The organism is Streptomyces sp. BK208, from assembly GCF_004364245.1.
Classification (GTDB): domain Bacteria; phylum Actinomycetota; class Actinomycetes; order Streptomycetales; family Streptomycetaceae; genus Streptomyces.
In genome coordinates this window covers 57,672-141,810 of sequence record NZ_SOAV01000018.1, presented here as the reverse complement: position 1 = coordinate 141,810, position 84,139 = coordinate 57,672, and the positions used below count along the sequence as shown (strand labels likewise).

At 72.2% G+C, this 84,139-nt stretch carries 76 protein-coding genes, 2 tRNA genes and 1 riboswitch (1 of these 79 running past the window's edge); of the genes, 48 read left to right on the top strand and 30 right to left on the bottom strand.

Features of this window, described 5'->3' with window-relative positions; genetic code table 11:
- Positions 1-459 precede the first annotated feature (459 nt).
- Both EV562_RS33465 and EV562_RS33460 read right to left on the bottom strand, forming a co-directional pair.
- The gene (locus EV562_RS33465; RefSeq protein ID WP_133890626.1) at positions 460-768 is read right to left on the bottom strand and encodes a hypothetical protein; all 309 of its coding nucleotides are present in this window, start codon (positions 766-768) and stop codon (positions 460-462) included.
- A 21-nt stretch (positions 769-789) separates the two neighbouring features.
- Entirely contained in the window at positions 790-2,478 is a 1,689-nt protein-coding gene (locus EV562_RS33460) for a sodium:solute symporter family protein (protein ID WP_133890625.1), read from the bottom strand.
- Positions 2,479-2,683: 205 nt separating this feature from the next.
- Here EV562_RS33460 and galT point away from each other — a divergent pair, with 205 nt between their 5' ends.
- The 3 genes from galT to galK are packed head-to-tail and all read left to right on the top strand — an operon-like array spanning position 2,684 to position 5,914.
- Positions 2,684-3,745: a galactose-1-phosphate uridylyltransferase gene (galT, locus tag EV562_RS33455; RefSeq protein ID WP_133890624.1), complete on the top strand. Its 1,062-nt coding sequence runs from the start codon at positions 2,684-2,686 to the stop codon at positions 3,743-3,745.
- On the top strand, positions 3,742-4,704 hold the full coding sequence (gene galE / locus EV562_RS33450; protein ID WP_133890623.1) for a UDP-glucose 4-epimerase GalE: 963 nt from the start codon (positions 3,742-3,744) through the stop codon (positions 4,702-4,704). Before galT ends, galE begins: the two co-directional genes overlap by 4 nt.
- A 46-nt stretch (positions 4,705-4,750) precedes the next feature.
- Positions 4,751-5,914 carry a galactokinase gene (gene galK / locus EV562_RS33445; protein ID WP_133890622.1) on the top strand — a complete coding sequence of 388 codons (1,164 nt, stop codon included), beginning with the start codon at positions 4,751-4,753 and terminating at the stop codon, positions 5,912-5,914.
- 137 nt (positions 5,915-6,051) lie between these two features.
- On the opposite strand, the gene EV562_RS33440 is transcribed toward galK, so the two are convergent.
- On the bottom strand, positions 6,052-6,507 hold the full coding sequence (locus EV562_RS33440; protein ID WP_133890621.1) for a GNAT family N-acetyltransferase: 456 nt from the start codon (positions 6,505-6,507) through the stop codon (positions 6,052-6,054).
- Between the two features lie 315 nt (positions 6,508-6,822).
- Between EV562_RS33440 and EV562_RS33435 the strand changes: the two genes are divergently transcribed.
- On the top strand, positions 6,823-7,602 hold the full coding sequence (locus EV562_RS33435) for a response regulator transcription factor (RefSeq protein WP_133890620.1): 780 nt from the start codon (positions 6,823-6,825) through the stop codon (positions 7,600-7,602).
- Here the strand turns inward: EV562_RS33435 and tamR are convergent.
- Positions 7,561-8,058, bottom strand: a complete 498-nt coding sequence (gene tamR / locus EV562_RS33430) for a MarR family transcriptional regulator TamR (protein WP_007450665.1) — start codon at positions 8,056-8,058, stop codon at positions 7,561-7,563. The genes EV562_RS33435 and tamR overlap by 42 nt on opposite strands.
- Before the next feature lie 133 nt (positions 8,059-8,191).
- Between tamR and EV562_RS33425 the strand changes: the two genes are divergently transcribed.
- Both EV562_RS33425 and EV562_RS33420 read left to right on the top strand, forming a co-directional pair.
- Positions 8,192-9,049, top strand: coding sequence for a trans-aconitate 2-methyltransferase (locus EV562_RS33425; RefSeq protein ID WP_133890619.1), 858 nt, complete (start codon positions 8,192-8,194; stop codon positions 9,047-9,049).
- Positions 9,046-9,423: a VOC family protein gene (locus EV562_RS33420; protein WP_133890618.1), complete on the top strand. Its 378-nt coding sequence runs from the start codon at positions 9,046-9,048 to the stop codon at positions 9,421-9,423. Before EV562_RS33425 ends, EV562_RS33420 begins: the two co-directional genes overlap by 4 nt.
- Before the next feature lie 37 nt (positions 9,424-9,460).
- Here the strand turns inward: EV562_RS33420 and EV562_RS33415 are convergent, their stop codons facing one another.
- Genes EV562_RS33415 through EV562_RS33405 form a run of 3 tightly spaced genes read right to left on the bottom strand, consistent with a single transcriptional unit; the run spans position 9,461 to position 12,331 of the window.
- Positions 9,461-10,636 (bottom strand): CaiB/BaiF CoA-transferase family protein, encoded by a 1,176-nt coding sequence (locus EV562_RS33415; protein ID WP_133890617.1) that lies wholly within the window; start codon positions 10,634-10,636, stop codon positions 9,461-9,463.
- A 10-nt stretch (positions 10,637-10,646) separates the two neighbouring features.
- Complete coding sequence (locus tag EV562_RS33410) at positions 10,647-11,324, bottom strand: TetR/AcrR family transcriptional regulator (protein ID WP_061444296.1); 678 nt, start codon at positions 11,322-11,324, stop codon at positions 10,647-10,649.
- A complete protein-coding gene (locus tag EV562_RS33405) occupies positions 11,321-12,331 on the bottom strand; it encodes an acyl-CoA desaturase (RefSeq protein WP_133890616.1) in 1,011 nt (336 codons plus the stop codon). Before EV562_RS33405 ends, EV562_RS33410 begins: the two co-directional genes overlap by 4 nt.
- Before the next feature lie 303 nt (positions 12,332-12,634).
- Between EV562_RS33405 and ppc the strand changes: the two genes are divergently transcribed.
- Positions 12,635-15,370, top strand: a complete 2,736-nt coding sequence (gene ppc / locus EV562_RS33400) for a phosphoenolpyruvate carboxylase (protein WP_133890615.1) — start codon at positions 12,635-12,637, stop codon at positions 15,368-15,370.
- A gap of 84 nt (positions 15,371-15,454) precedes the next feature.
- Here the strand turns inward: ppc and EV562_RS33395 are convergent, their stop codons facing one another.
- The 7 genes from EV562_RS33395 to EV562_RS33365 form a co-directional block, all read right to left on the bottom strand.
- Positions 15,455-15,991: a hypothetical protein gene (locus EV562_RS33395; RefSeq protein ID WP_133890637.1), complete on the bottom strand. Its 537-nt coding sequence runs from the start codon at positions 15,989-15,991 to the stop codon at positions 15,455-15,457.
- 52 nt (positions 15,992-16,043) lie between these two features.
- The gene (pth, locus tag EV562_RS33390) at positions 16,044-16,646 is read right to left on the bottom strand and encodes an aminoacyl-tRNA hydrolase (protein WP_133890614.1); all 603 of its coding nucleotides are present in this window, start codon (positions 16,644-16,646) and stop codon (positions 16,044-16,046) included.
- A 105-nt stretch (positions 16,647-16,751) separates the two neighbouring features.
- Entirely contained in the window at positions 16,752-17,348 is a 597-nt protein-coding gene (locus EV562_RS33385) for a 50S ribosomal protein L25/general stress protein Ctc (RefSeq protein ID WP_133890613.1), read from the bottom strand.
- Between the two features lie 212 nt (positions 17,349-17,560).
- The gene (locus EV562_RS33380; protein WP_133890612.1) at positions 17,561-18,535 is read right to left on the bottom strand and encodes a ribose-phosphate diphosphokinase; all 975 of its coding nucleotides are present in this window, start codon (positions 18,533-18,535) and stop codon (positions 17,561-17,563) included.
- A 131-nt stretch (positions 18,536-18,666) separates the two neighbouring features.
- Positions 18,667-20,115, bottom strand: a complete 1,449-nt coding sequence (gene glmU, locus EV562_RS33375; RefSeq protein ID WP_133890611.1) for a bifunctional UDP-N-acetylglucosamine diphosphorylase/glucosamine-1-phosphate N-acetyltransferase GlmU — start codon at positions 20,113-20,115, stop codon at positions 18,667-18,669.
- Positions 20,116-20,252: 137 nt separating this feature from the next.
- Positions 20,253-20,325, bottom strand: a tRNA-Gln gene (locus EV562_RS33370).
- 14 nt (positions 20,326-20,339) lie between these two features.
- Entirely contained in the window at positions 20,340-21,200 is an 861-nt protein-coding gene (locus EV562_RS33365; RefSeq protein ID WP_133890610.1) for a hypothetical protein, read from the bottom strand.
- A 134-nt stretch (positions 21,201-21,334) separates the two neighbouring features.
- Here EV562_RS33365 and EV562_RS33360 point away from each other — a divergent pair, with 134 nt between their 5' ends.
- A complete protein-coding gene (locus EV562_RS33360) occupies positions 21,335-22,654 on the top strand; it encodes a histidine kinase (RefSeq protein WP_133890609.1) in 1,320 nt (439 codons plus the stop codon).
- A 39-nt stretch (positions 22,655-22,693) separates the two neighbouring features.
- On the opposite strand, the gene EV562_RS33355 is transcribed toward EV562_RS33360, so the two are convergent.
- Both EV562_RS33355 and EV562_RS33350 read right to left on the bottom strand, forming a co-directional pair.
- Positions 22,694-23,188: an SUKH-3 domain-containing protein gene (locus EV562_RS33355; RefSeq protein WP_133890608.1), complete on the bottom strand. Its 495-nt coding sequence runs from the start codon at positions 23,186-23,188 to the stop codon at positions 22,694-22,696.
- A gap of 88 nt (positions 23,189-23,276) precedes the next feature.
- Positions 23,277-23,807, bottom strand: coding sequence for a YwqJ-related putative deaminase (locus tag EV562_RS33350; RefSeq protein WP_133890607.1), 531 nt, complete (start codon positions 23,805-23,807; stop codon positions 23,277-23,279).
- Between the two features lie 290 nt (positions 23,808-24,097).
- Here EV562_RS33350 and EV562_RS33345 point away from each other — a divergent pair, with 290 nt between their 5' ends.
- From EV562_RS33345 to mfd, 6 genes are all read left to right on the top strand, one after another.
- Positions 24,098-25,090, top strand: coding sequence for an SMI1/KNR4 family protein (locus tag EV562_RS33345; RefSeq protein ID WP_133890606.1), 993 nt, complete (start codon positions 24,098-24,100; stop codon positions 25,088-25,090).
- 7 nt (positions 25,091-25,097) lie between these two features.
- On the top strand, positions 25,098-27,932 hold the full coding sequence (locus tag EV562_RS33340) for an SUKH-4 family immunity protein (protein WP_133890605.1): 2,835 nt from the start codon (positions 25,098-25,100) through the stop codon (positions 27,930-27,932).
- Between the two features lie 185 nt (positions 27,933-28,117).
- A complete protein-coding gene (locus EV562_RS33335) occupies positions 28,118-29,008 on the top strand; it encodes a cellulose-binding protein (RefSeq protein WP_133890604.1) in 891 nt (296 codons plus the stop codon).
- A 681-nt stretch (positions 29,009-29,689) separates the two neighbouring features.
- Entirely contained in the window at positions 29,690-30,478 is a 789-nt protein-coding gene (locus tag EV562_RS33330; RefSeq protein ID WP_133890603.1) for an ABC transporter ATP-binding protein, read from the top strand.
- On the top strand, positions 30,475-33,039 hold the full coding sequence (locus EV562_RS33325) for an FtsX-like permease family protein (protein ID WP_133890602.1): 2,565 nt from the start codon (positions 30,475-30,477) through the stop codon (positions 33,037-33,039). Before EV562_RS33330 ends, EV562_RS33325 begins: the two co-directional genes overlap by 4 nt.
- Positions 33,040-33,389: 350 nt before the next feature.
- Positions 33,390-36,944: a transcription-repair coupling factor gene (gene mfd / locus EV562_RS33320; RefSeq protein ID WP_133890601.1), complete on the top strand. Its 3,555-nt coding sequence runs from the start codon at positions 33,390-33,392 to the stop codon at positions 36,942-36,944.
- Positions 36,945-37,053: 109 nt separating this feature from the next.
- Here the strand turns inward: mfd and EV562_RS33315 are convergent, their stop codons facing one another.
- Positions 37,054-37,248, bottom strand: a complete 195-nt coding sequence (locus EV562_RS33315) for an antitoxin (protein WP_133890600.1) — start codon at positions 37,246-37,248, stop codon at positions 37,054-37,056.
- A 146-nt stretch (positions 37,249-37,394) separates the two neighbouring features.
- On the opposite strand from EV562_RS33315, the gene EV562_RS33310 reads away from it, so the two are divergent.
- A complete protein-coding gene (locus tag EV562_RS33310; protein WP_133890599.1) occupies positions 37,395-38,171 on the top strand; it encodes an HNH endonuclease family protein in 777 nt (258 codons plus the stop codon).
- Positions 38,172-38,204: 33 nt separating this feature from the next.
- On the opposite strand, the gene EV562_RS33305 is transcribed toward EV562_RS33310, so the two are convergent.
- Positions 38,205-38,705 (bottom strand): hypothetical protein, encoded by a 501-nt coding sequence (locus EV562_RS33305; RefSeq protein WP_133890598.1) that lies wholly within the window; start codon positions 38,703-38,705, stop codon positions 38,205-38,207.
- Between the two features lie 203 nt (positions 38,706-38,908).
- Between EV562_RS33305 and EV562_RS33300 the strand changes: the two genes are divergently transcribed.
- From EV562_RS33300 to EV562_RS33245, 12 genes are all read left to right on the top strand, one after another.
- The gene (locus EV562_RS33300) at positions 38,909-40,948 is read left to right on the top strand and encodes an N-6 DNA methylase (protein ID WP_133890597.1); all 2,040 of its coding nucleotides are present in this window, start codon (positions 38,909-38,911) and stop codon (positions 40,946-40,948) included.
- Between the two features lie 193 nt (positions 40,949-41,141).
- Entirely contained in the window at positions 41,142-41,774 is a 633-nt protein-coding gene (locus EV562_RS33295; RefSeq protein WP_133890596.1) for a hypothetical protein, read from the top strand.
- A gap of 38 nt (positions 41,775-41,812) precedes the next feature.
- Positions 41,813-43,303 (top strand): serine/threonine protein kinase PkaE, encoded by a 1,491-nt coding sequence (pkaE, locus tag EV562_RS33290; protein WP_279588523.1) that lies wholly within the window; start codon positions 41,813-41,815, stop codon positions 43,301-43,303.
- 182 nt (positions 43,304-43,485) lie between these two features.
- The gene (locus EV562_RS33285) at positions 43,486-44,139 is read left to right on the top strand and encodes a SurA N-terminal domain-containing protein (RefSeq protein WP_133890594.1); all 654 of its coding nucleotides are present in this window, start codon (positions 43,486-43,488) and stop codon (positions 44,137-44,139) included.
- Positions 44,140-44,214: 75 nt separating this feature from the next.
- Entirely contained in the window at positions 44,215-45,192 is a 978-nt protein-coding gene (locus tag EV562_RS33280; RefSeq protein ID WP_133890593.1) for a nucleoside triphosphate pyrophosphohydrolase, read from the top strand.
- Positions 45,189-46,508 carry a cytochrome P450 gene (locus EV562_RS33275; RefSeq protein WP_133890592.1) on the top strand — a complete coding sequence of 440 codons (1,320 nt, stop codon included), beginning with the start codon at positions 45,189-45,191 and terminating at the stop codon, positions 46,506-46,508. Before EV562_RS33280 ends, EV562_RS33275 begins: the two co-directional genes overlap by 4 nt.
- Positions 46,509-46,652: 144 nt before the next feature.
- Positions 46,653-47,714 carry a transglycosylase family protein gene (locus EV562_RS33270; RefSeq protein ID WP_133890591.1) on the top strand — a complete coding sequence of 354 codons (1,062 nt, stop codon included), beginning with the start codon at positions 46,653-46,655 and terminating at the stop codon, positions 47,712-47,714.
- Between the two features lie 183 nt (positions 47,715-47,897).
- Positions 47,898-48,065: riboswitch (cyclic di-AMP (ydaO/yuaA leader) on the top strand.
- A 3-nt stretch (positions 48,066-48,068) separates the two neighbouring features.
- Entirely contained in the window at positions 48,069-48,797 is a 729-nt protein-coding gene (rpfA, locus tag EV562_RS33265; RefSeq protein WP_133890590.1) for a resuscitation-promoting factor protein RpfA, read from the top strand.
- Between the two features lie 344 nt (positions 48,798-49,141).
- Positions 49,142-50,422, top strand: a complete 1,281-nt coding sequence (gene eno / locus EV562_RS33260) for a phosphopyruvate hydratase (RefSeq protein WP_133890589.1) — start codon at positions 49,142-49,144, stop codon at positions 50,420-50,422.
- A gap of 121 nt (positions 50,423-50,543) precedes the next feature.
- Positions 50,544-51,026, top strand: a complete 483-nt coding sequence (gene divIC / locus EV562_RS33255; protein ID WP_133890636.1) for a cell division protein DivIC — start codon at positions 50,544-50,546, stop codon at positions 51,024-51,026.
- 49 nt (positions 51,027-51,075) lie between these two features.
- Positions 51,076-51,618, top strand: a complete 543-nt coding sequence (locus tag EV562_RS33250) for a DUF501 domain-containing protein (RefSeq protein WP_133890635.1) — start codon at positions 51,076-51,078, stop codon at positions 51,616-51,618.
- Positions 51,615-52,568 (top strand): Ppx/GppA phosphatase family protein, encoded by a 954-nt coding sequence (locus EV562_RS33245; protein ID WP_133890588.1) that lies wholly within the window; start codon positions 51,615-51,617, stop codon positions 52,566-52,568. Before EV562_RS33250 ends, EV562_RS33245 begins: the two co-directional genes overlap by 4 nt.
- Before the next feature lie 25 nt (positions 52,569-52,593).
- Here the strand turns inward: EV562_RS33245 and EV562_RS33240 are convergent, their stop codons facing one another.
- Entirely contained in the window at positions 52,594-52,863 is a 270-nt protein-coding gene (locus EV562_RS33240) for a type II toxin-antitoxin system RelE/ParE family toxin (protein ID WP_133890587.1), read from the bottom strand.
- On the bottom strand, positions 52,860-53,132 hold the full coding sequence (locus EV562_RS33235; RefSeq protein WP_133890586.1) for a type II toxin-antitoxin system Phd/YefM family antitoxin: 273 nt from the start codon (positions 53,130-53,132) through the stop codon (positions 52,860-52,862). The genes EV562_RS33240 and EV562_RS33235 overlap by 4 nt, the downstream gene beginning before the upstream one ends.
- Before the next feature lie 620 nt (positions 53,133-53,752).
- Here EV562_RS33235 and EV562_RS33230 point away from each other — a divergent pair.
- Together EV562_RS33230 and EV562_RS33225 are read left to right on the top strand one after the other, a co-directional pair.
- A complete protein-coding gene (locus EV562_RS33230; protein WP_133890585.1) occupies positions 53,753-55,177 on the top strand; it encodes an NAD(P)/FAD-dependent oxidoreductase in 1,425 nt (474 codons plus the stop codon).
- A 319-nt stretch (positions 55,178-55,496) separates the two neighbouring features.
- Complete coding sequence (locus EV562_RS33225; RefSeq protein WP_133890584.1) at positions 55,497-56,813, top strand: cyclopropane-fatty-acyl-phospholipid synthase family protein; 1,317 nt, start codon at positions 55,497-55,499, stop codon at positions 56,811-56,813.
- 75 nt (positions 56,814-56,888) lie between these two features.
- On the opposite strand, the gene EV562_RS33220 is transcribed toward EV562_RS33225, so the two are convergent.
- Positions 56,889-59,420 carry an ABC transporter permease gene (locus EV562_RS33220; protein WP_133890583.1) on the bottom strand — a complete coding sequence of 844 codons (2,532 nt, stop codon included), beginning with the start codon at positions 59,418-59,420 and terminating at the stop codon, positions 56,889-56,891.
- Positions 59,421-59,465: 45 nt separating this feature from the next.
- Positions 59,466-60,200 (bottom strand): ABC transporter ATP-binding protein, encoded by a 735-nt coding sequence (locus EV562_RS33215; protein WP_243860307.1) that lies wholly within the window; start codon positions 60,198-60,200, stop codon positions 59,466-59,468.
- A 469-nt stretch (positions 60,201-60,669) separates the two neighbouring features.
- Here EV562_RS33215 and EV562_RS33205 point away from each other — a divergent pair.
- The 4 genes from EV562_RS33205 (at position 60,670) to EV562_RS33190 (ending at position 64,363) form a co-directional block, all read left to right on the top strand.
- A tRNA-Leu gene (locus tag EV562_RS33205) sits at positions 60,670-60,756 on the top strand.
- Positions 60,757-60,878: 122 nt separating this feature from the next.
- Positions 60,879-61,943, top strand: a complete 1,065-nt coding sequence (locus tag EV562_RS33200) for a PP2C family protein-serine/threonine phosphatase (RefSeq protein ID WP_133890581.1) — start codon at positions 60,879-60,881, stop codon at positions 61,941-61,943.
- A gap of 162 nt (positions 61,944-62,105) precedes the next feature.
- Positions 62,106-63,302, top strand: coding sequence for a 4-hydroxybenzoate 3-monooxygenase (locus EV562_RS33195; RefSeq protein WP_133890580.1), 1,197 nt, complete (start codon positions 62,106-62,108; stop codon positions 63,300-63,302).
- A 167-nt stretch (positions 63,303-63,469) separates the two neighbouring features.
- Complete coding sequence (locus EV562_RS33190) at positions 63,470-64,363, top strand: Bax inhibitor-1/YccA family protein (RefSeq protein WP_133890579.1); 894 nt, start codon at positions 63,470-63,472, stop codon at positions 64,361-64,363.
- 82 nt (positions 64,364-64,445) lie between these two features.
- On the opposite strand, the gene EV562_RS33185 is transcribed toward EV562_RS33190, so the two are convergent.
- Positions 64,446-64,676: a DUF4287 domain-containing protein gene (locus EV562_RS33185; RefSeq protein ID WP_133890578.1), complete on the bottom strand. Its 231-nt coding sequence runs from the start codon at positions 64,674-64,676 to the stop codon at positions 64,446-64,448.
- Positions 64,677-64,809: 133 nt separating this feature from the next.
- Between EV562_RS33185 and EV562_RS33180 the strand changes: the two genes are divergently transcribed.
- A complete protein-coding gene (locus EV562_RS33180; RefSeq protein WP_166662124.1) occupies positions 64,810-65,091 on the top strand; it encodes a hypothetical protein in 282 nt (93 codons plus the stop codon).
- 13 nt (positions 65,092-65,104) lie between these two features.
- Here the strand turns inward: EV562_RS33180 and EV562_RS33175 are convergent, their stop codons facing one another.
- The 3 genes from EV562_RS33175 to EV562_RS33165 all read right to left on the bottom strand — a co-directional run bounded on the left by EV562_RS33175 (position 65,105) and on the right by EV562_RS33165 (position 68,769).
- Positions 65,105-65,905, bottom strand: coding sequence for a hypothetical protein (locus EV562_RS33175; protein ID WP_133890577.1), 801 nt, complete (start codon positions 65,903-65,905; stop codon positions 65,105-65,107).
- Positions 65,906-66,200: 295 nt separating this feature from the next.
- Positions 66,201-67,421 (bottom strand): acetyl-CoA C-acetyltransferase, encoded by a 1,221-nt coding sequence (locus EV562_RS33170; RefSeq protein WP_133890576.1) that lies wholly within the window; start codon positions 67,419-67,421, stop codon positions 66,201-66,203.
- 325 nt (positions 67,422-67,746) lie between these two features.
- Positions 67,747-68,769: an SGNH/GDSL hydrolase family protein gene (locus EV562_RS33165; protein ID WP_133890575.1), complete on the bottom strand. Its 1,023-nt coding sequence runs from the start codon at positions 68,767-68,769 to the stop codon at positions 67,747-67,749.
- 167 nt (positions 68,770-68,936) lie between these two features.
- On the opposite strand from EV562_RS33165, the gene EV562_RS33160 reads away from it, so the two are divergent.
- Positions 68,937-70,322, top strand: coding sequence for a cystathionine beta-synthase (locus tag EV562_RS33160; RefSeq protein ID WP_133890574.1), 1,386 nt, complete (start codon positions 68,937-68,939; stop codon positions 70,320-70,322).
- Between the two features lie 394 nt (positions 70,323-70,716).
- Here the strand turns inward: EV562_RS33160 and EV562_RS33155 are convergent, their stop codons facing one another.
- Both EV562_RS33155 and EV562_RS35370 read right to left on the bottom strand, forming a co-directional pair.
- Positions 70,717-71,139 carry a hypothetical protein gene (locus tag EV562_RS33155; protein ID WP_166662123.1) on the bottom strand — a complete coding sequence of 141 codons (423 nt, stop codon included), beginning with the start codon at positions 71,137-71,139 and terminating at the stop codon, positions 70,717-70,719.
- Between the two features lie 100 nt (positions 71,140-71,239).
- Positions 71,240-71,410 carry a hypothetical protein gene (locus tag EV562_RS35370; protein WP_208298478.1) on the bottom strand — a complete coding sequence of 57 codons (171 nt, stop codon included), beginning with the start codon at positions 71,408-71,410 and terminating at the stop codon, positions 71,240-71,242.
- On the opposite strand from EV562_RS35370, the gene EV562_RS35935 reads away from it, so the two are divergent.
- From EV562_RS35935 to EV562_RS33135, 6 genes are all read left to right on the top strand, one after another.
- A complete protein-coding gene (locus EV562_RS35935) occupies positions 71,357-71,584 on the top strand; it encodes a sigma factor-like helix-turn-helix DNA-binding protein (RefSeq protein ID WP_208298477.1) in 228 nt (75 codons plus the stop codon). The two genes, EV562_RS35370 and EV562_RS35935, sit on opposite strands and share 54 nt — an antisense overlap.
- 126 nt (positions 71,585-71,710) lie before the next feature.
- Positions 71,711-72,112 (top strand): alpha/beta fold hydrolase, encoded by a 402-nt coding sequence (locus tag EV562_RS33145; RefSeq protein WP_166662118.1) that lies wholly within the window; start codon positions 71,711-71,713, stop codon positions 72,110-72,112.
- Positions 72,113-72,114: 2 nt separating this feature from the next.
- Positions 72,115-72,246 carry a hypothetical protein gene (locus tag EV562_RS35930; protein ID WP_279588522.1) on the top strand — a complete coding sequence of 44 codons (132 nt, stop codon included), beginning with the start codon at positions 72,115-72,117 and terminating at the stop codon, positions 72,244-72,246.
- A gap of 4 nt (positions 72,247-72,250) precedes the next feature.
- On the top strand, positions 72,251-72,400 hold the full coding sequence (locus EV562_RS35240) for a hypothetical protein (RefSeq protein WP_166662117.1): 150 nt from the start codon (positions 72,251-72,253) through the stop codon (positions 72,398-72,400).
- Positions 72,401-72,484: 84 nt separating this feature from the next.
- A complete protein-coding gene (locus tag EV562_RS33140; protein WP_133890570.1) occupies positions 72,485-73,372 on the top strand; it encodes a MurR/RpiR family transcriptional regulator in 888 nt (295 codons plus the stop codon).
- Between the two features lie 151 nt (positions 73,373-73,523).
- Positions 73,524-74,111: a hypothetical protein gene (locus tag EV562_RS33135; protein ID WP_133890569.1), complete on the top strand. Its 588-nt coding sequence runs from the start codon at positions 73,524-73,526 to the stop codon at positions 74,109-74,111.
- Between the two features lie 230 nt (positions 74,112-74,341).
- On the opposite strand, the gene EV562_RS33130 is transcribed toward EV562_RS33135, so the two are convergent.
- Positions 74,342-75,718, bottom strand: a complete 1,377-nt coding sequence (locus EV562_RS33130; RefSeq protein WP_133890632.1) for a diaminopimelate decarboxylase — start codon at positions 75,716-75,718, stop codon at positions 74,342-74,344.
- A 178-nt stretch (positions 75,719-75,896) separates the two neighbouring features.
- Between EV562_RS33130 and hutU the strand changes: the two genes are divergently transcribed.
- The 5 genes from hutU to EV562_RS33105 all read left to right on the top strand — a co-directional run bounded on the left by hutU (position 75,897) and on the right by EV562_RS33105 (position 81,800).
- Positions 75,897-77,624 carry a urocanate hydratase gene (gene hutU, locus EV562_RS33125; RefSeq protein ID WP_133890568.1) on the top strand — a complete coding sequence of 576 codons (1,728 nt, stop codon included), beginning with the start codon at positions 75,897-75,899 and terminating at the stop codon, positions 77,622-77,624.
- Complete coding sequence (locus EV562_RS33120) at positions 77,621-78,838, top strand: allantoate amidohydrolase (RefSeq protein WP_133890567.1); 1,218 nt, start codon at positions 77,621-77,623, stop codon at positions 78,836-78,838. Before hutU ends, EV562_RS33120 begins: the two co-directional genes overlap by 4 nt.
- A complete protein-coding gene (locus EV562_RS33115) occupies positions 78,835-80,208 on the top strand; it encodes a formimidoylglutamate deiminase (protein WP_133890566.1) in 1,374 nt (457 codons plus the stop codon). Before EV562_RS33120 ends, EV562_RS33115 begins: the two co-directional genes overlap by 4 nt.
- Positions 80,209-80,270: 62 nt before the next feature.
- Positions 80,271-81,446 carry an imidazolonepropionase gene (gene hutI / locus EV562_RS33110; RefSeq protein WP_133890565.1) on the top strand — a complete coding sequence of 392 codons (1,176 nt, stop codon included), beginning with the start codon at positions 80,271-80,273 and terminating at the stop codon, positions 81,444-81,446.
- A gap of 30 nt (positions 81,447-81,476) precedes the next feature.
- Complete coding sequence (locus tag EV562_RS33105; RefSeq protein WP_133890564.1) at positions 81,477-81,800, top strand: hypothetical protein; 324 nt, start codon at positions 81,477-81,479, stop codon at positions 81,798-81,800.
- 83 nt (positions 81,801-81,883) lie between these two features.
- On the opposite strand, the gene EV562_RS33100 is transcribed toward EV562_RS33105, so the two are convergent.
- Positions 81,884-82,810: an RNA polymerase sigma factor SigF gene (locus EV562_RS33100; protein WP_166662116.1), complete on the bottom strand. Its 927-nt coding sequence runs from the start codon at positions 82,808-82,810 to the stop codon at positions 81,884-81,886.
- 238 nt (positions 82,811-83,048) lie between these two features.
- Here EV562_RS33100 and EV562_RS33095 point away from each other — a divergent pair, with 238 nt between their 5' ends.
- Positions 83,049-83,426, top strand: a complete 378-nt coding sequence (locus EV562_RS33095; protein WP_133890562.1) for an STAS domain-containing protein — start codon at positions 83,049-83,051, stop codon at positions 83,424-83,426.
- 197 nt (positions 83,427-83,623) lie between these two features.
- A protein-coding gene (locus EV562_RS33090; RefSeq protein WP_133890561.1) for an ATP-binding protein crosses the window boundary here: on the top strand, positions 83,624-84,139 show its 5' portion. 42 nt of this gene lie beyond the right edge of the window; the window shows 516 of its 558 coding nt (coding positions 1-516); it begins with the start codon at positions 83,624-83,626; its stop codon lies beyond the right edge, outside the window.

The window sequence follows — 84,139 nt, the reverse complement described above, 5'->3', positions numbered from 1 at the left end:
GTGTAGCGCCTTGGGTTCGGTGGGTGGTGCGGGGCCGGGGCGGGGGGTGTCCGTCCTCGGAACGGCGCGGAATCGGTTACTTGAAGAGGGCTCGGGGCGTTGACGCGCCAACCGCTGCGGGCAGACACCCCCCGCCCCGTCCCCTCCCCGCCGTACGCGGGTGCGGGCCGCCGTCCCCCGGCGGCCTTGTCCCGCCGTACGCGGCTCCCCGCCCCCGCTGCGGGCAGTCGTGCCGCTGGGGCGGCACGGGTGGGCGCAGCGGCACCCGGCAGCGCCGGGCCACGCGTCTCCTCGCCCCGCTCCCACCCCGGCCACGGGTCGACACCGGACGCGTCGCCCGGCGGCCCCGCATCCACCCCGGCCCACCGGTCGACACCGGACCCGTCGCCCGGCGGCCCCGCACCCACCCCGGCCCACCGGTCGACGCCGGACGCGGCGCCCCGCGTCAGTACCGCGGCGTCACTTCTCGTCGGCCCCCTCCAGCGGCGGCGTCGGCGGCGCCACCGGCCGCAGTTTCAGCCAGGCCAGGAAGAACACCCCGAGGACCAGCATCCCCACCCCGGTCCACAGATTGATGTTCACCCCCTGCGCCTTGTCGATGTCGTCGTCGGACGCCACGATGCCCGCGATCGTCACGATGACGCCGTAGACCACGAACAGCCCGCCGATGATCCGCCGGATGTCGAACAGCCGCGCGGCGGTAGCGGACTTGGTCTCCAGCTCGGAGACCTCGTCCTGGACGTTCTTGTCGGAGTAGGAATCGGACATGCTCTCTCAATCCTCCCGCGATCAGAACGAGAACGGGATGTAGCAGGCGGCGGCCAGGACGACCGCGCCCCAGCCCAGCAGCGCCGGCCGGCGGTACCACGCGTCGTCGCCCTTGGCGGGCGGCTCGGACATGCCGGGCGAGGTGGTGCCGTAGACCAGGCCCTGCAGCTCGGTGACCGGCTTCGGCTTGGTGAACAGGGACACGGCGACCATGACCACCGCACCGGCGACGAAGCCCGCGATCGCGGAGACGAAGTTGGCGCCCTGGTCGGAGGGGATGTCGATGATGCCCTGCTTGTAGATGACGAAGTAGTTCACCATCGCGGCCGTGGTGCCCGCGATCAGGCCCCAGAAGCCGGACTTCATCGACGCGCGCTTCCAGAACATGCCGATGATGAAGACCACGAACATCGGCACGTTGAAGAAGGAGAAGAGCGTCTGGAGGTAGCTCATGATGTTCGAGAAGGACGAGGCCAGGAACGCCGTGCCGATGGAGGCCAGGACGCCGATCACCGTGATCAGGCGGCCGAAGCGGACGTAGTAGCCGTCCTCGCGGTCCTTCACCACGTACTTCTGCCAGATGTCGGTGGTGAAGACGGTGTTGAAGGAGGAGATGTTGGCCGCCATGCCGGCCATGAAGGCGGCCAGCAGACCGGTCACCGCGATGCCGAGGACACCGTTGGGCAGCAGCTGCTGCATCAGGTACGGGATCGCGTCGTTGTACTGGAGGTCCGAGCCGGGGGTGCCGATCTTGGGGACCAGGACCGCGGCGACCAGGCCCGGGATCATCACGACGAAGACGATGAAGATCTTCGGGAAGGCGGCGATCAGCGGGGTGCGCTGGGCCGCGGAGAGGTTCTTCGCCGACAGGGCGCGCTGCACCTCGGCGAAGTTCGTCGTCCAGTAGCCGAAGGAGAGGACGAAGCCGAGGCCGAGGACGATGGTCAGCCAGTTGGCGCCCAGCGGGTTCTCGCTGCCGATGCCCGTGCCGCCCCACGCCGTCATGAAGTCGGAGCCGTGGGACTTGGAGAGGGAGTCGGACAGGCCGTCCCAGCCGCCGACCTTCTTCAGGCCCAGGATGGTGATCGGGATGAGGCCGGCCAGGATCACGAAGAACTGGAGCACCTCGTTGTAGATGGCCGAGGAGAGGCCGCCCAGGGTGATGTACGCCAGGACGAAGAAGCCCGCCACCACGATGGCCACCCACTCCGGCCAGCCCAGCAGCGCCTCGACGACGATCGCGAGGGCGTACAGGTTCACGCCGGCGATCAGGATGGCGGCGATGGCGAAAAGGGCCGAACTGAGGAGGTGGGCGGCCTTGTCGAAGCGGAGCAGGAGGAACTCCGGGACCGAGCGGACCTTCGAGCCGTAGTAGAACGGCATCATCACCAGGCCGAGGAAGACCATCGCCGGGATGGCGCCGATCCAGTACCAGTGGGTCGTGTAGACCCCGTACTGGGCGCTGTTGGCGGCCATGCCGAGGATCTCGGTGGCGCCCAGGTTGGCGGCGACGAAGGCGAGGCCGGTGACCCAGGCGGGCAGCGAGCGGCCGGACAGGAAGAAGTCCAGGCTGGTCTTGACGGAACGGCGGGCGGCGAAGCCGATGCCCAGGACGACCAGGAAGTAGATCCCGAGGATCGTGTAGTCGAGCCAGTTGGTGGGGAGTCGAAGCTCCGCGGCTAGGTAAGTGGAGCTTGTGGGGGTTTGCATTAAGCACTCGCTTCGTTCGCGAACTGATCCGCAGCGGAACCTACGCCTCCGCGTTCAGTAAATGAACACTTCGGGTGATGAACTTTGTTTGATTGTGATGAAGGGGGGCCGCCACGACATCGGTGGTGAGTTGTGGCGTGTTATGTTTGATTGTGTTCGGTGATTGGTTTCCTTGGTGACCGTTGGGGTGCAGAGGAGTGCGGCAGTGAAGAAGACCTCGACCCGGCTGGCCGACGGTCGCGAGCTGGTCTACTACGACCTGCGCGACGACACCGTGCGGGACGCCGTGGACCGCCGTCCGCTGGAGCGGACCGTCACCACCTCCGAGGTCCGCCGCGACCCGCTGCTCGGCGACTCGGTCGCCGTCGCCTCGCACCGCCAGGGCCGCACCTACCACCCGCCGGCCGACCAGTGCCCGCTGTGCCCCTCGGACGGGGAGCGGCTGAGCGAGATCCCGGACTCGTCGTACGACGTGGTGGTCTTCGAGAACCGCTTCCCCTCGCTGGCCGGCGACTCCGGGCGCTGCGAGGTCGTCTGCTTCACCTCCGACCACGACGCCTCCTTCGCCGACCTGAGCGAGGAGCAGGCCCGGCTCGTGCTCGACGCCTGGACGGACCGCACCTCGGAGCTGTCCCATCTGCCCTCCGTCGACCAGGTGTTCTGCTTCGAGAACCGGGGCGCCGAGATCGGTGTGACGCTGGGTCACCCGCACGGGCAGATCTACGCCTACCCGTTCACCACCCCCCGCACCGCCCTGATGCTCCGATCGCTCGCCGCCCACAAGGACGCGACGGGCGGGGAGAACCTGTTCGACTCCGTCGTGGCCGAGGAGCTGGCCGGCGACCGGGTCGTCCTGGAGGGCGAACACTGGGTCGCCTTCGTGCCCTACGCCGCGCACTGGCCGTACGAGGTGCACCTCTACCCGAAGCGGCGGGTGCCCGACCTGCTCGGCCTCGACGAGGCCGCCCGCACAGAATTCCCCAAGGTCTATCTGGAACTGTTGAGGCGCTTCGACCGGATCTTCGGTGCGGGGGAGCCCCCGACGCCCTACATCGCCGCCTGGCACCAGGCGCCGTTCGGGCAGTTGGAGGAGTTCGACGGTGTGACGCGGGACGACTTCGCGCTGCACCTGGAGCTTTTCACCATCCGCCGTACATCGGGCAAGCTGAAGTTCCTCGCGGGCTCCGAGTCCGGCATGAACGTGTTCATCAACGACGTGCCCCCGGAGCGCGCGGCCGAGCGACTGCGAGAGGTAGCGAGTTCATGAGCGGGAAGTACCTGGTGACAGGTGGCGCGGGATACGTCGGCAGCGTCGTCGCCCAGCACCTGGTGGAAGCCGGGCACGAGGTCGTCGTGCTCGACAATCTGTCGACCGGCTTCCGTGAGGGTGTCCCGGCGGGCGCCTCGTTCGTCGAGGGCGACATCCGCGACGCCGCCAAGTGGCTGGACGCCTCCTTCGACGGCGTCCTGCACTTCGCCGCCTTCTCCCAGGTGGGCGAGTCCGTCGTCAAGCCCGAGAAGTACTGGGACAACAACGTCGGCGGCACCATGGCCCTGCTGGAGGCCATGCGGGGCGCGGGCGTGCGGCGGCTCGTCTTCTCCTCCACGGCCGCCACCTACGGCGAGCCGGACCAGGTCCCGATCGTCGAGTCCGCGCCGACGAGGCCCACGAACCCCTACGGCGCCTCGAAGCTCGCCGTCGACCACATGATCACCGGTGAGGCGGCGGCCCACGGGCTGGGCGCGGTCTCGCTGCGCTACTTCAACGTCGCGGGCGCGTACGGGGAGTACGGCGAGCGGCACGACCCCGAGTCGCACCTCATCCCGCTGGTCCTCCAGGTCGCGCAGGGCCGCCGCGACGCGATCTCCGTCTTCGGCGACGACTACCCGACGCCGGACGGCACCTGCGTCCGCGACTACATCCACGTCGCCGACCTGGCCGAGGCCCACCTGCTGGCCGTCACGGCCGCCACCCCCGGCGAACACCTCATCTGCAACCTGGGCAACGGGAACGGGTTCTCCGTCCGCGAGGTCGTCGAGACCGTGCGACGGGTCACCGGCCACCCGATCCCGGAGGTCGTGGCGCCCCGCCGGGGCGGCGACCCGGCGGTCCTGGTGGCGTCGGCCGACACGGCCCGGGAGAAACTGGGCTGGAGGCCGTCCCGCGCGGACCTCGCGGGCATCGTGTCGGACGCGTGGGAGTTCGCGCAGCGACGCGCGGGCTAGGACGCACGGAATCCACGGACTTTCCGGAAGGGCGAGGGGACAGGGCATGGGCGAGGCTGTCGCGGTAACCGTCGGCGAGCGGTTCCGGGAGCTGTACGGGGCGGATCCGGAGGGCGTGTGGGCGGCGCCGGGCCGGGTGAACCTCATCGGTGAGCACACCGACTACAACGACGGCTTCGTCATGCCCTTCGCCCTGCCCCACCAGGCCGTCGCGGCCGTCTCCCGGCGCGACGACGGCGTCCTGCGCCTGCACTCCGCCGACATCGCGGCCGGCCCCGTCGAGCTGCGCGTCGCCGACCTGGCCCCCGGCTCGGACAAGACCTGGACCGCGTACCCCTCGGGCGTCGTCTGGGCGCTGCGCGAGGCCGGCCACGAGCTGACCGGTGCCGACATCCACCTGGCCTCGACCGTCCCGTCGGGCGCGGGGCTCTCCTCCTCCGCGGCCCTGGAGGTCGTGGTGGCACTGGCGTTGAACGACCTCTACGCCTTCGGCCTGCGCGGCTGGCAGCTGGCCCGCCTGTGCCAGCGCGCGGAGAACGTCTACGTCGGCGCCCCCGTCGGCATCATGGACCAGACGGCCGCCGCCTGCTGCGAGGCCGGCCACGCCCTCTTCCTCGACACCCGCGACCTCTCCCAGCGCCAGATCCCCTTCGACCTCGCGTCCGAGGGCATGCGCCTGCTGGTCGTCGACACCCGCGTCAAGCACTCCCACAGCGAGGGCGAGTACGGCAAGCGCCGCGCCGGCTGCGAGAAGGGCGCCGCGCTGCTGGGCGTCGACGCGCTGCGCGACGTGCCGTACGCCGAACTCGACGCGGCACTGGAACGGCTGGCCGACGACGAGGAGGTCAGCCGCCTGGTCCGGCACATCGTCACGGAGAACGAGCGCGTCGAGCGGGTGGTGTCGCTCCTGGAGTCCGGCGAGACCCGGGCCATCGGCCCCGTCCTCGTCGAGGGCCACGCCTCGCTGCGGGACGACTTCCGCATCTCCTGTCCCGAGCTGGACCTGGTCGTCGACACGGCCCTCGCCGCCGGCGCGCTCGGCGCCCGCATGACCGGCGGCGGCTTCGGCGGCTCGGCGATCGTCCTGGTGGAGGCCGCCGACGTGGACGCCGTCACCGGGGCGGTCGAGGACGCCTTCGCGGCGGCCGGCTTCACGGCCCCGCGGGTGTTCGAAGCGGTGCCCTCGGAGGGGGCCCGGCGTCTGGGCTGACGGACCTGCGGCCCGCGCGGAGCCCCGGGCCTGTTCCGCACACCGCGCGGGGCCGGGGCCACCGCGTCACCGACCGCCCGGTCTCGCCCACCGCCGCACGCGCCCACCGACGTCCCGGCGTCCCCGGACCGGTCCCCTCAGCCCCACCGCTTCACCAGCGTGTACTCCGTCACCCCCGGCGGATAGCCGGGGATCACGCACGCCACCTCGTAGCCGTGCCGGGTGTAGAAGCCCGGAGCCTGGAAGTCCCAGGTCTCCACGCGGGCGGCGGCGCACCCGCGTTCGGTGCGGGCGGTGCGCTCGGCCTCGCCGAGGAGGGCGGAGCCGAGCCCCGAGCCGCGGTGGCCGCCGTCCACCCACAGGTACGTCACGTGGAGCCAGGTCGCCCAGGTGTGGCCGACCAGGCCGCCCGCCAGAGCGCCCGCCTCGTCCAGCATCCAGACGTGCAGCGGGAATTCGCGTTCGTGAGGGGTCCCGCGCAGGGAACGCAGGACGGAGGAGGCCGCTGTGTTCGTCTCCCGCAGGCGGATGCGCAGCAGATCGCGCCGCTCCCTGTCGACTTCTGTCACAAGACGAAACATGCGGCTCACCATAAACGTGCCGCCGAGTCAGTTCTGCGAATAGCCTTCCGCTCCCGGCGCCCGCCCGTACTCTGATGAGCAACACCGGTGGGGGCCGGTGTCGTTCAGGGGGCGAGACGGCCGGGTACGGCGCCCGGGGCGGGCGGTCACCGCTCGGCGGCGCCGGGCGGCAGCGCCGGCCGTCCCGGAGCGGCGAGCACACAGCACAGCCGGATACGGGGTCCGGGTACGGGCCTCGGGCGTCGTACCCGTGCCGGTGACGCCGTCCGAGGACGGACAGACGATGGGTATCCCCTGCTCCGCGCGGAGCTCGGGGGAGGGGGTTTCGTGGGTCGGATCCGAGTCCTGGTCGTCGACGACCACCGCATCTTCGCCGAGTCGCTCGCCGCCGCCCTGGCCGCCGAGCCCGACGTCGACGTCTCCGCGGCCGGCAGCGGTCCCGCCGCGCTGCGCTGCCTGGAGCGGGCCGCGTCCGAGGGGCGGCGCTTCGACGTGCTCCTCGTCGACGCCGACCTGGGCGGCCACGTGCCCGGCGCCCGGCCCGCCGTGCCCGTGCGGGAGGGCGACGAGGACGGCCTGGTGGACGGCATCTCGCTGGTCGCCGGCGTGCGGTCGGGCCAGCCCGGCGTGCGGATCGTCGTCCTCGCCGAGAAGGACGACCCTCGGCGTGCGGCCCTGGCCCTGGGGACCGGAGCCTCGGGCTGGGTGGCCAAGGACTGCTCCCTGTCCCGGCTGCTCAACGTCATCCGGGGCGTCCTGCGCGACGAGACGCACCTGCCGCCCGCGCTGCTCACCGGCGTGCTGCGCGAGCTGACCGCCGCCCGCAAGCACCGCACCGAGAGCGAGGTGCTGGTGGAGTCGCTGACCCCGCGCGAGCGCGAGGTGCTGCGCTGCATGGTCGCCGGCCTGGGCCGCAAGGCGGTCGCGGAGCGGCTGTACCTGTCCCCGCACACGGTCCGCACCCACATGCAGAACGTGCTGGGCAAGCTGGGCGTCCACTCCACCCTGGCCGCCGTGGCGCTGGCCCGCAGGGCCGGGGTCGGGCCCGCCGACCTGGCCGGGCCCTCAGCCGGGGATGTTGTCGAACGGGGCGGTCAGCTGGCGTAGCAGGGCCGCCAGTTCACTGCGCTGGGCGCGGGAGAGCTCGCCCAGGATCGCCCGCTCCTGGGCCAGCAGGCCCGCCAGGGACTGGTCGGCGCGGTCCCGGCCCTCGTCGGTGAGCCGGACCAGGACGCCGCGCCGGTCACTGGGATCGGGCAGGCGCTCCACCAGGCCCTTCTTCGCCAGCCGGTCGATGCGGTTGGTCATCGTGCCCGACGTGACCAGGGTCTGGGTGAGCAACTGCCCCGGCGAGAGCTGGTACGGGGTGCCCGCGCGGCGCAGCGCCGTCAGCACGTCGAACTCCCACGGCTCCAGCTGGTGCTCGGAGAAGGCCAGCCGACGGGCGCGGTCCAGGTGCCGGGCGAGCCTGCTGACGCGGCTGAGCACCTCGAGCGGTTCCACGTCGAGGTCCGGGCGCTCTCGGCGCCACGCTGCGACCAGCCGATCGACCTCGTCCTCCATGACGATCAGTGTAGTGGTTGTGTCGATGTGAAGTCTCTTGATGTCGATTGTCTCGACAACAACAATCTTGACATCGAGACAGATCGGGGGCGACGCTGGGTATCCGTCCCGCACGGACACCCCTGGAGGCTCCATGTCCGCCACCGCCCCCACCTGGGACCCCGCCCAGTACCTGCGCCACGCCGGCCCCCGCGCCCGCCCCTTCACCGACCTCCTCGCCCGCGTCGGGGACCTCCCCGCCGACCGGCCCCGCATCGCCGACCTCGGCTGCGGCCCCGGCAACGTCACCGTCCTGCTCGCCGACCGCTGGCCCACCGCCCGCATCACCGGCTACGACAACTCGGCCCCGATGCTCGACCGGGCCCGCCGGTACGCCGGGCCCACCCCCGGCGGCGGCCACCTCGACTTCGCCCCCGCCGACGCCCGCACCTGGACACCCGACGAGCCGTACGACCTCGTCGTCAGCAACGCCACCCTCCAGTGGGTCCCCGGCCACGCCGACCGCTTCCCCGACTGGATCGACCGCCTCGCCCCCGGCGGCACCCTCGCCCTCCAGGTGCCCGGCAACTTCGACGCCCCCAGCCACCGCCTGATGCGGGAACTCGCCCGCTCCCCGCGCTGGCGGGACCGGCTCGACGGCGTCCTGCGCCACGAGGACGCCGTCCACACCCCCGAGGACTACCTCGCCCGGCTCACCGCCACCGGCTGCACAGCCGACGTGTGGGAGACCACGTACGTCCACCTGCTGCCCGGCGAGGACGCCGTCCTCGACTGGGTGAAGGGGACGGGACTGCGGCCCGTACTGGACGCCCTCGACGACGACCCGGCCGCCCGCGACGCCTTCGTCGAGGAGTACCGGGCCGCGCTGCGCGCCGCCTACCCCGCCGGGGCACACGGCACCCCGTTCCCCTTCCGCCGCGTCTTCGCCGTCGCACGCAAGGGACGCGACGCACCGGAAGGGCCGCAGGGCAGGGAAGGGGAGAGCCGGTGATCCTCGGCCTCGACCACGTCCAGCTCGCCGCGCCGCCCGGCTCCGAGGCCACCCTGCGGGCCTTCTACGGCGGCGTCCTCGGCATGACCGAGATGCCCGAACCGCCCGCGCTCGCCACCCGCGGCGGCTGCTGGTTCCGGGCCGGCACCGCCCAGCTCCACCTGGGCGTCGAGACCACCGGGTTCCGGCCCGCCCGCAAGGCCCACCCCGCCCTGCGGGTCACCGCGATCGACGCCTGGGCCGCCCGCCTGCACGCCCACGGCACGCCCGTCACCTGGGACCACGGCCTGCCCGGCCACCGGCGCTTCCACTGCGCCGACCCGGTCGGCAACCGCCTGGAGTTCCTGCAGCCGGACGCACCCGAGCCGCCCTGACGCCCGGCCGCCCGCAGCCGCCCCGGGGTCCGCGCCCTCACACCACGCCCTCGGCGGCGAGCGCGTCGACGGCCTCCTCCGACAGACCGAGACCGCCGAGCACGGCGCGGGTGTGCTCGCCCAGCGCCGGGACCGCCTCCATGCGGGGCGCCTCACCGGTCGGACCGGGCGGCACCAGCGCCGGGACCGGGCCGGCCGGTGTGTCCACCTCGCGCAGGCGGCCCCGCGCGGCCAGCTGAGGGTGGTCCCACACCTCGGCCAGCGTGTTCACCCGGGCATTGGCCACCGGCACCGCGTCGAGCAGCTCGACCGCCTCGGCGCCGGTCAGCTCCGCGAACCGGGCCGCGATCAGCTCGCCCAGCTCCTCCCGGTGCGCGTCCCGGTCCGCGTTGGTGGCGTAGTGCGGGTGCTCCGCCAGCTCCGGGCGGCCCAGGAAGCCCGCGCAGAAGCCACGCCACTCCCGCTCGTTCTGCACCGCCGTCATCACGACCTTCCCGTCCCGGGCCGTGAACGGACCGTAGGGAAAGATCGTCGCGTGCGCCGCACCCGCCCGCGGCGGCGGCTGGGCACCGTCGAGGGAGTAGTACAGCGGGAAGCCCAGCCACTCCACGGTGGCCTCCAGCATCGACACGTCCAGATGCGTGCCCCGCCCCGTGCGCCCGCGCTCCAGCAGCGCACCGAGGATCGAGCTGTACGCGTACATCCCGGCGGCGATGTCCGACACCGGGATGCCCGCCTTCGCCATCTCCCGCGGCGTCCCCGTGACCGACAGCAGCCCCGCCTCCGACTGCACCAGCAGGTCGTACGCCTTGCGGTCCGCGTAGGGACCCGACGCGCCGTAGCCGGAGACGTCGCACACGATCAGCCCCGGATGCGCGGCCAGCAGCTCCTCGGCGCCCAGACCGGCCCGGGCCGCGGCGCCCGGCGCCAGGTTCTGCAGGAAGACGTCGGCGTCCGCGATCAGCCGGCGCAGCAGCCGAAGACCCCGCGGGTCCTTGAAGTCCAGGGTGACGGACTCCTTGTTGCGGTTGACCCACACGAAGTGCGAACTCAGACCCCGCACCCGCGTGTCGTACGCCCGCGCGAAATCCCCCGTCCCCGGACGCTCCACCTTGATCACGCGTGCGCCGAGGTCGGCGAGCTGACGGCTCGCGTAGGGAGCGGCGATCGCCTGCTCCAGCGAGACGACGGTGATTCCGCGCAGCGGTTGCATGCCCCGGCCCTCAGCTCTTGCGGTGCCCTATCAGGCGCGGCTTCGGCTCCAGACCGTCCAGACCGTGCCACGCCAGGTTCACCAGATGTGCCGCCACCTCGGCCTTCTTCGGGCGGCGCACGTCCAGCCACCACTGCCCGGTCAGCGCCACCATCCCGACCAGCGCCTGCGCGTACAGCGGGGCCAGCTTCGCGTCGAAACCGCGGCTCTTGAACTCGCGGCCCAGGATGTCCTCCACCTGGGTGGCGATGTCCGAGATGAGGGAGGCGAAGGTACCCGTCGACTGCGGGATGGGGGAGTCGCGGACCAGGATGCGGAAACCGTCCGTGTACTCCTCGATGTAGTCCAGGAGCGCGAAGGCCGCCTGCTCGCACAGCTCACGCGGGTGCCCCGCGGTCAGGGAGCCGGTCACCATGTCCAGCAGCCGCCGCATCTCCCGGTCCACGACCACCGCGTACAGGCCCTCCTTGCCGCCGAAGTGCTCGTACACCACCGGCTTGGAGACCCCGGCCTTCGCCGCGATCTCCTCCACCGACGTGCCCTCGAACCCCTTCGCCGCGAACAGCGTGCGGCCGATCTCCAGCAGCTGCTGGCGCCGCTCGGCACCCGTCATCCGGGTGCGGCGTGCCCGCCGCGGCTTCTCGTTGCTCGGGGTGCTGCTGGAGTCGGTCGCCACGGCGTCAATCATGCCGCCTTCGCCGTCTCCTTCCGGCGGCGGGCACCGTCCTGATCCGTGTTACGGCGCGAATCGATACGCGAGCGTGACGGCCACCGCACGTCGTACGCCCACCCCAGCTGCTCGAACCAGCGGATCAGGCGGGCCGACGAGTCCAGCTGCCCGCGCATCACCCCGTGCCGCGCCGACGTCGGGTCCGCGTGGTGCAGGTTGTGCCAGGACTCACCGCAGGACAGGATCGCCAGCCACCACACGTTGCCCGAGCGGTCCCGGGACTTGAACGGGCGCTTGCCCACCGCGTGGCAGATCGAGTTGATCGACCACGTCACGTGGTGCAGCAGGGCCACCCGCACGAGTGAACCCCAGAAGAAGCCGGTGAACGCACCCCACCAGGACATCGTGACCAGCCCGCCGATCAGCGCGGGCAGCGCCAGGGACACCACCGTCCACAGGACGAACTGGCGGGAGACCGCCCGCAGCGCCGGGTCCTTGATCAGATCCGGGGCGTACTTGTCCTGCGGCGTCTGCTCCTCGTCGAACATCCAGGCGATGTGCGCCCACCACAGGCCCTTCATCAGAGCCGGCACCGTCTCGCCGTACCGCCACGGCGAATGCGGGTCGCCCTCGTCGTCGGAGAACTTGTGGTGCCTGCGGTGGTCGGCCACCCAGCGCACCAGCGGCCCCTCGACCGCCATGGAGCCCGCGATCGCCAACGCGATCTTCAACGGCCGCTTCGCCTTGAACGAACCGTGGGTGAAGTGCCGGTGGAAGCCGATCGTGATGCCGTGGCAGCCCAGGAAGTAGAAGAAGACCAGCAGCCCCAGGTCCAGCCAGCTCACCCCCCACCCCCACGCCAGCGGCACCGCCGCCGCCAGCGCGAGGAACGGAACGGTGATGAAGAGCAGCAGCGTGATCTGCTCCAGCGAACGCTTCTGCTCACCGCCCAGCGTGGCGGAGGGCGCCGCTTCGGCATCGGCCGGCTGCGGAGCGTCTGGGATCACATCGGAACTCGTGGTCATGCGCGTCCCCTGTGGGGTCGAGGGTGGGGGTCGGGGGTGTCGCCGGTGCAGACTGCGGGACCGCGCGTGAACTTCCTACGGTCCCGTAACCTACGGCGACGTAAGTATGGCAGTGCGTGGCCACGCGGCAAGAGCCCCAGAGCCTGCGCGTCCCGGCCGACACCTATCCTGGGAGTCGGTCGGACAGCGCGGTCCGCTCTGATTACTTTCCGGACGTCCGGCCCGGTAAGCGGCGCCCGCCGCGCGAGACGGCCGTCCGGGTTCCCTCCCAGACGAGCTTCAACACTGCAAGGAGCCGCACCTGTGAGCAGTGCCGACGACCAGACCACCACGACGACCGGCAGCGAACTGCGGGCCGACATCCGCCGACTGGGCGACCTCCTCGGAGAGACGCTCGTCCGGCAGGAGGGCCCCGAGCTGCTGGAACTCGTCGAGAAGGTACGCCGACTCACCCGCGAGGACGGCGAGGCCGCCGCCGAACTGCTGCGCGGAACCGAACTGGAGACCGCCGCCAAGCTCGTCCGCGCCTTCTCCACCTACTTCCACCTCGCCAACGTCACCGAACAGGTCCACCGCGGCCGCGAACTGGGCGCCAAGCGCGCCGCCGAGGGCGGACTGCTCGCCCGCACCGCGGATCGGCTCAAGGACGCGGACCCCGAGCACCTGCGCGAGACGGTCCGCAACCTCAACGTGCGCCCCGTCTTCACCGCGCACCCCACCGAGGCCGCCCGCCGCTCCGTCCTCAACAAGCTGCGCCGCATCGCCGCGCTCCTGGACACCCCGGTCAACGAGTCCGACCGCCGCCGCCTGGACACCCGCCTCGCCGAGAACATCGACCTCGTCTGGCAGACCGACGAGCTGCGCGTCGTCCGCCCCGAGCCCGCCGACGAGGCCCGCAACGCCATCTACTACCTCGACGAGCTGCACCTGGGCGCCGTCGGCGACGTCCTCGAGGACCTCACCGCCGAACTGGAACGGGCCGGCGTCAAGCTCCCCGACGACACCCGCCCCCTCACCTTCGGCACCTGGATCGGCGGCGACCGCGACGGCAACCCCAACGTCACCCCCCAGGTGACCTGGGACATCCTCATCCTCCAGCACGAACACGGCATCAACGACGCCCTGGAGATGATCGACGAACTGCGCGGCTTCCTCTCCAACTCCATCCGCTACGCCGGAGCCACCGAGGAACTGCTCACCTCCCTCCAGGCCGACCTGGAACGGCTCCCCGAGATCAGCCCCCGCTACAAGCGGCTCAACGCCGAGGAGCCCTACCGGCTCAAGGCCACCTGCATTCGGCAGAAGCTGGAGAACACCAAGCAGCGCCTCGCCAAGGGCACCGCCCACGACGCCGGCCGCGACTACCTCGGCACCGCCGAACTCATCGACGACCTGCGCATCGTCCAGACCTCGCTGCGCGAACACCGCGGCGGCCTCTTCGCCGACGGCCGCCTCGCCCGCACCATCCGCACCCTGGCCGCCTTCGGCCTCCAGCTCGCCACCATGGACGTCCGCGAACACGCCGACGCCCACCACCACGCCCTCGGCCAGCTCTTCGACCGGCTCGGCGAGGAGTCCTGGCGCTACGCCGACATGCCCCGCGAGTACCGCACCAAGCTCCTCGCCAAGGAACTGCGCTCCCGCAGGCCGCTCGCCCCCACCCCGGCCCCCGTGGACGCCCCCGGCGAGAAGACCCTCGGCGTCTTCCAGACCGTCCGCCGCGCCCTGGAGGTCTTCGGCCCCGAGGTCATCGAGTCCTACATCATCTCCATGTGCCAGGGCGCCGACGACGTCTTCGCCGCGGCGGTGCTGGCACGCGAGGCCGGACTCATCGACCTGCACGCCGGCTGGGCCAAGATCGGCATCGTGCCGCTCCTGGAGACCACCGACGAGCTCAAGGCCGCCGACACCATCCTGGAAGACCTCCTCGCCGACCCCTCCTACCGGCGCCTGGTCGCCCTGCGCGGCGACGTCCAGGAAGTCATGCTCGGCTACTCCGACTCCTCCAAGTTCGGCGGCATCACCACCAGCCAGTGGGAGATCCACCGCGCCCAGCGCCGGCTGCGCGACGTCGCCCACCGCTACGGCGTACGCCTGCGCCTCTTCCACGGCCGCGGCGGCACCGTCGGCCGCGGCGGCGGCCCCACCCACGACGCCATCCTCGCCCAGCCCTGGGGCACCCTGGAAGGCGAGATCAAGGTCACCGAGCAGGGCGAGGTCATCTCCGACAAGTACCTCATCCCCGCCCTCGCCCGGGAGAACCTGGAGCTGACCGTCGCGGCCACCCTCCAGGCATCCGCCCTGCACACCGCACCCCGCCAGTCCGACGAGGCCCTGGCCCGCTGGGACGCCGCCATGGACGTCGTCTCCGACGCCGCCCACACCGCCTACCGCAAGCTCGTCGAAGACCCCGACCTGCCCACCTACTTCCTGGCCTCCACACCCGTCGACCAGCTCGCCGACCTGCACCTGGGCTCACGGCCCTCCCGCCGGCCCGGCTCCGGCGTCTCCCTCGACGGACTGCGCGCCATCCCCTGGGTCTTCGGCTGGACCCAGTCCCGGCAGATCGTCCCCGGCTGGTACGGCGTCGGCTCCGGCCTCAAGGCGCTGCGCGAGGCCGGCCTGGACACCGTCCTCGACGAGATGCACCAGCAGTGGCACTTCTTCCGCAACTTCATCTCCAACGTCGAGATGACCCTCGCCAAGACCGACCTGCGCATCGCCCAGCACTACGTCGACACCCTCGTCCCCGACGAACTCAAGCACGTCTTCGACGCCATCAAGGCCGAACACGAGCTGACCGTCGCCGAGGTCCTGCGCGTCACCGGCGAGACCGAACTGCTGGACGCCGACCCGGTCCTCAAGCAGACCTTCGCCATCCGCGACGCCTACCTCGACCCGATCTCCTACCTCCAGGTCGCCCTCCTCGGCCGCCAGCGCGAGGCCGCCGCCGCGAACGAGGACCCGGACCCGCTCCTCGCCCGGGCCCTCCTCCTCACCGTCAACGGCGTCGCCGCGGGCCTGCGCAACACCGGCTGACGCGAACCCCGCCACACAACGGTGCCCCGGACTCACCCAGAGCCCGGGGCACCGCCCGTTCCCGCACGCGCCGGTGCGGGAACCTCACACCGCGAAGAACGCCGCCGTCAGCAACGCCACCCCCGCCCCCGCCATCACCCACGCCGCCCGGACCCGCCGCAGACCACCCGCCACCACCACCGACGCCAGCAGCAGCGCACCACCCAGCGGCACCCACGCGAACAGGACCCCCGCCGCACCCGCACGCACCGCACCGTCACCGCCGGGCTTCAGCACCACGCCGTACGACCGCCCCTCCGCCACCGCGACCGAATCCTCCAGCACCACCCGGCCACGGGCCTGCGACCCCGCCGACACCGGCGCGTACGGACCACTGCACCAACCGTCGGCACAGCGCGTCACCTCCACCGTGCCCCGCTCCCGCCCCTTCGTCAGCAGCACATGCTGCGCCGAACCCCAGGACGCCCACACCCCCGCGATCAGGATCAACGCCGTCACCGTCCCCATCGCCGCCACCCGCCCGAACCGCAGCACGGCGGACGACACGGACGACAGGGACGACACGGACGAGGCCTGACGGGAACGAGCGGCGGAGGCAGAGGCAGGCATGGCCGGGATCATTGGCCATGCCCGCACGCCCGGTCAACTCACCCGCGGACCATCACCGGACAAGTCACGAGTTGTACGCGCTCTGCGCCCGCTCCAGACCCTCGATCACCAGAGCCTCCACCGCGTCCGCCGCCCGGTCCACGAAGTAGTCCAGCTCCTTGCGCTCCGCCGACGAGAAATCCCGCAGCACGAAATCCGCCACCGGCATCCGCCCCGGCGGCCGCCCGATCCCGAACCGCACCCGGTGATACTCCGCACCCAGCGACTTCGTGATCGACTTCAGCCCGTTGTGCCCGTTGTCCCCGCCACCCAGCTTCAACCGCAGCACGCCGTAGTCGATGTCCAACTCGTCGTGCACCGCCACGACATTGCCCACCGGCACTTTGTAGAAGTCCCGCAACGCCGTCACCGGCCCCCCCGACACGTTCATGAACGACATCGGCTTCGCAAGAATCACCCGCCGGCTCGCCGGCCCCGGCGGACCGATCCGCCCCTCGACCACCTGCGCCTGCGCCTTGCCGTGCCGCTTGAACCGCCCCCCGATCCGCTCCGCCAGCAGATCCGCCACCATGAAACCGACGTTGTGCCGGTTCGAGGCGTACTCGGCGCCCGGATTGCCGAGACCGGCCACCAGCCACGGAGCACCCGCGTCCGTCGTCACGTCCATCTCTCCCTCACGTCCCTCGCACCCGTCCGTACCCGTCCCCACATACGCGTCGGCCGCCGCCCCGCACGGGAGCAGCGGCCGACCACATGATGACCCAGGACGGGATCAGGCCTCCGCGGCCTCGTCGCCCTCGCCCTCACCCTCGGCCGGGGCCTCCTCGGCCTGCGCGGCCAGGACCTGAAGGACGACCGTGTCCTCCTCGACGGCCAGCTTGGTGCCGGCCGGGAGCGGGATGTCCTTGGCCAGGATGGAGGCGCCGGCCTCCAGACCCTCGACGGAGACGGTGACCGACTCCGGGATGTGCGTCGCCTCGGCCTCGACCGGCAGCGCGTTCAGCACGTGCTCGAGCAGGTTGCCGCCCGGGGCCAGTTCACCCTCGGTCTGCACGTAGATCTCGACGCTGACCGTCTCGCCGCGCTGCACCAACTGCAGGTCGACGTGCTCCAGGAAACCCTTGATCGGGTCACGCTGGACCGACTTCGGGATCGCCAGCTCGTTCGTCTTGCCGTCGACGTCCAGCGCGATCAGCACGTTCGGCGTACGCAGCGCCAGCAGCAGCTCGTGACCCGGCAGGGTCAGGTGCAGCGGGTCCGAACCGTGGCCGTACAGGACACCGGGAACCTTGTTGTCACGGCGGATACGACGCGCGGCACCCTTGCCGAACTCGGTGCGCGTCTCGGCGGTGAGCTTCACCTCGGACATGATCACTCCTCGTGGAAAACAGAAACGGACGTGGTCACCCGGCCACGAACGGCCTGCTACGAAGAGCGCGTCGATAACGGAGCGCCACACCCGAAAACACGGGTACGGCCTCCCTCGCCGAGCAACCTGAGCAGTCTACGCGGAGAGGAAGGCCGTACCCAAAACGATCAACAAGCGGCACCGGCGCCTGCAGAACGGTTACTGCACGACGCTCACTGCTCGTCGAACAGGCTCGTCACCGAACCGTCCTCGAACACCTCACGCACCGCACGCGCGATCGTCGGCGCGATCGACAACACCGTGATCTTGTCCAGCTCCAGCTCACTCGCCGACGGCAGCGTGTTCGTGAACACGAACTCACTCACCTTCGAGTTCTTCAACCGGTCCGCCGCCGGACCCGACAGCACACCGTGCGTCGCCGTCACGATCACATCCTCCGCACCGTGCGCGAACAACGCGTCCGCAGCCGCGCAGATCGTGCCACCCGTGTCGATCATGTCGTCGACCAGGACGCAGATACGCCCCTCCACATCACCCACGACCTCGTGCACCGTGACCTGGTTCGCCACGTCCTTGTCACGCCGCTTGTGCACGATCGCCAGCGGAGCGCCCAGACGGTCGCACCAACGGTCCGCCACCCGCACCCGGCCCGCGTCCGGAGACACCACCGTCAGCTTCGAACGGTCCACCTTCGCACCCACGTAGTCCGCCAGCAGCGGCAACGCGAACAGATGATCCACCGGACCGTCGAAGAAGCCCTGGATCTGATCCGTGTGCAGATCCACCGCCAGAATCCGGTCCGCACCCGCGGTCTTCATCAGATCCGCGACCAGACGCGCCGAAATCGGTTCACGCCCACGGTGCTTCTTGTCCTGCCGCGCGTAACCGTAGAACGGCACGATGACGGTGATGGAGCGAGCCGACGCACGCTTCAACGCGTCGATCATGATCAACTGCTCCATGACCCACTTGTTGATCGGAGCCGTGTGGCTCTGGATCAGGAAACAGTCCGCACCACGCGCCGACTCCTGATACCGCACATAGATCTCACCATTGGCGAAGTCGAAGGCCTTCGTCGGGACGACCCCGACCCCCAGCTGCTGGGCGACCTCCTCGGCAAGCTCGGGGTGTGCGCGGCCGGAGAAGAACATCATCTTCTTCTCGCCGGTCGTCTTGATCCCGGTCACAGCACTTTCTCCTCAGAGGTTCGCAGCTGAGCTCATGGGCGCTCTCCCGACTGGCCGCGGGGGCGTCTCAGCTGGTGGGGTGCGGATGTGCACTTATCACGGTACGCCGTGTTCGACGCGCCGGTTTCCGGTCAGTCCTCGCCGCCCGCCTCACGGGACACCGCCTCGGCAGCCTTCGCCGCCGCGCTCCCCGGACGCTTCCGAGCCACCCAACCCTCGATATTCCGCTGCTGGCCACGGGCCACGGCCAGCGAACCGGGCGGCACATCCTTCGTGATCACCGAGCCGGCGGCGGTGTAGGCACCGTCCCCGACCGTGACAGGAGCCACAAACATGTTGTCCGAACCCGTACGGCAGTGCGAACCGATCGTCGTGTGGTGCTTGTCCTGACCGTCGTAGTTCACGAACACGCTCGCCGCACCGATGTTCGTGAAATCACCGATCGTCGCATCACCCATGTAGGACAGGTGCGGAACCTTCGTCCCCTCGCCGATCGACGCGTTCTTCGCCTCGACGAACGTACCGATCTTCGACTTCAGCCCGAGACGCGTACCCGGCCGCAGATACGCGTACGGACCCACCGAAGCCTGCGGACCCACATGAGCGCTCACCGCGACCGTGTTGTCCACCCGCGCCCCCGCGTCCACCCGGGTGTCCGTCAGGCGCGTGTTCGGACCGACCTCACAGCCCTCCGCGAGATGCGTGGCACCGTGCAGCTGCGTGCCCGGATGCAGGACCACGTCCTGTTCGAACGTCACCGTCACGTCGACCCACGTCGTCGCCGGATCCACCACCGTCACGCCGGCCAGCATCGCCCCGGTCAGCAACCGGTCGTTCAGGATCCGCCGGGCCTCCGCCAGCTGCACACGGTTGTTGATCCCCGCGATCTCCCGGTGGTCACCCGCCACCGACGCACCCACCCGGTGCCCCGCCTCGCGCAGGATCCCCAGGACATCCGTCAGGTACTCCTCACCCTGACTGTTGTCCGTCCGCACCTTGCCCAGCGCCTCCGCGAGCAACCGCCCGTCGAAGGCGAACACACCCGAGTTGATCTCCCGGATCGCCCGCTGCGACTCCGAGGCGTCCTTGTGCTCCACGATCGCCGTCACGGCACCCGAGGCACCGTCCCGCACGATCCGCCCGTACCCCGTCGCGTCCGGCACCTCCGCCGTCAGCACCGTCACCGCGTTCCCGTCGGCCGAGTGCGTCGCGGCGAGGGCCTTGAGCGTCCCGCCGGTCAGCAGCGGAGTGTCACCGCAGACCACGACCACGGTCCCGTCCACGGCACCGCCCAGCACCTCCAGACCGATCCGCACGGCGTGCCCGGTGCCGTTCTGCTGCTCCTGGACGGCGGTGCGGACGTCGGGGGCGACCTCGGCGAGGTGCGCGGTGACCTTCTCGCGGGCGTGCCCGACGACGGCGACCAGGTTCTCGGGGTCCAGCTCACCGGCCGCGGCGAGCACGTGCCCGACGAGGGACCGGCCGCACAGCTCGTGCAGGACCTTGGGAGTGGCCGACTTCATACGGGTGCCCTCACCCGCTGCGAGAACGACGACGGCTGCCGGGCGATTGGCGCTCACGGGATGCCCTTCGGCTTTGAGGGGGTGGGGGTGGACATCCGCAGGATACCGGGGTGGTTGGAGGGGGACATGAGTGCGGGCCCTGACGTTGGCCGATGTGCCAGTCGGGGCCCGAACTCAGGCGTTGTGCGCTGTAGCTCCCCCGCAAGGATTCGAACCTTGTCCTGCTGGTACCAAAAACCAGTGTGCTGCCAGTTACACCACGGGGGACAGCGCGTCAGACCTTACCGGAGTCGTGTCTGCGCGGAAGTCACGATGCCGCTCCACCAGCCTTCGATGCGGTTGTACAGATCGGCGCCCTTGGCGACTCCCATGACCAAGCATCCGTGATAGCTGTCGCCGGTGTTCTTCCGGACGGTCTTGGGGTTGTGCCGCTTGAGGGTGGGCTTGGCGAACGCCGAGACGGCGATTCCCGCAATGCCGGCCCAATGCTCGTGCGCCGCCGTGATGTCCGCCGATTCGTGGATGAGGATCCGGTAGGTGAGACGGTCGCGGCTCACTCCGAGCAGATCGAGCCAGGCCAGGTAGACCTCGATCACTCCCGGGTCGCTGTTCACAAAGACGACCCGCTCGCGTCGGTCATACGGTTTGCTCTTGGAGCCTTCTGCCCAGTAGAGCGCCACGCCGGTCATGAACAGTTCCCTGTCCCCGAGGCCGATGGCTTCTTGCCTGGCAGCGGCCCGCACCCTGTCGCGCTCCGCGTCCTGCGCCTCGCGTAGGCGCGTGAGGCCGGCGTTCATAAGGGCCCTGTGTTCTTCGGGGGTGTATCGGGGTTCGGGTTTTGGTAGATCCCGCACCCACAGCGACACCGAGCTCCTGGAGCAGCCCAGCTCGGCCTCGATCTGGTCGTACGTCCACCCCTGGCGGCGCAGCTCGCGTGCCTTGGCCTTGACGTCGTCCTTCGCGTTCGGCCGCTTGGTCCACTCCGGCGGCGGCTCCCCCTTGACCAGTCGGCTGAGGATGTCGTTGTTGAAGACCTTCAACTCGTCGCGGATCTGCCGAAGGCTGTAGCCGGCCCGCCGCAGCGCCACCGCGCGCTCCCGTAGGCCTTCGAAATCCGCGTACTTGTTCTGTGAACGTGCCATGGGCATACCGTCCGGCCGGAATGGTCGCCTCCGGTGGTGAACGGCTCGGGGTTCACCAGTTCGAGGGATATCGCGTCGTATCGTTTGTCGAAAGTCACCGGAAAAGGGGCGGTCGGCGCCCGTAGGCTGGAGGCATGACCACGACGGGGGAAGACCACGAACCGGCCCGGGGTGGGCCTTGGTGGTGGGACAGACGGCGCGGTGCGGTACTCGACGTGAGCCTCGGTGCCGTGTCCGCGCTGGAGTGTGCGGCGGAGGGGATTCCGTTCGCGCGGGACGCCGGGGTCCCCACGGCGATGGGGGTGCTGTTCGGGCTGCTGGCCGGTTCGGTGCTGGTGGTGCGGCGGAAGTGGCCGATCGCGGTGGTGCTGGTGGCGCTCGCGATCACGCCGGCCGAGATGGGCTTCCTGCTGGGGGTCGTCGGGCTGTACACGCTGGCGGCGTGCGAGTTGCCGCGGCGGATCATCGGGGCCCTGGCGGGGATGTCGTTCCTGGGGACGCTGATCGTGACGTTCGTGCGGTTGCGGCAGGACATGGGCCAGGACGGGGTGGACCTGGGGGAGTGGTTCTTCGCGTTCGCGGCGATCGGGTCGTCGTTGGGTCTGACCGCGCCGCCGTTGCTGCTGGGCCTGTACGTGGGGCAGCGGCGCCGGTTGATGGAGAGTCTGCGGGAGCGGGCGGACAGCCTGGAGCGGGAGTTGCAGTTGCTCGCGGAGCGGGCGGAGGAGCGTGCGGAGTGGGCGCGGGGTGAGGAGCGGACGCGGATCGCGCGGGAGATGCACGACGTGGTGGCGCACCGGGTGAGTCTGATGGTGGTGCACGCGGCGGCGCTTCAGGCGGTGGCGCGGAAGGATCCGGAGAAGGCGGTGAAGAACGCGGCGCTGGTGGGGGACATGGGGCGGCAGGCGTTGACGGAGTTGAGGGAGATGCTCGGGGTGTTGCGCAGTGGTGGGGAGGGTGCGCGGGCGGAGCGGGCTGCGGTGCCGTTGGCGGCGGTGGGGGTGGCCGCGGCTGCGGCGGCTTCGCGGGCGGCGGGGGAGGGGGAGTCGTCGTCGGAGGGGCCGAGTCTGTCGGAGTTGGACGAGTTGATCGGGCAGTCGGAGGCGGCGGGGATGGTGGTGGCGCTGTCGGTGGAGGGGGAGGGGCGTGCGTATGCGGCGGAGGTGGAGTCGACGGCGTTCCGGGTGGTGCAGGAGGCGTTGACGAACGTGCACAAGCATGCGGCCGGTGCGAAGACGTATGTGCGGTTGGCGCACCGGGTGTCGGAGATCGCGATGCAGGTGGAGAACGAGCCGCCGCCGGTGGCCTCGGCGGCGTCGTCGGCGCGGTTGCCTTCGGGGGGCAACGGGCTGGTGGGGATGAAGGAGCGGGTGGCGGCTCTGGGGGGTGTGTTCGTGTCGGGGCCGACGGATGCGGGGGGTTTCCGGGTGTCGGCGGTGATTCCGGCGTCGTAGGCCGTCGTGCGGTGTGGCCGGGGTGTCGGCCGGTGGTGATCAGCCGGTGGTGAGGCGGGTGGGCTGGGTGCCGGCGACGAGGGTGGCGAGGGCGGTGTCGATGTCGGGGCCGAGGTACCAGTCGCCGGTGTGGTCGAGGGTGTAGACGCGGCCTTCGGTGTCGATGGCGAGGAGGGCGTGGCTGTCGGTTTCGGTGCCGAGGGGGCAGGTTTGGGTGTCGAGGGCGCGGCCGAGGTCGCCGAGGGTGCGGGCCATGTGGAGGCCGTGCAGGGGGTCGAGGTGGAGGGCGCTGGGGGCGATCTGGCGGCCGGGGCCGGTGGGGGTGATGTGGAGGCCGCCGAATTCGGCCCAGGCTTCGACGGCGGCGGGGAAGACGGTGTGGCGGTGTCCTGCGGGTGAGGTGTGTTCGCGCAGGGTGTCGGCCCAGATCTCGGCCTGTTTGATGTCCCAGCGTCCCGGTTGCCAGCCGGCGTCGCGCAGTGCCGCGTCGACGGGGACGGGGAAGCGGGTGGTGGAGGTGCGGTCGGCTTGCATCGGCCCTTGGTTCGTTTCGGTCGGCTGGGTCGGCGGGTCGGCTCGGGTGCGCCGGGGCTGGGGTTGGGGCTGGGTGTAGGGCGCCGGGTCAGTCCTGGTTCGTCGTGGGGTCGACGACGCGGACGCCGAAGTGGGCGGTGAGGGCGGTGCAGGCGCGGCAGGGGGTGGCGAAGGCGCCGTGGAGGGGGTCGCCGTCCTCGCGGATGCGGCGGGTGGTGAGTTTGGCGTGTTTGAGTGCTTTGCGGGCTTCGCCGTTGGTCATGGGTTTGCGGGCGGCGCGTTTGCTGCGGGCGGCGTCGGCGGTGGCGAGGTGGCGTGAGATGAGGATGGTTTCGGCGCAGCGTCCGGTGTAGCGGTCTCGTTGGCCGCTGGTGAGGGTGTCGAGGAAGTCCTGGACGAGGTGGTGCAGGGCGGGCGGTGTGTCGGCGCGGGTGGCGGTGCCGGTGAGGGTGGTGCCGCGTACGGAGAGGGCGGCGGCGACGGTGGGGAGTATGCCGTCGCGGCGGTGCCGGAGGGTGGGGGTGTGGGCGGCGTCGGTGCTGCTCCAGCCGATGCGGGGGTCGCCGCGGCGGGGGTCGTCGGACCGCCCGGTGTCGGGTCCCGTCTGTGTGGCACTCATGATCGTCTTCCCCTCCTGAGCGTCCCCCGAAGGTCACAGAGTGCCAAATGCCGTGGCTGCTGCGGAAGCTGGGGCGTGGCGACACGCCCGGGTATGGGCGGTGTGTCACGGGAGAGTGACGGCTGGTCACGGAAGGGGAGGTGCGGTTGTGGGGCGCGGGGTCCGGTGCCGGTGACCCCTCTGGCGGTACCGCATAGGCTGTCGGCACCGCGATCGGACGCGGTGGACGAGACAGCGCAGGCAGATCAGACGGATCTGGCAGCAGACAGACGCCGCAGGGGGCAACCGCCATGACGACAGGTCGGCTCGGGCAAGCAGCCGCGCCGCCGAACGCGGCCTACGCCGGGCAGGTCGTGCATTTTCCGGATCCGGTGCGGGCGGCCCGTCACCCGAGAGGGGTACGGGTGGACGCGGGGGGTTATCCCGACTTCTCGCCGTACGCGCGTGCGGTCGCGGAGATCGCGGATCCGCCGGAGGGGTTCGGGGTCGACGAGTTGCGGCTGACGGACTACGTGTCGGCGAACGCGGCTCTGTCGGCGTCGGGGCACGAGTTGTGGGACACGGTGCCGGCGGTGGCGACGCCGCACGGCTGGACGTGGCACCACGTGGCGGGTTCGCGGCGGATGGAGCTGGTCCCGGTCGAGGTGAAGGCGCTGTTGCGGCACCACGGTGGGATCTCGACGACGGCGGTGGACCAGGGCAAGCGGGGCACGCGGCCGTTGCAGGAGACGCGTCCGGCGCACTTCGGGCTGCCGAAGTCGGGGGTGGCGGTCTCGGAGCAGCAGGTGCAGGGGGTCGAGGAGGACCTCGGGTACCGGTTGCCGGGTGCGTACCGGTCGTTCCTGAAGGCGGCGGGCGGTTGTGCGCCGGTGGGTACGGCGCTCGACGCGGAGCTGGGGCTGCTGGTGGACCAGCCGTTCTTCACGGTGCGTGAGGAGGCGGCGGTCAACGACCTGGTCTATGTGAACAAGTGTCTACGGGACCATCTGACGAAGGACTACCTGGGTGTCGCGTTCGTCCAGGGCGGTCTGCTCGCGGTGAAGGTGAAGGGCGAGCGGATCGGTTCGGTGTGGTTCTGCGCGTACGACGACGTGCGGGACGTGGATCCGTCGTGGCCGCCGGCGGACCGTGTGGAGCGGTTGCTGCTGCCGTGCGGTGAGGACTTCGACGCGTTCCTGTCGCGTCTGGCGGGTTCTCCGCCGGAGTTGGAGACGGTGGCGAACCTGATGGTGGACGGCGGTTTCGCGCGTGCGGTGCCCGTGTCGGCGTCGGTAGGGGAGTGAGCTGACGATGGTGACGTTCGCGCAGGCGCAGGAGCGCGCGGAGGAGTGGGTCAACGGCGAGCTGCCGGCGTACCAGCACCGTGAGGTGCGGGTGCGGGAGTTCGATCTCGGTTTCGTGGTGTGGGCCGAGGATCGTGCGGACGGTCCCCGTTCGGACGGGGGTGCGCAGCGGCTGGTGATCGCCCGGGACAGCGGCGAGGCGACGTTGTGGCCGTCGTTGCCGGTGGGTGAGGTGATCCGCCGGTACGAGGAGGAGTACGGCCGTCCCGACGAGGAGGTCCCGGTCGCGGCGCCCGCGGCGCGGGTGGATCTGAACCAGACGTCGTTCCTGTTGAGTCCGCCGGAGTGGTTGCAGGAGGCGGCGGACCGGATCGGTATCCCGGATCGCCGGCGTGGGGACGACGAGGGTGACTCCGGGGGTGCCGGTGAATCCGGTGGCTCCGCGGGTGCGGGTGCGGTCGGTGGCGGGCTTTCCGGGGCGCGGGCCGGGGTGCCGTCGGCTCCGGCGGCGTCGGCGGCGTCGGCGGACGACTCGCCGGGGAGCGGGGCGCAGTGGCCTGCTGCGGGCTCGGGTGCGGGTGGTCCCGGGGCGGACGCGGATGCGGGTGCGTCCGGTGCGCCGAGTGGCCCGAGTACGCCGAGTGCGCCTGCCGGGGCGACGCCCTGGGCGGGGACGGACACCAACGGGGACGCGGGTGAGGACCGTTCCGTGCCGTTGCCCCAGACGGTGTTCGCGCCGCCGCTGAGCGGTGTCGACGAGGACGCGCCGCCGCCGTCGGCGACGCCGGATGCCAAGACGGCGCTGATGTCGGGCGGCAGCCAGCTTCCGCCGACGGCGCTCGCACCGGCGATCGGCGACTCGAACGCGCCGGGCCCGAACGTCCCGGCCGGCCCGAACGTTCCGGCCGGCCCGAACGCCCCGGCCGGCCCGAGTGCGCCGGGCGGGCCCTCCGGGGCGGGTGTGCCGCCGTCCGCGCCGTCGGCGTCGCCCGCGGCGCAGCCGTCGGCCGGCCCGGGGGCGCCCGCCAGGCCGACCCCGCCGTCCGCCGGGCAGGCCGGGGACATCGCCGACGCCGCGACCAGCAAGGCTTCGCCTCCGCCGCGCCGCGGTGGCGGCTCGTCCACGCCGCCTCCGCCGAGCGCCCCGGGTGTGCCGGGCGCGCGCCCGGGGAGCACGCCCGCGCCGTCGGGCACGCCCGCGCCGGGTGGGCCGGCGGGCGGCTACGTGCCGACGCAGCTGGTGTCGTCGCTCGGTCCCGAGGGCCCGGGCGGTCCGAGCGGGCCGGGCACGCCGCCGCCCCCGGCGCCGGGCACCCCGCCGCCCTCCGCTCCGGGCACCCCGCCGCCCGGCGCCCCGCAGCCCCCGGCCGGTCCGGGGGCGCCGGGTACTCCGCCGCCGGGCGTGCCGGGCGGGACGCCGCCGGGCGGGATGCACCACGCCGCCACGATGCTGGCCGACCCGGGCCGGCCGGGCGGTGCCGCCCCGATGCCTCCCGGTCCTCCCGGTGCCCCCGGCGTTCCTGGCGTTCCTGGCGGCGGCCCCGCCGCACCGGGGGCTCCCGGTGCTCCGGGCGCGCCCTCGGGCCCGGGTACGCCGCCGCCTCCGTCGGCCGCTCCGGGTGCGCCCGGTGTGCCCGGACCGCAAGCTTCCGCGGGTGGCGCGGGTGGCGCGGGTGGCGCGGGTGGCGCGGGTGGCGCCGTGCACCATGCGCAGACCGTGCTGGCGGCGCCCTCCGTGGGTGGTCCCGGTGGCGTGGGTGCGCCGCCTCCGCCGCCCGGGGCGCCGGGTGCTCCCGGTGCCGTGCCGCCGCCGCCCGGGCCGCCGGGGCCGCCGCCCGCGTACGGCTATCCGCCGCGGCCCACCGGGCAGCCGACCGTCGGTCCCGGCTACCAGGCCGTGCTGCGCTACCGCGCGCAGGACGGTTCCGAGCAGCAGCTGATCCGGCGTTCCGCGCCGGGGACGCCGCACCCGGAGTGGCAGATCTTCCACGAGCTGCGTGCCATGAACGTGCCGCCGGACCAGGTGCTGGAGCTGCACACCGAGCTGGAGTCGTGCGAGCTGCCGGGCGCGTACTGCGCGCGGATGATCCGGGAGCAGTGGCCGCAGGCGCGGATCGCCTCGATCGCGCCGTACGGTCCGGACCACGGGAGCCGGCAGCAGGGCATGCAGCAACTCCTGGCGCATCAGGGGGAGCTGCACCAGGTGGCCGACGGGCCGGCGCGTCCGGCGCCGGTGCGGGCGCCGCTGCCGCAGGTGCAGCCGGCGCCGCCGGTCCCGCCGGAGGGCATCGGGCAGGAGCTCGCGGCGGCGTTCGGGCCGGGGGTCTTCCGGTTCGAGCAGGCCGCGGTGTCCCGGCAGGGGGTGCCGCCGGTGGTGGCGCACACGCTGGTGGCGGCGGGGCTGCCGATGGACATGGGTCCGTTCTTCTGGGCGCAGGCGCAGCCGGGCCGTCCGGTGCCGACGCTGGCGGAGCTGGCGATGGAGCGCGGTGTGCAGCCGGCTTCGGACGCGGGGTCGTACCTCGTCGTGGGCAGCGACTTCGGCCGGGCGATCTGTGTGCAGTACGGCACGGCGGCCATCGTGGCGGTGCCGGTGGAGGCGGGGCCGGGCGGGGCGCCCGTGCCGCCGCAGTTCGTGAACTCGGGGCTGCCGGAGTTCGCGCGCTGCCTGGCGCTGCTGGGCCGGATGTGGCGGCTCAGGTTCGGTCTGAACCAGGAGCAGGCGGGCCGCTGGACGGTGGACTTCCAGGCCCAGCTGGCCGCGCTGGACCCGGCGGCACTCGGGTCGCCGGAGAGCTGGTGGTCGGTGCTGCTGGAGCAGATGTGGGACGGGTTGCTGTGAGGCGCTCGCGTCGCTGACGTGTCCGACGGGCGGGGCCCGGTCGACCTGTGGGTCGGCCGGGCCCCGCCCGTTTGTGTGCGGTGTGTCGGGTTATGTGGGTTTACGTCCGATCCATAGAGTCGGTCGGGTCCATGTGATGCGGCAGGTTCACCGCTGGGTGAGCGGAGGGTGCAGGGGTGATGGGCATGAACGGTGCATCGGCGTCTCCCCACGGCTTCGTGACCGTACGCGGGCTCGCGCGCGGCTACCGTCCCGAGGAGGTGGAGGCGTACGCCGCTGCCCTCTCCGAGGAGCGTGACGCGGCCTGGGAGCGGGCCGCCCGGCTCACCGTGCTGGCCAGGGAGATGGAGGAGGACCTGGGGGACCTGGAGGAGGTGGTCGAGCAGCTCGCCCCGCAGGACTACGAGGTGCTGGGTGAGCAGGCGCGGGACCTGTTCCGGCTGGTCGAGGAGGAGGCCGCGGCGGTCCGCGAGCGGGCGCGTGACGCCGCTCGGGGGATGCTGGAGGACGCGCGGGCGTACGCGGCCGAGGTGCGGGAGGCGGCCCGGGCGCACGCCGACGCCCTGCGCGCGGAGGCCGACGAGCGGGCCGGGCAGTTGCTGCTCGCGGCGCGGGCGGAGGCCGACGAGGTGCGGATCCGGGCGCGGCGCGAGGTGAAGGCGGGGCGCGGGGAGTCGCTGGCGGCGCTGCGCGAGATGCGCCGGCGCGCCACCGCGACGGCCGCCGAGCAGAGCAGGGAGCTCGCCGAGCGGTGGGCCGCCGCCGAGCGGGCCGGGGAGGAGCGCGCGCGGGCCCTGGACGCCGACCACGCGGAGTCGGTGGCACGGGCCGAACAGGGGGTGCGCGAGGCCGAGCGTGAGCTGGCCGACGCACGGGAGGCGGCGGAGCGGCGTCAGGAGGAGGCCCGGGCGCGGGCGGCCGAGGTGGTGGCCGAGGCACGGGTGCGTCAGGAGGCCGTCGCCCGGGACACGGAACGCGTGCTGCGCGAGCACGGGGAGCGGTGGGACGAACTGCAGGCCCACATGGACTCGGTGCGCAGCAACCTGAGTTCGCTGACCGGCCGGATGGTGGACTGACCCCCCGGACCGACGCCGGGCCGATCCCGGACCGACGTCGGGTCGATCCCGGGCCGACGTGCCGGGCCGGTCCCGGACCGATGCCGGGGAGACCCCGGGCCGATGCCGGGGAGACCCCGGACCGATGCCGGGCTGACTCCGGGCCCACCCCGGGCCCGGTGGTGGGGCGGGTGGAGCCGGGGGCGGGCGTCGGGTTGTTCTCGGGGTGGGTCCGGGCTGTTCTCGGGGTGACCTCGGGGTGTCCCCGGGGTGAGTCCGCGGCTCCCCCTTGCCCCTGACGCGGCGGCAGGGTGGAGGCTCGTTGCGTCTGCGGGTGGAGAGCGACCCCCAGGCGGGTCCACCGACGGGTGGACTGCCCCTAGGGGTACCTCCGTACTACGGCTCGGGGAGGGTTCGTACCGACGGAGGACGAGAGGGGCCCGGTGGCGTCCTTAGTCTGGCTTTACGCCGCTGGGGGGCGGTGAACCGGAACAACGGGGGTGGGGTTTTCCTCAGCAGAAGACTGCGCTGAACACCAGCGCGGACGACCTCCGTTCCGGCCAGACTCTTTCGAGACGGCGGCACGGCGCACACGCGGCACCGACCAGGCCGCACCCGCACGACGTCACACCGGCGAAGCCACACACGCACCACGGTCGCGGCACCGGCGGCTCACTCGATGACCGACATAGGAGACTTGACATGACATCGGCCGTACGTATTCCCACGCACGGGGGCACCGGAGGGCGGACGGCCGTTGCGGCGCGAGCGCGGCAGGTCGTGAAGGCCTACGGGTCGGGCGAGACCCGGGTGGTCGCGCTGGACCACGTGGACGTGGACATAGCCCGGGGGCAGTTCACCGCGATCATGGGCCCTTCGGGTTCCGGCAAGTCCACGCTGATGCACTGCCTGGCGGGCCTGGACACCGTCACCGGCGGGCAGATCTACCTCGACGAGACCGAGATCACCGGTCTGAAGGACAAGAAGCTCACGCAGCTGCGCCGGGACCGGATCGGCTTCATCTTCCAGGCGTTCAACCTGCTCCCGACGCTCAACGCGATCGAGAACATCACGCTGCCCATGGACATCGCGGGGCGCAAGTACGACCGCGCGTGGCTGGAGAGGGTCGTGGAGACCGTCGGGCTCGCCGGACGGCTCAAGCACCGGCCCACCCAGCTCTCCGGCGGCCAGCAGCAGCGCGTCGCCGTCGCCCGGGCCCTGGCCGCCCGGCCCGAGATCATCTTCGGGGACGAGCCGACCGGGAACCTCGACTCGCGCGCCGGCGCCGAGGTGCTCGGCTTCCTGCGCCGGTCGGTCACCGAACTGGGCCAGACCATCGTCATGGTCACCCACGACCCGGTGGCCGCCAGCTACGCGGACCGGGTGCTGTACCTCGCCGACGGCCGGATCGTGGACGAGATGTACCAGCCCACCGCCGAAGCCGTGCTCGACCGGATGAAGGACTTCGACGCCCGGGGGCGCACGTCATGACCGTCGTGAAGACCTCGATGCGCAACTTCTTCGCCCACAAGGGCCGCATGGCGCTCTCCGCGGTGGCGGTGCTGCTGTCGGTGGCGTTCGTGTGCGGCACCCTGGTGTTCACCGACACGATGAACACCACCTTCGACAAGCTCTTCGCCGTCACCTCGTCCGACGTGACGGTCTCCCCGAAGGACGCCAAGGCCGAGGACACCCCGCAGAACGGGGTGCCCGAGTCGCTGCCGGCGTCCACGCTGGAGAAGATCCGCTCGGTGGACGGTGTGGAGTCCGTCGAGGGCGCGGTCGTCTCGATGAACGTGACCGTCGTCAACGCCGACAACGACAACGTGGGCGCCACCAGCGGCGCCCCCACCCTCGCCGGGAACTGGACCAGGAACGACCTGCGGTCCATGGAGATCACCTCGGGACACGCCCCGCGCGGCCCCACCGAGACGATGGTCGACTCCGGCACGGCCGACAAGCACGACCTGAAGATCGGCGACGAGCTGCGCACCATCGCGCAGACCGGTGACTTCAAGGCGAAGATCGTCGGTATCGCGTCCTTCACCGTCACCAACCCCGGTGCCGCGGTCGTCTACTTCGACACCCCCACCGCCCAGCGTGAACTGCTCGGCGGGGCGGACCGGTTCAGCCAGTTCAACGTCACCGCCGCGTCCGGTGTGACCGACGCGCAGCTCAAGCGGAACGTCTCGGCAGCCCTGGGCGGCACGTTCAAGATCCAGACGGCCAAGGAGGCGTCCGACGAGGGCCGCGAGGACGTCGGCGAGTTCATGAACGTCATCAAGTACGCCATGCTCGGCTTCGCCGGGATCGCGTTCCTGGTCGGCATCTTCCTGATCATCAACACCTTCTCCATGCTGGTCGCCCAGCGCACCCGCGAGATCGGCCTGATGCGGGCCATCGGCTCCTCCCGCCGGCAGGTCAACCGCTCGGTGCTGGTCGAGGCCCTCCTGCTCGGCGTCGTGGGATCGGTCCTCGGTGTCGCGGCCGGTGTCGGCATCGCCGTCGGGCTGATGAAGCTGATGTCGGCGGCGGGCATGAACCTGTCCACCGACGACCTGACCATCAAGACGGCGACCCCCGTGGTCGGCCTGGTCCTCGGCGTCGTCGTCACCGTCCTGGCCGCCTACCTGCCGGCCCGCCGGGCCGGGAAGATCTCCCCGATGGCCGCCCTGCGCGACGCCGGCACGCCGGCCGACGGCAAGGCCGGCTGGATACGCGGCCTGATCGGCCTGGTGCTCACCGGCGCCGGCGTGGCCGCCCTGCTCACGGCCGCCTCCGCCGACAAGGCGAGCGACGGCTCCATGATGCTCGGCGCGGGCATCGTGCTCTCCCTCATCGGCTTCGTGGTCATCGGCCCGCTGCTGGCCGGGGTCGTGGTGCGGGTGATCAGCGCGGTGCTGCTGCGGGCCTTCGGTCCGGTGGGCCGGCTGGCCGAGCGCAACGCCCTGCGCAACCCGCGCCGCACCGGCGCCACCGGCGCCGCCCTGATGATCGGCCTCGCGCTGGTGGCCTGCCTGTCCGTCGTCGGCTCCTCCATGGTGGCCTCCGCCACCGGCGAGCTGGACAAGACGGTCGGCGCGGACTTCATCGTCCAGGGCAACCAGCGGATCGTGCCGCAGGCCGAGAAGGCCATGACCAGCACGCCCGAACTGGAGCACGTCACCCGCTACAAGGTGCTCGACGCCACGCTGACCTCGCCCGACGGCAAGACGGACGACGACGGCCTCACCGCCGCCGACCCCACCTACGCCGAGGACGTGCGCCGCGAGACGACGGAGGGCGAGCTGTCCGCCGCCTACGGCACCGACGCCATGTCGGTCGGCTCGGACTACGCCGAGAAGCACGGCGTGCACGTCGGCGACACCGTCACCGTCGCCTTCAAGGGGGGCGACACCGCGAAGCTCGAGGTCGCCGCGATCACCAGCGACGACGTGGCCATCGACCAGGGCGCCCGGTACATCAGCATCGCCACGATGGAGAAGTACCTGCCCGCGGCGAACGTCCCGCCGAACATGATCATGTTCGCCAAGGCGAAGGACGGCCGGTCCGACCAGGCCTACGCGGCGCTGAAGAAGTCGCTGGACGCCTACCCGCAGTACAAGGTGGCCGACCAGACGGACTACAAGCAGGAGCTGAAGGACCAGATCGGCCAGCTGCTGAACATGGTGTACGGCCTGCTCGCCCTGGCGATCATCGTCGCCGTCCTCGGTGTGGTGAACACCCTGGCGCTGTCGGTGGTCGAGCGGACCCGCGAGATCGGCCTGATGCGGGCGATCGGCCTCTCCCGCCGCCAGCTGCGCCGCATGATCCGCATGGAGTCCGTGGTCATCGCCCTCTTCGGTGCGCTGCTCGGTCTGGGCCTGGGCATGGGCTGGGGTGCCACGGCGCAGAAGCTGCTCGCCCTGGAAGGCCTGAAGGTCCTGGACATTCCCTGGCCGACGATCATCGGAGTGTTCATCGGCTCGGCCTTCGTGGGCCTGTTCGCCGCCCTGGTCCCGGCCTTCCGGGCGGGCCGCATGAACGTCCTGAACGCCATCGCGACGGAGTAACACCCCTCGCCACAGCCACCGCACACGGGGGTTGCGGAGGAGGGCCCGGCGCCGAAGTCCCAAGGGGACGGAGGCGCCGGGCCTCTTTTGTGGGGACTTTCTGTCCCACCGAGACGGGTGGTGGGTGGGCACAGGCCCGGGGTCCAGGGGGCGGGAGCCCCCTGGTACGGCCACCGCGACGCGGCGCACCACGCACCCGGCGTCGTCCACAGGCCCCGACGCACCACGCACCCGGCGTCGTCCACAGGCCCCGACGCACCCGGTCGGGGAGACGTACGCTGGAGACACCCCGGCCCGCAGCGCGCGTCGGGCCCGTCGTGTTGTACACCCCCGCACCGAAAGCGCCCCGAATGAGCCTGCACGGTCTGCTCGACGCCGTCGTCAAGGACACCGCCCTCGCGGAAGCGATCTCGGCGGCCGCAGACGGCAACCGCATGCACGTCGACCTGGTCGGTCCGCCCGCCGCCCGCCCCTTCGCGATCGCCGCCCTGGCCCGCGAGACGGGCCGCCCGGTGCTGGCCGTGACGGCGACGGGACGTGAGGCGGAGGACCTGGCCGCGGCCCTGCGCTCCCTGCTGCCGCCCGAGGGCGTCGTGGAGTACCCCTCGTGGGAGACCCTCCCGCACGAGCGGCTCAGCCCCCGCAGCGACACCGTCGGCCGCCGACTGGCCGTCCTGCGGCGCCTGGCGCACCCGCGTCCCGACGACCCCGAGACCGGCCCGGTCTCCGTCGTCGTCGCACCCGTGCGCTCCGTGCTCCAGCCCCAGGTCAAGGGGCTCGGCGACCTGGAGCCCGTGGCCTTGCGCACCGGGCAGGGCGCCGACCTGGGGGAGATCGTCGAGGCGCTGGCCGCGGCGGCGTACGCGCGCGTCGAGCTGGTGGAGAAGCGCGGCGAGTTCGCCGTGCGCGGCGGCATCCTGGACGTCTTCCCGCCGACCGAGGAGCACCCGCTCCGCGTCGAGTTCTGGGGCGACGACGTCGAGGAGATCCGCTACTTCAAGGTTGCCGACCAGCGTTCCCTGGAGGTCGCCGAGCACGGCCTGTGGGCGCCGCCCTGCCGTGAGCTGCTGCTCACCCAGGACGTGCGCGAGCGGGCCGCCGCCCTCGCCGAGGACCACCCCGAGCTGGGCGAGCTGCTCGGCAAGATCGCCGAGGGCATCGCCGTGGAGGGCATGGAGTCCCTGGCGCCGGTCCTCGTCGACGACATGGAGCTGCTCCTCGACGTGCTGCCCAAGGGCTCGATGTCCGTGGTGTGCGACCCGGAGCGGGTGCGCACCCGGGCCGCGGACCTGGTGGCGACGTCGCAGGAGTTCCTCCAGGCGTCCTGGGCCGCCACGGCGGGCGGCGGCGAGGCGCCGATCGACGTGGACGCGGCCTCCCTGTGGTCCATCGCCGACGTCCGGCAGCGGGCCCGCGAGCTGGACATGATGTGGTGGTCCGTCTCGCCCTTCGCCGCCGACGAGACGCTGACGTCGGACGCCGGCGCGGCGGGCGACTCCGACACCCTCAAGCTCGGCATGCGCGCCCCCGAGACCTACCGCGGCGACACCGCGAAGGCACTGGCCGACACCAAGGGCTGGCTCGCCGACGGCTGGCGTGCCGTCTACCTCACCGAGGGCCACGGTCCCGCGGCCCGCACCGTCGAGGTCCTCGGCGGCGAGGGCATCGCCGCCCGCCTCGACAACGACCTGGGCGTCCTCAGCCCCTCCGTCGTGCACGTCTCCTGCGGCTCGATCGACCACGGTTTCGTCGACCCGGCCCTCAAGCTCGCCGTGCTCACCGAGACCGATCTGACCGGGCAGAAGGCCGCCGGCCGCGAGGGCGCGCGGATGCCGGCCCGGCGCCGCAAGACCATCGACCCGCTCACCCTGGAGGCGGGCGACTACATCGTCCACGAGCAGCACGGCGTGGGCCGCTACATCGAGATGGTGCAGCGCACCGTCCAGGGCGCCACCCGCGAGTACCTGGTCGTGGAGTACGCCCCCGCCAAGCGCGGCCAGCCCGGTGACCGGCTGTACATCCCCACCGACCAGCTGGAGCAGATCACCAAGTACGTCGGCGGCGAGGCGCCCACCCTGCACCGGCTCGGCGGCGCCGACTGGACCAAGACGAAGGCCCGCGCCAAGAAGGCGGTCAAGGAGATCGCCGCCGACCTGATCAAGCTGTACAGCGCGCGGATGGCGGCGCCGGGACACGCGTTCGGCGCGGACACCCCCTGGCAGCGCGAGCTGGAGGACGCCTTCCCGTACGCGGAGACGCCCGACCAGCTCACCACCATCGCCGAGGTCAAGGACGACATGGAGAAGACGGTCCCGATGGACCGGCTGATCTGCGGCGACGTCGGCTACGGCAAGACCGAGATCGCGGTCCGCGCCGCCTTCAAGGCCGTCCAGGACGGCAAGCAGGTCGCCGTCCTCGTCCCCACCACCCTGCTGGTGCAGCAGCACTTCGGGACGTTCAGCGAGCGCTACGCCCAGTTCCCGGTGAGTGTGAAGGCGCTGTCCCGCTTCCAGTCCGACACCGAGTCCAAGGCGACCCTGGAGGGCCTGCGCGAGGGATCGGTGGACATCGTCATCGGCACCCACCGCCTGTTCTCCTCCGAGACCAAGTTCAAGGACCTGGGCCTGGTCATCGTCGACGAGGAGCAGCGCTTCGGCGTCGAGCACAAGGAGCAGCTGAAGAAGCTGCGTGCCAACGTCGACGTGCTGACCATGTCCGCCACCCCCATCCCGCGCACCCTGGAGATGGCGGTCACCGGCATCCGCGAGATGTCGACGATCACCACCCCGCCGGAGGAGCGGCACCCGGTGCTGACCTTCGTCGGCCCCTACGAGCACAAGCAGATCGGCGCCGCGATCCGCCGCGAGCTGCTGCGCGAGGGCCAGGTCTTCTACATCCACAACCGCGTCGAGTCCATCGACCGCGCGGCGGCCAAGCTGCGCGAGATCGTCCCCGAGGCGCGCATCGCCACCGCCCACGGCCAGATGTCGGAGCAGGCGCTTGAGCAGGTCGTCGTCGACTTCTGGGAGAAGAAGTTCGACGTGCTGGTCTCCACCACGATCGTCGAGTCCGGTATCGACATCTCCAACGCCAACACCCTCATCGTCGAGCGCGGCGACAACTTCGGCCTCAGCCAGCTGCACCAGCTGCGCGGCCGCGTCGGCCGGGGCCGCGAGCGCGGCTACGCGTACTTCCTCTACCCGCCGGAGAAGCCGCTCACGGAGACGGCGCACGAGCGGCTCGCCACCATCGCCCAGCACACCGAGATGGGCGCGGGCATGTACGTGGCGATGAAGGACCTGGAGATCCGCGGCGCGGGCAACCTGCTCGGCGGCGAGCAGTCCGGCCACATCGCGGGCGTCGGCTTCGACCTGTACGTGCGGATGGTCGGCGAGGCCGTCGCCGACTACCGGGCCTCGCTGGAGGGCGGTGTGGACGAGGAGCCGCCGCTGGAGGTCAAGATCGAGCTGCCCGTCGACGCGCACGTCCCCCACGACTACGCCCCCGGCGAGCGACTGCGCCTGCAGGCCTACCGGTCCATCGCCTCCGCCAACAGCGAGGAGGACGTCAAGGCCGTACGCGAGGAACTCGTCGACCGGTACGGCAAGCTGCCGGAACCGGTGGAGAACCTGCTGCTGGTGGCGGGCCTGCGCATGCTCGCGCGGGCGTGCGCCGTCGGCGAGGTGGTGCTCCAGGGCAACAACATCCGCTTCGCGCCGGTGGAGTTGCGCGAGTCCCAGGAGCTGCGGCTCAAGCGGCTCTACCCCGGCAGCGTCATCAAGGCGGGCACGCACCAGGTGCTCGTACCGCGTCCGAAGACCGCGAAGGTGGGCGGCAAACCGCTGGTCGGCCGGGAACTGCTCGGCTGGGTGGGCGAGTTCCTGACGTCGATCCTCGGGTCGTAACGCCCGCACCGGACGTCGCGGACGCCGAAGACGCGGTCCAGCCGCCGACGAAGCCGTCCACGGGGTGGTCCCCGTGGACGGCTTCGACGTGTCAGGTCGCGGGAAGCGGCTAGTGCTCCCGGCCGCCGCCCTGGTCGCGTCCGAAGCCGAGCTTGCCCTCGGCCTGCTGCTGCGCGGCGTCGACCTGCTTCTCGTACTTGCCGCCGGTCCTCTGGTTGACCTGGCGCTCGGCGGCGTCGGACATCTTCCGGGACTTGTCCTTGTCCTTGCCGGCCATGCTCTTCATCTTGTCGAGGATGCCCATGCAGGAGCTCCTTCCGAGACGTGACTCACTGTCGACCGTACGACAGATATGTACCGAGTGCCCACTGTCGTCCGAATAAGGCCCGCTATGGTGCGCACCGCTCCCTCGCTACGGTGGTGGTCGCGAACGGCCAGGGGAGGGCGCACATGAGGCGGCACAGCAGGATCCGTACCGGATGGGCCGCGGGTGCGGCACTCGCCCTGGCGCTGGTGACCGGCTGCGAAGGCCTGGAGACGGGCGGCGACACCCCGGCCTCGGGCGGCGGTGGCGCCGAGGCCCCCGCCGCGGGCCACGCCGTCAGCCCGCTGGGCAACCCGGACGGCACCGAACCGGGCCTCGCCCCGGTCACGGGCGGCAGCCCGCGGGCCGAGGCCCGCAAACTGATCGACGGCCTGGCGACCAAGGGGCGCGGACCGAAGACGGGGTACGACCGCGACGAGTTCGGTTACGCCTGGATGGACACCGCCGACGGCGTCCCGCTCGCCCGCAACGGCTGCGACACCCGCAACGACCTGCTCAAGCGCGACGGCCAGGAGGTGCGCTTCCGGTCCGGCTCCAACTGCGTGGTCATCGCCATGACGCTGGACGACCCGTACACCGGGACGAGCATCGAGTGGCGCAAGCAGAAGGCGAGCGAGGTCCAGATCGACCACGTCGTGCCGCTGTCGTACAGCTGGCAGATGGGCTCCTCGCGGTGGCCGGAGGGCAAGCGCGAGCAACTGGCCAACGACCCGCTCAACCTGCTCCCCGTCGAGGGTCGCGCCAACTCCGCCAAACGCGACTCCGGGCCGGCCTCCTGGCTGCCGCCCAGCAAGCCGGTGCGCTGCGCGTACGCGGTGCGGTTCGCCCAGGTCGCGGCCAAGTACGAACTGGCGGTGACGAAGGCCGACAAGGCGGCGATGTCCGAGCAGTGCGGGGGCTGACGGCCGCACCGCCCCTCCGCTCGCCGTCCGCCGTCAGAACTGGCCGTTGCCGAGCAGCTCGCCGTCGGCGTCGTAGATGGTGACCAGGCCGTTCTCGCTGTCCTTCCAGTCGGCGAACGCGGAGGCGATGAGCTTGGCCGGCCCGCTGCCCTCGCCCATGATGCCGCCGGTGAAGTCGGTGTAGACGTCGGCGGCGTCGAGGATGTCGTTCTGCTCGTCGGCGCCCTGCACCTTGGTCACGTGGGAGACGGCGTCCTGCTCGTTGGCCGAGCCGTTCTTCTTGACGAACGTCTTGAACTGCTCGGCCTGGGAGGCCTTCTCGACGGCCTTGTCCTCGGCGGGCTTCGCGTCGGAGGCGCCGTCCGTCTTCGCGTCGCCGTCCGTCTTCGCGCCGCCCGCCTTCTCGCCCGCGCCTGCGGAGGTCCGGCTCCCGCTCCCGGTGTCACCGTCCCCGTCGCCCGCGTTCGCGGACACCGCGCCGATGACGGCGATCCCCACCACGGCACCCAGCGCGATCTTGGCCTTCATGCCCATGACGTCAGTCCTCTCCCCAGAGACAGCTCGAACGACGTGAACCGAGGCTTGTCACCCCGGTCGGTTCGATGCGTCAATGACACCAGAGCCTGTGAATCGAGTCAACACGGTTCACAGGGATCCGTTGGTACACGATGTGAACCGGGGTCGTGTCGTGCGCATCGGTAGGATCGGCGCCACACACCAGGACGAGGGGGCCGACCGTGCAGGACAACGGGACAGAGGTGACCGCCGCCGGTATCGCACGGCTCGCCGGCGTCGGCCGCGCCGCCGTCAGCAACTGGCGCCGCCGGCACGCGGACTTCCCCAAGCCGGTCGGCGGCACCGAGACCAGCCCCTCCTTCGCCCTCGCCGAGGTGGAGGCCTGGCTGCGCGCCCAGGGCAAGCTCGCCGAGGTCCCCCCGCGCGAACGCGTCTGGCAGCAGCTAGTCGGTCACCCGGAAGGACCGCTCACCGCCCTGGGACACGCGGGCTGCGTCCTCCTGCTCGTCCACGACCGGCCGACCCTCTGGCTGGAAGCGGGCGCAGGCTCCGACGAACGCCTCGCCGCCATGCTCCCCGCGGCCCTCGGCCAGGTGCTCGACGCCCGCTTCGGCACCGGCCCCGAGCGCACCGTCGCCACCCCGACCGGCCCCCGGCTGCTCCCCTCCGCCCCCCTCCTGCGCGGCGTCGCCGAACTCGCCGCCGGACCGGGCGCCCGCAAGACCTACGAGTTCCTGCTCGGCCGGTACCTCGACGCCAACCCGCGGCAGTACACCCTCACCCCCGACCCCCTCGCCGAGCTGATGGCCGAGCTCGCCGGCCCCGCCCGCACGGTCCTCGACCCCGCCTGCGGCACCGGCGCCCTGCTGCGCGCCGCCGCCGGCCCCGCCCGGCCCGGGCAGGAGCTGTACGGCCAGGACAGCGACCCCGGCCTGGCCGCCCTCACCGCCCTGCGGCTCGCCCTGAGCACGGACGCCGCCGTGCGGATCGCCGCCGGCGACAGCCTGCGCGCCGACGCCCGCACCGGCCTGCGCGCCGACGCCGCGCTCTGCCACCCCCCGTTCAACGAGCGCAACTGGGGCCACGACGAACTCGCCTACGACGCCCGCTGGGAGTACGGCTTCCCGGCCCGCACCGAGTCCGAACTGGCCTGGGTCCAGCACGCCCTGGCCCGCGTCAGGGACGGCGGCGGCGTCGTCGTCCTCATGCCGCCCGCCGCCGCCTCCCGCCGCTCCGGCCGCCGCGTCCGCGCCGACCTGCTGCGCCGGGGAGCGCTGCGCGCCGTCATCGCCCTGCCCCTCGGCGCGGCACCCCCGTACAACCTCCCCCTGCACCTGTGGGTGCTGCGCAGGCCCGAGAAGGCGCCGGCCCAGCCCGGCGTACTGCTCGCCGACACCGGGCAGTTCGCCGGGGAGGGACGCGGCGGTCCGGACTGGCGGTCCGTGCGGGAGGCCCTGCTCGACGTCTGGCGCGACTTCGACCGCACCGGCCGGCTCGACGAACGGCCCGGTCTGGCCCGCTGCCTGCCCGTCATCGACCTCCTCGACGACGACGTCGACCTGGCCCCCGCCCGCCACCTGCCGCCGCCCACCGCCACCGGCGACGCCGCACGGCTCACCGACGTGCGCGAGCGCCTCGACGAGACCCTGCGCCTGACCGCGCGGCTCGCCCCCGAGCCGCCCGGCCCCGGACGCACCGCGCACCACCGGCCGCTCACCACCGTCGGCGAACTCGCCCGCGCCGGTGCCCTCGTCCTGCGCACCGGCACCAACGGCGGCCACGCGCGCGTGCCCGTCCTCACCGACCACGACGTCCTCACCGGGACCGGCCCCTCCGGCACCCTCCAGGAGAGCGACGAGGAACCCGTGCTCACCGAGCCCGGCGACGTCGTCGTGCCCGTCCTCGGCGGCGGTTCCGTCGCCCGCGTGATCGACGACGCCACGGCCGGCGCCGCCCTGGGACGCAACCTCGTGCTCCTGCGCCCCGACCCGGCCGCCCTCGACCCCTGGTTCCTCGCCGGGTTCCTGCGCGGCACCGCCAACCACCGGCAGGCCAGCAGCTACGCCTCGACCGCCACCCGCCTCGACGTACGGCGCCTCCAGCTGCCCCGCCTCCCCCTCGACGCCCAGCGCGGTCACGGCGAACGCTTCCGCGCCCTCGACGAGTTCGAGCGCGCGCTGCGGCTCGCGGGCCGGCTGGGGGAGCAGCTGGTGCGCGGCATGTACGACGGCCTCACCGACGGCACGGCGACCCCCGGCTGAGCGGCCGGCACGGGCGAAGTGACCAGGACGACAACGGTTCGGTACAACCCCGGGCCGCTCGTCCGTGTCGGCCTATACGCTCGACCCCGCGCCGGTCGCCCGGTGCACGTCCCGCCCGTCAGATCGTCCGGTCACGCGGTCACCCGGTCCTCCGGTCCCCGGCCCTCCGGTCCTCATGTCTCCAGGAGAAGTCATGCACGGCCACGGCTACGCGCCGCCACCGCCGCCGCGCCGCCCCAGGACAGCGGTGCTGGTCCTGCTGCGCGTCTTCTTCGTGGCCCTGCCCCTGCTGAGCATCGGCTTCCTCGCCTGGATCTCGCCCCTGTACGCGGCGATCACGAGCCGCCGCCCGCGCGACTGGTGGGCGTTCGCGGCCACGGCCGTCGTCCTCGTGATCAGCTTCTGCTTCCTGGCCACCGACGACACCGACGACTTCAGCAGCCCGGCCGGCACCACCGGCATGATCGTCCTGCTGCTCAACGCCTGCGTCTGCGCCGGGTACTTCCTCTACGCGGACATCCGGCACCACCAGCGTCAGCTCCCCGCGGGACACCCCGGCCCCGCGCCGTTCCCGGCCCCCGCCACCGGCTACGGGCACCCGCAGCCCCCGTACCCCTACGCCCCGGTCCCCGGCCCCGCCCCCGCGCACACCCCGGCCGTGCCGTACCAGGCCCCGCCGCCGCAGCACCCGCCGGCCGCCCCGGCCCGCATCGACCAGGTCCGCGCCGAGCTCGACGAGCTCAGCGACTACCTGCGCCACCACGACGGCGGCGGCCGGCCCGACGGCGGCCACCCGGGCGGCGGCCCCCACCGGAGCGGAAGGTGACCGTGGCGACGGGACGCGTCGTCGCCGGCCGGTACGAGCTGTCCACGCTCATCGGCCAGGGCGGCATGGGCCAGGTCTGGACGGCCTACGACCGGCGCCTCGACCGGCGCGTGGCCGTGAAACTGCTGCGCCCCGACAAGGTGGCCGGGCAGGAGGCCGACGAACTGCGCCGCCGGTTCGTGCGCGAGTGCCGGATCACCGCCCAGGTCGACCACCCGGGCCTGGTCACCGTGCACGACGCGGGCAGCGAGGGCGAGGAGCTGTTCCTCGTCATGCAGTACGTCGACGGCGCCGACCTCTCCGACCACCTCGCCGAGCACGACCCGTACCCCTGGCAGTGGGCCGTCGCGGTCGCCGCCCAGCTGTGCGCCGTACTGAGCGCCGTGCACGCCGTGCCGATCGTCCACCGCGACCTCAAACCGCGCAATGTGATGGTCAGGCAGGACGGCAGCGTCACCGTCCTCGACCTCGGCGTCGCCTCCGTCATGGACGCCGACACCACCCGCCTCACCCACACCGGCACCCCCATCGGCTCACCCGCCTACATGGCGCCCGAACAGGCCATGGGCGGCGCCGTCGGCCCCTACACCGACCTGTACGCGCTCGGCGTGCTGCTGCACGAACTGCTCAGCGGCGACGTCCCGTTCGCGGGCTCGACGGCCCTCGGCGTGCTGCACCGGCACCTGTACGAGCCGCCGCTGCCCGTGCGCCGCGTCCGCCCCGAGATCCCCGAGGCACTCGAAGCCCTGGTGCTGCGCCTGCTCGCCAAGGACCCGCAGCACCGCCCCGACTCCGCCCAGGAGGTCTACGAGCACCTCGCCCTGCTGCTGCCCGCGCGCGGCATGCCCACCGGCGGCCCCCTGGACCCCACCCGCCCCTTCGTGCGCCCGCACGCCCCCTGGCCCGACCGCGCCCGCACCCCCGCGCCGCAACCGGCACCCGTACCGCCCGCGGCCGAGGCCGCCAAGCCGGACGTCGCCCGCGCCGTCGACGACGTCAAACGCCTCCTCGGCGAGGGCCGCATCACCCAGGCCGTCGACATCCTCGGCGCCATCCTGCCCGCCGCCGCCGAACAGCACGGCGAGCGCTCCCCGGTCGTACGCACCCTGCGCAAGCAGTACGCGGCGACCCTCATGGACGACGGTCAGTACCGGCGCGCCCTGCCCGAGCTGCGCCGCCTCGCCGACGAACGCGCCGCCGAGGCCGGGCAGGCCGACCCGCAGTCCCTGCGCCACCGCTACGACGCCGCCCAGTGCCTGGAACAGCTCGGCGAACCCGCCGCCGCCCTCGCCGAGTACCGCGCGCTGCTGCCGTACTACGAGAACCAGTACGTCGCCGGCGACCCCGACCTCGCCCACGACGTCCGCCGCCGCATCGGCCACCTCCTGCTCGCCCTCGGCGACCGCGCCGCCGCCCACGACACGCTGGTCCGCCTGCTGCACGACGTGGAGCGCCTGCACGGCCCCGGCCACCCGCTCGCCGCCGACATCCGGCGCACCCTCCAGTGGCTCGGCCAGGTGCGCGGCTGACCACCGGCCGGCAGCCGCCGGGCCACCACCCGGAGGCCGCCGGGTGCGCGCGGGCGCGAGGCGGTGCCCGAAGTCCCGATGAATCGTTGGTCCAATGGGTTGGCCAGAGCCGGGCCACTGCCTAACATCGATCACCGCAAGACTTTGTGCACCGTCGCACAATCTCCAAACGGGAGGTTCCCTTGCACCGCCGCAGCCGCCGTCGCTCCGCGCTTCTCCTCACCGCCGCGATCGCCGCAGCGGCACCCCTGCTCACCGCCTGCGGCAACGACGCGCATCCGGGCGCGGCGGCCGTCGTCGGCGACCAGCGGATCACCGTCGCCCAACTGGAGAACCGCGTCGACGAGGTGCGCGAGGCCCAGCGCGCCGCCGTCCCGGACGACAGCCAGTACGAGCAGGTCGTCGCCAAGACCGGCACCCTCACCCGCGACACCCTGCACGGCATGGTCCTCGACCGCGTCCTGCACCGCGCCGCCCGCGACGCCGGCGTGACCGTCAGCCGCAGGGAAGTCGAGGGCATGCGCGGCGGCCTGGAGGAACAGGCCGGCGGCCCCCGGCAGCTCGAGACGGCCTGGCTCCAGCAGTACGGCGTCGCCCCCGCACGCCTCGACGACAACCTCCGCGTCCAGCTGGAGGCCCAGAAGCTCGCCCAGAGCCTCGGCACCGACACCAGCAGGCCCGAGTTCTGGCAGGCCCTGTCCGACGCCTCCAAGAAGCTCGACATCGACCTCAACCCGCGCTACGGCGCCTGGGACGTCCAGAAGAGCGGCCGCGTCGACGCACCGGCGCCGTGGCTGCGGGAGATCGCGGCGGCCGAGGTCCAGCAGCCCGCATAGCGCCGCTGAGCAGGGGCGATACGGCCCCCTGTGGACAACTCGGGGGCCGTCGGCGGCGTGCGTTAGGTTCGGGGAGTGAACGCAACCACCGCCGACGCGACCGCCCCCGACCAGGGCCGCATCGTCCTGCTCACCACCAGCCACCGGGTCGCCCCCGGCCTGCTGTCCTGGCCCGCCTGGCAGGCCCTGCGCACCGCCGACCGCGTCCTGTGCGCCGACGGAGCCCACCCGCAGCTGCCGTACCTGCGCGAGGCGGGCATCCGCGTCGACGAGGCGGCCCCCACCGCCGAGGAGCTGGTGGACGCCTGCGCCGGCGGCCGCACCGCGGTCGTCGTCGCCACCGGCGAAGGCGACCCCGCGCTCACCGACGGCCTGGCCCGCCTCGCCGGCTCCGGCCGCGTCCCGATGCCCGACCTCGAGCTGCTCCCCGCCTCCTACGACCTCCCCGGCGCCCGCCTCCTCGACCTCGTCCAGGTCATGGACCGCATCCGCCTCGAATGCCCCTGGTCCTCGCAGCGCACCCACCGGGGCCTGGCCAAGTACGCCATCGAGGAGGCGTACGAACTCGTCGAGGCCATCGAGGACGGCGACCGCGACGAACTGCGCGAGGAGCTCGGCGACGTGCTCCTCCAGGTCGTCTTCCACGCCCGCATCGCCGAGGACGACTCCGACGCCCCGTTCTCCGTCGACGACGTGGCCGGCACCATCGTCGACAAGCTCGTCCACCGCCACCCGCACGTCTTCGGCGACGAGAAGGCGGACACCCCCGAGGAGGTCCGCGCCCACTGGCTGCGCACCAAGGCCGCCGAGAAGCAGCGCACCTCCGTCACCGACGGCGTCCCCCTCGGCCAGCCCGGCCTCGCCCTCGCCGCCAAGCTCGCCTCCCGCGTCCGCACCGCGGGCCTGCCCGTCCCCCTGCCCACCGGCGAGGGCGTCGGCTACCAGCTCCTCGCCCTCGCCGCCCGCGCCGAGTCCGAGGGCACCGACCCCGAGGCGGCCCTGAGAGCAGCGGCCCGCACCTACCGCGACGCGATCCGGGCGGTCGAGGGATGACCGGCTCCCCGCCCGTCCCCGGCCCCGCTTCCGGCCCCGCCCCCGAGCTGTTCACCTGGGAGTTCGCGAGCGACCCCTACCCGGCCTACGCCTGGCTGCGCCAACACGCCCCCGTGCACCGCACCCGGCTGCCCAGCGGAGTGGAGGCCTGGATGGTCACCCGGTACGCCGACGCGAAGCAGGCCCTCGCCGACCCGCGGCTGTCCAAGAACCCGGCGCACCACGACGAGCCCGCCCACGCCAAGGGCAAGACCGGCATCCCGGGGGAGCGCAAGGCCGAGCTGATGACCCATCTGCTGAACATCGACCCGCCGGACCACACCCGGCTGCGCCGACTGGTCAGCAAGGCGTTCACCCCCCGCCGGGTGGCCGAGTTCGCCCCCCGGGTGCAGGAGCTGGCCGACGGCCTCATCGACCGTTTCGCGGCCACCGGCTCCGCCGACCTGATCCACGAGTTCGCCTTCCCGCTGCCCATCTACGCCATCTGCGACCTGCTCGGCGTCCCCCGCGAGGACCAGGACGACTTCCGGGACTGGGCGGGCATGATGATCCGTCACGGAGGCGGCCCGCGGGGCGGCGTCGCGCGGTCGGTGAAGAAGATGCGCGGCTATCTCGCCGACCTCATCCACCGCAAGCGCGCCGCCCTGCCGCCCGAGCCCGCCCCCGGCGAGGACCTCATCTCCGGCCTCATCCGCGCCTCCGACCACGGCGAGCACCTCACCGAGAACGAGGCCGCGGCCATGGCCTTCATCCTGCTCTTCGCAGGGTTCGAAACCACGGTGAACCTGATCGGCAACGGCCTGTACGCGCTGCTCACCCACCCCGGGCAGCGGGAGCGGCTGCAGACGTCCCTCACCGCCGGCGAGCGCGGCCTGCTGGAGACCGGTGTCGAGGAACTCCTGCGCTACGACGGCCCGGTGGAGCTGGCCACCTGGCGCTTCGCCACCCGACCGCTGACCATCGGCGGACAGGACGTGGCGGCCGGGGACCCCGTCCTCGTCGTCCTCGCCGCCGCCGACCGGGACCCGGAGCGGTTCACGGACCCCGACACCCTGGACCTCGCCCGGCGCGACAGCCAGCACCTCGGGTACGGCCACGGCATCCACTACTGCCTCGGCGCACCGCTCGCCCGGCTGGAGGGACAGACGGCGCTGGCCACGCTCCTCACCCGGCTGCCCGACCTCCGCCTCGCCGCGGACCCGGCCGAACTGAGGTGGCGCGGCGGGCTCATCATGCGCGGTCTGCGTACCTTGCCCGTGTCGTTCACACCGCACACGGCATCGGCCGACAGCGGTGGATCACCGACGCAAAAGTGACACGCGCTCAACTCTGTGATCTTCACGTGATCTGCGCGGCATGAACTTGTGACTAGTGATGATCTCCCTATACGTTCACGGATCAACGTGGTGTCGAGCGTCATCCGCCGCGTGGGTCCCCGTCGTCTCGTGAAAGGTCGTCGCATGCTCTCCGGGAACGGTCGTCACCGTCGCCCCCGCCAGGCTCCCGCTCTGGTCGTCGCCGCCGGTGTGACCGGCTCCGCCATCGCGATCCCGCTGCTCGGCGCCACCGGCGCCCACGCGGCGGACTCGGCGGCCTGGGACCAGGTGGCCGAGTGCGAGACCGGCGGCGCCTGGAGCCAGAACAGCGGCAACGGGTACTACGGCGGCCTGCAGCTGTCCCAGGAGGCCTGGGAGCGGTACGGCGGTCTCGACTACGCCCCGAGCGCCGACGAGGCCAGCCGTTCGCAGCAGATACGGATCGCCGAGAAGGTCCACGCGGACCAGGGCATCGCCGCCTGGCCGACCTGCGGTCTGCTCGCCGGCCTGGGCAACGACTCGGGGGTCGTGGGCGGCGGCTCGGCCGGTGACGGCGCGTCGGAGGGTTCGGGCGCGTCGGGCAAGACCGACGGCTCCGGATCGGCCGAGACGCCGGCGACCACCGAGACGCCCGATGCGTCCCGGTCGTCGGAGTCGTCCCGGTCGTCAGAGACCTCAGGGGCCTCCAGGTCCTCCGGGTCCTCCGGGTCCTCCGAGTCGACCGGATCGTCCGGCAAGTCCGACTCGGGCGATGCGAACGAAGCGCCCTCTTCGTCCCCTTCGCCCTCTTCCTCGCCGACCGGCACCCCCTCCGGAACGTCGTCCGGTGACGCGGGTTCGTCCACCAAGTCGGACACTTCCGCCGAATCCGACCCCGGCGCCCGCGCCGAACAGCAGGGCACCGAGGGGGCGTCCGGCTCCGGACGGCACCGCGGTGACAGTGCGGAGGAGGCTGCGGGCGGCAAGGGTCGCGCGGACGAGACGGCGGGGCGGCACGCCTCGCGCGACGGTGAGCCGCGAGAGGTCGAGGACGGTGCGTACACCGTCCGTTCCGGGGACAGCCTGTGGGCCATCGCCGACTCCCTTGACGTCGACGGCGGGTGGCACGCGCTCTACGCCGGCAACAAGACGGTCGTCGGTGCCGACCCGGACCACATCCTCCCCGGTCAGACGCTCACGGTCACGGGCGAATCGGTCGAAAAGTAGGGGCAGTTCGCGTCACGGTTGGAGATCATATGTCCCTTTTGGATCTCGTGAGAGATAGGTCTCAGAAGCCGTGATCGTCTTTGAAAATCCGCGGAGCGCGTGTCTACGGTCGTGACCGCTCGCCACCGCGGGCCCCGACAGCCGCAACGCCGAATCCTGCCAGCGGCCGTACGGGAACAGTCGTCGCGTCAAGCGCCGAAGGCAGGAGCGGGGGACCCAAGGTAAGTGCCGCACCGGGGCAGTTGAGCCGGAGCGGCTAGGGGTGGAGCCGAGTTCCGCGAGGAACCCGGCCGGGCAACTCAACCGGCCCGAACCCGACAGCTCACCTCGCAGGCGTCGGTGAGGGGATCAACCATGCTGTTTTCCGGCAAGGGCAAGCACCGTCGTCCGTCCAAGGCCACCCGTGTCATCGCCGTCGCCGGTGTCACCGGTGCCGCCGTCGCCGCCCCGCTGATGGCGGCCGGCAACGCCTCCGCCGCCACCGCGTCCGAGTGGGACGCCGTCGCGCAGTGCGAGGCCGGCGGCAACTGGTCCATCAACACCGGCAACGGTTACTACGGCGGTCTGCAGTTCTCCGCCTCCACCTGGGCCGCCTACGGCGGTACGCAGTACGCCTCCACCGCCGACCAGGCGAGCAAGGCGCAGCAGATCGAGATCGGCGAGAAGGTCCTCGCGGGTCAGGGCAAGGGCGCCTGGCCGGTCTGCGGCACCGGCCTGTCGGGTGCCGCGTACAGCGGTGGCGGCTCGGACAGCGGCTCCGGCAGCTCCGAGGGCTCGCAGAGCCAGAGCGGCGGCTCCACCGCCGAGCGCTCCACCGAGCAGAAGGCGTCGCGCTCCGAGGAGCGCCCGGCCGCCGAGCCGAAGGCCGACAAGCCCGCCGAGAAGAAGACCGTCACCACCCCGACCGGCAAGAAGGTCGAGAAGGGCGACGGCGAGTACAAGGTCGTCAAGGGCGACACCCTCAGCACGATCGCCCACGAGCACGACGTCAAGGGCGGCTGGGCGAAGCTGTTCAAGCTGAACGACGACATCGTCGACGACGCCGACCTCATCTACCCGGGCCAGCAGCTGCACCTGAAGTAAGCGGCGGCGGCTCCCGCGACTCCCGCCCCGGTGCGTGTTCCCCCGTACGCACCGGGGCGGGCTTTTTCGCGTCGGGCGCCCGGACGGGAGTCCGCTCCCGTGCCCGGCCCGGACCCGGCCGGTACCCGCCCGGCGTCGCCCCCCGCGCCCGGCACCGGTTGCGTCCCGGTTTCCGGAAACGTCTTTGTTCCGTTCGGAAACAATTTACTCTCGGTTCTGTCCAGCGGGTGGGCGATCGGCTGGCCGATCGCCCCGGGCCGGTTAGGCTCGGTCCCGCAGAGCCGCCGCGGTCCTGCGGGACCCGCGCGTCACACCGAAGCGTCACATTGAAGAAGGAGATGCTCGTGCCGTCCATCGACGTCGTCGTAGCCCGGGAAATCCTGGACTCCCGAGGCAACCCCACGGTCGAGGTCGAGGTCGGCCTCGACGACGGCAGCACGGGTCGTGCCGCCGTTCCGTCCGGCGCCTCCACCGGTGCCTTCGAGGCCATCGAACTCCGTGACGGCGACCCGGGCCGTTACCTCGGCAAGGGTGTCGAGAAGGCCGTCCTGGCCGTCATCGAGCAGATCGGCCCGGAGCTGGTCGGCTACGACGCCACCGAGCAGCGCCTGATCGACCAGGCCATGTTCGACCTGGACGCCACCGACAACAAGGGCTCGCTCGGCGCCAACGCCATCCTCGGCGTCTCCCTCGCCGTCGCCCACGCCGCCTCCGAGGCGTCGGACCTGCCGCTCTTCCGCTACCTGGGCGGCCCGAACGCGCACCTGCTGCCGGTGCCGATGATGAACATCCTGAACGGCGGCTCGCACGCCGACTCCAACGTGGACATCCAGGAGTTCATGATCGCGCCGATCGGCGCGGAGTCCTTCTCCGAGGCCCTGCGCTGGGGCGCCGAGGTCTACCACACCCTCAAGAAGGTCCTGAAGAACAAGGGCCTGGCCACCGGCCTCGGCGACGAGGGCGGCTTCGCCCCCAACCTCGGCTCCAACCGCGAGGCCCTCGACCTCATCCTCGAGGCGATCAAGGAGGCCGGCTACACCCCCGGCGAGCAGATCGCCCTCGCGCTCGACGTCGCCGCGTCCGAGTTCTACAAGGACGGCTCCTACTCCTTCGAGGGCAAGAACCGCTCCGCCGCCGAGATGACGGAGTACTACGCCGAGCTGGTCGAGGCGTACCCGCTGGTCTCCATCGAGGACCCGCTGTTCGAGGACGACTGGGACGGCTGGAACACCATCACCGCCAAGCTCGGCGACAAGGTCCAGCTCGTCGGCGACGACCTGTTCGTCACCAACCCGGAGCGCCTGGCCCGCGGCATCGAGGAGAACTCGGCCAACGCCCTGCTGGTCAAGGTCAACCAGATCGGTTCGCTGACCGAGACCCTGGACGCCGTGGAACTGGCCCAGCGCAACGGCTTCAAGTGCATGATGTCCCACCGCTCCGGCGAGACCGAGGACGTCACCATCGCCGACCTGGCCGTCGCCACCAACTGCGGCCAGATCAAGACCGGCGCCCCGGCCCGCTCCGAGCGCGTCGCCAAGTACAACCAGCTGCTGCGCATCGAGGAGATCCTCGACGACGCCGCGGTGTACGCCGGCCGCAGCGCCTTCCCGCGCTTCAAGGGCTGACCGCACCCGTAAGCCCCGCGAGAGGCAGCGTCGTACGTACGTCCCCGTACTCGGTCCCGTACCGTGTGCGGGGACGTACGCACGTATGACGGACGACGCACGAAGGCTGAGGCGGGGCGACATGGCGGTGAAGGACCGGGACCGTTTCTCCACCGCGACCAGGATCCGGATCATCGGGGAGCAGACCGCGGCCCGGGTCTACCGCTCGCAGACCAAGCGCCAGGCGCGGCGTTCCCGGCTGACCGGCCGGGCCGCGCTGCTCGCCATGGTGCTCTGCTCGCTCGTCGTGGCGCTCGCCTACCCGATCCGGCAGTACGTCGCCCAGCGCGCCGAGATCGCCGATCTCCGGCAGGAGCAGCGGGAGACCCGGCAACGGGTCGAGGAGCTGCGCGACCTGAAGGCGCGCTGGCAGGACGACGCCTACGCCGAGCAGCAGGTCCGGCTGCGGCTGCACTACGTGATGCCGGGGGAGACGGGGTTCGTCGTCGTCGACCCGGACGCGGCCGAGCAGACCCGCGCCCAGGCCGGCGCCGCCGACCGCCCCTGGTACCGGAACGTGTGGGACGGGGTCGACAAGGCCGACGCCGCCGCCCGCCGGCAGTGAACCGACCGTGCCGGCAGTGACTCAACAGGAAGACCAGCAGAAGACAGCCATGCAGACTCCCCCGCCGACCACCCCGCGCACCGAGCCGACCGACGCGGACGTGGCGGCCTTCAAGCAGCAGCTCGGACGCCCGCCGCGGGGCCTGCGCGCCATCGCGCACCGCTGCCCGTGCGGACAGCCGGACGTCGTGGAGACGGCACCACGCCTGCCCGACGGCACGCCGTTCCCCACCCTGTACTACCTGACGTGCCCGAGGGCGGCCTCCGCGATCGGCACGCTGGAGGCGAACGGCGTGATGAAGGAGATGACCGAGCGCCTCGCCGCCGACCCGGAGCTGGCCGCCGCCTACCGTGCCGCGCACGAGGACTACGTCCGCCGCCGCGACGAGATCGAGGAGCTGACCGGCTTCCCGAGCGCGGGCGGGATGCCGGACCGTGTGAAGTGCCTGCACGTGCTGGTCGCCCACTCGCTGGCGGCCGGTCCCGGCGTCAACCCGCTGGGCGACGAGGCGATCGCGATGCTGCCCGAGTGGTGGCGCAAGGGGCCGTGCGTGACCCCCGCCGGCCCGACCGACCAGGAGGACGCCCAGTGACCCGTGTCGCCGCCGTCGACTGCGGTACGAACTCCATCCGGCTGCTGGTCGCCGACGCCGACCCGGCCACGGGCGAGCTGACCGACCTGGACCGCCGGATGACCATCGTGCGGCTCGGCCAGGGGGTCGACCGCACCGGCCGGCTGGCGCCCGAGGCGCTGGAGCGGACCTTCGCCGCGTGCCGCGAGTACGCCGGGGTCATCAAGGAGCACGGCGCCGAGCGGCTGCGCTTCGTGGCCACCTCCGCCTCCCGCGACGCGGAGAACCGGGACGACTTCGTGCGCGGGGTGCTGGACATCCTGGGCGTCGAGCCGGAGGTCATCACCGGCGACCAGGAGGCCGCGTTCTCCTTCACCGGCGCCACCAAGGAGCTGACCGGCCGCGCGGACCTCGGCAGGCCCTACCTGGTCGTGGACATCGGCGGCGGCTCCACGGAGTTCGTCGTCGGCGACGACCGGGTGCGCGCCGCCCGCTCGGTGGACGTCGGCTGCGTCCGGATGACCGAGCGGCACCTGGTGCACGACGGCGCCGTGACCGACCCGCCCACCGAGGCGCAGGTCGCGGCGATGCGGGCCGACATCGAGGCGGCCCTCGACCTCGCCGAGCGGACGGTGCCGCTGCGCGAGGCGCGCACGCTGGTGGGGCTCGCCGGATCGGTGACGTCGGTGTCCGCGATCGCCCAGGAGCTGCCCGAGTACGACTCGGCCGCCATCCACCACTCCCGTGTCTCCCACGACCGGGTCCGGGAGATCACCGACTGGCTGCTGCGGTCCTCCCACGCCGAGCGCGCGGCGGTCCCCTCCCTGCATCCGGGCCGGGTCGACGTCATCGCGGCCGGGGCGCTGGTACTGCTGGCGGTCATGGAGCGGACGGGCGCGCAGGAGGTCGTCGTCAGCGAGCACGACATCCTCGACGGCATCGCCTGGAGTTGCGCCACCGCGGCGTGCTGAGGCGTCGCCGATGCCGGGCGGGGCGTCACGGGTTGCGGTAGACGTCCCGCCGGTCGCCCACCTTGACCACGAGGACGACGAGTTCACCGTCGTCGATCTGGTAGGCGACCCGGTAGTTGCCGACCCTGAGCCGGTAGAGGCCCGACGGGCCGGTGAGCTTCTTGACGTCGGCGTCCTGGCGGTATGGGTCGTCGCCGAGTGCGGTCAGCGCGGCCAGGATGCGCATGGCGTCGGGCCGGCTGATCGCCCGGAGCTGACGCTGTGCCGCGGTGGTGAACCGGAAGGCGTACTTCATGCCACCTCGCCGTCCTGCTCGGTGAACAGGTCCGCCAGCAGTTCCGCCATCGTCACGGTGGCGCCGCCCTCGGCCAGCACTGTTTCGGCCTCGCGGGCCAGCATCACGTCGGCGGCTTCCTCCAACGCTTCGAAGTCCGAGATCGGGACCACGGCTGCCACCGGTGCGCCGTTGCGCGTGATGACGGTCGGGACACCTTCTTCGGCCCGGTTGATGTGATCGGCGAGGTGCGCGCGGGCTTCCCGTACGGTCACGGTGTTCTCAGTCATGACCTCAGTGTACGCGTAGGCGTGTACACGACGCATCCGTGGCGGAAGCGCGTTCGCGTGCGAGTCTCAAGTCTCGACGGCATCGCCTGGTCGCTCGCCTGAGGCACCCCCTGGGGTGCCCGTAAGGCGTCCGCGGGGTGCCCGCGGTGTGCCCGTGGGGTGTCCGCGGGGCACCGGGCGACGCTCGCGAGGCGCTCGGGCGGGGCCCCGCGGCAGCGGTCTGAGCAGGACGGACGACGATTGAGCGGGTTCCGGGGGGTCGCTCGGGCGCGTCGGCGACATCCCGTCGGCAAAGTTCGTGAAGTTCTTCACAAGGAAATCGGGCCCGTCGGGCCGGGAAAGCACGCCCGTTGACCCTTTTGGGCTTTCAACTGCCCTTTGAACGCGTTCAGGACGGTGTTCCGAGAGGGGTGCGCGGAGCCCTTCCGGAGGGGTGGTCCACCGTCCCGAGTGCGCGGAGGTGCAGCTCACGCGGCATTGACAACGGGGTCCCCCACACGGTGGTTCCTTCGCCCGCCATGATCTCCGTCACTTCGGCGGCGGATGGTAGCACAGCCTCCACCGAACCTTGTGAAGGGGCGCACGAACCACCCCCCTCGGTCGGGTGGATACTCGATGGCATGAGCACCACGGAGCGTCCCAGGATCCTCGTAGTAGGCGGTGGGTACGTAGGCCTGTACGCAGCTCGACGCATCCAGAAGAAGATGCGTTACGGCGAGGCGACCGTCACCGTCGTCGACCCGCGGTCGTACATGACCTACCAGCCCTTCCTCCCCGAAGCCGCCGCCGGCAGCATCTCCCCGCGGCACGTCGTCGTCCCCCTCAGGCGCGTGCTTCCGAAGGCGGAGGTCCTCACCGGCCGGGTCACCACCATCGACCAGGACCGCAAGGTCGCCACGATCGCCCCGCTGGTGGGCGAGGCGTACGAGCTGCCCTTCGACTACCTGGTCATCGCCATGGGCGCGGTCTCCCGCACCTTCCCGATCCCCGGCCTCGCCGAGCAGGGCATCGGCATGAAGGGCATCGAGGAGTCCATCGGCCTGCGCAACCACGTCCTGGAGCAGCTGGACAAGGCCGACTCCACCACCGACGAGGAGATCCGCCGCAAGGCGCTCACCTTCGTCTTCATCGGCGGCGGTTTCGCCGGCGCGGAGACCATCGGTGAGGTCGAGGACATGGCCCGCGACGCGGCCAAGTACTACAACAACGTCTCCCGCGAGGACATGCGCTTCGTCCTCGTGGACGCCGCCGACAAGATCCTCCCCGAGGTCGGCCCCAAGCTCGGCCAGTACGGCAAGGAGCACCTCGAAGGCCGCGGCGTCGAGGTCTACCTGTCCACCTCCATGGACTCCTGCGTCGACGGCCACGTGGTGCTCAAGAACGGCCTCGAGGTCGACTCCAACACCATCGTGTGGACGGCCGGCGTCAAGCCCAACCCGGCGCTCTCCCGCTTCGGTCTGCCGCTGGGCCCGCGCGGTCACGTCGACTGCGCGCCGACCCTCCAGGTGCAGGGCACCGACTACATCTGGGCCGCGGGCGACAACGCCCAGGTGCCGGACCTGGTCGGCCGCAAGGCGGGCAACGAGAACGCCTGGTGCCCGCCGAACGCCCAGCACGCGCTGCGCCAGGCCAAGGTCCTCGGCGACAACGTGATCTCCGGCATGCGGGGCTTCCCGCAGAAGGAGTACAGCCACGCCAACAAGGGCGCGGTGGCGGGCCTCGGCCTGCACAAGGGCGTCGCGATGATCGTCATGGGCAAGATGAAGATCAAGCTCAAGGGCCGTCTCGCCTGGTACATGCACCGTGGCTACCACGGCATGGCGATGCCGACCTGGAACCGCAAGATCCGCGTCTTCGCCGACTGGACGCTCGGCATGTTCCTCAAGCGCGAGGTCGTCTCCCTCGGTGCGATGGAGACGCCGCGCGAGGAGTTCTACGAGGCCGCCAAGCCGGCCCCGAAGCCCGCCGCGGCGCGGCCCGTCGACCAGGGCGTCAAGGCCGAGAAGGCCGAGAAGCAGGAGAAGACCGAGGCCAAGGCCTCCTGACTGCCGACCGCTCGCGGCAGCAGCGGTACGGCAGCCGCAGCAGGACGGTCGCAGCAGTAGCAGTCCCAGCAGTACCAGCAGTCCCGGCAGTTGTTCGAAGGGGTCGTCCGCCATCCGTGGTGCGGGCGGCCCCTTCGGGCTGTGCGGGCGCCGGGGGCGCGTCGGGCGCGCCGCGTGCACCGCGCCGACGGGGCGGCAAGGTTGTTGGTGGGTACAGCTATTTTGCCGAGTCGTAACGCGCGCCGGGGACTGTACGGCGGGTCCTCAGGTGTTTACGTGGTGTCGGACATTCCGGGATCGCTCGTCACGGAGGCACGCCATGGCTGACGCCGCGCTGCGGCTGCAGAACCTCTTCGAACAGTTGCTGGGAGCACCACTCCCGGTGCGCATCCGCGCCTGGGACGGTTCGCAGGCGGGTCCGCCGGGCGCGCCGACCCTCGTCGTCCGCAACCGCAGGGCCCTGCGCCGGCTGCTGTTCAAACCGGGTGAACTGGGCCTGGCCCGCGCCTGGGTGGCCGGTGACCTCGACGTCGACGGCGACCTCTACACCGCCCTCGAACTGATGGCGGGCCTCGTCTGGGAGCGCGGCGAGGACGCCCGCACGCTGATGGAGGCGCTGCGCGACCCCGAGGTACGGGCCGCCGTACGCGGTCTGGTGAAGCTCGCCGGGCCGCCGCTGCCGCCCGCCCCGCCGCCGGAGGAGGTCCGCCGGGCCCGCGGCCACCTGCACACCAAGCGCACCGACAAGCGGGCCATCAGCCACCACTACGACGTCGGCAACGACTTCTACGAACTCGTCCTCGGCCCCTCCATGGTGTACTCCTGCGCCTACTGGTCCGCCCGGCCCGCCGACGGCGGCACCCTGGAGGACGCCCAGCGCGACAAGCTCGAACTCGTCAGCCGCAAGCTGGACCTGAGGCCCGGTCAGCGTCTCCTCGACGTCGGCTGCGGCTGGGGATCCATGGCGATCCACGCGGCCCGCGAGCACGGCGTGAGCGTCGTCGGCGTGACCCTCTCCCAGGAACAGGCCGCCTACGCCCGCAAGCGCGTCGCCGACGAGGGGCTCACCGACCGGGTGGAGATCCGCGTCCAGGACTACCGGGACGTCGCGGACGGGCCGTACGACGCCATCTCCTCCATCGGAATGGCCGAGCACGTCGGCGCCGAGCGCTACCTGGAGTACGCCACCGACCTGCACCATCTCCTCAAGCCCGGCGGACGGCTGCTGAACCACCAGATCGCCCGCCGTCCCCAGCGCGACGAGTCCGCCTACAACGTCGACGAGTTCATCGACGCCTACGTTTTCCCCGACGGCGAACTGGCGCCCGTCGGCACCACCGTCACGCAGCTGGAGCGCGCCGGGTTCGAGGTGCGCGACGTTGAGTCGATCCGCGAGCACTACGCGCTCACGCTGCGCCGCTGGGTCGCCAACCTGGAGTCCGAGTGGGCGGCGGCGACCCGGCTGGTCAGCCCAGGCCGGGCCCGGGTCTGGCAGCTGTACATGGCGGCCTCCGCGCTGGCCTTCGAGCGCAACCGCATCGGCGTCAACCAGGTCCTCGCCGTGAAGACGCCCGACTCGGGCGCCTCCGGGATGCCGCTGCGGGCCCGCGTGTGGGGCCCGCCCGCCCTGGCCTGATCCGCCCACGGCCCGAAAGGGCCGGGCACCCCGTGCGGGGAGCCCGGCCCTTCGGCGTGCCGCCTCGCGGCGAGGTCACTCGGCCTTGATCGCGTTCAGCATGTTCAGCCGGGCGGCGTTGCGGGCCGGCCACATCGCGGCCAGGACGCCCACCAGGCCGGCCAGCACCACGAAGATCCCGATCCGGTCCCAGGGCAGGACCAGCGCGTACCCCGGGATCTGGTCGGCGACGGTCTCGCCGATCGCCCAGCCGAGGAAGGTGCCGAGACCGATGCCGACCACCGCGCCGAACACCGAGATGACGACGGCCTCCAGGCGGACCATCCGCTTCACCCGGCGCCGGTCCAGACCGATCGCGCGCAGCATGCCGATCTCCTGCTGCCGTTCGAAGACGGACATCGCGAGGGTGTTGACGACACCCAGCACCGCGATCATCAGGGCCATCGCCAGCAGGCCGTACATGACGTTCAGCAGGGTGTTGATGGCGCCGCCGAACTCGTCGCGGATGTCCTGCCGGTCCATGACGGTGATCGCGGGGTTCTCGCCCAGCGCGTCGACGAGGACCTTCTCGTTCGCGGCGGACTGTCCGCCGTCGGTCTTCACGAAGATCTCCCGGATGGACGGCTTCGCCTCGTGCCGGTCCACGACCTTCCGGTTGACGAGGACGGGGGAGAGGAACTCGCTGTCCTTGTAGACGGCGCCGACCGTCAGCGTGGCCTTCTCGTCGTCGTCGAAGGTGACGGGGACGGTGTCACCGGTCTTCCAGCCCTTGCTCTTCGCCGTCTTCTCGGCGACCGCGATCCGGCCCTCGGCGAGCGAGTCCGCGCTGCCGCCGACGACGTCGACGGCCAGGACCTTCTGGATGTCCCCCGGGGTGACGGCGGAGGCCGACACGTAGTCGCCGTCGACCCGGAAGTAGGCGGACTGCTGCGGCGAGACCGCGGTCACGCCCTCGGCCTTCTCCAGCGCCGTCAGCGCGGACCGGTCGAGGTCGCCGCCGTTGGCCATCGTGACCATGTAGTCGGCCCTGATGTTGTCCGTGGTCATCTTGTCGATGGCGGCGCCGACCGTCACGCCGAGCACCGACAGACCGGTCACCAGCGTCAGGCCGATCGCCAGCGCGGAGGCGGTGGCGCCGGTGCGGCGCGGGTTGCGGACCGCGTTCTGGCCGGCCAGCTTGCCCGCCACCCCGAAGGGCCCGACGAGCAGCGGACGGATGAGTGCGATCACGGGCCGGGACAGCAGCGGGATCAGGACGATGACACCGATGAGCGCGAAGAACGCGCCCGCCCCGATGTAGATCCGGCCGTCGTCGCCGCCGGTCGAGGCACCGGCCACGATCGCCACCGCACCGAGGGCGGTGACGGCCGCGCCGATCGAGTTGCGCACCACCAGCGACTTGGTGGTGGCCACCGCGTGGACGCTGTTCATGGCGGCCACCGGCGGGATCTTCGCGGCCCGGCGGCCGGGCAGCCAGGCGGCGAACACCGTGATGAGCACGCCCACCGCGAACGCCGCGACCACCGGCGTGGCGGACAGGACCAGCGGACCGTCCGGCATCTTCATGTCGGCCGCGGCCATGCCGGAGCGCAGTGCGACGGCGAGGCCGACGCCGAGGGCGAAACCGACGGCCGAGGCGACCAGGCCCACCACCGCGGCCTCGGCGAGCACCGAACGGGTGATCTGCCGGCGGGACGCGCCGACGGCCCGCATCAGGGCGATCTCCTTGGTGCGCTGGGCGACCAGCATCGTGAACGTGTTGGAGATCAGGAAGATCCCGACGAAGAGCGCGATGCCCGCGAAGCCGAGCAGGACCTGCTTGAGGTTGCCCAGGCCCTGTTCGATCTGCTCGGCCTGCTCGTCGGCGAGCGCCTTGCCGGTGCGGGCCTCGGCGGTGTCGGGCAGCAGCGGCTCGACCGCGTGCAGGATCCGCGTGTCGTCGGCGCCGGGGGCGGCGGTGACGCTGACCGTCTCGAAGTAGCCCGGCCGTAGGTACTGCTGCTGGGCGACGGCGGTGTCGAAGAGGACCAGGCTGCCGCCGGCGTTGACGGCGCCGTCCTCGGTGGTGAACACCCCGCTGAGGGTGTACTCCCGCACCGGGCCGTTGGTCGCGACGCGCACCCGGTCGCCGACCCGGTACGAGCCCTTGGCCGCGGACTCCTCGTCCAGGGCGATCTGGTCGTCCTTCACCGGGCCCGCGCCGTCGGTGAACGTGTAGGCGGTGTCCTTGCCGTCCTTGCCGGGGGCGAAGTTGGAGCCCTTGTTGGACCAGCCGACGCCGATGAGCTTCCCGTCCGGGTCGGCGACCCCTGCGAAGCCCTCGACCCGGCCGTACACCCCGGCGACGCCGTCCACGGCGGAGATCCGGTCGAGGTCCTTGCCGGAGAGACCGGGCTCCTCCTTGGGGTTGTCCGGGTCGGCGTGCGAGGTGACGGCGACGGCGACGTCGTCGTAGCTCTTCGCCGACTGGTTGCGGAAGGCGTTGGAGAGGGTGTCGGCGAAGACCAGAGTGCCGGAGACGAACGCCACGCCGAGCATCACGGCGAGCACGGTCATCAACAGCCTGGCCTTGTGCGCGAAGACGTTGCGCAAGGCGGTACGGAACATGGGTCTACTTCGTCCAGACGTACGGGGCGGAAGGCGGGCGGGGTGTCAGCTGGTGCGGCCCTTGGCGTCGAACCGCTTCATGCGGTCCAGCACCGAGTCGGCCGTCGGTCCGTACACCTCGTCGACGATGCGTCCGTCGGCCAGGAACACCACCCGGTCCGCGTAGGAGGCGGCCACCGGGTCGTGCGTCACCATCACCACCGTCTGACCCAGCTCCCGCACCGAGTTGCGCAGGAAGCCCAGCACCTCGGCGCCGGACCGGGAGTCGAGGTTTCCGGTCGGCTCGTCACCGAAGATGATCTCCGGTCGGGAGGCCAGTGCCCGCGCCACGGCCACACGCTGCTGCTGTCCGCCGGAGAGCTGGGAGGGCCGGTGACCGAGGCGTCCGGACAGCCCGACCATCTGGATCACGGAGTCCAGCCACTGCTTGTCGGGCTTGCGGCCCGCGATGTCCATCGGGAGGGTGATGTTCTCCAGCGCGGTGAGCGTCGGCAGCAGGTTGAACGCCTGGAAGATGAAGCCGATCTTGTCCCGGCGCAACTTGGTGAGCTGCTTGTCCTTGAGCGAGCCCAGCTCGGTCTCGCCGATCCGCACGGAGCCGGACGAGAAGGTGTCGAGGCCGGCGACGCAGTGCATCAGCGTGGACTTGCCGGAACCGGAGGGGCCCATGATCGCGGTGAGCTCGGCCTGCCGGAAGTCGATGGAGACCCGGTCCAGGGCGACCACCTGGGTCTCGCCCTGGCCGTAGATCTTGGAAAGCTCCGTGGCGCTCGCGGCCACGAGGGTGGACCGGTCGGCTGGGGCTCCCCCCGAACGGAGTTCGGGGGAGGGTGAGGTGGTCACGGGAAGGGCGCTCCTGTCGGTACGGCGGGTGCGTCGGCACGGTGTGTGCGGGGACGTCATCCATCGTCCCGGCCGTGCGGCGCCGTGTAGTCAGCCGCTGTTCCGGTTCAGGGGGGCGACTCCGGTCGGACGGCCGGGGACGGTGTCATACCTGCGGATGACGGCGGACCCCGACGACAGGGTGAGCCAGAACGGGGCGGGCGCCCTTGTCGGGACGGTGAAATCCCGTCATTCCGCGTACACCGCGGACCGTCTCACGCAAGGCTGTTGGCATGTGCTGATGGCCTGCCCTGGTAGCTGATGCCCCCTCAGGCGCCAATAAAATAAGACAACATCGATCGTCCCGTCCGAGGCCGGGAGGGGCGTCCCGATAGGCTCAAGGCACGCGACGCGGAGCCCATGGCCTGCCCGGATGGTGGAATGCAGACACGGCGAGCTTAAACCTCGCTGCCCCTTCGAGGGCGTGCCGGTTCAAGTCCGGCTCCGGGCACCATCACGCGCTGCCGCCGACCGGGGACGCCCCGTGCGGGTGCGGGCGGGGCGGGCGCGGTGTAGAGAGTAGGTGTGTCGCGGTACCTCGCAGGACTTCTTCGGTCGGCGCGGGCGGGCCACGGAATGATCGTCGTCCCGATCGCCTGGATCGCCGCGGTCTTCGCGATCGACGTACTCGCACCCTCGAACATCCATCTGGGTCCGCTCCTCGTCGCCGCCCCGGCGATCACCGCGTCCTTCGGCGGGCCCCGGACGGTGGGAGCGGTGGCCGCGCTGGCGGTGGCCGCGCAGACCGCCATCGGAGTGCTGCGCGACCGGGACGAGCTCTTCTCGTCCAACCACCAGGCGCAGATCTACGCCCTCGTGCTGGTGGGCGCGAGTCTCGTGGTCTTCTGCGTCCTGCGTGACCGGCGCGCCCGGGAGCTCTCCCAGGTCCGGTACGTGTCCGAGACCGCCCAGCGGGTGGTGCTGCCGCCGCTGCCCAGAACGCTGGGGCCGCTGCGCGCCGCCGCCCTCTACCTCGCCGCCGAGGAGGAGGCCCGGATCGGCGGCGACCTCTACGCGGCGGTCCGCACCGCCACCGGCACCCGGCTCATCGTCGGCGACGTGCGGGGCAAGGGGATGACCGCGGTCGGCGACGCCGCGCTGCTGCTCGGCGCCTTCCGGGCCGCGGCCCACCGCCAGGCAAGCCTCGGCGACCTGGTGGCCTTCCTCGACAAGAGCGTGAGCTGGGACCTGATGGAGCCGGACGGGACGGACGGCGTCGGGGAAACCTTCATCACGGCCCTGGTCCTGGACGTGCCCGACCGGACCGGCCGGGTGGAGATGATCGCCTGCGGGCACCCCCCGCCGGTCGTCGTGCGCGACGGCCGCCCGACGACGATGCACGCCGCCCGGCCCGCCCCTCCGCTGGGCCTCGGCGAACTGGCGCACCCGCACTACCGCGCGGACAGCTTCCGGTTCGAACCCGGCGACCTCCTGCTGCTGCACACCGACGGGGTCACCGAGGCCCGCGCCCCCTCCGGGGCCTTCTATCCGCTCACCGAGCGGATCACCGGCTGGACCGACCGCGACCCCGAGGCATTCCTCCGCCGCCTGCGGCGCGACCTGCTGCGCCATGTCGGCGGCCGGCTCGACGACGACGCCGCCGTGATCGTGATGGCGCGCCCCGCCTCCTCCCGGACCTGAGCGCCGGCCGCCTCGTGTCAGGGCGGGGACGGGAACCGTTGACAGCGGCGCGGCGGGAGCAGAAACTCAGTGCACCGCGATGGTGAAGGAAAGTTCACCACGCGAACACCCTCGCGGAGGCGAAGGAACAACGGCAACGACGCCGATCGAAGGGAACGACCGATGCGCACCACCGTCGGCATCATCGGGGCAGGCCCCGCCGGGCTCCTGCTCGCCCGGCTGCTGCACAACGCGGGGATCGACTCGGTCGTCCTGGAGAGCCGCGACCGCGCCTACGTCGAGCGCAGGCAGCGCGCCGGGATCCTGGAACAGGGCACGGTGGACGTGCTGCGCGCGGCCGGGGCCGGGGAGCGGATGGACCGCGAGGGACTGCGCCACGACGGGATCGAGCTGCGGTTCTCCCGGCGCCGCCACCGCGTCGACTTCCCCGCGCTCACCGGCGGCAGGTCCGTCATGGTCTACGCGCAGACCGAGGTCTGCAAGGACCTCATCGCCCTCCAGCTGGAGTCGGGCGGACCGCTGCTCTTCGAGACCGAGGCGCTGGCCGTGGAGGACGCCGGGACGGACCGGCCGCGGGTCCGCTTCCGGCGGGGCGGCGAGAGCGGCGAGGGCGGCGAGGGCGGCACCGAGGAGGTGCTGGAGTGCGACTACGTCGTCGGCTGCGACGGCTTCTGGGGCGTGGCCCGGGCGGCCGTCCCGGACGGGCGGACCTTCGAGCGGACGTACCCCTTCGGCTGGCTCGGCATCCTCGCCGACGTCGCCCCCTCGCACGACGAGCTGGTCTACGCCCGCCACGACCGCGGCTTCGCCCTGCTGTCCATGCGCTCCCCGTCCGTCTCCCGCCTCTACCTCCAGGTCCCCGCGGACACGGACGCCGAGAGCTGGAGCGACGAGGAGATCTGGGACGAGCTGGAGCGCCGCCTGGAGACCGACGACGACTGGACGCTGCGCCGGGGCCCCATCACCCAGAAGTCGGTCACGCCGATGCGCTCCTACGTGCACGAGCCCATGCGGCACGGCCGTCTCTTCCTGGCCGGAGACGCCGCGCACATCGTGCCGCCCACCGGCGCCAAGGGCCTCAACCTGGCCGTCGGCGACGTGGTCACCCTCGCGCGCGCCCTCGTCCACCGCGCCGCGACCGGCTCCGACGAACTGCTCGACACCTACTCCGCGACCTGCCTGCGCCGCGTCTGGCAGGCCGAGCGGTTCTCCTACGACATGACGACGCTGCTGCACGGCGCCCCCGACGCCACGCCCTTCGAGGAACGCCTCCAGCTGGCCCGCCTCGACCGGATCACCTCCTCCCGCGCCGCCGAGACCGACCTCGCCGAGGCCTACACCGGGTTCCCGGTCGGGTGAGCGCGGCCGGCGGTCCGCACGGCCCCGGCCGTGAGGGGAATCACTGATCGGCGTAGCGTGTTGAGCCGCAAGTCGAGGGAAAGATCCTCCCCAAGCAGTAGGGTCATTCCTTTGCCGTTCTATTACTCTTGAGCCAAGGCTGCGCCGTGTGGCCATGGAGGAGTGAAATGAGGAGCAGAAACCCGGTCTTCTCGCGACGGGGGTTCAGCCGCGACAACGGCTACGCGGGCTTCAACGCCGCGCCGCAGGCCGGGGGACCCGCCGTCGCCACGCAGGGCAACCCGTACGCGCAGCCCGCCGGCAACCCGTACGCGCAGAACCCGTACGCCCAGCAGGACCTTCAGTACGGCGCGCCGCCGCAGGCGCCCGCCACCACCGGCCGGATGACGATGGACGACGTCGTCGTCCGCACGGCGAGCACGCTCGGCGTGCTCGTGGTGACCGCCGCGCTCGCGTGGGCGCTGCTGCCGGTGGACGACGCCAACATCAGCCGCTCGTACGGCATCGGTATCGGTGCCGCGCTGATCGGTATGGTCCTGGCGCTCGTCCAGTCCTTCAAGCGCAAGCCCACGCCGGCGCTGATCCTGTCGTACGCGGCGTTCGAGGGTGTCTTCCTCGGCGTCGTCTCCAGCGTCGTCGACAACCGCATCGCCGACGGCGCGGCCATGCAGGCCGTGATCGGCACGATGGCGGTCTTCGCCGGCGTGCTGGTCGCCTACAAGGCCGGCTGGATCCGCGTCAACCGACGCTTCTACGGCTTCGTGATGGCGGCCGCGCTCGGCTTCGTCCTGCTGATGATGGTGAACCTGCTGTTCGCCGTCTTCGGCGGCGGTGACGGCCTCGGCTTCCGCAGCGGTGCGCTCGGTGTCGTCTTCGGCGTCATCGGCGTCATCCTCGGCGCCTGCTTCCTGGCCCTCGACTTCAAGCAGGTCGAGGACGGGCTCGCCTACGGCGCCCCGCGCGAGGAGGCCTGGTTCGCCGCGTTCGGCCTCACGCTGACGCTGGTCTGGATCTACCTGGAGTTCCTGCGGCTCATCGCGATCCTGAACAGCAACGACTAGCGGGACCGAGCAGGACCACGCAGACGAAGGGCCCCGGGCTTCGCGCCCGGGGCCCCTTCGTCGTCATGAGGCCGGCGCCCGCTCACCGCAGCCTGCGCGCGGCCCTTCTCAGGTCGTACTCGTGGACGATGGCCTTCGCGTGGCCGTACGCGAGGTTGTGTTCGTGGCGGAGCCAGCTGACCTTCTCCTCGAACCGGAAGAGGGCGGGTCCGTCCTCGACGGCACGCAGCCAGTCGGAGATCTCACGGCCGGTGCACTCGGGAATGCGGGCGAGCAGATTGCGATGGGTCTCCTCGGAGAAGACGTGGGACATCGGCGCCTCCGGGCGAAAGGGGATGTGAGCCGGTCCTTCAGGTCACCGTGCCTGAGCGTGCGCCCGTTGGCAACAGTCCCGGACGGCCGCGTACGCTCACGCCGTGGTTGATACGACGCCCTTGACCCGTGCCGTGGACGACTTCGCCGACCGGCTGCGGGCCGCCCCGCAGAGCCGGCTGCAACGCGGCGCCGCCGCCGAGGCGCTGGAGCTGGCCAGGGAGCTGGCCCGGCGCGCCCAGTCGGTGGAGGAACCCGGGACCGAGCCCCGTGAGATGCCGGACGCGGGCATGTTCGCCGCGGCCGACCAGATCGCCGTCGCCGCACACGACTTGGCCCTCGTCCTGGAGGACGAGAGCCAGGTGGAGGAAGCGGCGACGCTGGTGGAGGAGGCCCGCAAGCGGGCCGGGGTCTGACGCGACCGGGTGACTACAGGGACGCGATGACCCGGTCCGCCAGGATGTACACGGTCTCCTCGCCGCAGGCGAAGGTCAGCGTGTAGGCGCCGGAGATCCCGGAGCCGCCGAGCAGGTACGGCGTCTGTCCCGCGCCCAGCGCGGCGGCCAGGCGCTCGGCCGTCTCGCGGTGGCCCGGGGTCATGCACAGGGTGGTGCCGTCGGCGAAGACGTACACGTCGAGGGTGCCCAGCGGCCCCGGCCGGACGTCCGCCAGCGCGACGCTCGACCCCGCCAGCTCCTCGAGGGCGGCCACCGTGCGGTCGTGGTCGTTCCCGACCGGGGACGGGTTCGGTACGAAGTCCGGGTGCGAGGGGTGCCGGCGACGGGCGGCGGCCAGCTCCGCGGACTCCCGCGGCCCCGCCTCCTGCGCAGTCGGCTCGTCGCTGTCCGCGACCGGCTCGACCACGGGCTCCAGGCCCACGAGGTCCGCCTGGCGGGGCAGGAACAGCTCACTGTCGGACAGACCGAGCAGCAGCGGCGCGTCGGAGGCGTCCCGGGTCTCCTGGGCGGCCCAGAAGGCCCGCGCCTCGGCGAGTTCCCGCTCGCGCTCCTCGGCGAGTGCCTCCGCGACGGCGGCGCGTATCTCCTCGGCGTCGGCGGTGGTGCGGGCGGCGGGCACCCGGCCCCGCGCGGCGTTGGCCCGGCTCTCGGCCAGCTCGGCGCGCAAGGCGGTCACCTGCCGGCGCAGCACCACGATGCTGCGCAGGACGGCGACGCCCACGGCGCCGGTGGCGGCCGTGGTGAGCAGCAGGGCGATCGGCATGGCGCTCACTGACGTACTCCCGGTTCAAGGTCGACCCCCGACTTCCTACCTCAGCTTGAAGGGAGGACTATCCGTCTGTCAGTGCACAACGTCACGAAACGGACAGGACTTTGGGCCCGGGCGATGGGGGTGTCGCTGGGCTGACCTGCGGAAATGGGGGGAACAGGAGACGTAGGTCACATCCTGGGGGAGTTTGGGTCACAGAACGGCCCGGAACCCCGGGGTGCGCAGGGTTCCGGGCCGCCTGGTCACGCTGGGTCCGGCAGGCGCTACTGACGGTCCTTCAGCGGCCCCCGGCGGGGTGTCAGCTCAGGCGCTCGATGACCATGGCCATGCCCTGGCCGCCGCCGACGCACATGGTCTCCAGGCCGAACTGCTTGTCGTGCGTCTGGAGGGAGTTGATCAGCGTGCCGGTGATGCGGGCACCGGTCATGCCGAAGGGGTGGCCGACCGCGATGGCGCCGCCGTTGACGTTCAGCTTCTCCAGCGGGATGCCGAGGTCGCGGTAGGAGGGGATGACCTGCGCGGCGAACGCCTCGTTGATCTCGACCAGGTCGATGTCGCCGATGCCGAGCCCGGCGCGGGACAGCGCCTGCTTGCTCGCCTCGACCGGGCCGAGGCCCATGATCTCGGGGGAGAGGCCGGAGACGCCGGTGGAGACGATGCGGGCGAGCGGGGTCAGGCCCAGCTCGCGGGCCTTGGTGTCGCTCATGATCACCAGGGCGGCGGCGCCGTCGTTGAGCGGGCAGCAGTTGCCGGCGGTGACCAGGCCGTCGGGGCGGAAGACGGGCTTGAGACCCTGCACGCCCTCCAGGGTGACGCCGGCGCGGGGGCCGTCGTCCTTGGAGACGACCGTGCCGTCCGGCAGCGTGACCGGGGTGATCTCGCGCTCCCAGAAGCCGTTCTTGATGGCCTCCTCGGCGAGGTTCTGGGACCGGACGCCGAACTCGTCCATGTCCTGCCGGGTGATGCCCTTGGCGCGGGCGAGGTTCTCGGCCGTCTGGCCCATCGCGATGTACGGGTCGGGCACGAGGCCGTCCTCGCGCGGGTCGTGCCAGGTGGTGCCCTCCTGCTGGGCGACCTCGGCGGTGCGGGCCTCGGCCTCGGCGAACAGCGGGTTGTGCGTGTCCGGCAGGCTGTCGGAGTTGCCCTTGGCGAACCGGGAGACCATCTCGACACCGGCCGAGATGAAGACGTCGCCCTCACCGGCCTTGATGGCGTGCAGGGCCATGCGGGAGGTCTGCAGGGACGAGGAGCAGTACCGGGTGACGGTGCAGCCGGGCAGGTGGTCCATGCCCATCTCGACGGCGACGATCCGGCCGAGGTTGTTGCCCTGCTCGCCGCCGGGCAGGCCGCAGCCCAGCATCAGGTCGTCGATGTCCCGCGGGTCCAGCTCGGGGACCTTGGCGAGGGCCGCCTGGATGATCGTGGCGGCCAGGTCGTCGGGGCGCAGGTCCTTCAGGGAGCCCTTGAAGGCGCGGCCGATGGGGGAACGGGCGGCTGAGACGATCACGGCTTCGGGCATCACGGCTCCAGTGGCGAGGCGGTACGGGCGGGCAGGGCTGGTTGGGAAGTTACCCGGCCGTATGGCCCGGGTCACGGCTATGGGCATGTGACATGGACCGCAAGTGTCTAAGCGCTTGCTTTTGCCTCCGGCGGTTGGGCGGTGTTTCCCGTGCCGGGCGCTGCGGGCGTCCCAGGGGGCTGTGCCCCCGGCCCCCTTCGGCCTGGCCGGCCTCGTCCTCAAACGCCGGACGGGCTGGTGAGGTCGGGCGGTGTTTTATCGGCGGGTGGGGGAGGTCCGGGAGGTTGCGCTCCCGGTCCCCGCTTCGGCCTGGCCGGCCTCGTCCTCATACGCCGGACGGGCTGGTCGGTTCCGTCTCCGACACCCGGCGCCGACGCCTCCGCTTCAGCAGCGCCCAAGGCCCCCGCGGCCCCGAGGGCATCGCGGCGGCGACCTCCGTGCCCGCCTCGGACGCCGCCTCCGCCGCCGCCCGGGCCACCGGCAGGAAGCCCTCGCGCCGCAGCGCGTCCGGGTGCTCCTCGTCGGCCGGCCACAGGCCGAGCGCGGCGCACACCGACGGCAGGACCGCCATCGCGGCCGTGGCGTACCCCTCCGCCGAGGGGTGGTAGTTGTCCGGCCCGAACAGCTCCCGCGGATTCTGCGCGAACTCCGGGCCCAGCAGGTCGCCCAGCGACACCGTGCGCCCGCCCTGCTCGACGACCCCGATGGTCTGCGCCGCCGCCAGCTGCCGCGAGGCGCGCCGGGCCAGCCAGCGCAGCGGCTGCCGCACCCGCTCGATCGTGCCCAGGTCGGGGCAGGTGCCGACCACCACCTCCGCGCCGGCCGTGCGCAGCCGCCGTACCGCCCCGGCCAGGTGCCGCACCGAGCGGGTCGGCGGCATCCGGTGGGTGACGTCGTTGGCGCCGACCATGATCACGCAGATGTCGGGCACCCGGTCCGGATCCGCGAGCGCCAGCGTCACCTGCCGGTCCAGGTCGTCCGAGCACGCCCCCGGCAGCGCGACCGACGCCAGCCGCACCGGCCGCTCCGCCACCGCCGCCAGACCCGACGCCAACAGGGCGCCCGGCGTCTGACCGGCCCGGTGGACGCCCTGCCCGGCGGCGGTGGAGTCGCCCAGCATCGTCAGCCGCAGCGGCGGCTCACCCGCCGTGGGCAGGGTGCCGCCGTACAACCCCTGCGCGTTCGGCACCCGGGTGGGCGTGCCCACGCCCACCCGGCGCCTGGCCAACTGCACCTCCGCCACCACCAGCCCGACCGCCGCCGCGCCGGCCAGCCCGATGCCGCCGCCGCCGTACGCCGCGCCGGCCGCGATCCGCCGGGCCACCCTCGCCCTCGACATGCTCGTCATGCGTCGCCGCCACCTCCCGAAACCCGTACACCCACTCCTTGCCCCGTACGGACGGTCGCCCAATCTCAACGCAGGGTGAACGACCGTGACGGGGCATGCCCGGGCCGCCAGGCCATAGGCTGGCAGGACCGATATCGACCCCTCATTTGCGGCATCCGGAGACCACGGTGCAATTCCACGACTCGATGATCAGCCTCGTCGGCAACACCCCGCTGGTGCGGCTCAACAGCGTGACCAAGGGGATCAGGGCCACCGTCCTGGCCAAGGTGGAGTACTTCAACCCGGGCGGCTCGGTGAAGGACCGCATCGCCCTGCGCATGATCGAGGCCGCCGAGAAGAGCGGAGAGCTGCAGCCGGGCGGCACGATCGTCGAGCCGACCAGTGGCAACACGGGCGTGGGCCTTGCCATCGTGGCCCAGCAGAAGGGCTATAAGTGCATCTTCGTCTGCCCTGACAAGGTGTCCACCGACAAGATCAACGTGCTGCGCGCGTACGGCGCCGAGGTCGTCGTCTGCCCGACCGCGGTCGACCCCGAGCACCCCGACTCCTACTACAACGTCTCCGACCGGCTGGTCCGCGAGACGCCGGGCGCCTGGAAGCCGGACCAGTACTCCAACCCGAACAACCCCCTCTCCCACTACCACTCCACCGGCCCCGAGCTGTGGGAGCAGACCGAGGGGAAGATCACCCACTTCGTGACCGGCGTCGGCACCGGCGGCACCATCTCCGGCACCGGCCGGTACCTGAAGGACGCCAGCGACGGCGCGGTGAAGGTGATCGGCGCCGACCCCGAGGGCTCCGTCTACTCCGGCGGCTCCGGGCGCCCGTACCTGGTCGAGGGCGTCGGCGAGGACTTCTGGCCGACGGCGTACGACCGCGAGGTCGCGGACGAGATCGTCGCCGTCTCCGACAAGGACTCCTTCCAGATGACCCGCCGCCTCGCCAAGGAGGAGGGCCTGCTGGTGGGCGGCTCCTGCGGCATGGCGGTCGTCGCGGCCCTGGAGGTCGCGGCCCGGCTCGGCGAGGACGACGTGGTCGTGGTCCTGCTGCCGGACAGCGGGCGCGGCTACCTCAGCAAGATCTTCAACGACGAGTGGATGGCCGACTACGGCTTCCTGGAGGACACCGGCCCCAGCGCCCGCGTCGCCGAGGTCCTGGACCACAAGGAGGGCGGCCACATCCCCTCCCTCGTCCACATGCACCCGGACGAGACCGTCGGCGAGGCCATCGAGGTGCTGCGCGAGTACGGCGTCTCGCAGATGCCGATCGTCAAGCCCGGCGCCGGCCACCCGGACGTGATGGCCGCCGAGGTCGTCGGCTCGGTCGTGGAGCGCGAGCTGCTGGACGCGCTGTTCACCCAGCGCGCCTCGCTGGAGGACCCGCTGGAGAAGCACATGTCCGCCCCCCTGCCCCAGGTCGGCTCCGGCGAGCCGGTCGCGGACCTGATGTCGGTGCTCGGCGGCGCCGACGCGGCGATCGTCCTCGTCGAGGGCCGGCCGACCGGTGTGGTGAGCAGGCAGGACCTGCTGTCCTTCCTCGCCCGGGGCAAGTAGCAGCCGGCGGCCGGCTGCCGATCTTCGTGGACTTCGCGGAAGTGGTACGCGCACGTCACGTGCGCGCAGCAGTCGCTTAACACGGGACCGGCAGAGTATGCGGTGTCGGCAGGGCAGGGGGAGCGCGGCTCCCGGGCGTCGAGCCCGGGAGGAGACTCCCCGTCCCGCCGGCGCCGAACGGCGTCACGGACCTTCCGGAGCGGCTCCCGGACCTCCAAGGACGCCACGGACGCGCCGCCCCGGCCGTGAGGCCGGTGCCGCGCGTCCCCCGCGGGGACCGCCGTCGTCCCGCCCCCCAGCGCTGGGGGTGCGGCGGTCCCCGCGCAGTTCTTCCCCTCGCGGCCCGTTCACGGCCTTCCCCGGCTGAGCCTTCCCCGGTTCAGGCCTCCCCGGCTCAGTCCTCCCAGGCGTCGGCCCTGCTCGCGCGGCGGCGGCCGAACAGCTCCGGGTTGGTCCGGACCGCCTGGACGACGTTGACCCCGACGATGCCGGCCCAGGCGACCAGAATCCCCGGGAGGTCCGCCACCCCGCCGCCGATCGCGGACAGCGGGACCGCGAGCACCAGCGAGACGATGCCGAAGCCGAACCGCTCGCCGAAGGAGTCCGTGGGCCTCGGCGACCGGCTGTCGCGGGCCGCCGTCATCTGCTGCTCGGCGAGCTGCCGGCGCACCCGGCGCTCCACCGCGCCGTCGATGCGCTGGTCGACCTTCTCCAGGAACGAGTCGACCAGCGCGGACTCGTACTCCTCACCCAGCTCCCTGCGGGTGCGCAGGGTGGCGTCGAGTTCCCTCTTGAGGTCGGCGTCGTGCGCGTCCATTCCCGTCATGGACCCCACCGTAGGCAGCCGGAGCGGCCCCGGCACTGGGGACAACCCCCGTTTCCGGCGGGGGCCGGCCCCCGCCTCCGCGACGCGGATCTCACCGGCCCTCGCGGCGGGCCAGGGCGCGTCGGGAGGCCCGGTCGATCATCAGCAGCCCCCGGGCGCGGCCGGCCGGGCGCAGCGCCTTCTGCACCGGCCCCGACCAGCGCCCGCGATGAGCGCCCAGGACCGCGAAGCGCGTCCCGGAGCCCTCCGCAACCGCGGCCATGACATCACCGACCTACTGGAGCGCCTGGCACCGGAGCATCGCGCCGTGCTGGTCCTGCGCCACGTGGAGGGCCCCAGCGAGCAGGAGGTGTCCGCCCTGCTGGAGATACCCGTGGGGACGGTCAGGTCCCGGCTGTTCCGCGCCCGTCGGTCGTTCCGCTCGGCCTGGGGCTGAGCGGAGGCGACGCCCTGCGGGGCCCGCGACGTCGCACATCCGTCCCTCGGAGGCGGGAACCTCTGCCCGGTCCGCCGACTCCTGACCGACCGAACGGAACAGGTCCGGCAATCCCCAGGAGTCGTCGTGAAGCCCCTGGAGACCGTCCCAGCGCCGCAGCCCGAAGTGGCGGGGGTGCACCACAGCCAGGTGAACGTGCGAGGGGTACGCCTTCACGTCGCCCAGGCGGGAACGGGGGAGCCCGTCGTGCTGCTGCACGGCTTTCCCCAGCACTGGTACGGATGGCGGCGGCTGATCCCGCTGCTGTCCGAGCGGTACCGGCTGATCTGCGTGGACCAGCGGGGCTTCGGCTGGTCCGACGCGCCGGCCCGGGGGTACGACACCGACAGCAGGGTGGCCGACATCATCGGCCTCCTGGACGCGCTGGGCCTGGACCGGGTCCGGCTCATCGGGCACGACTGGGGGCGTGGACCGGGTTCCACCTCTGTCTCGCGGCTCCGGAACGCATCCGGCACTTCCTGGCGCTGAACATGATGCATCCCTGGCCGCTGCACCGCCGTCTGCTGCCGCAGTCCTGGCGGTTCTGGTACACGGCGCTGCTGGAGCAGCCGTTCCTCCTCCGCCGGCTGCTGCGCGACGGTGATCCTCGGTGGCGAGCTTGACTCCATGCTGCCGCCGAGCGTCCTCACACCGGCCTTTGGGCACGCGGACGACCTCACGGTCGAGGTGGTCCCCCGCTGCGGGCACTACCTGCACGAGGAGCGTCCCGACCTGGTCGCGCGGGCCGCCGAGCAGCTCTTCACCGGCGCCCCCTGACCAGGCCCGGCGCGCGGCCCGCCGACGGCCTGTATAACGGTATGCAGAAGCCGGGGTGACTGAATAGGTCGAGGGGGCCATGTCATGAACGGGACTGGCGGGAGCAGCGGGGCGAACGGGGCGGCCGGTGGCGGCGCGGTCGACAGCCCGGCCGCACGGCTGCAGGCGCTGTTCGAGGGGCACCGGCTGACACCCACTCAGCGGCGCATCGCGCACAGCATGGTGCGCCGCGCGTCCGACGTGCCCTTCCTGTCCAGCGTGGAGCTGGCCGAACTGGCCGGGGTCAGCCAGCCGTCCGTGACCCGCTTCGCCGTCGCCCTGGGCTTCGACGGCTACCCGGCCCTGCGCCGTCACCTGCGCGAGGTCGCCCCCGCGGAACCGGTCCCGGACACCGGCACCGTCAACGAGTACCAGCAGGCCGTGGCGGCCGAGATCGAGAACCTGCGGCACCTCGCGGAGGTGCTGGCGGACCCTGGTCCGGTGCGGGAGGCGGGCCGCCTGCTCGCCGGGAGCCGGCCGCTGCCGGTGCTCGGCCTGCGGGCCGCCGCCGCCCAGGCGCACGGCTTCGCCTACTTCGCCGCCAAGGTCCACCCGGACGTCCGGCTCCTCGGCGAGGGCGGCACGATGCTCCGCGACCGCATCGACGCCGCCGTCCGCGCGGGGGCGGGCACCCTGCTCTGCTTCGCCCTGCCGCGGCACCCGCGCGAGGTCGTCGAGGCGCTCGCCCAAGCCAAGGAAGCGGGGCTCACGGTGGTGACCGTCGCCGACTCCGCCTTCGCACCGGTCGCCAAGGTGTCCGACCTGCTGCTGCCCGCCGCCGTCGGCACCGGCCTCGCCTTCGACACCGCCTGTGCGCCGATGCTGCTCGGCCGGATGCTGCTGGAGGCGATGTGCGACGACCTGCCCGACGCGCAGGCCCGGCTGGAGGAGTTCGACGCCAAGGCCGCGGCACGGGGGCTCTTCGTGGACTGACCCGCCGAGTGCCCCGGCCGGCGGACGGCCTCTCAGATTCGTCTCAGCTTGCCCCGTTACAGTGCGGCGCCTGACACACCCTTCGGACGCGTCGCACAGGCGCATCGCACGGGACGCGTCGCACGGGTCGGCACGGAAGAGGAGGCAGGACGTGGCGCGCGGAGGACAGGTGGGGCTGGCTCGGGTGGCCGTCGTCGTACGGGCGGGCGCCGCACCCCTGTGGTGGCTGGGCGTGTTCGCGGCGGGCATCGGCGTGCTGGTGCCGGGACTGACGGGACGCCGGATCGGGGTGCTGGCCGGTGCCGCGCTCTTGGTCGTCGCCACGGCCGTCGTGGCGTGGGCGCGCCGGCGGCGCTACACCGCCCTGGCCGGTTCGGCCGCCCGGGCGGGCAGGCACGACGTGCTCCAGGACCGCGGGGTCACCGTACGCAACTGGCGCCGGGGTCACCGCTGGTGGCTGCTCCTCGCCTTCCTCGCCGCTCTCGGCAGCGCCTTCGCCGTCCCCGCGGCGGGCGGCATGCTGCTGGCCGGCTGCGGCGCCGGGCTGTGGCTCAAGTCCGCCTGGATCGGCCGCCGCGAACAGTCCGGCGACGCCCTGCTGTGGGTCCGCGTGGACTGGCTGGCCGGCAACGCCGGCCGCCCCGCCGGCAAGGCGGTGAAGGCCTACCGCAGCACCGGCATCGCGGCGGGCGACGCGGCGCCGGGCGGGGCGAGGCGGAAGACGGTGGCGGCGGTCTGACGCCGGTCAGCGGCCAGGGGCGCCGGCCGTGGCACGGAGTGGCCGCACCGGGCGGGCGCCGTGAGCCACGGCGCGCGCCCGGTGAGGCCACGAAGCACCCACGATGCGCGCGCGGCCCACGAAGCACCCACGATGCGCGCGCGGCCCACGAAGCACCCACGATGCGCGCGCGGCCCGCGAAGCACCCACGATGCGCGCGCGGCCCGCGAAGCACCCCAGGGCGCCGCAGCCTACGAAGCACCCCCACGGCCACGGAGAAGGTCCCCGGTCAGCGAGTCGGCGTACTCCCTTCCCGCCTCGGCCACGATCTCCTCGACCGCCTGCGCCCTGCGCACCGCGGCGAAGGTGACGCCCGTCTCCCCGCCCCCGGCGAACCCGTACACCGCGGGCCGCGCCAGCGAGTTGTACGCGTAGTGGTGCGCGAAGTAGTACGCCCCGGTGTCCAGCGCCGCCGCGTAGTCCCCCTGCTCCAGCAGCGGCATCGCCCGGCCCACGGCCAGCAGGTCGCCCGCGAAGCAGGCCGGACCGGCCACGTCCTGCACCACGTCGGGCCCCTCCTTCGGCCGCCCCTTGCCGTCGTACGCGGCGATCCGCAGCGGCCACGCCCCCGGCGCGTACACCGTCCGCGTCGCGACCTGCACGCCCGCGTGCGTCACCGCGACCGGCCGCCCCCCGGCGCTCTTGGCGTACTCCACCCGCGCGACGACCGTGCCGTGCTTGGCCAGCAGCGACCGGCCGAACTCCGTGACCAGCCCGTACCTCCCGTCGAACAGCCCCGGCACCGTCTCGCTCAGCAGACGCGCGTACTCGGCGTACGTCGGAGTCGTCCCGTCCGACGCGAAGTTCACCGGGAGGCCGCCGCCGATGTCGAGCGTGTCGACCTGGGTGCGGCCCGCCCGCTCGTTGATCTCCTCGGCGAGCGCGTACGTCTCCCGGACGCCCTCGGCCATCAGGGTCAGCGGGATGCCCTGGGACCCGGTGTGCGCGTGCAGGCGGGTCAGCCACGGCCGGTCCAGGTACGCCCGCACCACCCACTCGCGCGCTCCCTCGTCGCGGAGGGCCACCCCGAACTTCGAGGTCGCCGTCGCGGTCGAGAGCGCTTCGATGGAACCGCCGCCGACCTGTGGATTCACCCGGATGCCCAGCGGTGAGGAGGTGCCCGGGGCGGATTTCACCAGAGCGTCGAGGCGCTCCAGCTCCTGAGGGTTGTCCGCGTTGACGGCGATGCCCAGCGACAGCGCCTCGCGCAGCTCGTCCGGCGTCTTGGCGGGCGAGTCCAGCACCGTCCGCTCCGCGGGCACCCCCGCCGCCCGCGCCAGGGCCAGCTCGCCCGGGCTCGCCACCTCGGCGCCGATGCCCGCCTCGTGCAGCAGCCGCACCACCGCGACCAGCGGGGACGCCTTCACCGCGAAGGCGTGCAGCACGGGTGTCCCCGGCGCCGTCACCGCCTCGAACGCCGAGCGCAGGGCCGCGGCAGACTCCCGGATGCCGGTGACGTCCAGCAGCCCGACGAGCGGTGTGCCGGGCCCCAGCAGCCCCTGCTCCACGGCCGCCCGCACCGCGTCGTCCCGCCGCGCCGCCCGCTCCGTGCCGGTGCCGCCGCTCATGTCCGTGCCGTCGCTCACGCCAAGCCTCCCTGCCGTCGCCGCCTGCCCTGACGCGTCCCTTCCACACTCGCACGCGCACCCTGCGGGACACGACCCTGTTGACTAGCTCTATTCACAAAGCGAGGATATGAATATCCGTAGCAACATCCGCCGGGAGCAAGCCACCAGGAGGCAGACCATGTCCGGACCCCGCACTGTCCGAGCACCACGCGGGACGACGCCGAGTGCCCTGGGCTGGCAGCAGGAGGCCGCCCTGCGGATGCTGCAGAACAACCTCGACCCCGAGGTCGCCGAGCACCCCGACAAGCTCGTCGTCTACGGCGGTACCGGCAAGGCGGCCCGCGACTGGCGCTCCTTCGACGCCATGGTCCGCACCCTGCGCACCCTCAAGCAGGACGAGACGATGCTCGTCCAGTCCGGCCGCCCCGTCGGCGTCATGCAGACCCACGAGTGGGCCCCGCGCGTCCTCATCGCCAACTCCAACCTCGTCGGCGACTGGGCCAACTGGGAGGAGTTCCGCCGCCTGGAGGCCCTCGGCCTGACCATGTACGGGCAGATGACGGCCGGCTCCTGGATCTACATCGGCACCCAGGGCATCCTCCAGGGCACCTACGAGACCTTCGCCGCCGTCGCCGCGAAGAAGTTCGGCGGCACCCTCGCCGGGACCATCACCCTCACCGCCGGCCTCGGCGGCATGGGCGGGGCCCAGCCCCTCGCGGTCACCATGAACGACGGCGTCGTGATCTGCGTCGACTGCGACCCGCGCGCCATCGACCGCCGCATCGAGCACCGCTACCTCGACGTGAAGGCCGATTCCCTCGACCACGCCCTCCAGCTGGCCACCGAGGCCCGCGACCGGCGCAGGCCGCTGTCCATCGGCGTCCTCGGCAACGCCGCCGAGCTGGTCCCGCAGCTCCTCGCCATGGGCGCCCCGATCGACATCGTCACCGACCAGACCTCGGCGCACGACCCGCTGGCCTACCTGCCCACCGGCACCGCCTTCGAGGACATGGCCGACGCCGCCGCCAAGGACCCGGCCGGCTTCACCACCCGGGCCCGCGAGTCCATGGCCCGGCACGTCGAGGCCATGGTCGGCTTCCAGGACGCCGGTGCCGAGGTCTTCGACTACGGCAACTCCATCCGCGGCGAGGCCCAGCTCGCCGGATACGACCGGGCCTTCGCCTTCCCGGGCTTCGTACCGGCGTACATCCGCCCGCTCTTCTGCGAGGGCAAGGGCCCCTTCCGCTGGGCCGCCCTGTCCGGCGAGGCCTCCGACATCGCCAAGACCGACAAGGCGATCCTCGACCTCTTCCCCGAGAACGAGTCCCTGGCCCGCTGGATCAAGATGGCGGGGGAGCGGGTCCACTTCCAGGGCCTGCCCGCCCGCATCTGCTGGCTCGGCTACGGCGAGCGCGACAAGGCAGGCGAGCGCTTCAACGACATGGTCGCGAGCGGTGAGCTGGCCGCCGCGATCGTCATCGGCCGCGACCACCTCGACTGCGGCTCCGTCGCCTCCCCGTACCGCGAGACCGAGGCCATGCTCGACGGCTCCGACGCCATCGCCGACTGGCCGCTGCTCAACGCCATGGTCAACGTGGCCTCCGGCGCCTCCTGGGTCTCCCTCCACCACGGCGGCGGCGTCGGCATGGGCCGCTCGATCCACGCCGGGCAGGTCACCGTCGCCGACGGCACCCCGCTCGCCGGGGAGAAGATCCGCCGCGTCCTCACCAACGACCCCGGCATGGGTGTCATCCGGCACGTCGACGCCGGGTACGACATCGCCGAGTCGGTCGCCGGGGAGCGGGGCGTGCGGGTGCCGATGCGCGAAGACGGCGACGGCGACACGGCGCGCGCCGGCGGCGAGACCCGCGAGGGCGACGCGGCGCGCGAGGGTGACGGCGCGTGAGCTTCCACAGCATGTGGGCGGAGCTGCTGCCGGTCGGCCGCAGCTCCGCCTCCGGCGGCTACCGCCGCTACGCCTGGACCGGCGCCGACGCCGACTGCCGGACCTGGTTCCGGGAGCAGGCCGAGGCACGCGGGCTCGGCTACGAGACGGACCGCAACGGCAACCAGTGGGCCTGGCTCGGCGACCCGGCCGCCGGGAACGCCGTCGTCACCGGGTCCCACCTGGACTCCGTGCCCGACGGCGGCGCCTTCGACGGCCCCCTCGGCGTGGTCTCCGCCCTCGCCGCTCTGGACGAACTGCGCCACAGGGGAGCGCGGTTCACCAGGCCCCTGGGCATCGTCAACTTCGGCGACGAGGAGGGCGCCCGCTTCGGCCTCGCCTGCGTCGGCTCCCGCCTCACCGCCGGCGCGCTCACCGTCGAGCAGGCCCACCGCCTCACCGACGGCGACGGCATCACCCTCCCGCAGGCCATGGAGACCGCCGGGTACGACCCCGGCGCCCTCGGCCCCGACCCCGAACGGCTCGCCCGCATCGGCGCCTTCGTCGAACTCCACGTCGAGCAGGGCCGCGCCCTCGACCTGTCCGGCGACCGGATCGGCATCGCGTCCGCCATCTGGCCGCACGGACGCTGGCGGTTCGACTTCCGCGGCGAGGCCAACCACGCCGGCACCACCCGCCTCGCCGACCGGCACGACCCGATGCTGTCCTACGCCGAGACCGTCCTCGCCGCCCGACGCGAGGCCGAACTCGCCGGTGCCGTCGCCACCTTCGGCAAGATCGGCGTCGAACCCAACGGGGTCAACGCCATCCCCTCCCTGGTGCGCGGCTGGCTCGACTCCCGCGCCGCCGACCAGGCGAGCCTGGACACCGTGGTGACCGGCATCGAGAAGGCCGCCCGCGAGTACGCCGCCGCCCACGGCGTGGACCTCGACGTCGTCCGCGAGTCCTTCACGCCCGTCGTCGAGTTCGACCACGCCCTGCGCGACGAACTCGCCCGCATCCTGGGCACCGGGACGGACCTCGGGGTCCCCGTCCTCGGCACCGGCGCCGGACACGACGCCGGAATCCTCTCCGACCGCATCCCGACCGCCATGCTGTTCGTGCGCAACCCCACCGGCGTCTCGCACTCCCCGGCCGAGTACGCCGCCGAGGACGACTGCGTGGCCGGGGTGACCGCACTCGCCGACGTACTGGAAGGGCTGGCCTGCACGTGACCCCCACCGAGCGGACCCGGACGTACTGGCTGGAACACGCCTGGCTCGGCACCCATGTCGAGCCGGACGTCGCCGTGACGGTGTCCGTCGGCGGCTCCCCCGGAGGCCGGGACGGCCGCATCACCGCCGTCCACCAGGGCGTCACCACCCCGCCGCCCGGCGCCGAGATCCTGCGCGGACTCACCCTGCCGGGACTGGCGAACGCCCACTCGCACGCCTTCCACCGCGCCCTGCGCGGCACCGTCCAGGTCGGCTCCGGCACCTTCTGGACCTGGCGCGAGGTCATGTACTCCGTCGCCGACCGGCTGACCCCCGAGACCTACCTCGATCTCGCCCGCGCGGTGTACGCCGAGATGGCGCTGGCCGGCATCACCACCGTCGGCGAGTTCCACTACGTCCACCACGCCCACGGGGGCACCCCCTACGCCGACCCCAACGCGATGGGTGACGCCCTGATCGAGGCCGCCGCCGAAGCCGGTGTCCGCATCACCCTCCTCGACACCTGCTACCTGTCCTCCGGCTTCGGCGACCCCCCCGACCCTCACCAACTGCGCTTCTCCGACGGCACGGCGGAGGCCTGGGCCGAGCGCTGTTCAGTTCTCAAGGACCGGGATCACGCGCGGATCGGGGCCGCGATCCACTCCGTACGGGCCGTGCCCGCGGACCAGCTGGCGACCGTGGCGCACTGGGCCGAGCGGCGGCGGGCCCCGCTGCATGTGCACCTGTCCGAGCAGACGGCCGAGAACGACGCCTGCCTGCGGGCCCACGGACGCACCCCCACCCGGCTGCTGGCCGACCACGGCGTGCTCGGCCCCCGCACCACCGGCGTCCACAACACGCACCTCACCGACGAGGACGTCGCGCTCCTCGGCGACAGCCGCACCGGCACCTGCATGTGCCCCACCACGGAACGGGACCTCGCCGACGGCATCGGCCCGGCGGCGGCGCTCCAGCGAGCGGGCTCCCCGCTCTCCCTCGGCTCGGACAGCCACGCCGTCGTCGACCTGCTGGAAGAGGCGCGCGCCATGGAGCTGAACGAACGCCTGCGCACCCGCACCCGAGGCCACTGGACCGCCGCCGCCCTGCTGCGCGCCGCCACCGCCGACGGCCACGCCGCCCTCGGCTGGGACGACACCGGCCGCATCGAGGCCGGGGCCCGCGCCGACCTCGCGACCATCGCGCTGGACTCGGTCAGAACAGCGGGGCCACTGCCCAGGCTCGGCGCCGAGACGGCCGTATTCGCCGCGACGGCAGCGGACGTACGGCACACGATCGTGGGCGGGCGGCACGTCGTACGCGACGGGGCGCACACCCTCGTACCGGACGTGCCGCGGGCCCTCGCGCGGGCCGTCGAAGCCCTGCGCGCCTGACCACCGGCCCCCGGCCGCGCACCAGCCCCCGCCCCCGCCCCCACGAGGACACCAGGGACCCCATGAGCAGCAGCACCGTCATCACCAACATCGCCGCACTCGTCACCAACGGCCCCTCCCTCGGCGACCACTCCCCGCTCGGTCTGGTCCGGGACGCGGCCGTCGTCATCGAGGGCGAACGGGTCGCGTGGACCGGTGAATCAAGCAAAGCACCCGCCACTGACAACCGGATCGACGCCGAGGGCCGGGCGGTCCTCCCCGGCTTCGTGGACTCCCACTCCCACCTCCTCTTCGCGGGCGACCGCACCGAGGAGTTCAACGCCCGCATGTCCGGCCGTCCCTACAGCGCGGGCGGCATCCGCACCACCGTCGCCGCCACCCGCGCCGCGAGCGACGCGGAACTGGAGGCGTCCCTCACCCGCTACCTCGCCGAGGCCCTGCGGCAGGGCACCACCACCTTCGAGACCAAGTCGGGCTACGGCCTGACCACCGCCGACGAGTCCCGCGCCCTGCGCGTCGCCGCCCGCCACACCGACGAGGTCACCTTCCTCGGCGCCCACATCGTCGCCCCCGAACTCGCCGACGACCCCGCCGCCTACGTCGACCTGGTCACCGGCGAGATGCTCGACGCCTGCGCGCCGCACGCCCGCTGGATCGACGTGTTCTGCGAGAAGGGCGCCTTCGACGGCGACCAGGCCCGCGCGATCCTCACGGCGGGCAGGGCGCGGGGCCTGCACCCCCGCATCCACGCCAACCAGCTCTCCCACGGCCCCGGTGTCCAGCTGGCCGTCGAACTCGACGCCGCCAGCGCCGACCACTGCACCCACCTCACCGACGCCGACGTGGACGCCCTCGCCGGCAGCCGCACGGTCGCCACCCTGCTGCCCGGCGCCGAGTTCTCCACCCGCGCCCAGTGGCCCGACGCCCGGCGCCTCCTCGACGCCGGTGCCACGGTCGCCCTGTCCACCGACTGCAACCCCGGCTCGTCCTTCACGTCCTCCGTGCCCTTCTGCATCGCGCTCGCGGTGCGGGACATGGGGATGACGCCGGACGAGGCGGTCTGGGCGGCCACCGCGGGCGGCGCGGCGGCCCTGCGCCGCGACGACGTCGGCCGCGTCGTCCCGGGCGCGTACGCCGACCTGACGCTGCTCGACGCCCCGAGCCACGTCCATCTGGCCTACCGGCCGGGAGTGCCGCTGGTCGCGGGAGTGTGGCGGCGGGGAGTGCGTAGGGTGTGACCCTCGGCTGATCCGGGGGGCGGGGGACGAATGGCCAAGTACTGGTGGACGCCGTTCCTGGCGAACGTGCTGCTCGGGATTCCGGGCGTCGTCCCGTTCTGGCTCGTCTGGTACCTGATGGCCAACTGGCCGCTGGCGGAACTGGGCTGGACCGTGCGCGAGCCGACGGAGACCGACGGCATGGCGCTCTGGCTCGTGATCGTCGTCCCCGTGGTGGCGCTCTTCACGATGATCTGGTGGCTGGTCAACGCGCCGTTGCGGCGCCGGACCTCCCTCGCGCCGCGCACCTTCTGGCTCCTGTGCGCCCTGAGCCCGCTGCTGCCCACGGCCGCGCTGATCGCCGACTCCCTCTGAAGGGCGGCGGCAACCCGAAGGGGGGCGGCCCGTTCGCGGACCACCCCCTGGAGGGCAGGCGTCACCCGGTCGGGGCGTGCCGACTACTCCTCGACCGTGAGCCCCTTGCGCAGGCGTACGAGCGTGCGCGACAGCAGACGCGAGACGTGCATCTGGGAGATGCCCAGCTCCTCGCCGATCTCCGACTGGGTCATGCCCGCGACGAACCGGAGCGAGAGGATCCTGCGGTCGCGCGAGGGCAGCTCGGCGATCAGCGGCTTCAGCGACTCGACGTACTCGATGCCCTCGAGCCCGTGGTCCTCGTAGCCGATGCGGTCGGCGAGCGCGCCCTCCGCCTCGTCCTCCTCGGGCTGGGCGTCCAGCGAGGAGGCGGTGTAGGCGTTGGACGCCGCCATGCCCTCGACGACCTCGTCCCTGGACAGGCCGAGGTGCTCGGCCAGCTCGGCCACCGTGGGGGCGCGGTCGAGGCGCTGGGCCAGCTCGTCACCGGCCTTCGCCAGGTCGAGCCGCAGCTCCTGGAGGCGGCGCGGGACCCGCACGGACCACGAGGTGTCGCGGAAGAAACGCTTGATCTCGCCGATGATGGTCGGCATCGCGAACGTGGGGAACTCCACGCCGCGCGACAGCTCGAAGCGGTCGATCGCCTTGATCAGGCCGATGGTGCCGACCTGGATGATGTCCTCCATCGGCTCGCTGCGCGAGCGGAAGCGGGAGGCGGCGAACTTGACCAGGGCGAGGTTCAGCTCGACGAGCGTGTTGCGTACGTACGCGTGCTCATGGGTGCCTTCCTCCAGCGACTCCAGCCGCGCGAAGAGGGTCTTGGACAGGGCCCTGGCGTCCGCCGGAGCGACCTCGTCGTACGCGGGGATGTCCGGAAGCCCGGCGAGGAAGCCGTCGGGGTCGACGGCCGAGTCGTGATGCTCGATGGGATCCAGATGTTCCGGAGGGAGTGTCGACGTCGCTTCATGGGTACGCGATCCGTCGAGCCGGGGTGACATGATGTCCTCCATCGTTCTCGGCATGCGGCTGCCGAAGCCAGATACGTGCACTGCGGTGTGCGGCGCCTCCAAAGCCGGCCGTGTCGGTTTACGTGTCTTACTAGCCCTACCGGGTTTACCGAGCCGACCGCAAGTGTGTTCTGTGCGGGTATGTCCGTTTGTGTGCGGTTGTTCGGGTGTCGGAGTGCGGTGGGAAGGCGTAGTGTTCGAGGGCGTCAGTAAGCAGTCACGACCTCGGGAGAGAAACGGCATGGACCGCGGGACGGTCGGCAGTGCCCAGTCGGGCCGGCTGCTGGTCGAGGTACGGGAAGAGGGCCCCAGTGCCGTCGTGACCCCGGCGGGTGAGCTGGATCACCACACCGCCGATCTGTTGCGGGAGCCGCTGGAGGACTGTCTCACCAAGGGATTCAACCGGCTCGTCGTGGACTGCTCACGCCTGGAGTTCTGCGACTCCACGGGGCTCAACGTCCTGCTCGGCGCGCGGTTGAAGGCGGAGGCCGCGGGGGGCGGAGTGCATTTGGTGGCCATGCAGCCGGTAGTGGCGCGCGTGTTCGAGATCACGGGGGCCGAAGCGGTCTTCACCCTGCACGACACGCTTGCGGCCGCCCTGGCCGCCGAGACCGGCTGAGCCGGTCCTTGTCCGGCCGACGGAGGGGTGCGTGTGCTTCCCGGGGCGGGCGTTTTCACGCCGCACCGGGATTCGTGCCGAATACAGGGGTGTTCGTACGGTCCGGTCGGGCAGGAGAGTCCCTGAACCGGCTGTGGACGACTTTGCTGTCCGCAACTTTGAAACGTGAACTGGTGAATCGGTGAGGTGAAGCGCTGATGAGCACCACCCGGCCCTACTCGCCGGGCGACCGCGGTCCGGAGCCCAGTGGCGCTTCCGGGGCGTCCGCGCCCGCGTCGGTGCCTTCCTCCGGCGTCCCCGGGGCTGCCGGGGCGGCGTCCGGCTCCGAGCCAGGCGGTGGCGGCGGGCGGCAGGCCCGCAGACTGAGCTTCGAGGACGCGAGCGGGGTCGTCCCGCTGGCCCGTGACTTCACCCGCGAGGCGCTGTACGTCTGGGGATGGCTGCCGTCCGCCACCGCGGACCAGCGTGCCGCCGCGGAGGACGTGCTGCTGGTGGTGTCCGAGCTGGTCACCAACGCCTGCCTGCATGCCGAGGGGCCGGACGAGCTGTGGATCACCTGCGAGAAGAAGGTGATCCGGGTGGAGGTCTCCGACCGCGGTACGGGGCAGCCGGCGCCGCGGACCCCGCACCGCGCCGGGCGCCCGGGCGGCCACGGGATGTTCATCGTGGAGCGGCTGTGCCTGGACTGGGGCGTCGTGCGGACGCCGGGGGTC

Excerpts from the sequence above, each read along its gene's own strand:
- EV562_RS33335 (WP_133890604.1), top strand. The coding sequence starts at position 28,118 with ATGAACGGTGCATCGGCGTCTCCCCACGGCTTCGTGACCGTACGCGGG.
- EV562_RS33305 (WP_133890598.1), bottom strand. The coding sequence starts at position 38,705 with ATGGGCATGAAGGCCAAGATCGCGCTGGGTGCCGTGGTGGGGATCGCC.
- EV562_RS33095 (WP_133890562.1), top strand. The coding sequence starts at position 83,049 with ATGGACCGCGGGACGGTCGGCAGTGCCCAGTCGGGCCGGCTGCTGGTC.
- EV562_RS33100 (WP_166662116.1), bottom strand. The coding sequence starts at position 82,810 with ATGGAGGACATCATGTCACCCCGGCTCGACGGATCGCGTACCCATGAA.
- pth (WP_133890614.1), bottom strand. The coding sequence starts at position 16,646 with ATGGACGTGACGACGGACGCGGGTGCTCCGTGGCTGGTGGCCGGTCTC.
- EV562_RS33230 (WP_133890585.1), top strand. The coding sequence starts at position 53,753 with ATGAGCACCACGGAGCGTCCCAGGATCCTCGTAGTAGGCGGTGGGTAC.
- EV562_RS33105 (WP_133890564.1), top strand. The coding sequence starts at position 81,477 with ATGGCCAAGTACTGGTGGACGCCGTTCCTGGCGAACGTGCTGCTCGGG.
- EV562_RS33200 (WP_133890581.1), top strand. The coding sequence starts at position 60,879 with ATGATCGTCGTCCCGATCGCCTGGATCGCCGCGGTCTTCGCGATCGAC.
- EV562_RS33165 (WP_133890575.1), bottom strand. The coding sequence starts at position 68,769 with ATGACGAGCATGTCGAGGGCGAGGGTGGCCCGGCGGATCGCGGCCGGC.
- EV562_RS33425 (WP_133890619.1), top strand. The coding sequence starts at position 8,192 with ATGTCCGCCACCGCCCCCACCTGGGACCCCGCCCAGTACCTGCGCCAC.
- EV562_RS33225 (WP_133890584.1), top strand. The coding sequence starts at position 55,497 with ATGGCTGACGCCGCGCTGCGGCTGCAGAACCTCTTCGAACAGTTGCTG.
- EV562_RS35930 (WP_279588522.1), top strand. The coding sequence starts at position 72,115 with ATGATGCATCCCTGGCCGCTGCACCGCCGTCTGCTGCCGCAGTCCTGG.
- EV562_RS33460 (WP_133890625.1), bottom strand. The coding sequence starts at position 2,478 with ATGCAAACCCCCACAAGCTCCACTTACCTAGCCGCGGAGCTTCGACTC.
- EV562_RS33410 (WP_061444296.1), bottom strand. The coding sequence starts at position 11,324 with ATGATTGACGCCGTGGCGACCGACTCCAGCAGCACCCCGAGCAACGAG.
- EV562_RS33220 (WP_133890583.1), bottom strand. The coding sequence starts at position 59,420 with ATGTTCCGTACCGCCTTGCGCAACGTCTTCGCGCACAAGGCCAGGCTG.
- hutI (WP_133890565.1), top strand. The coding sequence starts at position 80,271 with ATGAGCAGCAGCACCGTCATCACCAACATCGCCGCACTCGTCACCAAC.
- EV562_RS33385 (WP_133890613.1), bottom strand. The coding sequence starts at position 17,348 with ATGTCCGAGGTGAAGCTCACCGCCGAGACGCGCACCGAGTTCGGCAAG.
- EV562_RS33240 (WP_133890587.1), bottom strand. The coding sequence starts at position 52,863 with ATGAAGTACGCCTTCCGGTTCACCACCGCGGCACAGCGTCAGCTCCGG.
- EV562_RS33140 (WP_133890570.1), top strand. The coding sequence starts at position 72,485 with ATGAACGGGACTGGCGGGAGCAGCGGGGCGAACGGGGCGGCCGGTGGC.
- galK (WP_133890622.1), top strand. The coding sequence starts at position 4,751 with ATGGGCGAGGCTGTCGCGGTAACCGTCGGCGAGCGGTTCCGGGAGCTG.
- EV562_RS33170 (WP_133890576.1), bottom strand. The coding sequence starts at position 67,421 with ATGCCCGAAGCCGTGATCGTCTCAGCCGCCCGTTCCCCCATCGGCCGC.
- EV562_RS33235 (WP_133890586.1), bottom strand. The coding sequence starts at position 53,132 with ATGACTGAGAACACCGTGACCGTACGGGAAGCCCGCGCGCACCTCGCC.
- EV562_RS33350 (WP_133890607.1), bottom strand. The coding sequence starts at position 23,807 with ATGAGTGCCACACAGACGGGACCCGACACCGGGCGGTCCGACGACCCC.
- EV562_RS33190 (WP_133890579.1), top strand. The coding sequence starts at position 63,470 with ATGAGGAGCAGAAACCCGGTCTTCTCGCGACGGGGGTTCAGCCGCGAC.
- EV562_RS35240 (WP_166662117.1), top strand. The coding sequence starts at position 72,251 with ATGCTGCCGCCGAGCGTCCTCACACCGGCCTTTGGGCACGCGGACGAC.
- EV562_RS33195 (WP_133890580.1), top strand. The coding sequence starts at position 62,106 with ATGCGCACCACCGTCGGCATCATCGGGGCAGGCCCCGCCGGGCTCCTG.
- mfd (WP_133890601.1), top strand. The coding sequence starts at position 33,390 with ATGAGCCTGCACGGTCTGCTCGACGCCGTCGTCAAGGACACCGCCCTC.
- EV562_RS33295 (WP_133890596.1), top strand. The coding sequence starts at position 41,142 with ATGCACGGCCACGGCTACGCGCCGCCACCGCCGCCGCGCCGCCCCAGG.
- rpfA (WP_133890590.1), top strand. The coding sequence starts at position 48,069 with ATGCTGTTTTCCGGCAAGGGCAAGCACCGTCGTCCGTCCAAGGCCACC.
- EV562_RS33275 (WP_133890592.1), top strand. The coding sequence starts at position 45,189 with ATGACCGGCTCCCCGCCCGTCCCCGGCCCCGCTTCCGGCCCCGCCCCC.
- EV562_RS33395 (WP_133890637.1), bottom strand. The coding sequence starts at position 15,991 with ATGATCCCGGCCATGCCTGCCTCTGCCTCCGCCGCTCGTTCCCGTCAG.
- EV562_RS33310 (WP_133890599.1), top strand. The coding sequence starts at position 37,395 with ATGAGGCGGCACAGCAGGATCCGTACCGGATGGGCCGCGGGTGCGGCA.
- EV562_RS33330 (WP_133890603.1), top strand. The coding sequence starts at position 29,690 with ATGACATCGGCCGTACGTATTCCCACGCACGGGGGCACCGGAGGGCGG.
- EV562_RS33155 (WP_166662123.1), bottom strand. The coding sequence starts at position 71,139 with ATGGACGCGCACGACGCCGACCTCAAGAGGGAACTCGACGCCACCCTG.
- EV562_RS33405 (WP_133890616.1), bottom strand. The coding sequence starts at position 12,331 with ATGACCACGAGTTCCGATGTGATCCCAGACGCTCCGCAGCCGGCCGAT.
- EV562_RS33440 (WP_133890621.1), bottom strand. The coding sequence starts at position 6,507 with ATGGTGAGCCGCATGTTTCGTCTTGTGACAGAAGTCGACAGGGAGCGG.
- EV562_RS33365 (WP_133890610.1), bottom strand. The coding sequence starts at position 21,200 with ATGGCACGTTCACAGAACAAGTACGCGGATTTCGAAGGCCTACGGGAG.
- tamR (WP_007450665.1), bottom strand. The coding sequence starts at position 8,058 with ATGGAGGACGAGGTCGATCGGCTGGTCGCAGCGTGGCGCCGAGAGCGC.
- hutU (WP_133890568.1), top strand. The coding sequence starts at position 75,897 with ATGTCCGGACCCCGCACTGTCCGAGCACCACGCGGGACGACGCCGAGT.
- EV562_RS35935 (WP_208298477.1), top strand. The coding sequence starts at position 71,357 with ATGAGCGCCCAGGACCGCGAAGCGCGTCCCGGAGCCCTCCGCAACCGC.
- EV562_RS33315 (WP_133890600.1), bottom strand. The coding sequence starts at position 37,248 with ATGGGCATCCTCGACAAGATGAAGAGCATGGCCGGCAAGGACAAGGAC.
- EV562_RS33250 (WP_133890635.1), top strand. The coding sequence starts at position 51,076 with ATGCAGACTCCCCCGCCGACCACCCCGCGCACCGAGCCGACCGACGCG.
- EV562_RS33345 (WP_133890606.1), top strand. The coding sequence starts at position 24,098 with ATGACGACAGGTCGGCTCGGGCAAGCAGCCGCGCCGCCGAACGCGGCC.
- EV562_RS33130 (WP_133890632.1), bottom strand. The coding sequence starts at position 75,718 with ATGAGCGGCGGCACCGGCACGGAGCGGGCGGCGCGGCGGGACGACGCG.
- EV562_RS33185 (WP_133890578.1), bottom strand. The coding sequence starts at position 64,676 with ATGTCCCACGTCTTCTCCGAGGAGACCCATCGCAATCTGCTCGCCCGC.
- galE (WP_133890623.1), top strand. The coding sequence starts at position 3,742 with ATGAGCGGGAAGTACCTGGTGACAGGTGGCGCGGGATACGTCGGCAGC.
- EV562_RS33360 (WP_133890609.1), top strand. The coding sequence starts at position 21,335 with ATGACCACGACGGGGGAAGACCACGAACCGGCCCGGGGTGGGCCTTGG.
- divIC (WP_133890636.1), top strand. The coding sequence starts at position 50,544 with ATGGCGGTGAAGGACCGGGACCGTTTCTCCACCGCGACCAGGATCCGG.
- EV562_RS35370 (WP_208298478.1), bottom strand. The coding sequence starts at position 71,410 with ATGGCCGCGGTTGCGGAGGGCTCCGGGACGCGCTTCGCGGTCCTGGGC.
- EV562_RS33465 (WP_133890626.1), bottom strand. The coding sequence starts at position 768 with ATGTCCGATTCCTACTCCGACAAGAACGTCCAGGACGAGGTCTCCGAG.
- EV562_RS33325 (WP_133890602.1), top strand. The coding sequence starts at position 30,475 with ATGACCGTCGTGAAGACCTCGATGCGCAACTTCTTCGCCCACAAGGGC.
- EV562_RS33415 (WP_133890617.1), bottom strand. The coding sequence starts at position 10,636 with ATGCAACCGCTGCGCGGAATCACCGTCGTCTCGCTGGAGCAGGCGATC.
- EV562_RS33270 (WP_133890591.1), top strand. The coding sequence starts at position 46,653 with ATGCTCTCCGGGAACGGTCGTCACCGTCGCCCCCGCCAGGCTCCCGCT.
- EV562_RS33355 (WP_133890608.1), bottom strand. The coding sequence starts at position 23,188 with ATGCAAGCCGACCGCACCTCCACCACCCGCTTCCCCGTCCCCGTCGAC.
- EV562_RS33340 (WP_133890605.1), top strand. The coding sequence starts at position 25,098 with ATGGTGACGTTCGCGCAGGCGCAGGAGCGCGCGGAGGAGTGGGTCAAC.